This is a genomic window from Saccharicrinis aurantiacus (genome assembly GCF_001660705.2).
GTDB lineage: Bacteria > Bacteroidota > Bacteroidia > Bacteroidales > Marinilabiliaceae > Saccharicrinis > Saccharicrinis aurantiacus.
The window spans coordinates 1-115,343 of sequence record NZ_LYBV02000007.1 but is presented as its reverse complement, the minus strand read 5'-3'; the positions used below and the strand labels follow the sequence as shown (position 1 = coordinate 115,343).

The window sequence follows — 115,343 nt, the reverse complement described above, 5'->3', positions numbered from 1 at the left end:
TAGCATTGGATAGCTGCTTGTACAATAAAAATGAAGCAACTGCAAAAACAAACAGATACAAAACTGCGAACAATAGCATGGTATCTGAAGCATTTGGCGCTATGTTATGAAAGTTGAAGTTTGCCAACCAAATAAACGAAAACAAAATAAGGTATGACTCTAACAACAAAGATATGGCAATGGTAACAGTGCTGTATACCGAGAATTTAAGATATTTTCGGGTAAGCAAATAACGCGGCACTAAATAAAAATTAAAGAAATATACCACCGCTATAACTATTGGCGATAAAATGGCAACATAACAAAATGCGGCAAATACATTTCCCCACGAATGTCCGAACAAAAAGGAAATTGAAATAATAACTACGGTCCAAAATATTATATGGTATTTTAAGCCTTTAATTTTTTTAATCATTGATAGTTTGTTTTGTTAATTTCTGGGGCTAAAATATATAAAATGGCTTAAACAAAGGGCTACAATACGGATACAACACCTGAACAACAGTTTTCGACATTGCTAAAAATACACACATCGCCTTACTTTGTTTCAGTATTAATCATTTAATTTTAAAACATGAAAGAATTATTTTTTACAGGAGGAACACTGTTTATGTCGGCCCTAACTATTATGCTATTAATTATTATTGGTGCAGGTGCATATATGCTCCTACTAAAACCTCAAGATAAGGTTGATGAAAAACTAAGTTTGATTAAAATATTCGGACTAATAGCGCTTACAATAGGTATACTGGGACAAGTAATTGGTCTTCATCAGGCATTTAGTTACTTGGGCGAGGTAGGCAGCGTAGAACCTAAGGTGATGTATGGCGGAATAAAAGTATCCATGATACCAACCATGTATGGAATGGTGGTGTATGTGGTTTCGTTAATCACTTATTCGGTTTGCAAATGGTTTAATTCTATTAAAGCATAACGAAACGGTGTAAAACAAAACCTACAGCACCCACAAAATTAAGAAGCGGATTTTTAATAAACATATTGGCATTTTGGCTTTGGTTATCGCTCATGCTAAATGCCAATAATCAACTAACTGTATTGGCATTGTTTTCCTTCATGTTAACATGAATATCGTTCCTTTACAATCGAATCCCTAATGTAATCAAATCCTTTACCTTGTGATAGATGAGAGCAGCCTTAATACATTCTTTCAATTCTAATGCTGGTATGTCCTGATTTAATTGAAAAACAATAGCTCGCTTTCCTTCATATTGAAATGTACGATCAAAAACTAACCTAAATGTATCCACTAATCTACTGGTACATTGAAAATACATTGCATATTGCTCAGGTGTTTTTTCCTTCCAGTCCATTCGTAAAGTACTACCGCTTTTAGTAACAAAACTAGGCTCGCCCCATTTTAAAGTTTCTTCTAAAACCAAAACCTCTGCTGTTTCTTCAGCAGTTTCTATTACCAATTGGCGCAGGTATTGCATTTTATCCCTAACAAAATCAGGATAGTTAGCATAAACGGCTTCTACTTTTGGGTCTGTTTTCAATTTAAAATTGCCCATAAACTTGTTTTTTTTAGCACATCCTTACTGTGCTCATCAACTTAAATAACAAGTAATCTAAACAGATGGTTTTACCTTTTACTAGATGCACCTACCGCATACATCATCAAACTCTGACACAATGCCCTTAAGTAAAGGAAAAGACACCTACAACAATTTGAAGAATTTACTGTGAAGTATAGTCTATTTATTTACGAGATAAATGCAAACGAATGTTAAACCTATTTTTACATGATAAAACACTCTTTACACATCTTATGAAACAAATTTACTTCTTTATTATTTTTCATGCAGCCTCAAGCTTATTGAACGCAGCACAAATCAACTTTCTTTCCTCTGATTTTTATGGTTTTGAGGATGGAGGTACCGCATTTTGGATACAACATAGCGAATGGAATATCAGCACTGAAAGAGCGGCTGATGGCACTATCTATTCGCTAAAATATAGCAGTGAATCGGCCATTACCGATCCGAAAAAAGCACACGGTGGCAAAAATGGCAGTAGCATAAGCTTAGAAGCGGGTACCTATACTCTTAAAATGAAAGTATGGATTGAGGCTAATGCTGAAGTTACGGCTTTTGATTTTGCCTTGAAAGAACCCTGGAGTAATCATACAATTGACCTTTCATCCTTAAAAAGAGAAGAATGGGTAGAAGTAAGCAAAACACTAACGCTTACTGAAGATGCTATTGATGCAGAATCTGTAATATCGGTAAAAACTAATTACGGAGGGAAAGGCACATTTTATATTGACGAAATACAAATTTGGGGCGAAGGAGAAGAAATTGTGGATCCAGAATATATGCCGTTAAATTCGAGCATTAAAACCATTGATGATGCTAAATTGAGTTTGCCACAAGGCGTTTATAACATGACTGTAAAAGTACTTACTGAGGATAATACAAGCATCTCTAAATTTTACACTCAAATTGATAAGCCATGGCTTACAAACGAATGGGAAATAAAAGACCTTGAATCAAATCAGTGGGCAGAACTAACTCAAGAGCTTATTGTAGATAAGGATATTGACAATGCTACCTTTTCCGTTTTTGTAAGTAATCATCCTGATTATGGAGGAGGAAAAGGCGCATTTTATATTGATGAGATATTGTTTGAATATGAAGAACCGTTGAGTACCGAAACCATTGCCAAGCTGAATGTAAGGGTTTATCCAAATCCGGTAAGGGATTTATTAAGCATTGAGTCAGACCAAGAAGCATCTGTTAAACTGTATAACCTGCATGGTCAGTTACTTAAAGCAACAAGCACCACATCAACAAGGCATCGCATCAATGTATCCGATTTAAAACAAGGTATGTATTTACTTCAAGTTAAATCAGATAAGGATAGCGTTGTTAAAAAAGTTAATGTGCGCTAACACTATATTTAAGTAAGAAAATAAGCAACTCTTTTAGAAAAAATAGAAAAATGACAATACATATAAAATCGATATTTACTGTTTTAGCTGCTGTGTGTATGCTTTTTGCCAATGCACAAGTAAAACATAGTTACACCTTCGATAACGACGAGGACCAATGGAGCAGTAAGGATGCAAACCTATGGTCGCATACTTCAGATAAAAATGATAATGGCTCCTTTAGTTTAACTTATAAAATTGGCGACGAGTTAACTTTTGAATCAAAAGCAATTCTGAGTTTAGATACAGAACTACATACTGTTATGAAAGTACGTACCGCTGATTATGATGACACCGAAGTTATTATAGCTACAGATTACGACGGTACGGTGTTGGCAATAGATTACAGCGGAGCCATTCTATGGAAGAACAATGTAGGAGATGGTATAATGAACCATGATATATGGTGTGCCGATATAAATGGCGACAATAAAGACGAGGTACTTGTAGCCAGTGCCAATGGTAAGGTTTATTGTTTAAATAGTTCGGGTAAAGAATTATGGCAGTTTAAACCATACGACACCCAACATTTAACGCCTATGTATGCCGTTTGTGTGGTTAAAGATGCTGCATTAACACCCTATGTTGTTTGCGGAAATTTTGATACCAACTGTTATTACCTATCTGCCACAGGAGAATTAGTGCAAACTTTGCCATCTAACGATTACTCACAAATTAAAGCTTGGGGAAATAATGCCCCCGATAACTATTACCATTATGCCAACTTTTTACGTCCTATTCCACAAGCCGATGGCTCAGATGATTTGTTGATGCATGCAAGCAATAACCATATGCAAAATAATGGTCACTTATACTTATTTAAACCCTTAGTCGCCATGCCTTACAAATCTATAACAGATGTAAATGCTGCTACAGTAATTGGTGAGGTACGTGTTGAAGATCCGGATAAGGATGGTAATTACGAAGTGTTATTGGGTACATCAGGGCTTTCGAGCCAATCCATAACACGCATAAACTTATCAACAGAAGATTCGCACAGACATACACTAACCAAAATAGGTACGACATCATATAGAGTAAGTCAAGGTATCACAATCCCTGATGGCGATAGTTATCAATACTTGACTTTAACAGGATCATACATGGTTCTATTACCCTCTGATTTAGATGAGAGTAAGGAAGAGAAAATATTTGGTTTTCATTGTTACAATGATATTTGGAAGGATAGCGAAGATAGACTTATTCTTGCCAGTAGTCAGGATGGCGGCAGTGCCATACACATTATTGATACAAAGTATGAAAACTGGAAAGATGAATTTAGTAAATTATCACCTCCGGGTAAAATTGCTAAAATATATGAGAACGAAGGCATATGCCGTGCAAACCTCGCTGCATTTGAAAAACCATCTTATCAAAAAAATAGTAACACCGTTTATTGTTTAGAAGGTTCTGATGACCCGGTAGCCCAAAAAATTAAAGCCAGTGAGAACAACGACAACCCTATTTTTTTAGATTATTACTGGCATAAAAATCAGGCTCAAGATAAAGATGATTGGGACCATGCCATCATTTATGCTGATAATGAAACCTACCTAAATAAAAGAGATGCACGTATAGACTATGTACTTACTGAGTCGGAAATTCTTGATTTAATCACACCTGGTTTCGCAGGAAATCCTGGCGTTTCTTTCTGGGGAGGACATGGTAACGACCCTTTGTACTATGGCCCCGAAACCTTAAAAAAAGTAATGGATTACGGAACGGCTGATGATGGCAAAAAAACAGTGATGATTTATCCTGAAATGAATGGATCGAGCACTGACTTTATACAAGTTATGGATGATCATTTGTATCCATTAGCTGAGCACGCACTCACTAATAACTCTAATATTTTTATTCGTAATAAAGATATATTTTGGCAAGGTGCCGTATATCTTCCTGCATGGTCTAGATTAGTATCGGGCGAATATTCATCGGTTTTTACAACCGGATTAGAAGAAACTACTGATAAAACACAAGATATGAGTATTGTGGGCCGAATGGGCCTTTGGGCTTCAGGTTCGGTTGACAATTGGGGCATGCGCTGCTCTAGAGATAACCCTAGCTTTGACAGAAGTCGCCAGTTTTCGTACCAAAGATTAAACAATCACTTTTTAAGAACAATGGTATATAGTATGGCCAATGGTTCAAGCTTTTTAAATGTTACCTATGCTAATCCTGAGCATCAAACTCTGGCTTGGGAGTTAGTTTGGAAAGGTGCTCTTTATGTGCCACGTAGAGATGAAATATTAAGTATTTCGCCTGTTCATATTAGCATACATGAACCCGATGAACACTATATTCATCAAGGTGAAAATAACAAGTGGAATACTTTTTACGACAAAGAGTATGAAGAGAATCATCCGGCCGTATTTAGTCATTTAAATGGATCGTGGATGGGCGCTCCTGTTACTCCTTGGGATTTCTCAAGTTACGCCTCTGGAGCCAAAGATCGTCGCCAAAACTTTATTCCGCAATACCACAATGGTACTGTATTAATAACGCCCGTTCAAAATGGTCCCTTGGCTGATGCCGATGCCCCACGAGGAAAAATGGCAGACAATCTTCATCCCATTTATAAGGATATAATGAATGAGTACATCACAAATGGTATTGATTACTTATCCGAAACTGGATCGACCTTATCTTCGGCAGATACCTATTACGAAGTTGTGAAGTCTGAAATTGAAAAGGGCGCTGAAAAGCTACCTTTAACCATATCTGGTGACAATGTAGCCTGGGTTGTTGCGCAAGTAGGTCCAAAACAATTACGCTTAACGCTAGTGGATGCCGGTTACATTAATCCAAACGACAGAAAAATTAAGGTAAACTTTCATACAGTTACTCCAGTAGCCATGACAGATATTTTAAATAACGAAACGTTCTCAGCCTCATCTGGTTCTGTAGAAGTAGAAGTACCGTGCGGTTGGTTTAGGTTTATTGATATAGAATTAGATACTGAATTATAAATACAAAACAACACAAAACATAAAAAGGAAGCCACTGTTGAGGCTTCCTTTTTGTGTTTACAATAGATAGACTCACTATACTACCATTTCACTTTTTTGGTCTTTAGGCCTTCTCCGCTAAGGGTCAATTTTAATTCCTGAGCTACGCTATTGGTTCTAATAATAGCCAAGCAACGTCCTTCGTAAGTCTCTCTATCAGATTTATTGGTATTGGATACTGTACAACGCATGTCGCCATTGTGTATACCAATTATTTCAGCATCGCCCTCAAGGGCAAAATGGATCTCCTTTTCGGCATACCTAACGGGATTTCCTTTTTTATCTACTAACTGTAATTCTACATGAATAATATCGTTTGCCTCTAAAACAGTACGATCCACACCTACTTTAATATGACGCGCTTCTTGAGCTGTTTTTAATACATGTTCGCAAACCTCTTTTCCATCCACCAAACCAACAGCTTTCAGTGTGCCCGATTGATAGTTTAGTTTTAGCCATTTCATAATCCAGTTGGGAATATCAGCTAGCTTTTGATTGCCAATCAACTTATTATTCAAATACAAGTTTACCGATTCGCAATTGGTATAGGTAACTACATCCAATTTATCACCATCCTTATAGTTCCAGTGCTCATTCATTGGCGGCCACCACCACCTTCCCGACGTAGAAAAATCATCGGCATCGCCCTCATAAACTTCAATATGCACCATGGGTTTATCGCTCCAGAATGCCTCGTACAAATACGATTGCTCTTTACGAAATGAAGCCATATCAAGCAATCCACAATCAATACCCGTTTCCGGAAACTTTTTTGATTCACCTAAGTAATCAGCTCCTACCCATAGAAAAAGACCCATGTTTTGTGGATTATCCAACACATCTAACCATGGGCTTCGCTCAATATTGGCAAAGCGTTTTTCGGGTGTGCTATTAAAATAGGTATAGCTCTCGGTACTCACATAGGGTTTACCCGGATTTTGTTCGTAGATGGTTTTACACCATTGCTCGCCATAGTTGAGCGCAATTAAATCCATGTACTTACAGGTTTCTATAATATCATTCACCTTCTTATCCACTGGTCCATCCTTTGAGCGCTCCATACCTGAAATAATTGGCCTTGTAGGGTCGATACTACGCACAAAAGAAGCATAATTACGGAGTCCGTTATTTTGTGAACCTGAACCCGGAGAGTGATTCTCGTTACCCACACTCCAAATTACAATAGAAGGATGGTTTCTATCACGACGAATGGTTTGTTCGTAATTCCTTTTCCACTCAACACTAAAGTTTGGATCGCACATTGGAATATTATAAAACCAATACCCGGGTGCATCCTTTTTACGGTAGGTTTTATCCCACTTATCCACAAACTCAGCCATTACCAGAAATCCCATTTTATCGCATAAATCTAAAAACTCTGGCGAAGCCGGATTATGTGCAGTACGAATGGCATTACAACCAATCTCTTTCAGATTTTTTAAACGACGTTCCCATACCTGAATTGGTACAGCTGCCCCTAAAGGACCTGCATCATGATGCAAACAAACGCCTTTCATGCGCATATTTTCTCCATTGAGGAAAAAGCCTTTATCAGCATCAAAACGCAGTGTTCTAATCCCAAAAGTACTGGTGTATTTATCAAGTAGTTTTCCATCTTGCTTAAGCAAGGATTGAGCTGTATATAAGTATGGCGTATTTACCGACCATAATTCGGGGTTATCTACTTTTAAGGTTTGTGCAGCATCTTGTGTTCTGAAGCGCCCCACCTCAAGCTCAGAAGTTGTTTTACTTACTTCTTCGCCATCCTTATTATAAATAACGGTTTCGAGGGTTAAGTGCTTTGCCTTATCTAAATTTTCGATGGCGGTAGTAATGTTAATAGTAGCTGATTTTTCACTTACCTCAGGAGTTGTAATGGAAGTTCCCCAATTGCTCACATGGGTATTATTACTGGCGCTTAACCAAACATTACGGTAAATACCCGATCCGGTATACCAACGGCAATTTGGCTGTATAGCATTATCTACTCGCACCGCTATGGTATTACTTTCGCCATTCTTTAGCAACTCGGTAACGTCGTAATAAAAACTAGTGTAACCATCGTGCTGCGTTCCCACAGGGTTGTTGTTAATCCAGATAGATGCATTTTTATACACCCCATCAAACTGCAACTCTATATGCTTGCCTTCAAAATGTTCAGGAAGCACAAAGTGTTTGCGATACCAAGCAATACCTCCCGGCAAAAAAGCATTTCTGCCCGATAATTCTTTATCAAAATCAGCCTCAATGCTCCAATCGTGTGGTAAGCTTAAGGGGCGCCAATTTGAATCATCAAAATCATAGCCAGCATAATCTACACTATCGCCAAGTGTAAATAGCCAATTATTATTAAACGATTCTTTAATTCGATGACTTTGTTGTGCGCTTAAACTACTTAAGCATAAGAGCATCGTTACAAATGAAATAATTCGCATAGGTTTTATCATTATTCAATAGATGTTAATTTATAACACTATAAAAATCTTATAATTCATCTCAATAATTGTTGCCATGGGTAAATATATTACCTTCTGCAGTACACGAAAGAGAATATTACTATGCGAAGCTAATTTTATACGTCGTATGAGGTAAGTAGATTTTGCTATTCCTTAACAAAAAAAGCGCACCAACCATAAAGGCCAGCACGCTCTAAATTAAAAACTAATACGAATTTTTGATATTTTTAAAGCTTTGGGATTATGTTTTTAGGGATATCCAGCTTTCTATCATTAGCTCCTTTGGCAAAATCGCTTATGTTATAGGTATTGGCTTTTGACCAATCACATTCTACACGCTCATCGCCAAGTACAATGTTGCCTAATTTTTCTCGGAACCACTGTGCTAGCTCTTTATACTCTGGTATATTGGCCACATTATTTCTTTCTAAAGGATCATTTCTTAAATCGTACAATGTTAGTTCAGCTTTCTCAACAGGACAGTTTAAAGCCCATTTTACATTTTTGTTCAAATCGGCCTTATTGCCTGGACGAGTGCGCATTGAGAATGCAAAATCCTTGCTGTGCATATAGGCTCTTGGTGAGGATACCAAATGTATTTCTCCTAAAATATAATCGCGCTTCTCCTTTTTGGTATTCACAAATTCGAAGAGACTAATACCATCCAAATAAGTAAACTCTTTTTCTGCAATATCAACTCCTCCTGACGACAGGATGGTTGGAGCTATATCTACATACTCTACCATTTGTTTTTTAATCAATCCGGCTGGCACTTTCTTTTTATCCGACGAAGCCATTATAATGGCTCCTGCCGTAGATTTCTCCCAAGGACCAAATTTAGCTTCAATACCCTGCTCGCCAAGATGCCATCCATGATCGCCAACAGTAAAAACTATTAAATATTCTTGCTTATTCTTTTCGCAATAGGCTTTAAAAGCATCCACAGCATCACCAATTAAAGCATCGCCATAAGCACAAAAAGCATAATAATCTTGTATAGCCTGTTGCTTCTCCTTCGCCGTCATAGCAGTCATACTGAGGCGCTCGTGCAATTTCACAAGAGAAGGAGGCATTTTGCTTAGTTCCTCATCATCAAACTCAGGAACTTTATAGGTAATATCTTTAAACTGATCTCTGAACTTTTTAGGTGGTAATACTGGTGTATGTGGTAGGTGAAACCCTAAATTAAACATCACAGGCTTCTCAGGGTTTACTCCTTGGGTATTTTCTCCCCACGAGTTTTTATAGGTGGTATTTTCGTTAGATAAGAAGTTTTTAAATTCTTGAACCACTTTTCCATCAACAGTTTCACCGGCAGGCATCGGGTTAACCCCACCAATAATAAGCGACTTCATGCCTTGTCGGGCATACGATCTTAGAATATCAAACTTCTCTTCAACTTCTTGCTTAGTTTGAATCTCCTCTGCAGTTATATCGCCATACTTATTTTTCACATAATACTCCTTCAATTCTCCATCTGGATAGAGAACATATTCTTTGTCGCCCAAATTGGCTCTTTTACCATTAACTTTTCCGAATACCGGAGCCTTCCAAAAATCGCCAATCATATGTTTCTGCAAGCCATTTTTAAAGTGCATTTTATAATTATAATGACCCGCATCGTAAAAACCTTGACCTGGGCCCCACTTATAAATATAAGCATCTCCCTTACCAAATACAGCGGTAAAATAACCTTCTTCCTGGAGAATTTGAGGGAAGGTAGGTTTCACAAAATCAGGATTCTGATGAGATTGCTCAAATGAATAATGTCCTTGTCTGTGCGGATATCTCCCTGTTGCCATTGAACCACGAGAAGGGCCGCAAGCTGGAGAATTACAATAAGCGTTGGTAAATAAAATACCTTCGCTAGCCAACTTATCAATATTGGGCGACGAAACGTAACCTAACTTACTTTCCGATTGGCCTGTTGTAGCCTTATTAAAGCACTCAAGTGCATCTGAACGGTGATCGTCGGTTACTATCCACAATATATTGGGCTTATTTTGTGCAGTCATTGCCGACAAACAACTAACAAAGGCTATTAATAAGAATTTAAACTTAGCTATATACATTGTTTTCTCTTTAAATATTAACAGTCCAAATATAGAGCATCGGTAATACACAAAGAGTTGAGTGTTTATAAAAATTAGATGGGTATACCCATTTTAAATTGTGAATATTGTATAGAATTTATATAGACAAATCCCCCAAACAAAGCTTATACGCATTTACTTGAGGGATTGTCTATTTTTATTACAATATCGTATCAAGCTCCTAACAAACCCTAAACGACTTTATTTCCAAACACCTCCCGAATAAGGCCAATGCGCATTTTTCACACTCTCGCGTTTTAAAATTTCTTCTCCTTTTGCAACAATATCTGGATGCTGTGACGCAACATCGTTCTCTTCGTAAATATCGCCTTTCATATTATACAACTCTGTTTTGTAATTATCGCCATAGCGAACTACTTTCCAATCATCCATTCGTACTGCTTGACGAAAGCCTTTTACTGAACGTCCTTCTTGAATTTCCCAATATAAAAACTCGTGTTTTGCCTGCTCTTTACCCGTTAATAACGGTAAAAATGAAAGACCATCTGTTTGCTCAGGAGCTTCGATACCTGCCACTTCTGCCAATGTTGGCATCAAATCATAAAAAGCAGCCATATGATTACTTACCGATGGCTTAATAGTTCCTTTCCAATAAGCAATGGCAGGAATACGCACACCACCTTCGTATACATCACGTTTATGTCCTTTTAATCCACCCGAACTATTAAAGAAATGATAATCGTGATGGTTTTCGTTCTGCGGACCATTATCACTTGTAAAGAATATCAAGGTATTCTCTAACTCTCCTTTGGCCTCCAGTTTCTTCATTAATTTCTCAATTAATCCATCAAGCATAGTAATACGCGCTGCATGACGACGCTCAATCTCAGGCCACTCTTGCTGGTGCTCCTTATATAAATCAGTCTCGCTTAAGAAAAACTCATGCGCATGAGGTATGCGGTACGACATGTACATGAAAAATGGCTTATCTTCCTCCTTATTATCAAGATAATCTAAGGCGAAGTTTGTTCTGAAATCATCTAAGCAAGAGTGCTCGTTATAATCGTAAAACAGAGAATCTTGTTGGCCGTTAATCCAATGCATTCGCTCATCAATCATTCTACCATCGGCACCTTTACCCCACTGCTCTTGAACAGCATAATCGAAACCACGACCATGTGCCCATGTAGAAATATCTTCAGGCACACCCAAGTGCCATTTTCCAATCATAGCGGTTTGGTAACCTGCAACCTTAAGCATCTCTGCAATGGTAATTTCCGATTTTTTAAGAGCGATTCTATCCCACTTACCACCTTCGGTATCACCTTTATTTCCTCTAATATTAACATGTCCGGTATGCATACCCGTCATTAATACAGCACGCGACGGAGAACAAACTGAGGTACCTGCATAAAAATCAGTAAAGCGCATTCCGCCAGCAGCTAATTGATCCATATAAGGGGTTTTAATTACCTCTTGCCCATAACTAGTGAGCTCACCATAACCCAAATCATCGGTTAATAAAATAATAATGTTTGGTTTATCTGTTTTTGGCTTTTGCTTAGTAACTGTTTCTTTGGGATTATTACACGCAGAAAAAAGCAGCACTAAAGCTAGTAAATACAAGTTTTTCATTTGATAGTTTTTTTAATGATTACTCAAATATCTATCCTTTGAATAAACCTCGGCAAGTTGTGAATACAAAACTTGTGCGCACTGGTAAAACAAAAAAAGGGATACTCTTTCAAATATCCCTCAAATCATTTTTAACGGTAAATTACCTACAAAATATATTTTTTATGAATCTGCAAAAAGCACCACCTTGAGCTTGTTCAATTTTCTTATTTATCTCGGCCTGATCGCCACCTAAATCTAGCTCTTGCCAAATCTCGCCCCAACCGTAAAAACCGCCTACATTTCTATCATCAATAAATAAATCAGCATTTACTTTACGACTGACTTTATTTACTTCAAAAACCTCTTCAGGATAGCTTTTATTTACGGCATAAAATTCAATGCCCTTTTTTTTGCAATAGTCTACCGCGGCATCTAATTCCTTGCCGGCCCTGTATGTCCATAAAATAAGCAAATGCCCTTGGCGTTGCATTTCTCTCATAGTTTCAAAAGCAAAAGGCATATCTTTTCCTATAGCAGGAAACTTATGCTCAACAATGGTACCATCAAAATCAACTGCAATAATCATAATTAGTGTGTTTATAGGTAAAGTTTATTACAACTTAGCTTGTTCTTCTTCGTTTAACTCTAAGTCGGTTGCAATCCTATTTCTAGTAGGAGCATGTATAATAAATAGCACAAAAATTACACCAAACATATACATAAATGATTTGTCGGCATTTAACAGGTATGCGATTATTGAAAGTAAACCTACACCTTCTAAAACAGCTATTCGCACAATAAACGCAGTGCGAAAATGGGTTAACCTCCGGCTCAATTCCCACTCCTGTGAGATATGCTTTATCTTTTTATGATAAAACAAGTGACTAACGGGAATCCCAATTAATAAAGCCATAATTACCATAGTTTTAATGGTATAATTACTATCGGGCGAAAATGCCTCAACAGCTCCGTTAGCTCTTACAAAATACATGGCAAAAATAGCCATAAGCGTAAGCGCCGACATAATAGCAATATATATAAGGTTAAGTGTAGTTCGTTGTTTTTTAGGTGTGCTCATTTAAATATGTATGTGTTAGTGAATTTACTTATGCTTTAATTGCGATGAGAAAGTTTGTTGTGTAAACTTATAATGTTTGCTCAAAAGGTAAACGATTAATTAAGGAGCGCCCTAAAGTAACCTCATCGGTATATTCTAATTCATCGCCAATAGAAACGCCACGTGCAATTGTTGTAATCTTTACATCTAAACCATTAAACTTTCGATATAAATAAAAATTAGTTGTATCCCCTTCCATGGTTGTGGGCAATGCAAAAATTAATTCTTTCACTTCTCCCTTTTCCACCTTCTCAATTAAAGGCTTTATGGTTAAATCATCTGGTCCAATACCATCCATTGGTGAAATAATTCCTCCCAATACATGGTAAATACCAAAGTATTGTTGGGTATTTTCAATGGCCATTACATCTTTCACATTCTCAACAACACAAACAGTTGTATAGTCTCTTTTTTCGCTTGCGCAGATATTGCACACTTCAAAATCGGAAATATTAAAGCACTCTTTACAGTACACAATTTCCTCGCGAAGCTGGCGTAACGACTCGGCAAAACGAAAAACATCTGCCTTATCTTGCTTCAACAAATGAAGTACAAATCGCAGGGCAGTTTTACGGCCAACACCAGGTAAGGAAGAAAGCTCCTTTACGGCATTCTCAAATATTTGCGAAGGATAATTATCGGCGTGCATAGCTCTTAATTTTTATTTTTAAAGCACCCAAAGTTATAAATACTTTTAACTTTACGCACGCTTATCATTAGTTCATTAATTTTCTATCAGAAGTCAACAGTTTATACTATTTCAGACTGAAGGATAGAGTTTTAATTCAACACTAATTAAAGTGAATTAATGGTAATAAATTATATACGAAGCAATCTATTATTTTATATCACATGAGTCCGGCACAAACAGGTTTAATTGTAGCACTATATTTTTTAGTATTGATGGTTATTTCATTCGTTACAGGAAAGAAGAATGATAACAAAACTTTTTTCTTGGGCAACCGTCAATCGCCATGGTATATTGTTTCCATTGGAATGATTGGAGCCAGCTTATCTGGGGTAACTTTTATTTCTGTACCAGGATGGGTTGGAGCCACGCAATTCACCTATCTTCAAATGGTAGCAGGTTACTTTTTAGGCTACTTAGTAATTGCTCATGTTTTACTTCCTGTTTATTACAAATTAAACCTTACGTCGATATACACTTATCTTGAAAAACGCTTTGGTACTTGGACCTACAAAACCGGAGCTAGTTTATTTTTAATTTCGCGCACCATAGGAGCCTCTGCCCGCTTGTATTTAATGGCGAACGTATTGCAGCTAAGTTTATTTAATGCTTTGGGAATTCCGTTTGCCATAACTGTGGCCATTACCATATTGCTGATATGGCTATATACTTTTCGTGGTGGTATTAAAACCATTATATGGACTGATACCTTGCAAACTATCTTTATGCTTACCTCGGTAATAATAACCATTATATATATGGCAAAATCAATGAACCTTGGATTTAGTTCTCTGGTTGAAACCATTAATAATAGTGAGTTATCGCGCATTTTTGTTTTTGACGATTGGAGCTCAAAACAACATTTTGTAAAGCAATTCTTTACAGGTGCGTTTATCACAATTGTAATGACTGGTCTCGATCAGGATATGATGCAAAAAAACCTATCGTGCAAAAATATTAAGGATGCAAAAAAGAATATGGTTTGGTACGGCTTTGCTTTTGTACCAACTAACATTTTATTTTTATCATTAGGTGCACTACTTTATATATTTGCCAATCATCACGGACTTACTTTACCTGAACGATCAGACGATTTATTTCCGATGGTAGTAAATAGTGGACTGCTACCTGCTGCCGTTGGTGTATTTTTTATATTAGGATTAGTTGCTGCTGCTTATAGTAGTGCCGACTCGGCATTAACATCGCTCACCACATCCTTTTCAGTAGATATTCTCAATCATAACAATAAAGAAATTACAAAACGAACACGAATAGCTGTTCACATCATGTTCTCCATTTTACTTGGCATAACCATTATCTTATTCAGAATATTTAAGGCAGATAGCATTATTAGTACAATATTCGATTTAGCAGGCTATACATACGGTCCACTGTTGGGTTTATATGCTTTCGGTTTATTTAACAAACTCCAAATTAAAGAAAAATGGGTTCCACTTATTGCAATATTAGCACCTGTTATCACTTGGGTTTTAGCATTTAATTCGCTTAATTGGTTTGGATTTTCGTTAGGATATGAAAAATTAATGCTGAACGGGTTGTTTACTTACCTAGGTTTACTAGTTATTATACGCAAACAATAAGTTCAGGGCGTGCCCTGAGGGTCGGGCTTTCCGTTCATACTCCTCGCTTCGTTCCTCGCTTTGGGGTATCCACTGCAATCCCTCACGCTCCGTCTGCTAACTTTATATAAACAAAAAGGCCGCTATAATAGCGACCTTATTACCATACCGTGAGCTACAAACCTGGATCAATTCCATCTTTAACCCAACTAATTGCAATATCAATCGGGTTTATAACTGAACTTGCATCAATATATCGCTCTGTATCTGTAATACCCGATCGTTTTCCTAACCTTTTAAATTGCATCTGAAGTATAGGGCTATCCAAAATAACAGCCGATCGGTACATTCCCCCATCTTTATATAACTGCTGACCCTCTACTAAAATATTTTGTGCATCCGCACTCAATGGTTTAAGTCCATTCATATTAATAATAACACCAAAATTTGGACTTACATCATTCTTTAAGATATTCTCACTCTCTTCTTTCCAAGTTTTAATTTCATCAATTCCTACAAAACCTGAAAAGGTTATAATAAAACCCGAAGGTCTTTTTTCTATTTTATACATTTCAATTATAATTATTGATTAACCAATTACAACCATCAATTCTACTCATAAGTTTTGAGGTTTTATCATGATTTTAATCAGTAACGGACTGTATATATCTCTTTAAAATGGGGAGAATACACATTATTAACCAAAAACAAGTACATCAGTAGGATTATCATACAGTCATTGAAAAACTCGGATGCCAGTTTTTTTTATTATTTTCAGCAATCAAAAATTAATACAACAACCTTTAATGATCTATTATGGCTGAGAATTATTTCAAAACCTACCCCAATAAAGATGGTTTCTTTAAAGAATATGGTGGTGCTTTTATACCTCCTGTTCTAGAGGCTGAAATGAAGAAAATTACGGATGCCTACTTTGCAATTAGCAAGTCGCACGCTTTTATCTCGGAATTACGAAGCATCAGAAAACATTATCAAGGAAGACCGACACCGGTATATTATTGTAATCGCTTAAGCGAAAAATATGGTGGCAGAATTTATATGAAGCGCGAGGATTTAAATCACTCGGGTGCCCATAAATTAAACCATTGCATGGGCGAAGCTCTATTGGCAAAACATCTTGGTAAAAAGAAGTTAATTGCAGAAACTGGTGCTGGGCAGCATGGTGTGGCATTAGCAACTGCTGCAGCTTACTTCGGTTTAGAATGTGAAATTCACATGGGCGAAGTTGATATTGCTAAAGAGCATCCTAATGTAGTTCGAATGAAAATATTAGGTGCCACTGTAGTTCCGGTAACACATGGTTTAAAAACACTTAAAGAAGCGGTTGATTCTGCTTTTGAGGCCTACCTTAAAGATCCGATTAACTCAATTTATTGCATTGGTTCTGTAGTTGGTCCACACCCTTTCCCAATGATGGTGCGCGAGTTTCAGCGTATAGTTGGAATTGAAGCACGTGAGCAGTTTGTTGATATGACAGGAGAGTTACCGGATAAAGTAGTTGCTTGTGTTGGAGGAGGTAGTAATGCTATTGGAATGTTTTCGGCATTTTTAGAGGATGATGAAACCAAATTGTATGGCGTTGAGCCAGGTGGTCTTTCTCTCGAACTAGGAGAACATGCCGCTACCATGACTAAAGGTGTACCTGGAATGATTCATGGTTTTAAATGTTATAACCTTCAGGATGAAAAAGGAGAGCCTGCACCTGTATATTCTGTTGCTAGTGGCCTTGATTATCCTGGTGTTGGACCTGAGCATAGCATGCTTAAAGACCTGAACAAAGCAAACTACGATGTTATTAATGATAAAGAAGCGATTGATGCTTTTTATGAATTAAGTCGTTTAGAAGGTATTATTCCTGCACTAGAAAGTGCCCATGCCGTTGCCTATGCAATTAAATTGGCGCAGAAGCATCCACAATCTTCAATATTAGTTAACCTAAGTGGTAGAGGAGATAAGGATATTGATTTTGTTGTTGATAAATATGGTTTACCAAATTAAGTAAACACTCCAATTGATATATAAGAAAGGAATCCAAATGGGTTCCTTTTTTTTGTTACAAACTTAACTTATCAATAATAAATTGTTGAATTGGATATTTACTATCGTTCTCCTGCGCATCAGTGAAACAGTAATATTCCACATTCTTTTTCTCCAATTCTTTTGCCATCACCTTAGCATGTTTTTTATGATGAAATATGATATTAAAATCCTTTGGGAAATTTCCTTTTAAGGGGTTTAAGAGATAAATAGGCGGATCATTCACATCAACCATAGTTAGCATATCGTATTTTGCAGCAATCTCCTTTCTATAAGGCTTGATACTTTTTTTATCAGGATATCCATAAAAAGTAGCCGCATAATTATAAAACATTTTATGCTTTAAGGTTTGAACCGCTCCTAAATAGGGTATAAATTTTTTCCACTTGTATACATTATAAGTTGCTTGAGTATGTATAGCACCCGCGCATACAATTTTGGTTGACTCGGCTTTAAGTCCTTGCGCATTCACATCTGCTAAATCATCATTTAAAGCAAAATATAGGCTTGCTCCTGCTCCTGCAGAAACCCCATAACAGGCCACTTTTGTTTTATCAATATTATACTGATCTGCATTAAACTTAAAATACTGAATCGCCCTTTGTACATCATCTAAACAGACTTGAACACCCAGTGAATCATCTGATTTATAAAAACTATAATTTATTGTAGCAAATGCAGTATTGTTGCTCAAGTAATATTGGATTTCATCCTTTCGGTCGTAGGCTTTTTTCTTATCACCAAACTGAAAACCTCCACCGTGTATAAAAATAACTAATGCCACAGGTTTAGTACTCTGTGGCATTATTATATCAAAAGTATTTCGTTCGGCTTCGCCATATTTCTGATCAAGTAATTGCGTGTAGTCGTTACTCTCTTTTAGTTGCGCTATTGCAGAGAAAGATGTAAATGCAAACAATACTAGTATCAGGTTACGCATAACTTCAATTATTTTTCAATCGTTAATCTTTTAATAAATAGATGGAAATTTTTGTGGATTAGCCTCCCCCATTATCTCATAAATAGCCTCGTAAACATCCTCTGCACTAGGATTTGAGAAGTAATCACCATCGGTACCAAAAGCAGGTCGATGATCCTTAGCAGTTACTGTTTTAGGAGCTGCATCTAAATATCTAAACGCGCCATGATTTTCAACAACTTGCTGCATCATATAACCCGTAGCGCCACCAGGTACATCCTCATCAAAAAATACAATTCTATTGGTCTTTTTAATAGATTCTAAGATAATTTTATGAATATCAAATGGCAATAAGGTTTGTACATCAATTAACTCAACAGATATGCCCGATTCTTTAAGCTGATCTACTGCCTCTTGTGCAATACGAACACACGAACCATAGGTAACTAAAGTAACATCGCTTCCCTCACTTAGAATTTCAGGTACGCCCAATGGAACATTAAACTCACCAATATTATTTGGTTTTGGTTCTCTAATTCTATATCCATTTAAAGGTTCAATTACCAACGCAGGGTCATCAGATTTTACCAGTGTATTGTACATACCTGCTGCTCTGGTCATATCGCGAGGCACACAAACATAAACCCCTCTAATGGAATTAATAACCATACTTAATGGTGAACCAGAATGCCAAATACCTTCTAAACGATGCCCTCGTGTACGAACAATCATAGGCGCCTTCTGTCCTCCTTTTGTACGATAACGAAGTGTTGCTAAATCATCACTCATGGTTTGCAAACCATAAAGCAGGTAATCGAAATATTGAATTTCTGCTATTGGACGAAGTCCCCTTAAGGCCATACCAATACCTGTTCCGATTATGGTTGTTTCACGTATTCCTTCATCCCAAATTCGATATTTACCATGCTTTTTCTGCATGCCTTCGAGCGATTGATTTACCCCTCCAAGAACACCGGTATCTTCACCAAATGTGACTAACTCAGGAACTGATGCAAATAAATGATCAAAATTTTCTCTAAGAATTTCGCGCCCAGGTACCTTTTCAGTGTCAGCTTCATAAGTAGCAGGTACAACAGGTACTTTTATTGCTGCAAATTCATCTTCGGCATATAACCTGTCGTTATACATTTCATAGGCCCTCTCTCTGTAATCAGCAATCCATGCTTGTAATCTATTCTTTAACGAACCATCAGCCATGCATACTAAACACGACTCACGAAGCATTTTACGAGCAGAGGAAAGAATATCCTTTCTATTTAAAGCCAATGAGCTCTTAAGCTCTGCAATAATATTTTTTATATTACTGTTGTTCAACTCAACGCAAGAACAATCGCGGGTATCAATTATTTGTAATAAAGAGTCGCGTTCTGCTTTTAAAGTAGATTTAAATTGTTTCAGAGCATCCTTTTGAGCTTGCTTGGCTTCATTGAAAGCATTCTCTTCTATTTGAGTTAACTCCTCTTCGGTAGCAACTGCTCTATCCAGAATCCACTCTTTCATTTTAACCAAACAATCAAAGTCTTTTTCCCACTCTAATCGTTCTTCTGATTTATATCGCTCGTGTGAACCCGATGTTGAATGACCAATGGGTTGCGTTAATTCATCAACATGAAACAAAACAGGAATATGGTCTTTTCTACAACGTGCAACGCCTTCTTCATATCCTTGGCAAAGACCTGCATAATCCCAACCTTTAAGTTTATAGATGATGATTCCATTTTTATCTTTGGCTCCTTTCTCAAAACCTTTTAAAGCCTCCGAGATACTTGCTTTTACTGTCTGAACTTTTTTAGGCACCGAAATTCCATAACCATCATCCCAAACAGACATTGCAATGGGCAACTGATGCACTGCCATCGCATTCATGGTTTCAAAAAAATGTCCTTCAGAAGTACTGGCATCACCAATTGTTCCGAAAGCCACTTCGTTACCCTTATCACTAAATTGAGTATGATTTTTAAGTGCCGGACTTTTACGGTATAATTTTGAAGCAAAACCAAGGCCAACTAAACGTGGCATTTGTCCAGCTGTTGGTGAAATATCTGATGAAGTACATTTAATATCTGCAATATTCTTCCATGTACCATCACTGTTTATGGTACGTGTTCCAAAATGATTGTTAAAAGAGCGTCCTCCATTATCTGGATTTATGCTCTCGTCTGTTTCGCCGTATAAAGATGCGAAAAAAGCAAAGGGAGTTGTCATCCCTGCTGCTAACATAAAGGTTTGATCACGATAATACCCCGAACGCCAATCTCCATTTTTAAATTGTTTGGCCATGGCAATCTGGGCAACTTCTTTACCATCTCCGAAAATACCAAATTTGGCTTTCCCTCCCAACACTTCTTTACGGCCCAATAGGCTTAAGTGTCGACTCAGGTATCCGATATGATAGTCGTGTAGTACCTCAACCTTAAATTCATCAAAACTAATTCCTGTATTTGATAGCATTCTTTTAGACTTTTAAAATAGACCTAGACTTAAGTCTATAATCCCATTTAATTTACCTACAAAATTAATAAGAATAATTCTAAATAAGCTAACTATTATCATGTACCTTTTCGCTATAGATTGAAACATATATTAAGGTGCTTTGTTTATTAAATAGATAAATAATATGTAGTTTTGCACTCATAAAATATAGCGAAATGTTTATAAAAGTATTATTAGCCAGCATTGTACTAATTGCCATTGTTTTTGTTTTAATGGCTATTGGGATATTAATTAAAAAGAATGGTAAGTTCCCAAACTTGCATATAGGAAGTAATAAGGAAATGCAAAAAAGAGGGATTTCTTGTGCTACAACACAAGATCGCCAAGCTAGAAACAACAAACTGAATATTCAGGTTAAGCCACTTCATTTTGACGAAAGTGGAGAAAGCCATTCGTTAAGTTGTTAATAAATTAGTCTTTAGTTAATAGGTTTTAGCGAACACTGAAATAGACTAATTATCTTATAAAACAAAGGGGAGTTAGAAATTGTTAAATTTCTAACTCCCCTTTGTTTATTATTATTTTACGATATACTCTTCAAACCCTGAGGTATATTTTACTTGGTTATTTCCATCGGCATCAGCGTAAATAAAATAAGCCTCTATGTCTGATAGGTTTTCAATCATTTGCATACTTTCTTCCACTCCCATAACCATACATGCGGTTGCATAGGCATCTGCTAACATACAGTTTGGAGCTATTATTGATGCGCTTAAAAGGCTATGTTGCACAGGGTATCCTGTAAAGGGACTTATGGTGTGTGCATACTTTTTTCCATCTTCAATATAAAAGTTACGATAGTTACCTGATGTGGCTAAAGCAACTTCTGATATTGAGATTATATCCTGTAAGGGACGACTTGAAGCCAACTTATCGTCTATTGGCTTATCAATGCCTACCCTCCATTTTACGCCTTTTGTATTTACACCGCCAACACTAATCTCTCCGCCAATTTCTACCATATAATTACTAATTCCGTAGTCTTTTAATGCATTAGCAACCACATCAACCCCGAAGCCCTTGGCTATAGCAGCGGCATCTAACTTTATGGCTGTATCTGTTTTTGATAAAAAATTATCTTTTAAGGATACTTGATGCATACCAACATGACTTAATAAATCTTGTATTTTTTCGTCGGTAATATTATCACGTTTTTTAAAGCCAAAACCCCACTCATTAACCAATGCACCCACAGTCATGTCAAAAGCCCCGTTTGAATGCTTATAAACATCCTCTCCGGCTAAATACACAACCTTCATGAGGCTATCAATTTCAATACCGCTGGCACTCTTATTGAAGCTACTAATAGTAGAGGTATCTTTATAGGTTGATAAGGACCAATCGACGGCATTTAATGCCTCACTGATGGGTTGAAGTAAATCAGCATTCTGAGTAGGCTGATAAATAATATGATAATAGGTCCCAAATATAGTTCCTTCTATCTTTACATATTCTTTTGCTTGCTCCTGGCAAGAAAGAAATAATAAGATGATAGGAACTAATAGTAATTTAATCTTCATTGTATTGCTTTTTAGTCTTGCGCAAAGATAAACTAAAAACAAAAAACCGATACTATTAATATAGTATCGGTTTTTTATCTTGTAATATTTCTTTGTTAGTTACAACCTGCTGCTGCGCGGGCTTCGGCCATTACACGCTTTGCAACATCTTGCATAAATATCTTCGTATCATTTATTGTAGCTGATTTTAAACTATTTGTAGATGCAACAACACACTCAGCATCCTGCAATATTTGATTAATAGCATCTTCACAATCATCATCAGTACAAGTATACTTTTTATCATTATAAAGATAGTAACCATAGCTATCGTCAGCACAATAAGTTGCATCTATTGAACAAGTTGTAGGCGTATCAAAACGTTCGCAAACATCTTCACTATCTTTCTCACAAGCTACAAATACAGTGGCAAGTAGCATCATTAAACTAATTGGCAATAAAATAACCTTCTTCATTTTGTCTTTTTTTATGATTATTGAACTCATCAATTTATTATTCTCCTAATAAAATACCTATTTTAATATACTTCATTAAGAATATCTTGAAATTCTTTTAAAGTTTTATTCCCTTTATAAACCCGATCCTCTATAATAAAAGTTGGAGTAGATTTGACTCCCAACTCCTTTAATATTTCCTTATTAGCATGAATATACGCTTTGTTATTATTATTGGTTCTACAACTTGCTATTGCTTCATTTTGTTGAGAAATATACTGCATTAGATCGTCATACTCAATAGTATTAACCAGATTAAAATCATAGATAAGCATCTCATGAAACTTCTCATATTCACCATACCTGTATATACATAAAGCGTCGCTATATACATTTAACTCATTTACTTTTTCAGAAAGTGGCACTAGCTTAAGAACGACTTTAACATCACTTTTGTTGTGTTTATTTCCTACCAATGTTGGTAATGTTTCTTTAAAAAACGAGATACAATGTGAACATTTATAATTGCCAAACATGATTATGCTTATTTCGGCAGCATTATTTCCAAACACAATATCATTAGCTTCTTGAGTAATTTTAGTATCAATGCTTAATTTCATCGGGTTTTCACCTTGAAAATAAGTGACAAGCTTTAATACTAACAAAGTCAATAATACAAATGATATGATGTACGAAATAAAATGCGTTTTACTCATATTCATTTTACTCAACCCCAGTTTCAAAATTCACTAGCTTAGGGAAAAATATAAAATTAAGTGCACCTTGCTGAGCTCTTATTGTCTTTTTCATTTTATCCCTATCTTTTTTCTTATCAAACCATGCCTTAGATCGACCTTCGATCATACGCGAAACTAGATATAAAGATGTTCTTCCTTTTGTAGCATCATCCTGCTCAAACCCATTTTCTTTGGCTTGTTTTGCAAGGTTTTTCTTAGACTTACTAGCTAAAACTTCACCTAGAAAAACCCTAATATGATAGGAATAATCTTCTTTAAAACTAGACATCCCAAAAAAGTTGGCATCAAAAGAGGAAGACCTAATTTCAGTAGATGGAACGTACCATTTATTTTTAAAAATAAAGATCTTACTATCTAGCGTACTAAACTGAAGATTATCTAACCCCTTCAATCCAATCATCGGAATATCTTCAACATCCTTAACTGCTTGCACATTTATTAGAGAACCCTTATCTAAATGAAGATTCCCTTTTACTTGCAGAGAATCATAATTAACTTCATAATCCTCCCCAAATATTACTCGACCATCCATGTGTGACGAAAGAATTCCTGTTACTTGCTTACTCGTAATAAAGGGCTCTTCTCCTTCATCCAAATATTCGTGAAAATCATCGAAATCAGTGAACAGTTGCTGAATATCCATTCCTTTAAGATCCAACTTATATTGAGCAACAGAATATGTTTCACTCCCAACCTCATATTTAGCAGAAGCAACCATATCTCCGCCAAAAGCTCTTACTTTAAATCCATCTGCCACATAATAATCAGGTTCTACTAATACTTTCGAGCTCATATCTTCGAATATAGCTTTGCCATATTTAAAGCTATTGACCCCAACCTTACCTTGGAATTTATAAGTCCATAGCTCCTCTTCTTCAGACTCACTCGATTCATTGGTATCAGAAGAATCTTCTTCAGGCATAAATGCAGTTAAGAATGCATAATCAAGATCACCTGCATTATAATTCCCTTTTACAAGGATGGTATCTGCATTATTTAAGAAATAAGCGTTATACAAATTAGCGATACTTGCTGAATCAACTGCAAAATCAATAGAATTATAAGTACCCGAAGTTTTGTTAATGCTTAATAGATCATCATTATATTCAACTTGAGTTGTTAAATTATCGATTCCTGCTAAACTATCTAAAGTATGAACAGTCAAACTCTCCGTTTTAACAGATAAGCGACTATCGCGCAATAGCAAATCAACACTTTGATCATCAATAGAATCTATATTAAATTTACCTGCTGAAATAAATGAAGCAACAACCTGCCCTTCCAGTTCGGTAACAAGGGTATCCGGAATCATAGGTTTAATTTCATTTAAATTTAAATCAGTATAGGCTTTCAACCAATACTCACCAGAATTTATACTCGCTAAATAACCTGAACCCCCGAAATTACTTGAATTATTTAGCTCTAGTCTAAATGTATCTAAATTAAAGGTCATGTTATCCACATCGTAAATGCTTCCTCTATATTTAGTACCCAATACACCATCAGTTATATCAACATTATATTCCGGAACTTTTACTTTTAGTTCTGATAATTTAATATCACGGTTAATATATTTAAGCTTACCAGAAAGATTTTTGATTTCTGGAACCGAGTCCATCTTGATACTAATATTATTTGCATTTAATCGTAATACTGATCTTTCAATAGCATACTCAATATAATCATCGGTAATTGAATCGGGTAACACCCCTGATGTTTGCAACGAAGCATATACTTTACCATTCATTTTTTGCACCATATTATCCGGCACATATGCTATCCAATCATTTAAATTAACATTGGCTCCTAGTTTCAGATTATAAAAAATCTCATCAAGATTCTTAATGTCACCACTAGCTGTAAATTTGTTGTTCATTGTATTTGCCTCGAAATTGGCAATGTAAATTTGTGTGGTGCTGTTGGATGCTAATAAACCATTGGTATAAGAACCTTTTAGAGCTAAGTGATCAATAACTGGTAAAGTATCGTACTCTAAAGTAAGATTTTCAATTGCATAACTAGCATCTATACGCGGCAATAAAGTATCACTTAACAAACCCTTTACAGTTCCGCTTAAAGCAACTCCACCATCTAACCGATGTATCTTGTATTCTTTTATTAATTTTTGTGGTAATAAATTGATTAGATGCTTTAAGCTACTAATCTCTCCGGCATATTTTAGGTCGAGATAAGGCCACTTACCATTAATAACTTGGCCACTAAACGAGGCACTGGTATGTGGAGCATTCACCTTTAATTCATTCACCTGTATTGAATCGTTGATAGCAGATAAATCGAAACTAATTACGCTCGAACTTAAATCTTCAAGACGATAAGTATCGTAATTTGCATTATTAAGTCTAGCGCTTCCATCTATTGCAGCCATATAGCCCGATGGAGTAACTTCTCCTCTTACATTTACTTCTGGTAGATTAATAATTGATGACAAGTGCAAACCTGCATCAGCATATTTTAAGGTGATATCCTCTAAAATTAAATCTTCAAGCTCAAATATTCCTTGAAGTTTACTAGTATCAGGCTCTTCTACTTTTGAGGAATCATAGGCCATTGCTTCAAAAATAAAATCAAGGTTTGACACCCCTGCACTATCAATTGTGTAGTTGGCGGTCGCCCCTTCTACTTCAACCTTTTTTACAAATACGTTACCATCCATGAATTGCATTATATCAACCGAGGCGTATAATTTATTCACCGATAAAATTGTATCTGGTGATGCATCACCGAGACTATCAACTAGTAAAATATCATTGAACTCAATACTTGCCAAAGGAAATTTTCTCAGCAAACTTAAATCAACATCACCTACGGTAAGAGGTACATTAAATGAGCTTGCACTTCGCTCAAGTACTTTAGCAACCACTGCATCTTTAAATACATTGGCTAAAATAACTAGGGTAAGAATAAATCCTATTATTATAAAGAGTAGATTTCTTATGAGCTTTTTTGTGGACATAGGGTATTTTTTGAGTATCAAATAAGCAGTAACGAATAAACAAAATTCAAACTACTTATGCTGCGAATTTAAATATTTCTATTCTAATTTAAATTAATAAACTAAGAAATAATATCTTCGAGTTTAGCTCTACTGATGGCATCTTCAATATTTGAGGCTCGCAGTTTACGCATAATGTTTTGTCGATGAGACTCGATAGTTCGTATACTCACTCCAAAATTTTCTGAAATTACTTTATTACTATTTCCACTTGCAATTTCTGTTAATATCTGCACTTCGCGTTTTGACAGGTGATATTTTACCTCTTCCTCCTTAACATTTGAAGACGAACTTAAACTAGTCAGGTTTTGAATAATTACATGACTGATATCTCCCGAATAGTAAAAATCGCCACTGCTTACCTTTCGTATTGCTTTTAAAAATACTTTGTTGGGCTCATCCTTTAAAATATAACCATGGGCACCCATTTTTATTGCTTTAAGCACATATTCCTTTTTATCGTATAAAGAAAGTAGCAAAACTTTGATATCCTGATGTGCAGCTAAAATGTTTTTAGCCGCTTCAATACCTGATAGATTTGGCATTGATATATCCATCAAAACAATGTTAGGTTTTAACAAGTTGGCCTTTTCTATAGCCTCAACACCATCTTCGGCTTCACCTATCACCTCAATATCGGTTTCCTTCTCAAGCAACTGACGCACTCCATTTCTGAATATTTCATGGTCGTCAACTATTAATATATTATTTTTCATTTCTTAAAATATTGTCATTTTATACTGCCATCATTACAATGGAATTTGAAGCCTCAATACAGTTCCCTTATCAGGTGCGGTATCAATCTCTAAATTGGCATCCATTAACTTCGCCCTTTCTTTCATGTTTGATAAGCCATGAGAATTTATACCTAAAGGCGTATCGTAGGTACTTTGTTTATTAAATACAAAACCCTTTCCGTTATCGGTGACCTCCAATGTTATAAACTCTACATCCTCTTCTAAATGAATACTAATCACATCTGCATCAGCGTGTTTTAGTACATTATTAACTGATTCTTGCAAAATACGATAAATGCCTAATTCTACATTTTTTAGCAGTTTAGTTTCGCTCAAAAATATATTGGATTCAACGGTAATATTATGATTTTGCTCAATCTTTCCAATAAAGTCTTGTATGGCAGGAACTAGACCAAAATCTTCGAGCACACTTGGTAATAACTCAGCAATTATTCTGCGTGTTTCTGTAATTACAGATGATATTAAAGAATGAATTTCGTTTACGTTTGACGAATCACATGCGCCTTGCTCATGAATCATTTCAATGCGCATTTTTAACGATGTTAACATTTGTCCGATACCATCATGTATTTCTGCTGCAACACGCTTTCGCTCTTTCTCTTGCCCGGCTACCATAGATGACGAAAGCACTTTTTGCATTTCTTCCTGACGCTTCATTTTTTCTTCCATCAGTATTTGAAGCTTCTGAGCTGTTTTTTTACGCTCACTAATATTAGCACCAATCATCAAATATTGATAAATTTCTTTTGAACGATTAACAATGGGCATCAAAGTAACATCGAGCCAAAAACCAGAATCGTCAGAAGCATGATCAAAAACTTCTCCTTGCCAAATTTCGCGGTTATCGGCATCATTAATATGCTCGTAAATAATACTTCGTTGAGTAGAATTTTTATTATAAAACAAGGGTTTACCAGTTAATTCGGCAAGCGAGTATTTGGTTAGATGACAGTACTTATCATTTGCATAAATAATTTTACCCTTGGCATCTGTTTTAACCAGAAAGGTTGCTTTTTCAAGTGCGTAATTTATATCGTTAATTTCTCTATGATTACTAATGAGCACTTCGTTGGCTCGCTTTAACTTTTTGGCTAAACCTGAGGCCTCATCCTTGGATTTTATCAGTTCGTTAAAGGTAACTTTGATACGCCTTGATAAGGGCACAAAAATAAATAGGGCTTCGAGAAATAATACAAACAAAACAATAGCCAACAAGGTATATTCAATCGTTTTTAGAACTGCTATGTTTTTGCGTGAATTACGGTCATAATCAAAAACAATCATCTCCATACCTAGAAGGTATGACTTCTCGTATTTCATAAATCGATCGAGATAAATTGTAAGCAATTCTTTATTAATGGGTCCTTTTACATCCATCACCATTTGTAAATTATAGCCTAATTCAAGCATCGATTTAAAGGGTGAATCAATGATATTGAAAAGCTCTTCGGTGTCTTCGTTTCTATTGACAGGCAAGTCTAAAAAATCATTCCCATATCGCAGACTTTCGTGAGTTCGTTTAAGTTGACTTAAAGTAGTTTTAAAATCTTTTACGGCCGATTTATTTTCTCTATCACTCTCAACCACCAAAGCCAACTTCACAAGAGTTTGACTGTTTGTTCTGAGACGTGCTGCATAATTCACAAGATGCGAGTCATCTATTTGTCTGCTTAAATGGCGTTGCACCAATACCTGAGAAACGATACTTAGTACTGCAATAAAAAACAAGGCAATAAGATAAGAGTAACGGTAATATTTTAAGGTATGCTGACTGCGACTTAAAACGTGTTTTTTATCTGACTGAAATTGAAACATACGTAAGTGATTATTAAGTCCTCAAAACTACTAAAATTTAACAATAAACACATCACCCCCTTCATTCAGTATAATAAAAGGTTATTTTAAGTACATTTACAATTCAAACCTCCTGTTAACACTCAGATATTAAATAATTAATTAATTTTGAAAAATACTTACGTAGACCAATAAATATGAGCACATCTGTTAGTATTAAAAACATTTCTAATAAGAGTAGAATTACCAGTCTGATTAACGAAAAACCCCTTAAAATACTGAACCCCAAAACCCATACAAAAGCATGCCATATTGTAAGCTCTAATTATGGAGGAGGAATGGTACAAGGAGATGTTGTGGAGTTAGATATCAACTGCGAAGCAAACACAAAAACTTTATTTAGCACACAGGCTAATTCGAGAATATACAAATCAGATAATGGAGATAGTTGTACGCTTACCCAAAATATAAAACTTGATACTAAAAGCTTATTTGTACAGTTAAACGACCCGCTAATATTGCAGAAAGATAGTAGCCTAAACCAACAAAGCATCTTTAATTTAAACAATGGTGCAGCGCTAGTTTATTGCGATTGGATAGGTGGCGGAAGGATTCATATTGGCGAAATATGGGATTTTAAAACCTTCTCTTCATCAACTGAAATATATCTAGGTGCAAAACCTGTTGTGCTAGATCGCTTTGAAATACAACCTGACAAACAGCAGTGTACTTCGCCAGCCTTATTTCATCACCATACTTCTTTTATAAACCTTTTTATTGTTGGACAAAAAAGTGATAAACGAATCGAGGTAATTGAACAGATGATATCTGCTACTATTGATAAGCTTAGAACTAAAAAACAGGAACAAAAACCTAAGTTATTGATTAGTGGAGAACGAATTAATGATGATGTTTTTATTATGCGAGCTTCGGCCCAGGAACTGACCATACTAAAGCATATAATGGAAGAGTTGGGGGTTTGTTTTAAGCACGAAAGTCTTCTTGAATTTAATCCTTACGAAAGGAAATTTTAAACATAAAAAAAGGTGCCAATAATTAGCACCTTATTCTATTTTCTTTTGTCTTACTAGAGTGTTAGTCTTCTAAGGCATGCTTACGCGCATGTAAAACATGATCAATAATCACATCTAAATTATGACCATCAGAAGCACGGGCAAAAACAAATGGTCCATCCTGACGCATTTTTTTGGTATCCCTGTCCATCACCTCTAAACTAGCATTTACAAGGTGGGCAATATCTATTTTATTGATCACCAATAAATCGGCCTGAGTAATTCCTGGCCCACCTTTACGTGGTATTTTATCGCCACCCGAAACATCAATTACATAAATAGAAAAATCGACCAATTCGCGACTAAAGTGTGCAGCCAAATTATCGCCACCACTTTCTACAAATAAAATTTCAGTATCTGCATGTCTAGTCATCAGTTCTTCTAAGGCCGCAATATTTTGCGATACATCTTCACGAATGGCTGCATGCGGACAACCTCCTGTCTCTACACCAATAATTTTATCAGCAGGTAGCGCTCCTTTTTTTGTTAAAAATTCGGCATCTTCCTGCGTAAATATATCGTTGGTAACCACCGCAATATTCATTTTATCCTTAAGCGCATTGCACAACTGTAATAACAAGGCTGTTTTGCCCGTTCCTACAGGACCACCAATTCCCACCGTAAAGGCTCTTTTTTTATAATCACGCTCCTGAAGTACCAATTCGCGATTCTGGTAAAAGCCAGGATTCTCCCATGAATCGTTATGAAATTGCATATGTGCGTTAGCTCCTTTATAGTAATACATATTTTTAGTTTTGAAATAGTTTTGTGTATAATGAATTGTGTGAAAGTTGCATCATCTCTAACAGATAGGCACTTTTATAGGCCTGTGAATAATCTGCAATTTCTTTAATTTGTAGCGTACTATTTAAATGCTCCAATAGTTCGTTTTGAATCTGATGTGCTTTTACAGGCCCTACAGTTCCCAAACGAATGAGCGCACTAATTTGATCGCGCACAGCCATAAAAACATACAGCTGACAGCAATCGTTGAACGATAAATTCAATTGCTTGGCCATAAAACCAAATACAAGAGGGAAATCCTGATCTATTTTTTCAGGAGCCATTAAAGAAGCATTGAGTTCGCGCAACAAGCGCAGCCAGTTATTACCCAAAATTAAACCCGCTTTTTTAATCAGAGGATTTAATAAAGAAGCATTGTAATGTTCCGATACCTGAAGCAATTGCTGTGCATCATTAGCCTCAAAGGCTGATTTTACATAAGGCATTTCATAATGCAATACCTGCACGGTGTAATCCTTTAGGTATAGCTGCAACTCTTTTACACTTGCAATTAAACCCGACTTAACGGCATACTCCAAGCCATTGGAATAGGCATAGCCACCCACAGGCAAGGCCGAGTCGGCCAAATGAAATAGTGTTAAAAGAGAAGCGTGCATTTTGGTAGCTTAAAATAAATTGTATAGTTGAGCCAAAGGTACTTTATTGGCCGGATCGCATGTTAAATGCTCACCATCGGCAATTACCTTATAGGTTTCTGGATCCACAGTTATCTCTGGTAAGGTATCGTTTAGTTTCATATCTAACTTTGAAATATTACGACAGTTTTTCACCACCAAAGGTGTTTTACTTAAGCCATAATTTTTCACCTCAGCTAAAGAGTCTTTAGAAATTAATACGCATGAGGTATTTCCCACTTCCTTACCCAAAGCGCCAAACATTTCGCGCGAAAATGAGGGCTGCGGAGTTGGTATTGATGCATTGGGATCGCCCATCTGCGCCTGCACTATAACGCCTCCTTTAACTATAATCTCAGGTTTGGCTCCAAAAAACGCCGGCTTCCACAATACTAAATCGGCCAATTTTCCGGCTTCTATTGATCCTACTTCATGAGAAAATCCGTGGGCTATGGCCGGATTAATCGTGTATTTTGCAATGTATCTTTTTACTCTAAAATTATCGGCATACTCATCCTCATTCAAAAAACCTCGTTGCTCTTTCATTTTAGATGCTGTTTGCCAAGTGCGGCAAATTACTTCTCCTACTCTACCCATGGCCTGAGAATCGGAAGCAATTACAGATAAAGCGCCCATATCGTGTAGAATATCTTCGGCAGCAATGGTTTCTTCGCGGATTCTACTTTCGGCAAAGGCCACATCTTCAGGAATATTTTTATCCAAATGATGACAAACCATCAACATATCTAAATGCTCGTGAATGGTATTATTGGTAAAAGGTCTTGTTGGATTGGTGGATGAAGGAATCACATTTTTATCGCCACATAAACTAATAATATCTGGCGCATGCCCACCTCCAGCACCCTCGGTATGATAAGTGTGAATGGTTCTATTTTTAAAAGCAGCTCGCGACGATTCTACAAAACCGCTTTCGTTAAGTGTATCGGTATGGATACAAACCTGCACATCGTAATCATCGGCTACGGATAAACAATTATCTATGGCAGCAGGAGTTGAACCCCAATCTTCGTGCAATTTTAATCCGCACACACCAGCTTTTATTTGTTCTATAATGGCCTCGGGATGCGAAGTATTTCCTTTTCCTAAAAACCCGAAATTCATAGGAATATGATCCGTTGCCTTAAGCATACTTTTAATATGAAAAGCGCCCGGCGTACATGTTGTAGCATTGGTACCTGTTGCTGGTCCTGTTCCGCCACCTAAAAAAGTAGTAACTCCAGAAGCCAAAGCCTCGTTGGCTTGTTGCGGACAGATATAATGAATGTGCGTATCGATACCGCCGGCTGTAACAATATGTCCCTCGCCAGCAATCACCTCGGTTGAAGCACCTACAATCATTTGCAGATCAACATTTGGCATTACGTGCGGATTACCCGCTTTACCAATTGCATGAATGCGTCCATCTTTTAGTCCAATATCGGCTTTATATATACCCGAATAATCAATTACCAAAGCATTGGTAATTACCGTATCCAAAGCATCTTTTCGGGTTATACCCGATGCCTGCCCCATTCCGTCGCGCAAAACTTTACCTCCGCCAAACTTACACTCATCACCATAACTGGTAAAATCTTTTTCAACCTCAATAACTAAATTGGTATCTCCCAAAGTCAATTTATCCCCTGTGGTAATACCATACATATCAGCATAAGCTTTTCTATCTATTGTGCGCGACATAGGTTTTATATTTATTGTAAAGTTGTGCTTATATTATATTTTTTACTCTCTCAGAAATGGTATCGTGAGAAACTGAATCTATTGCTCCATCAACCACATTATTTCCTCCGTATATTTCTTTGGTACCGGCCACTTCAACCAATTCTACCATTTTTTTCTCACCTGGCTCAAAACGAATGGCAGTACCTGCCGGAATATTTAATCGGAAACCTAAGGTTTGTAATCTATCAAACTTTAAAGCAGCATTTGTATCAATAAAATTATAGTGCGATCCCACCTGAATTGGTCTATCACCAACATTACAAACTTCAATAGTAATTAACTTTCTATCTTCATTTAGTATGATAGGCGCATCGGCAACCATAATATTACCAGGCTGAGCATTTACAACATTATCAACTTGCAGTTTAGCATCAGCTTTAGTAAGTCCGGAACCATACAAGGCCCAATTGTTATTGAGTTGAGTATCGCAAATTGGTTGATGTACCGTAACTAACTTTGTTCCATCGGGGAAAGTACCTTCTACCTGAACTTCGTGAACCAGACTTTCAACACCTTCCATCACATCATCAATACCCAATATTTTTTTACCCCTATCCATTAGCTCGGCCACAGAAGCACCCTCGCGAATAAATTCCAATAGCTGTGTAGAAATTAGTGCAATGGTTTCGGGATAATTTAATAAAATACCACGAGCGTATCTCTTTTGAGCAATAACACCTGCATTGTGCAGCATTATTTTTTCAATGTCTTTTGGGGATAAATGCATGAATTATCGTTTACTGAATTTTATAAGCTTAAGTTACTTTTTAAAAGATCTTGATCGATAGAAAACGCTCCACCTTCTTGAATAACCTTTCCGCGGTCTAAAATATAAAAATAGTCCGAGATACGCTTCGCGAAATCAAATTTCTGCTCCACCAAAAGCACTGATATCTCTTTTTCTTTTGATAATTTTTGAAGTACACTCCCAATTTCATAGGTTATGGATGGCTGAATACCCTCCGTTGGCTCATCAAGTAGCAAAATATCGGGGTCTCCACACAAAGCTCTACCAATGGCCAATTGTTGCTGCTGCCCGCCACTCAAGTTCCCTCCTGGTCGGTTTCTAAAATCCTTCAGAATAGGAAACATGGCATAAATTTCCTCCTCCGGCACTTTGGCCTTTTTATCGGGGTTGGCTTCCAAACCAATTTGAAGATTCTCGTAAACAGTTAATTTAGGGATAATCTCACGACCTTGAGGCACAAAGCCAATACCCATACGGCTTCTTTTATAGGTGGGCATTTTAGAAATATCTTGCCCCTTATATATTATTGATCCACCTTTATTTTTAAGTAAACCCATTATGGTACGCATCGTTGTGGTTTTCCCCACGCCATTGCGGCCCATAATAGTGGTTATCTTTCCTTTTTCAACAGATATATCGGTTCCCCACAGCACCTGACTTTCGCCATAGGCTGCCTCTAAACCTTCAACCTTCATATGTATACTCCTTGTCATAAAATCAATTTAATCTGTGTTACTATGCAACCTTTGCTTCCTGCGCCGAATCAGGACTTCCCAAATAACAATCAATTACATCTTTGTTATTTTTAATCTCATCAAAAGTACCTTCGGTTAACATTTCGCCTCGCACCAATACATTTACCTTATCAATGGCAATTTGCTCTACAAATTTCATATCGTGCTCAATAACAATAACACTATGTGTTTTACTGGCCTCCACTAATAACTCGCCAGTTTTCTCGGCTTCAATATCCGACATTCCGGCTGCGGGCTCATCAATCAACATCAAATCCGCATCTTGCAACATTACAATGGCAATTTCTAACCATTGCTTTTTACCATGCGAAAGACTGCCTGCCAAAGATTGTAAATCATCAATAAGACCAACCATTTTAGCAACCTCATATATTTTATCGTTATGATGACTCTTTAACTTATAGAAGTAGGTAGAAAATACATTTTTGTGCGTTTTAATACCCAACAATAAATTATCGAAAACAGATAAGCCCGAAAAAATAGATGGCTTTTGAAACTTACGTCCCACGCCCATTTTAGCAATATCTACTTCTGCCATCCCCATCAACTCTTGTCCTTTAAAAAGAACAGATCCTTTTTGGGCTTTTGTTTTACCACAAATAATATCCATAAAGGTAGATTTACCAGCACCATTGGGTCCAATAATTACCCTAAGTTCATTTTCTTTTACTGAAAAACGTTCAAGATTCAGAGCTGTTACACCACCAAACGAAACAAAAAGATTATTAACTACTAGCATAATATTGTTTTTTAGATGTTTTAAGAATTTGACTTTACTGGGTAAAACTTCTGCTTTAATTGATCAAATAAGCCTACTATTCCCTTATCGAGATAAAGAACTGTTACAATGAAGAGACCACCCAGAACATATAACCATGCACCTGGCATAAGAGAAGTAAATATGCTATACATTAAATTGACCAACAGGGCACCAATTACTGCACCTTTAACACTCCCTCGCCCACCGAGAGCAACCCATACAACCATTTCAATGGAAGCCTGAACACTCATTCTACCGGGTGTAATAATTCCTGTTTGAGGTAAATATAAAATACCTCCTATGGCGGCTATAACAGCTGCAATTACAAAAATTACAATGTTATAATTGGTTACTTTATACGCTGTAAAACGCATTCTACTTTCGCTATCACGGATGGCTACTAAAGACTTTCCGAATTTTGATTTTACCAGGTTTTTAGCATACACAAAAACCAAACACAATACGCCAAAGCTGATGATGTATAAAGCCAACTTGGTATTACTACTGCGTAAATCGAAACCAAGAATCGTTTTAAAATCAGTTAATCCATTGGTACCACCTAACATGGTTTCGTTACGCGAAAAAACCAAGAACATAGCCAAGGCTAATGCTTGAGTGATAATGGCAAAATATACTCCTTTGATGCGACTTCGGAATACAAAGAAACCAAAAACAGCAGCAAAAGCGGCTGGCACAAATAAAGCCAAGGCCATTGCAGCTGGAAAGGACTCAAAAGGCTGCCAAAACAAAGGCAATTCACTCACCTGATTCCAAGTCATAAAAGCAGGCAAAGTTGTTCCGGCCGGAAGATTACTTAAAGTTAAGTACATACCCATTCCGTAAGCTCCGAAACAGAAAAATAAGGCTTGAGTCATACTCAATATGCCGGTATAACCCCAAATTAAATCAACACCAATAGCTGCTATGGCAAAACAAAAATAGCGGCCCCACAGCGTTATTGTATTTATATCTACCAATCCAACAACATAGGCCAATGGCAGTAAAATCATAAAAACAACGAAGAACAGTATATAGTATTTATTATCTTTTATCATGATATCTCTTTTTAATATTCAGCACCTTTTTAATTAATCATCATCACTATGTCTTCCCTTATCGGGAAACAGTCCCTTAGGTTTAAACTGAAGGAAAATAATAATGATGCCGAGCATAACAACCTTACCATATACGGCTTGAAAGAAGAATTCGAATATTTTAGACAGCACTCCAATGCCCATTGCAGAAACAATGGTTCCGACGAGTTTACCAACCCCTCCGGTTACAACCACTAAAAAGGAATCTACAATAAACGTTTGTCCCATATCGGGCACCACATTTCCTATTAAAGTCATGGCACAACCTGCAACACCAGCCAAGCCCGACCCCAACATAAACGTAAGTGAATCTATTTGTTTGGTATTGATTCCCACGCACGAGCTCATATTTCTATTTTGAGTTACTGATCTAATTTTTAAACCTAAACGCGATTTATTAAAAACCAAATAAGTTATCACCACCATAAAAGCGGTTAATCCAATTATAAACAACCTATTGTAAGGAAGCATTAAGCCTTCGATTACTTCGATACCACCATTTAAAAACGAAGGCGCCTTAACAGCAGTAACATCTCCAAATATGGTTCTACACAATTGAATAAGCATTAAACTTACACCCCATGTTGCCAACAAACTCTCTAGCGGTCTGTCATAAAGATGCTTTATTATAAGTCGTTCAATTAACAAACCCATAAGGCCTGATGTAATAAAAGCAAAAGGGATGGACATAATGTAGAAGAAATCAAACCAGGCCGGAGGAAAGGCTGCTATAAAAATTTGCTGCATACAAAAGGTAGTGTAGGCACCAATCATAACAAACTCGCCATGGCTCATATTTATCACACCACCTAAACCATATATAATAGATAAACCGAGTGCAACCAATAACAATATACTACCCAAACTAATGCCACTAAACAAGTTTTGGATAAAGTTTACAAAAACCTCTTTTCTATGAATATATCTAATGATAGAATTGGCCTTTTCTGCCCTTCCTGCATCTTCTGCATTAAGCTCAGCATAATCTTTTAAAGCATTTACAAAGATACCCGAGCGGGACTTTGCCATTTGTAATAAAGCTTCATCCTGATCTTTTAAATCTTCACTGCGCAGCATGATTCCCATCAAAGCAGATTGAGCACTAAGGCGCACTTTTTCATCTAACTCCTCCTTTATAAAAGCCTTTACAATGGGGGCATCACTCAACACTCCTTTGGAAATTAATAGCTGATATCCCATGATGCGTACTTCGGGTTTGGCACTAATTAAATTACAATATTTACTTAGTGACGAAAATGCCAAGCGTTGCTTGCGCGATAATTTTACTTCTTGAATACTATCTTTAGAAAAACCAATTGAGGTAGTAGAGAATACAGGAACGTAATCATCATTACCTTTATATTTTGTAAGTGCTATGGTTTGGCTTTTATAGAGTCGTTTTTCTAGTATAGCGGCAGCAAAGCGAATATCGCCTATTGATTTTCGTTCACATATTTGATGTGCTGCCTCATCAAAACTTACTTTATCCTTCTGCAAAATAATTTGAATGCAACTATCTTGCTCCATCGAAAATATTGGCTTAACAAAGGCCAACATAACCATAAAAAGGAGTAATATTTTTTTTAGCATAGCTTATTTATTTGATGTGTAATGGCTTGATACAGCTTACTCGTTTTTAGGCTTTATTCACTAACAAAACCTAGAACATGAGCATGCCTTTTAATGAAGTGGGGATTAATTAAAGATTTTTGGTTTAAGAAGCTACTTTGACTATTACCAGAAATCAAAGTAGCTTCTCCCTTATGTTACCTATTTAATTTTGCGCAATATCTTGTTTTGCATATTGGCTAAAAGGCTCTGGATTAATTAATCCTTCCGTTTCAGAGATGATATCAAACTGACCATCAGCTCTAATCTCACCAATTAATACAGGCTTTGCCAAGTGATGATTAGCAGCATCCATTTTTACTAAGCCTCCTGGCGATTGATACTCTAATCCTGATAAAGCCTCAATCACTTTTTCAACATCTGTAGTTCCGGCTTTTTCAACCGCTTTTTTATACAAATAAACCGCAGTATAGGTCCAGTGAATAGGATCATCAGTTACTCTATCAATTCCTCCTGGTAAACCTTTAGACTCGCAATACTTTTTAAATTTCTCAACAAACTTGAAGTTCTCAGGTGTTTTAATCGACTCGTAATAATTCCAAGCAGCTAAATGACCTGTTAAAAACTCAGTATCCATTGCTCTTAATTCATCCTCAGCAACAGAGAACGCCATAATAGGACAAGTTGATGCTGATAAACCTTGGTTGGCAAATTCTTTATAAAATGGCACATTACTATCGCCATTTATGGTACTTAACACACAAGCATCACCCTCAGCAGCAAACTTTTTAATTTTAGAAACAATAGTTTGATAATCTTGGTGATGGAACGGTGTATATTCTTCAATAATATTAGCAGCAGGAACGCCCATTGCCAATAAGTAATTTTTTAAAATTAAGTTGGCTGTACGCGGAAATACATAATCAGTTCCTAATAAATAAAACTTCTTGTAGTCACCACCATCTTCACTCATTAAGTACTCAGCAGCAGGAATCAATTGCTGATTTGGCGTTGCTCCTGTATAAATAATGTTTGGCGATTGCTCTTGACCTTCGTACTGAACTTGGTAAAACAATAAACCTTTGTACTCTTCGTAAACAGGCAATACCGACTTACGTGATACTGAAGTCCAACAACCAAAAGTTACATCTACTTTATCTTTGGCTAACAACTCTTTTGCTTTCTCTGCAAACATATCCCAATCCGATGCCGGATCAACTATTACAGGCTCTATTTGCTTTCCTAAAATACCACCATCAGCATTAATTTCGTCGATGGCCATCATGGCAACATCCTTTAGCGATACCTCTGAAATAGCCATTGTACCACTTAAGGAATGTAATATTCCCATTTTAATCACATCATCACTCGATTCACTTTTTTTAGAAGATGAACCGCCCGCACAACTAGTAAATAATAATGCGCCCATAGTAGCCATACCTAGTACAGCAGAAATTGTTTTCTTTGATAATAATTTCATAATGATATATTTTTAAAGTGAGGGTTTATCTAAAAGATGAATATTTGTACTTGCAACCAAAACTGACCATAAGTTTCCGACTTATCGGCACCATCAACTAAGTAATCGCTTTTTGTAGTTGTATAAGAAGCACGTAAGTTGGTATTATAACTATTGAACCAGTAGTTTACACCTGCGCCCAATACTGTGTTTGAGTTGTATTTATCAAAAGACTCTGTATCTAATACTTGCTTGTCTTCTGAAGCATATGCCTGACGCTCGTAACGTACGTAAGGTTGTAGTTTTGTTTTCTTAAAGTAATATCCGGCCTCAAGTAATTGGGTATTTTGCGTAGGTATCATTCCCGAAAAGCTATATTTAGCTTCAGGATCGTTACCGCCTGTGATATGCGAAAAGGCACCATTAACCGTAAAAGAACCGGCATCGCCTGCTGGCATATCAGCAAATACATCGGCACCAATTGCACTATAGGTACCTTGAGTATCGAACCCAGCACCAATAGATAAAGTTTTACCTTCGCCAAGGTTAGTTCCGTTATAGTAGAAGTTTTTATCGGCATCAAATATATTATATACCAAACGACCAACCGTACGTAAAGGAGACGAATCTTCACCTTCGAACTGAGTACGACCTGCGAAGAAGCCCAAGCGATACTCTAATTTATCGTTTAATACAATACCTCTAAAGTTTACCCCTAAATCTCTACCATAATAGTTTTGCAGAGGATCAGACTGAAACATGTTATGCGGATACTGGTAGTAAGTAAAATCGTTGGCTAATAAACCAGCAGCACCCTGTAAACCATTGCGATTATGTGCAACCAATTGTTGTCCGGCTATAACGCTAAAGGCAGGGTTAAACACGTACTCAAACTGACAATCGAGAATAGTAGGCATGGAAGGAATATTTTTGTCTTGCCCCTGAACGCCAGACAAAGAACCCAATGGAATTTCTGTTTCCATAAAAAAGTTTGCCTTTTCGGTTAACTGAGCCCCTAGCATAATTCTACTCCGTAATATTTGGAAACCATTATTCCAATCGCTACCATTTTCAACAGCAGAAGATCCACTAAAAGGATTGTAACCCTTTTGTTGAGAACTGGCAAACATGTGAATAATACCACCAACCGAAACAGATGGTTTAAAAGCCTCCTCTGACTCCTTAGCCTCCTCTACAGCAACAGAAGCAGCAGGAGCAGCACTCTTAAGTAGACTTTGATCTTGATTGAATTTCACTTTTGGCTCCTCTTCGGCCCGTAAGCATAGGCTAGCACTTAAAAGCGCTGCCGTTAAAAATAAGCTTGATGTTTTCATAATATATGTTTGTGGTTTATTTACTCATTACTTACGTATACAAAACTACGTACTTAATTTAAACCACCAAACAAATATTCAAGAATTATTAAAACAACCCCCTGTTTTTAACATTACTTAATATTAAAATATGCATTTACAATAACATACCCCCTGTGAAGTGAAGTGTATAAATAAAAAAAGCAGATATTAATAGTTTAACACCTGCTTAAAATAGAGTATAATGTATTTTACTCTGCCTTTCTTGTCTTTCTGTATAAAAAATAGGCTCCAATTGCCACTACAACTCCAACAGGAATTAAAATAGTTGCCAAATTATGTTGTACTAAGTACATCAACGATTCTTCGTGATGGTGCCCTGGGTGCGCAAAACAACTTATAGTTGATGCCAATAAAGCAATCAGACTTAACAAATACTTTCTCATTTTCATAACACGATGTTTATTTATTTAAAAAGGCAAAAATAATAAGATCTAATAAAAGCACAATTAAATACGTAAGTATATTATAACTACAAATTACGCATAGTTAATAGAAGCAGTAATAACCAGTGTTATTTAAAGAATAGTTTACACTGTGAGGTAACACAAACGAACCTAGCCAATACATTAGATATTAAGCCATAACTAGGCATTACCTATACATTACCTTATAAAACGAAAAAGCCAGCTAGAATGGCTTCTAGCTGGCTTATATATTATATGATTTGTTTCAAATTAAGAACCGAAATCATCAAATGCAATCATTTCATCAGGTACCCCTAAATCATAAAGCATTTTATTAACTGCATCATTCATCATTGGAGGTCCACAAAGATAATATTCGATATCTTCTGGCTCCTCATGTTTACTTAGATACTCATCGTTAATAACCTGGTGGATAAAGCCTGTTGAACCTTCCCAGTTATCTTCTGGTTGAGGATCACTTAAAGCAATTTTAAACTTAAAGTTCGGGAATTTCTTCTCGATAGCTTCAAATTGATCTTGGTAGAAAATCTCCTTCTTAGAACGAGCACCATACCAGAATGTAGCCTTACGACCAGTTTCTAATGTGTGGAATAAGTGGAAGATGTGTGAACGCATTGGCGCCATACCAGCACCACCACCAATAAACATCATCTCACGCTCAGTTTCCTTAATAAAGAACTCTCCGTAAGGACCTGAAACAACTACTTTATCACCTGGCTTGCGCGAGAAGATATATGAAGAACAAACACCAGGGTTTACTTTCATAAATCCGCCATTTACTCTATCAAAAGGAGGTGTTGCAATACGAATGTTCAACATTACAATGTTACCCTCTGCAGGGTGGTTAGCCATAGAGTAAGCACGGAATGTTTCCTCTGGGTTCACCATTTGTAAGTCGAAAATACCATACTGCTCGTACTCAGCTTTGTATTCCTCACCGATGATCATATCCTTAAAATCAACTGTGATTTTAGGTACATCAATTTGGATATATCCACCCGATTTAAAGTCTAATGTTTCGCCATCAGGCAATTTAACAACAAACTCCTTAATGTAAGTAGCAACGTTATCATTTGATACAACAGTACACTCCCACTTCTTGATACCAAGAATTTCTTGTGGGATTTCCATTTTCATATCTTCTTTTACTTTTACCTGACAAGATAAACGCCAATTATTGGCTTGCTCTTTACGAGAAAAATATCCTGTTTCAGTTGGCAAAATAGAACCTGCTCCTTCAGTAACCTGACAGCGACACATAGCACATGTACCACCACCACCACAAGCGGATGGTAAGAAGATTTTATTGTCACCTAATGCAGATAATAATGTTTGACCGGGAGATACCTCTAAGGCTTGCTCTCCACCATTAATATCGATAGTAACGGTTCCTGCAGGTGTCAACTTTTGTTTTACATACGAAAGTATAGACACTAACAGAAGAATAACCAGTAAGAATACTACCACACTGGTAGTAATTACTGTACCCTGACTAGCTAATAATATCATATTCATTTTTATATTTCTTTAGTTTGCAGGTTATAACTTAATTCCCATAAAACTCATGAATGCAATACCCATTAGTCCGGTTACGATAAACGTAATACCCAAACCTCTTAATGGAGCTGGTACATCAGAGTACTTTAATTTTTCGCGAATTGCAGCAATACCCACAATAGCCAATAACCAACCGATACCTGAACCTAAACCGAAGGCTGTAGCTTCTGATAATGTTTCGTATTGACGCTCTTGCATAAATAAAGATCCACCTAAGATTGCACAGTTTACAGCAATAAGAGGTAAGAATATACCTAACTGACTATATAATGCGGGAGCAAATTTCTCAACTATCATTTCAACCAACTGCACCATGGATGCAATAATGGCAATAAACATGATAAAGCTTAAGAAGCTAAGATCTACGCTTGCAAATCCTTCACCTAACCAAGATAAAGCACCTTCTGAAAGCACATACTTATCTAAAAGCCAATCTACAGGAACTGTAATAAGTAGTACGAAAACTACGGCTAAACCAAGTCCAAAAGATGTTTTTACAGTTTTTGATACTGCCAAGTATGAACACATACCTAGGAAGTAAGCAAATACCATATTATCAATAAAGATGGACTTGATGAATGTATTTAAAATATCCATTTAAATCTGTTTTTCTGGTTTACAATTAATTTGATTCAATCAAATCGTTATTACGTGAACGCTGAACCCAGATAATGATACCAACAGTAATTAGAGCCATTGGAGGCAAAATCATAAAACCATTGTTAACATATCCTAATTCGTAAAACGCTTCAGGAATAATCTGTAAAGTTCCTAATCCAGGTAGTGTTAAAGTACCTGAGCCTAATAACTCACGGAAGAAAGCTACAATAATTAAAATTACACCGTAACCAGCTGAATTACCAACACCATCTAAAACCGATTGCCAAGGTTTGTTACCTAAAGCAAAAGCCTCTAAACGACCCATGATAATACAGTTTGTAATAATAAGACCTACAAATACCGATAACTGCTTACTTACTTCGTAAGCAAAAGCTTTTAGTATTTGATCAACTAAAATTACAAGAGCAGCAACAACTACCAACTGAACGATAATACGAATTCGAGATGGAATAGTGTTACGTAAAAGAGAAATCAAAAGGTTGGCAAATACCAACACAAACATTACCGAAATAGACATTACAATAGCTGGCTCTAATTTAGCCGTTACTGCCAAAGCCGAACAAATACCTAAAACCTGAATTGTAATCGGGTTTTGAGCATTTAATGGATTTGTTATAAGTTTTCGGTTTTTAGCGGAAAACAAAGGTTCCTTATCGCTCATAATATAACCGTTTTATTTTTTTAAATACTTTTCGTACCCTCTCAGGCATTCATCTAACATATCAGAAACACCATTACTTGTAATAGTACCACCTGATATTGCATCTACTGCGTGAGGATTACCTTCAGAATTAGTTCCCTTAAGTACTTTAATTGAAGTAAAGCTACCCGATTTATCAAAGATCGTTTTGCCTTTAAAAGGTGTTTGAAAAAACTCTTTAGAGATTTCAGCACCTAAACCTGGTGTTTCTCCTTTGTGATCAAATACAGCTCCGTAAACAGTATTTCCATCGCTATCTAAAGAAATATATCCCCAAACTGGTCCCCAAAGACCAACACCGCGTAATGGAATAATCATTTTTTCACCATCAGTAGTTTTACACACATAAAGTGGGTAGTTTCTATCTTTTGGTTCTTTACGTACCTCTTTGCTTAAGTCTACAGTAAAAGCATCTACGCCATTTACCTCTTCGCCACTCATATTAATTACTTTAGTAGCAACAATACTTTTGGCATATAAGTCTTCTGCTGTTTTTGCATCACTCTCGATTCCTACTGATTTTAGGATATCGATTTTTTTGGCAACTTCAACGTTCTTGTTCTGCATTGGCTTTAGTGTCTCCGACACAAACGCTAATACTGCGGCAACAACAATTACCATAATCGATGCATACAGAAATGTATATGTATTTCCTTGTTTATTCATCTTATTATTTGATTAAGCGTTAACCTTAGCCCTTTTTAAACGGCGTTTAATATTACTTTGAACGAACCCGTGGTCAATTAATGGAGCAAAAGTATTCATTAACAATATTGCTAACATAACACCCTCTGGATACGCTGGATTGAATACGCGAATAAGAATTGCGAATACTCCAATTAAGAATCCATAAATCCATTTACCTTGTTCTGTTCTTGCTCCTGATACAGGATCAGTAGCCATAAATACAGCACCGAAAGCAAATCCACCTAAACACAATTGGTGTAGTGCAGGTACATTCATTAATTCGTTAACTCCAATAGCATTAAACCCTAATGCCATGATGTAACCACCAGCAAATACGCTAAGCATAATTTTCCAGTTGGCAATACCTGTAATTAATAATATTACAGCACCCAATAAAATAGCCAATGTACTAGTTTCGCCAATTGACCCTGGTATTAGTCCAATAAAACTATTCCAAAGATCGTAAGCGCCACCATCTGCTAATCTTCCTAAACCTTCTCCTGACTTAAGTACTGCAGCTTCACCTAAAGCAGTTGCTCCAGAAAAACCATCTACAATACCTTCGCCTTTACTCATACCTGAAACCCAAATAAGGTCACCAGACATTTTTGACGGATATGCAAAGAATAAAAAGGCACGAGCAATTAATGCAGGATTCCAGATATTCATACCTGTACCACCAAAAACCTCTTTACCAATTACTACTGCAAAAACAGTTGCTACAGCCACCATCCATAAAGGAATGTCGGCTGGTACAATTAAAGGAATTAACATACCTGATACCAGGAATCCCTCTTGTACCTCATGTCCGCGAATTTGCGCAAACATAAACTCTACTCCAAGTCCTACACCGTAAGAAACAATAACTAGCGGAAGCACTTTTAATGCTCCATAACCAATCATCTCCCAAAAGGAAGCTTCTGTACCTAACGCTAAGAAATGTTGAAATCCTGTATTATATATACCAAACAACAAAGCAGGTACTAACGCCAATACCACCATTGCCATTGTTCTTTTCGAATCAATACCATCGTGAATGTGCGTACCACTCTTTGAAGTGTGATCTGGTACAAATAATAAGGTTTCAAAAGCATCGAATGTAGAGTGTAACTTTTCAAACTTCCCACCTTTTTCAAAGTTGGGTTTGATATTATCTAAAAAATTTCTTAATGCTTTCATTATGATTATTAATATTTTACAAATCTATTAAATGAGCTAGCTCATTTCTTTAATCATCAAACCAATACCCTGACGAAGTATTTTTTGAACTTCAGTTTTTGAAGTACAAACAAATTCACAAAGTGCTAAATCTTCTTCAGCTAATTCGTAAATTCCTAATTGCTCCATCTTATCAATATCCTCAGTAAGAATTGCTTTTAATAAGAATTCTGGAAGAATATCCATTGGTAATACTTTATCGTATTGACCAGACATAATGATTGCTCTACGACCTCCGTTTAAGTTTGCGTTGAGTTGGAACTCTTTTTTACCGCATAACCAAGTAAAGAAAGTACGAGAAACGCTAAACTTGTTTAATCCAGGAGCAGCCCATCCCATAAACTCAGCTACATCACCTTCAGGGATTACTGTAATTTGAGAAGCATATGATCCTAAATAACCATCAGCACCAATGTTTTCACCAGTTAATACATTACCACTGATGTAACGAAGATTACCTTCTTTAACGTTACCATCAACATAGTTTTTGATGTTAGCGCCAACTTTAGTTTTGATGTAACAAGTTTTATCAAGCTCAGAACCAGTTAATGCAATAACACGTGAAGCATCATAAACACCTTCTAATACTAATTTACCAATAGAAATGACTTCTTGTGGCTGAACTGTCCAAACTACTTCACCTTTGTTAATAGGACTAACATGATGAATTTGCACACCTACATTACCTGCTGGGTGAGGACCTTCGAATGCAGTTACTTTAGCGCCTTTTACCGAAGTAAAGACTTTTGATGCTGCTTCGTTGTTTACTCCAATATTAACAGATCCTTCTGTTAATTTTGATAAAGCTTCGATACCTGCTTGAAATTCTTTTTCCTGACCTTCAACTATAAAGTCGTAATCTGGAGCCAAAGGAGACGAGTCGAATGCTGAAACAAAAATAGCTTTAGGTGTATCCGACGGATTTGCAATTACGTTGTAAGGACGTTGTTTTACAAATGGCCAAAGACCTGAAGCTAGTAATTTCTCAATAATCTCTTCGCGTTTAGCTGATGCTACGTTGATAGTACCAAAATCCTCAGCTGAATTAGCATTGTCGCTTTTAACAACTACCTCTAAAATGCGTCTTCGCTCTCCACGGTTCACTACCTGAACTTCTCCACTTACTGGAGAAACAAACTTAACATCGGTACGATACTTGTCATAAAACAAGGGCGTTCCTGCTTTAACTTTGTCGCCAGGCTTTACCGCCAACTTAGGAACCAATCCTGGAAATTCAGTTGGTCTGACAGCAAAGAGTTCCGGTGTTTCGGGCTGACCGAAAACTTTTTCGGCCTTACCTAAAAGCCGAATATCGAGACCTCTTTTTATTCTAATTATGTCTGACATGTTTGAAAAAAAGTTTTTTAAATTTTGATGCAAAAATACAATAAATTATAACTTAACCTTGAGATTAATCATCTATTAGAGAAATTTTTCTGTAAACTTGAACTTTTTATACCAGTTATTTACCATTATGATTAATATTTCCCATTTTTCGACACACAACTATACTCACAAATAAGATGATACGACACTTTATATTTACAATATTCTGCCTTTGCATGGCACCGCTTTGCTCTTTTGGTCAGGTTGCAACTAACAAAGCTTTTAATACAAATATTAGAACTGTTCAATTGCATAAAGAAGGTTGGGCACACTCTTACCCCATCTTAACTTTAAACAAAAATGAAAACCTTGAACTATCGTTTGACGAATTAGATTCGGATACCAAAAGCTACAATTATTCTATTGAACTGTGCGATGCCAATTGGGAACCTTCGCTGCTAATGGAATCTGAATACATTATTGGCAATAATCAGAACCCAGTTTTAGACTATCAGTTTTCATTTAATACCTCCATTGACTACGTACATTACAATCTTAAATTCCCGAATGATGATTTTAAAATACGCTACTCGGGCAACTACATTATTAAAATATATGAAGATTTTGATGTGGAGCATCCTGTGCTTACATGGCGTTTTATGGTTGTTGAACAACGCGTTGATATATTCCCACAAGTGAAGTATGCTGTAAATGCAGAATTGCGTAAGGCAATGCAGGAAATTAGTGTTACTGTACAGCATCCAAACTTTGGTATTTCGAATCCGCTGCAGGAGGTAAAAATGACCATTATGCAAAATCAGCGCAGCGATAATGCCTTGGAGAATATTCAACCTCAGTTTATTAAAAACAATGAGTTGGTATACAATTACAATCGTGAATTAATGTTTGAGGGCGGCAACGAATACCGATGGCTCGACATTAGAAGTATACGCTTTCAGAGCGATAGAATAAAGGATATTACTTTTCACGATCCGTTTTATCATGTTGAAATGGTGCCGGACCCTATATTATACGATGCCTCTTATTTTTTTAGAAACGATTTTAACGGAAGGTATGTTGTTGAAGTGCAAGAAGACCGCGACCCTGAATTGGAAGCGGACTATGTAATGGTACACTTTAACCTACCTCGCAGTGAACCCATGGTAGGTGGCGACATTTATGTGATTGGTGGCTTGAGTAACTGGGAAATGAACGAAAACAGTAAGATGACCTACAACTTTATGACGAAAACATACGAATTGCGCATGATGCTAAAACAAGGTTTTTACAATTACATGTTTGCCTATAAAGCCAACGATAGCAGAAGTGCCACTGTAGCACCATTTGAAGGGTCGCACGGCCAAACGGAAAACGATTATTTAATAATAATGTATTATAGAGGCATTGGTGATAACTACGATAGAATTGTGGGCATCAGACAAACCAATTCACTGAAGCCAACAGTGAATTAAAGAAACTCATTTGAAGGAAGGTGATTTGTGAAAAAATTTATCGTAAGATTAAGGTAAAAACCTTCCTTCAAATGAGTCTAATATACAATCACCTCTTTAAATTACTCCTCATATTTTTTAGAGACACACTAAATCGCATAATTGACATCCTGTACACGCTTACCTGTTCGGCCTTGTATAATGTTATTTACCTGAAATTTAAATAAAGTTTCACACATACTATCTGGCTTATTAAATGTATTCTCATTAAAATAAGCGTCTGCTCTACATCCAGAGTGACAAGTTAATACAAAATGACAAGAGCTACATTGTTCTATCTCTGTTGATTTTGTTCTAAACTTACTAATACTTGCTCTATCAATTATTTGCTCCAACTTATCAGTTAAGCTATTTCCAAGTTTAAATTCTTTATTCGATAAAACATGACACGGATAAACATCTCCATTAAGTCCTTGATATACAGGAATTTTTTTAGAGTTTTGTATGAAATTGTTAGTCAATTTCTCACTAAATTGAATCTTTTTTAATGCATCTTGTAAATCCATATCTAAACCTCCTATTATTAAATTCGTCTGTGATTACTCCTCTTAATAAATTAGATTACAAATCTTCCGAAAATCCTACTTGGCAAACTACCAAAATGTATGTATCGCAATTATCAATTCGTGAAAAAGCAGTTTTTTTGAGTAAACAATTTGTCATGAGTGTAAAAGAATATTCGATCTTTTTCCCAGTTTGGTTTTACGCTAAAAATTCTGCTTTCGTCAGTTTCTCCAAGCATAAAATGCTTAAAGCATATCTTTTACTGAAGTAATTATAAATTAGATTTCTCAATTATTAAAAGTATTATAGTAGAGGCTAACTTATATCAATATTTTTAGTTTAAAGATCAACTCTAACAACTCTGAGGGAGTCTATATTAAGGACTGTTTTTCTATTGTAAAGCTTAAGCATTGTCAGTTTCGCATAAATTAATGCAGGTCAATCAGTCATTGTTCTATGATTCTAAGCAAAAGCTCTTGGTTGAACCTAGAACGTACTACCTTTTTACCAGAACACCCTATGAATTTGATACAATGGCCTGACAAATCATTAGACTTTTGAGTTTATGAGCTAGATTATTGTTTCAATAACCCAGAAAATTTTTATACCAAAAACATCATATGCTTATTCTACTATAGATGTTTATGATCATGTATGAGGAAATCGCTTCTTTAACTCATTCACTTTTTCTTTGGCTTCAGGGTGGCCCATGCTAGCAGCGTTTTTCATTAGGCTATATACCATTAAACATTTGTTATAGACCTCATGTCCTGCCAATGCTTTACTATCGTTATTGCACCAACTATTTTATCAAGCTGAAAAGCATAAGTACGCAATGTAATAGGTGCACTCATATCTTTACTCATGGAGGTTACATTTACAAATGCACTTAATAAAGGTGCATCTAGCTTAGCAACTACGAAGCCTTTATCAACAATGGATACCGATTTTTCCGTAGTAAAAAAATATCTAAACTAGAGTATAACCAAATTGGAGTTCAACGGGTACTTTATATATGTAGCTATTTCGTGTATTGCAAAATTCAATATCTGCACCTAATTCTTTTGCTATTTTTAGCAAATCGTAAAGGGCACTTTCACTTAACCCTAAAGTTGTGGCTAATTGCTTTGGGTTTCCTGTGGCATTCAATCGTATTAACTGATGCATACGTTCTAGACAGGCACTTCTTTGTAAAAAATTCATATTGGGCAATAGTTTAATTAAATCAATTATAGAGCAAGCAAAATAGCTTAACTATAAAATTCACTTTAAAAAAAAACAGAAATAAAGATTATAATAATACAGCTTACTAAATGAGGCTCAACTTGTATTATGTAATACAATGTACAAATACCTTGATGATATTATAAATGTAATTAATCATGAATTTAAATTCATCTATAGAAATGACTCTAAAAAAAACTTCTGATGGATATATTATTATTGGTTTATCAACCTATAATAATATATAATAATGCATTCCGAAGAGAACTTTAGCTTTTCAAGGCAATAATTAAGACTGAGATATCAACCATATTATTGAAATAGAAGACACAAAGTAAGACATAACCTCAATCAATACACATTACTACAATGCTTTTAAAAAGAAAGATATAACCAGCAATTAGTTATATCTTTCCTTCACTCTATTATTATAAATCAAATTTTCCTGAATATGAATCTACATAAGATGGAACTACAGTTAAACCATTGTTATATCCCCATTTTTCCATATTATCAATGGCATATTCACAATCTTCTTCAAGGTATTTGTATCCTTTGCTATCAAAACCCTTCATCATGTAGTACGTAAACACTCCATTTTTCATATCAGAAGTACCATCATATGCATAAACACTTTCGTTTGATGCTACAGCAACAATTCGACCGGAAGCATCTAAAGCCTTCATGTCTCCAATTTGACAAGCATCAAAACAAAACATCATTTTACTACTTGTAGAGTTAGCAAAAGTTCTTTTAAACCATGAATAACTTATATAGTCAAAATCAGAAGATATAATATTACCAGCACTACCGTGACCTGAATAACAGAAAGCAATTTCATTTCCAGATTTTGATAGACTTGCTAAATAATTTACTTCACTTTGAATATTTTCAGAAGTTGCGTTACCATCTAGCAAATACCTAATTGAATAACCCTCTTTTTGCAAACGATAATACCAATCAACCGCATCATCATCACAATACTGAAGGTCACTAGAGTTACCATTATAATCTGATATACCAATAACTAAAGCGTATTTACCAGTACCTTTTAAATTACTCAATTCAACTGGTTTTGTAAATTCACCAGTAACTTGACTTGCAGATATTATATCACTAGGCCTTGTATCTAATGTCGCAAAATCAGGTCTTACACTAAAGGTAGCTTCTTCTTTTTCGGGTTTTACCTCATCCTCTTTATTACAACTTTGTAATGAGGCCATAACAACCACTGCCATAAAAGCAGCTCTAAAATAATTTTTCAATTTCATAGTGTTTTGTTTTAATAAATAATATTGATTTGTGTGATTAATTACACCTTATTTAGGTGATTGTATATAAATATATATTTGTGTATTCTATTGGAAATAATTTTCAACACCCCTCTCCATTAAGAATTATTTGTGGATGCTAAATTACAAACCGTCACTCTTATTTTTTCGGAGTTTAAAAAACAAGACCCCATTTTTCAACCCCAAATACAATAAAACAACAACACAACTCTGAATTAACACTAAAAAAAAGGGGTTGAATATCTTTTAAAATAAGATTAACAAGTCATATCTTACTTTAAACATAGCTTACTGTGTGAAAAAATAATTGCTTAATCATTCACCCTATAGCACTAGTAGAATTATTATTACCGCTCTGATAAATAAATAGCAGTACAATAGTATAAAACCCCACTCCTATTTTTTCAGAAGTGAGATTACAAAATGCTTATTTAAAACAAATCTTAACGAATATCTGATTTATCTCATACTCCTAACAATCAAAACACTGACGAATTTCAGCCAAAAAGCAGCCATCTTCTTGTAAATTTGGAAGATGTGATTTTAACTGATATCAACAGAACAAATAATAACTTAAAAACATAAAATTATGCCCAAAGGAATTTTTAATGTACCCATTGCCGAAAATGAACCAGTTTTAAGCTATGCTCCGGATACTACTGAAAGAGCTGAATTAAAAAAAGCTTTAGGTACACTAATGAATGTTGAGTTAGATATACCTATGTATATTGGCGGCAAGGAAGTACGCACTGACAATAAAATATCAATTCACCCACCACATAAACACAGCCACTGTTTAGGTTATTATCACCAAGGCGATGAAACGCATGTACACATGGCCATTGATGCTGCGCTGAAAGCAAAAGACGCCTGGACTAAATTAAGTTGGGAACATAGAGCGGCTATATTTTTAAAAGCTGCAGACCTAGTTGCAGGCCCTTACCGTGCTAAGATTAATGCAGCTACCATGTTAGGTCAAAGTAAAAATGCTTATCAAGCCGAGATTGATGCCGCTTGTGAGTATGCTGATTTTTTAAGATTTAACGTGCAGTACATGACAGATATTTATGCTGAACAACCAGAATCGGCACCGGGCATGTGGAACCGTGTGGAATATCGTCCATTAGAAGGTTTTGTTTTTGCACTTACTCCATTCAACTTTACCTCAATTGCTGGTAACTTACCTATGGCCCCTGCCCTAATGGGAAATACTGTAGTTTGGAAACCATCGAAAACAGCAGTTTATTCAGCGCAGGTTTTAATGGAGATTTTTATAAAAGCAGGTGTTCCTGATGGTGTTATCAACTTGGTTTACGCATCTGGTCCAGTTGTGGCTCAAGAAGTATTATCGCACCCCGATTTTGCGGGCATACACTTTACAGGTTCAACCAAGGTATTTCAAAACATTTGGAAAACCATTGGTGAGAATATCCACAATTATAAATCGTATCCGCGTATTGTTGGCGAAACAGGTGGTAAAGACTTTATTATTGCACACAAATCGTGCGATGCCTTAGCGGTTGCTACCGGAATTGTAAGAGGTGGTTTTGAGTATCAAGGACAGAAATGTTCTGCCGCTTCAAGAGTATATATTCCTGAAAGCAGAAGTGAAGAGATTGTTGCTCCTATGCTTGCGCAGATGGCCGAAATGAAAATGGGTGATCCTACCGATTTTGGCAACTTTATAAATGCAGTTATTGATGAAGCATCGTTTGATAAATTAGCTGCTGCCATTGATGCCGCCAAAGTTAGCAGTGAAGCACGAATAATTGCTGGTGGTAATTACGATAAATCAAAAGGTTACTTCATTGAGCCAACGGTAATTCTTACTACCAACCCAAGATATGCCACCATGGAGGAAGAATTGTTTGGCCCAGTAGTTACCATGTATGTTTATGAGGATAACAAATTTGAAGAAACCATGGACATATTGGATAGCACATCAATGTATGCTTTAACAGGAGCAATTTTCTCGCAAGATAGATATGCTGCTGAATTGGCTACCAAAAGATTGAGCAATGCTGCGGGTAACTTTTATATAAACGATAAACCTACCGGTGCTGTTGTTGGTCAGCAACCATTTGGTGGTGGACGTGGATCGGGAACTAACGATAAGGCCGGTTCGGCAAGTAACTTAATGCGTTGGGTAAGTCCGCGTACCATAAAAGAAACTTTTGTACCTGCTCACGATTTTAAATACCCGTTTTTGGATAAAGAATAGTAGCATAATTACGAATGGTTAATTATCAATTGTTAATGATACCATTAAAGAAATAGAAGTAGCGCTTACCTAACAGATAGGTAGGCGCTTATTTTTTTTACGAGGCTAGAAAATAGTATTGCAAAAATATTAACTTTGAGCCATATTTTAGTTTATGCAATTACCCAAAGTAAATATTCCTCCTTACCTGCGAAATAAATACATAATTAGCTTTGTGGTATTTATTGTGTGGCTCGGTTTTTTTGATGCAAATAACCTTTTGCACAAGTATAAATTATCGAGAAGAATTGCTGAATTGGAGCAGCAAAAGGAGCATTATATAGTGGAGATTGAGCAAAACCAACGAAAGCTACACGAGATTCAGGAGAATGCTAAAAGCCTTGAAAAATTTGCCCGTGAGCAATACTTAATGAAAAAGAAAAACGAAGATATTTTCGTGATTATTGAAAAGTAAACTAAAGTAATTTACCTCTGACTTACCTTGATTCAAAAAAATAAATTAATCATATAATGAACTTAATAAAAACACTTACCATTAGCTATTATATTGGCATGGCATTGATTGTAATTGGCATTTTATTTCAGCTTAACGATGTTGAATATGCAGCCTATATACTTGCACTAGGTTTAATTCCGTTTTTAGGAGTTAGATTATACAATATGCTAAATGGTAAATTTGAAAACAGACGCTTACATAGTATTTTAGTGGTAAGTGCCTTGGCGCTATTGGCTGCTACCATTGGCATTTTTTTAAATAAAGGTTATTGGATTATTGGGGTTCTCATTACTGCAACTCTCGATTTATATGTAAGTTTCAGAAAATTTACGCGTTAATCATACATAGATAATATAACACATGATGCATAAAATTAGTACTTTTTTAATTGGCTTTTTGCTAATTCTGAGCTCCTGCTCCGATTCTATCGATGCTCCTCCGAGTAATGATGACAATGTTTTTGTTGGAACAACATTTGAAACCGAAGGACAATTTACTCCAGAAAATGGCTATTCGTTTGTATTTGATTTTGCCGAAAATGGGTTCAGACCTTTTGAATCGGATGCTGTACTTGCTTATAGGCTAGAAAACCATAGTAATGGTGAGGATATTTGGAGCCCTTTACCAAGAACCACTTTTTTAGATGATGGAAGAATATTAATATACAACTATGTTTTTAACAGCAGTTACGATGGGGATCTTGATGATATTTTTGATGTTACTTTCTTTTTAGAGGGCAACTTTAATATTGCAGAGCTTGCACCTACAAGAACTGAAGTTTTTAAAATAGTAGTAGTACCTTCTGATTTTTTAAATACTAATGCCGTTGATATCAACAATATTAACACCGTATTACAATCGAAAGCCATACAGTTTGAAGACTATAATTTATAGTTTTACCTAGTAAATAGACCATACTCATACAAAATTAGTTCTATCTATTTACATTCGGGTTTATACCAATTTAACTACAGTAAGTTATATTAAATATTGTGGTTAAGTTGGTAATAAACTGCGTTTGATAAAACCTTGAAGAAACCTTTATTCTACGACCCTAAACACCTAATAATGCTAACAAAAAAAGAAACTCTATTAAACTTAGTTGAATTAAAACCGGCACAATCAGAGTGGCACTTACCATTATTTCATGCTATCTGCATAGGTACTCCATTACTTATTTGTTTACTTATAGATCGGTTTGAATACGGATTAATGGCAACTATGCCAAGCTTAGTAGCCTTGTACTACCCTAATAAGTTATCAACAGCCAACAAAATGTTATGCATGTTTCTATGCTCATTTACAATGATTGTGTCTGTGGCAATTGGACTACTTTTTAGTTTTAACAGTATTGCTGCTGTGCTTTCTTTTGGGATATACTCCTCGGCGGTACATTGGTTATCGAACTATTACAAGCTACACTACCCACGTAGTTTCTTTTTTATAATGGCTGCATCGGTAATGGTGTGCATACCTATAAATGCAGATACAATGCCTTTAATGGTTGGTTTAGTAGCATTAGGTACCATAAGCACTTGCATTATTGCCTTTATATATAGCATTCTTACAAGAACAAAAGAAGATAGCCCCTCAAAAGTATACATTGCTTTTGATAGTAGTTTTGATGCTAAACAATCCTTAGTGGTTGGTTTATTTATGTCGATATCGCTATATGTGGCCTTTTACTTTGACTTAAATAAACCTTATTGGGTACCCATAGCTTGCTTAACCGTTTTACAAGGAGTGAACTTTTCGCATATGAAAATACGCAGTATACATAGAGTTTTAGGCACAAGTATTGGAGTTGGTATAGCATGGGTATTATCTTTATATGTTAGTTCGCCCATGGCCATTATAGTAGGTATTATGTCGCTTCAGTTTATTATTGGAAACCTAATACCGCGTAACTATGGCTTGGCTGTAATGTTTATAACGCCATTAACTATTTTACTAACCGACTTTAATGCCACCGATGTTGGCATTAGTTCGGCTAGCATGATAGACAGATTATTTGATAATATTATTGGTTGTATTATTGGTTTAATAGGCGGGTGGGTAATTTACGAACTTGATAAAAAAGTGCTCAGCATCGTAAAAAGCAATACCAGTGCCCACTGATTTCTGCGATATCTCAATCGTGTTAGATAGTTACCCTATCTCGGGATACTAAAACCTCTAAATATCTGAGATTAACACTATCCTATAAAAATAATTCAGGCTCTTTAGTATATTTCTTTTTTTCTCTGCGTGTAAACTCTTTGGTTAGAATCTCATTATTTAAAACAACTGAATAATTGTGTGTATTTATTAATTGAAGTGTACCCCGATCGCTAATAAAGTAAGGTGTTAAATAATGATACCTACTTTGAGTATCACTCATTTTAACATCTTCCTTAAATTCCTCATCGGCATCGCTTAAATAATAAACTGCAAAATGCAATAAACAATAGTCTTCGGTAAACTTAGACAAAATACCCAGATCTGTTTGCGGATAAACGACTTGTCCAAGCTCTACAAAAATACCCCCTTTTTCAAATCCCTTATAGGAGGCATAAGTTCCATCATTGTGCTCTACTACGATGCGATTCCGCTTACTGGTATACGACTTTTTCACACTCAAATCGGGGCTGTGCTCGTCAACTATTTCAATAACTGTTCCTTTTCGCATACAACAAACCGTATCCTGCTTTAGTCTGCGAACCGAATAAGATTTCCAGGTTTTCGATTTCTTAGCGCCAAAATATTTCTCGTTTATCAATGAAGACTCCATCACCTTGAGGGATTTACCGCTTTTAAACGGTAAACAATAAGGGAATTCTTTATCAATCCTAGCATATGGATCTCCTAAAATATAATGAAACTTATAGCCAAAACTAATTCCTTTTTGTTCATCTATAGGTGTAAGGGTAAACAGCGTTCCTGATGCCCCTTGAACTTTCTGCTGAATTATATGGCTTGAAGATGAGTTTTCTAACTTGGTAAACTCAAAGGTTAAGTAATAGGTTCCAGGCTTGCTCTTAGTATAAGTAAAATCAATACTTCTATCATCGTTATATTTATAATCTACGGTGATTGTTTTACTTTGAGCATTAATTAGAGTTACTGGGAATAATAGGACTATTACTCCAATTAATAGAGATAAGTACGTTTTCATAAATTGTCATATTTGTTTTAGGTAAAACAAATATACACAATATGGTAAACATAAAAAGCATACTAAAGTACGATCATTTATCTGGTAATTGTTAACCAGATAAATGCTTATAGTCCATTATTTGGAAGGTGTATTTTATTAAACCAAACCCTTATGAAGCTTTTTATAAAAATGAAGAATCTCATCAGTATCAAAAATATCACCTGTATCGTACTCCAATAATTCCAATAAATCGAGAGCCGCATCACTTACTGGCACCTTTTCAATAAAATGTTCGTGGGTATAGTTGATATACTTAACGATGCTAAAAGCACTAAATATTTGAAAAAATCTTTTGGTAAACGTAGTTACATTAGAGCAGTTGCGATTTAAGTTATCCAGCTCGCTAAAAAAGCCGCTATTTAAAAGGTAGCTGCGGACTCTGCCTGGCAAGTTTAATATTTCTGCCTGATATTGATCTGCATCAATTTTATAGTACTTCTCACTTGAATCAAACAAGACTTTAAGATCTATAAACGCCTGTAGGTTGTAACTTAAGTATTCTTCCTCATCCTCAACAATTCGTTTGACTGTTGGACCTGTACCAAAAGGTACCCGATTAGAAATGCGAGGCGAAGGGTAAACTGTAGTATCATTTATATTACCATACTCGCCCACTTGTACTATTTTCTGAATAAAGTAAAACTCCTCACCTCCCTGGCGCCTATTCATTCCACCCACTTTTACATAAGCATCAGCTTTAACGGCAAAACATGAACCTACTGTATGAAAGGCATAAGGGAAGTTTATATACTTTAATGCCTCTACATAATAACGAAGGTGCAATTCATACTGAGTAATGGCTTCTACCAGCTCACTTCCATACAATTCTTCATTTAAGGGGTGCTCAAAATTTATGGAACATCCTATTTTCTTATCATCCTTAAAAAACTTGGATACACTCGAAAAATAATTTTCCTCAACTAAAGAATCCGCATCTAAGGATAGTATTACCCCATTTTCGTTATTAAACGCATTGAAATGGCGTATGGCTTCATCCATTCCTATTTTACGTGCTAAACCAGCCCCAAAATGCTTGGCAGATAATTCAAATGCTCTTATGGGAATAAAAGTGATACCTGTATGTTGTGCTGCAAATTTTAGTAAGTATTTATAAGTATCTTCTTGTTGATTTAAGACATCCTCGCTTGCGCCCTGTTTTGCATTTACAACTAAATAGACTGCTAATTGCATTGATGCACGCCCGGTATTTATCAAGGAGCTTAATGTGGCCTCTAAATTATCTTCTAAATAAACTGGAATAACCACAATAATATCAGCACGAGTTGCATGTTTAATCTCTAAACCTTGAGCTAGACTAGTATGCTTTTGGAGGTATTTATTATATCGAGTAATCATATAATCCTTTTATAAAATTGACATAAAAAAAGCAGACTCTAAAAGAATCTGCTTAAATCTAATATATTTTATACAATATTACTTTTTGCTTGCAGCGTAACGGCCATTTAATGCATTAATAACGGATTGAGTAATATTTACCTCATCAACACTATAAAGTACATTATCTTGTAATGTATTACTTAATATAAGCTTATATCTTCCATCGCTGTTTAACTCAGCAAGGTATGATGTGATACTATCTCTTAATTCACTATTAAGACTATTTTGCTCCACCATTAATTCGTTAGACAACTTATTATTTAAGCCCTGTAACTCCTGCTCACGTTGCATTAACTTCATTTGCTCCTGCTCAGCACGTTCTCTAGATAAAAATCCATTATTCTGAACTTTACGCTGAAATTCATTCATTTGAGATTGTAATTTCTTAGCCTCCTCGTTAAAATCAGTTCTTGACTTTTCTTCTTTTTTCAACAATTCCTCTTGTAAGAATACTGCATATTCATAAGCCCTTAGTAGGCTATCGGTATCAATATATGCAATTGGGAATGTAGAACCTAACTGAGCCACAGAACTTCCATTCGTGTTAGCTGCTGTTCCTGATGATGATTGAGTATTATTACACGCTACAGATAATACCAATACTAAACCTAACACAGCAATTACATTTACAACTCGTAATAGTTTCTTCATAAAATTATTTTTTTCATTAATCTGCCTAAAAAATAGCGTCTAATACTCTCGTATTTAAGACCAATAGATTCTAAGCTAATATTTGTTCAACCAACACTTTTGATCCTCAAAAGGTATTTTTCTCAATAAGGACAACAAATATATATTATTAAGGATACTTTAAAAATATTTTACAATGAATTTACGATATCAATACATTAATTAATGTTTTGACAGGTATTTCTATGATTTTCTTCAGTTAAAATAGACATAAGTTGCCTGGGTAATTCCTATTGAACCAATAACTAAACAAAAGATTAACTAATATTACTAGAAAATTCTTCGTGAACGCGATCTGTATTTTGACCTCGATGGTCCACCGCCTCCATAACCGGGTTGTGAACATGGTACTGCTCGTCTATTCATTCGTGGCTTATTACTAGCAGGTATAGTATACATGATTGAAAATTCGTGAGCACCTCCAGTACTTGATGCTAAATCGGATATGGTTAAATCGTAAGAATAACCGAAACGCATATTACTTACATTAACCCCAATTATTGCCACAATTGCATCTCTGTTGGATAAAGACTCTTCATTAGCCACAGGAATACCTCTGTACCATAAACCTAATTCAATAGGATCATACATCCAATAGGCCCCAATATCAAGCTGCTTAAAAGAATGTTGTTGACGGTAATTAAAGGCCATTGAAACACTTTGATCTGAAGCTCCTCTTCTACCTTCTTTATAGATCCATTTTCCACCACCAAATACAGTATACTTCATTCCTCTAAACGATTCCTCATCTGTAAAACTAATATCTTGTTTCACTAAGTGATCAACCGTTACACCTCCCCAAAATGAGCTACTATATATCATTAACGAAGCTGCCGCATCAAAATGGCTATGCATTTCAGATGTAACATCTAAACCGGCTCCTGGCACTGGGTTTCCATCAGGACCTATTTGCCCTCCTAGATTCGCATTTGAAGGGTCAATTCCGACCTGTGCATATTTAAATTGAATACCAGGACGAATCATAATCTGATCCGACACATAAACCTCATAAGCATATGTAAGTCCTACATTCTGATCAATAATTTGACCGCCACCTTGATCATCGCGATAATACAGTAAACCAACACCACTATTATAATCCGCAAAGTAATGGTCAAATGAAAATGCCATTGTTTTGTATACACCTGAAACTCCTGGATACTGGTCACGGTAAGTCATTGCTAACCTACTACCATCGGTAAGCCCAGTAAAAGAGGGACTTAAGTATAAAGGTGAAGCGTAATGTTGAGAGAATGAGGCATCTTGCGCTATAGCATTGCTTGTAAACAAACAAATGCTAAACGTAAGAAGTATCAAATATTTTATCTGATGTTTTATCATCATAGTTTAAGTTGAATTATTCAATCACAAAAATATTTGTGATAATTGGTTTTATTATCGTACTAGCAAGACGCTTCCTGCATCATTAAATGATCTACCACTATTATATACTCCAGATGCTTTCCAAACATATACGGCCTGTGGCGACAATTGGTTATTGAAAAATCCACTCCATCCTTCTTCAATGTCTGTACTTTCGTAAAGTAGTTGTCCCCATCTATTAAAAATTTGAAGTTTATAGCGATCAACATCTTTGTAAACCGGCTTAAATACACTATTATCCTGTACTCCTCCCGATGAACTTCCATTACCTCCATCAGCACGTGGTGTAAATGCCGTTGGGAAAGACACAAAACCCTCTTTCTTGACTACTACAGCGTCAATAATTGTAGTATCATGTTCACAACCAAATTCACTCTCTACATATAGAGATAAAGAATATACGCCTATTTCAGGGTACTTATATCGAGGGTTTACTTCTTCAGAAGTTTCCCCATTACCAAAGTCCCAAAGATGCTTTTCAGCGCCTACTGCTAAACTTCTACAATCAAGCGCTCCATTAGGTGTATATACGATATCCGGCCCATAATTAAGATCAGCTTTTGGCAACTCATGAATAACAAGTTCTTCAGTAAATATACCATCTTCCCCATCTGGACCTTGAACCGTAAGCGTTACCGTATAAGTACCCGGTGTAGTAAAGGTATATTCAGCATTTCGGGTAGTAACGTTATTTCCTGCTACATCATCTCCTTGTCCGAAATCCCAAATGAAAGAATAGCCGCCAACTGATAAGTTAGTAAACTCTACATCTAATGGAACACAGCCATGAGTCTGACTTGATTTGAAACTTGCATTTGGCACTACTCTGTACTCAATACTAACGTCATCAGAAGTAACACATCCATTTACATTCATCGTCCATTTAAAAGTATTGATTCCCTCAGTAAGGTTATTCACTTTTGTATTATAGAAGGTATTATCTTCAAAATCACCAGTACCTGCAACAACTGACCACTCTGCACTCCTCGTTCCCGGATTAGATGCTTTCATTTCATATGTTGACTCATAACTAATGGCATCCTCACCTGCATAAGGTGTTGACTTATTACTTTCAATAATAACTACATCTTCAGTAGAGCAACCTCCGTAGGTGATTGTCCATTTCAGTTTATTCTCGCCTAAACCTAGTCCTGTAACAACAGATGCTGGATCATTAACATCCTCGAAAGATCCTTTTCCGCTTATAACAGTCCATACTCCTGTTCCTGATATTGGCTCATTTGCATTAAGTGGGTAATAATCATCACAAGTTGTTTTATCCACACCCGCATCAGCTTGCGTTGGTACTTGATTAAATATGATCACCTCATCTACTGAGGTACAATTACCATTCTCTATTTTCCACTGTAATACGTTTTCACCAAAGGTTAAACCATCTACTCTTGTTTTTGGATCGGTAGCATCTGTAAATACTGCATTACCAGAAATAACAGACCATGAACCGGTACCTTGCGATGGCGAATTGGCATCGAGCAAGGCATAATCTTTACAATCTTCAATATCAGGACCTGCATTTGCAGGAGTTGGTGTATTATTGGTGATAATTACTTCATCACTTTCACTACAGCCAATATCTCCATTAATGTTACGCACCGAAATTGTCCATAAGAATTTATTATGCCCTTCTTGAAGATTAGTAATAGTAGCTCCGGGTAAAGTTGGATCATCAAAATTACCCCCACCTTCAATAATAGACCAAAGTCCATCTCCATAGTCAGGAGTCGCAGCTTTTAATGTTACTGTTGGCGAACAAAACTCACCATCCTCACCAGCATAAGGCATTGAAGGCACATTATTATAGATACTCACTTCATCGCGATTAGAACACATGCCATTCGCACTTGTCACTGTCCATAGGAATTTATTTTCACCTTTAGATAAGTTACTAACATTAGGCACATTACTATTTACATCGCTTATAGTAGCCATACCTGATAGAATTGACCAAGTACCTGTTCCAACGGCTGGTGCTGTTGCTATCAATGTTGTATTCTCTACGCACAGTTCTTGTGTTGCTCCGGCATATGCTGTACTAGGATTGTGATTAATTATTTCAACTTCATCAAAAGTATCACATCCTTTATGCGAGATCTTCCATTGCAGCCTATTAGTTCCTCTAGCTAAATCATAAACTCTAGTTGTAGGATTTGTATTATCATCAAATTTGGCCTGACTATTACCACTCAATATAGTCCACTCTCCATTACCTGGGCTTGCATTATTACCTGTTAAGATTGTCTCATCAGAACAAATCTCAACAAATTTTTGAGTAATATCAGCTTGTATTTTATTATAAGAAACCTCAACATCTGAGTACGATGAACATGTATTATGTGTAACTGTCCAACGGAATATGTTATCTCCAAACCTAAGATTATTAACTTGTGTTGTTGGAGAATTAATATCAACAAAATCACCACCTCCATTTTGCGTAGTCCAAGCTCCATCACCAATATTAGGAGCTGAAGCTCCAAGAGTAACTGTATTATCACAAAGTGCAACATTATCACCTGCAATTGCAGTACTTGGCATATCATTGGTAATGATGATTTCATCTGTTGATACACAACCATTATACTCAATAGTCCATACCAACTGATTAGGACCTCTATCTAAATCTCTAACTGTAGCATATGGGTTATTTACATCCGAATTTCCATTGTCATTTGTAAAGTGAGCAGATCCGCTGCCACCAACTACTGACCACGACCCTGTTCCAGGGTATGGTTCGTTGGCAGCTAATACTGCTGTATCGGCACAAATTGGTGACATTTCAAAACCTGCAAAAGCTTCTATTAGATCAAATGATATTTCAACCTCTGACTCTGAAGTACAACCATTATTATCAATTATCCATTTGAATCGGTTCTTTCCTTTACCCAATCCTGTTACTTCGGTAAGATTATTAGATGGATCAGCTATAGTACCAGCACCCGTTAACAACTCCCATCTACCTACACCGTCTATTGCAGCACTTGCCGATAACATTACGTTATCAACACAAACAGTTCTATTTTGACCCGCATAAGATACTGATGGTTGATTGTTGATGATCGTTATCTGATCTGTAGATTCACAATTTGGTTGTGCTCCTTCAACTTGTACATACCACTCAAATATATTCTCTCCAGGTGCAAGATTATAAATCCAGCGCCCTGTTATCTCACCACCATCTTTACCTGTTCCTTGGCCTTTTATTACACGCCATTTACCCACTCCATATTGTGGAGATATAGGACGTACCTCAACAGAATCAGCACAAACAGTTTGATCAGCTCCTGCATCAGCTATTGATGGTGTATCATTATATATTCTTACTGTATCCGTTTGTAAACAATTGGTATTATTTATTTCTAGCTTTAATATATTTTCACCAGGAGCTAAACCTCTTACAGTTGTTTTAACATCATTTACATCATCAAACAAACCTCCACCTGATAATATAGACCACGTGGCTACTTCATGAGCAAAACTAGGTTGTGTTCCATCTAATAATGCCTCATCTGAACATACCCTATCATCTAAACCTGCATTTGTAATTGAAGGCTTTGTACTTGATACTATAACTTCATCAGATGAAGATCCATTGGTATAATAAATTGTCCAAACAAATACATTATCTCCTTGGGCTAAGTTTAGCACCTTAGATTTAGGATTTCTCAAATCTTCGAAATAACCACTACCCGTTTTAACTGTCCATTCACCAATACCTACAGATGGATCATTTGCATTTAGAGTAGTAAAATCATCACAGGTACTAATATCAGCTCCTGCATCTGCTGGTGGTATTGTTCCATTAGTTACAATCACCTCATCATATTCGGAACAGCCTAAGTACGTTACTGTCCATCGGTAAATATTGCTACCCTGACGGACTCCAGTAACCTGCGGATTAATAATATTTGGGTCGCTAAAATTACCTGCCCCCTCAATTATTGACCATGTACCGGTACCTATATCAGGATTAACGGCATCTAATTGGGCAAAATCATCTGGAACATCAAGGTCGGCACCTGCATTTACTGGCCCCGGCTTATTAACTGATACTACAACAGTATCTCTAGATACACAAGTACCATTTGTTACCGTCCATACTAATTTATTTATACCTGTTGAAGGATCTATTGTTGCTTTTGGATCCCATTTATTAGGATGAAAACCAGTTGCTCCTTCACCATTAACAACATTCCACTCCCCGGTGCCAACCGTTGGCTCCGTGGCATCTAAATAAGCAATATTACTACACACTGATTGATCTGGACCAGCGTATGCATCAACCATTTGATTTATTACTTTAAAATCAACTGAGTTTTGACAACTCTTTAAAGAAACAGTCCACCTAAATATATTTTCGCCTTGACCAATACCAGTAACCAGCGTATTTGGATCTAAGGGATTATCTATGCTTCCTGAACCACTAATTACACTCCAAGATCCAATACCCATATCTGTAGATACTGAAACTGCATACATTAATATTGAATCTCCACATATTTCTTCTTCACCTACATCACCAACAATTTTAGCATCCTGCGGTTTATCATTACTAATAATTACTGAGGCCGGTGATGAACACCCATTACGTGTTAATGTCCATATAAATTCATTATTCCCATCACCCATGTTAGAAACCGCCGTATTAAATAATGAGGCATCATCAAAAGCTGCACCATTACTAGTTGTCCACATACCTGTTTCAGCATTTGCACTATTCGGCTCTGTTCCTTCTAAAATATAAGTTCCATCACAAGTAAAGTTGTCAATACCAGCATCAACTTCTAATGCATTATTTCTAATCATAACAAGACTAGTAGATATACATCCACCTCGCAGGATATTCCAACTTAAAACATGATCTCCCTTTTGAATATTTGTAATACTTATAGTAGGACTATCTAAATTATCAATATTAACTTGCCCCGATTCTACTCTCCAATAACCACTTTCGTCACTTAATGGAGTACTTCCTCTAAGAGTAGTTGATGTTGTTTGACAAACTAAATCTTGTATTGAAACACGTGCATCAGAAGCATCATATATAATAGATTCTGTAGGATTATCATTTACAATGGTTACTTCAGCAAAAGTCTCACAAGCTTTCTTTCGAATAGTCCAACGTAATACATTAGTCCCTTGTGCTAAATTAGAGATTGTTGTTTGGTCGGATGTTGCATCTGCAATACTTCCACTACCTGTAACAATAGTCCATTCACCACTTTCTGCTTCTATCAAAGAACTTACAGGTGTTCCAATAAGTTCAGCTTCTCCTCCACAAACAGGTGATTGTGCTACCTGAGCAGTAACAGTTAGTTGATCATTATTTATGGTAACCGTATCTGAGCTTGTACAAGTACTCACTGTATTGGTAACTGTCCATACCAAAGTATTTTCACCTTGTGATAAATTGTATATCGCAACATTTGGCAATACTTTGTCGGCATTATTTACAAATTGAGCCGAACCTTTAATTATCTTCCATTCCCCAGTTTCATCTCCTAAATGAGGAACTGCATCCATAGTGTATATAGTTTCACAAACTCTATCATCAGAACCTGCATTAGCAATTGGTAAAGCTGTTACAACTACAGTAAGTTCAGGCGACCACGGTTCTGTATTGCTACAATCATTTTTAGGTCTGACCTTTATTACGCCAGTTGTTGATGGAACATTAGGATCAATATTAACTAATATAGAAGTTCCTGTACCGTCTCCTTGCAATAATAGCCCTGTTGGTAAACTCCATTCATAGGCTGTTGCATTAGCAACTGGATCAATACTATAGATTAAACCTTTCTCGGCCTCACAAATATTAGTTGGCCCTGTTGGTGCAATAGTTATCGGGTCTGGTAATAAATTAGCTGTAATCCATTTCTCAGTTAATGAACTTGTACCACAAGCATTCTCTGCATACACTTGTATATATCCACCTGTGAAATCTCTATCGATATCAGTGATAATACTTGTGGTTCCATTACCTGATATGATACTTATACCAGCAGGTGGAGTCCAAACGTAATTAGTTGCATAAGTAACTGCATCAATAGAATAATCAACACTAATCTGCCCTTGGCAAACACCTGTAAGATCAGTGTTGCTATTAATTTCTGCTATGCGCTCTGGCAACTGATTAACAACAACACTTGCTTGCACAGGAGTAGTAATATCCATCTGGCAGCCATTACCATCAGTTATTGCAGTAATTTCGTAGTCGGTAGTTTCAAGAGGATTAACAACCCAAGCATAAATAGTACCTACTATGCTTGATTGAGCAATTACAGCAGTCCCTTCTGTTCCGTTTTCTGTATATGTAATTATGTACGGTGCAGTACCGTTAACAAAATCAATATTTAATATTGTACTATTCCCGACGCATATAGAAGTACTTCCTGATAATGTAACAAAAGGCTTATCGTTAATAGCAACATCAACTATCCCACTTCCCACATTTGAACAGCTATTAGCATCAGTTATGTTAAAAATTTGATATTGCGCATCTCCGTTAGGCCTATCTGTAAACGAATACTTATAATCATCAATTGCAACTGTATTTGAAGTACCATTATTATTATCAACCCAAGTAATATCAAATGGTTTTGTACCTGATAGAGTTGCTGTAAGCATTACTTCACCATCTTCGCAAATTTCTGATGTTCCAGATAAACTTGCTTCTGGCAATTGGTTCACTGTAAGAATAACTTTATTGCTTACAAAATCTCCTTTTAAACAAGTACTAACTGCGACGTCAAACACTTTTGTAATTTCGTAATTACGAGAAGTTGAAGGAGTAACCGAAAATATAAAAGGTGTTTGATCTACAACATACTCTTCTGTTGTAAAACCATCGTATACTGCAACTTTAAAGGAGCCCTGACTAGCAAAATCCCAATTTGAAGTACTTAAAGCCATTTGATAACTATCACCACTACAAATTGTATTGATACCTCCAATAGACGATAGTTCAACAGTAGCATGAGGTTGTGTTAGTAACTTATAATCAGAGGCCTCACACCTTCCTCTATTTGGTAATTTTGTATCAAAATCATCTGCGTGATCTTTAACTGTAATTGTATAATTACCTGCAGGTAAATTTGAAAAGGTAAAAGGAATATCTGCTTTTACTGTGGCATTTGAACTTGTATAACCTTCATCACTTTGTATTTCTACTATATAATTTGCTGCACCATCAGGTGTACCTCCTGATACCTCCACTTCAATTATTCCTGTTGAGCTATTAAAACAATCAACATCACTAAGTTTAGTAGTTACAATAGATAAAGGTGATGGCTGAGTAATTGTGATGGTTTCTGTAATTGTAACAGGTACATTATCAGTAATTGTAATAATATAATCACCAGGGACAAGATTAGTTAGACTTAAGTTAGTTGCATTAACATCTTCATTAACCCCAGGTCCGTTTACCTGAATACGGTATGCTGTTCCTCCAATAGGAAAACCTCCGTAAACACGATTTATATGTATTTCTCCATTATCTGCACCATTACAAGGACTAACATTATGAACTACTTTTTCAAATGCCAGATCCTCACCTGGTTCAACTACTTTCTGATTAGTTAATTCGGTGGTGCATCCGTTATTGTCGGTAGCAATAATACGATAGGTTCCTGAACCAATACCACTTAATGGGTTAACAACACCTACACTACTATTTGCAGCATCAAACCACTCAATGCTATAAGGACTTATACCTCCTGTAATATCTACCTGAATTTGGCCATCTGTTCCGTTAGTAACGGAGACATCTGTAATAACAGGATTTGTAATACTTATATGATTAGAAGGTTGAGTAATTTCAATATCTCCCGATTTTACTTCACAACCATTATTATCAGTTACTGTTAAATTATACGTTCCTGAAACTAAATCGACAGGGTTTGAGCCAATTGCAGTAGAGGCTCCAGACCATGTGTAAGTGTATCCATCACCAATTGTTCCCTTTGTACCGCCGGATACAGAAACTAGTATTTCACCAGTAGCCTCACCAAAACAAAGTACATTAGTAACATCAATATTATCAATTAATAAAGGTGCTGTTGGACCGTTAACTGTATGTGAACTCACCCAAGAACAACCTAGTACATTATCTATAACCTCTAATTTATAGGTTCCTTGTGTGGCATTTTCAATTTTATTAATACCTTCTACATCGTTCCAAAAGTACTTATAATCTCCTGACCCGCCAGTAACAGTAGCCTCAAGACTTCCCGTTGCTTCGTTAAAACACATCTCAGAATCAAATACTGCAACACTAACGTATAAACTATTTGTTGGTACAATTTCAAATTGCTTTGTAATAGAACAATCAACGGTATTAACGTCTGTTCGTCCGTCCGTAATGGTTACCTGGTAAGTTCCTACGCTTAAACCATTTTGATCTCTATTACCATCCACTATACGCGAAGCATCACCTAATATAGTAGTCCACTCATAAGTATAATTACCATCCCCTCCAATTACCTCGAATGCTATTGCTCCATTACTATTGCCTAAACATGTAACATCAGTAAGAGACTCATTAACGATCGAAATATTATGAGTAATCGTTTCTGAAATACTAGCAGAACAACTACGACCGTTTCCTGTATCGGATACAATAACTGTATATGTTCCTCCGGTAAGGTTAGACTGATCTTCACTTCCTTGAACTAAACCACTACCGTCTGCTGAACTCCAATCATAAGTAAACCCACTTCCAGATCCACCTGTTGCCGTAAGGTCTATTGCACCGCCAGAACCATCACAAAGAGTTTCAGTTACTACTGTAGATAACTGAATTTCTTCATCTTGCTCAACTTGAATATTAACAGTACTTATACACTTCGCATCATCCGTTACAGTAACAGAGTAAGAATCTGCTGGTAGATTAAATTGGTCTTTATTAGTAGCTAAATTAGAACCTACAACAGGACTCCAGTTATATAAATAGGGTGCAGTACCTCCTGATACCTCAATTTCAATTTGCCCATTTGACTCGCCAAAACATGATGTATTTACAATTGTGGGGTCTATGACGATCTCACTTGGTTCACCAACCGTAATAACCTCTGTTAGAGAGCAGGCACCTAAGCCATCTTTCTCATTGAGATCTGTAATAACAATTGTATAATCACCAGCAAATAATTTATCGATATTTCTATTACTAGAAGTGTAACCATTAGGACCTGTCCAAGCGAAAGAGAATGCATTTACAGTATTACCTCCGCTTAAGTTTAAAACAATACTTCCATTTTCACCCCCATTACAAGTAACGGAATTAATTGTAGGAGCAATACTCATTTCTTCTGGTACAGAAACTACCTGTTGCGCCGAACATAAATTTTTATCAGTTAATGTAATACTATATTCTCCCCCTTGTGTAATTAATACACTTTTCGGGTCAACTGGCACTACAGGGTTGAAAGGTGGGCCTGTCCATTTAAATTCATATGCTCCAGAACCACCATTTTCATTATCAACTTTAAGCGTACGTTGATAAGGATCACAATTAGTAACTTCGAAGTATGAGTTAAAAGTAATTTCTCCTGGTTCATTTACTGTAAAACTCTGTGTTGCATTACATTGCTCACTACTTAAAGTGGTCTCTATTGTAACAGCATAAGTACCTGCTATCAAACTGCCTTGGTCTTTTAAAGTAGCATCTGCGAATGTAAACGAAGGAGGCCCAGACCATTGATACAAAGTATTAACACCTCCATCACGGACATCAATGTTAATAGCTCCTGTTTCTTCGCTATTACAAACAACATCTTTTATATCTCCAACAATTGTTACAGTATGCTCATAGTCAATTATAAAATCAAACTCAACAATACAAGATCCTCTATCTTTATCTGTTACAGATAATGTATATGTTCCTACGGATAATCCGGATTGATTTAAATTTGCAGAATCAAAACCTGTACCACCGTCATCAGATCTCCATGAAAAATCATAATTGCCACTTGTACCTGTTATGATAACATTACTAATAGATCCATTATTTATACCCAAACATGTTGCATTACTTATTGAGCCGGTAGCTTCAATTAACTCAAGAGTTACATCATTTAGCACTTCACATTTAGAAACAGCATTTGACTCAAGGTCAACTACCTTTATAACATAATGATTTGGTTCTAAACTTTGTAATAAAGGATCATTTACTACAATAGCTCCCCCAATATTATTAACAACAGTACCAATTACTATATCCGACTTTCCATCTGGACTTACAGTTACTCCGTAAGTTTGATTATTAGATGCATTCAATCTTCCCCCTTCAATTGAGAAAATTATAGAACCTGTAGTTGGGTCGTCACAATCAATAGTTGAATTTATAATTTTAACCACTAACTCAGCCGGTTCGCTTATATTTTCTGAATATAGAGCACTTTCACAGTTGTTAGCATCCTTAATTAAAATACTATAATTCCCTGATAATAATCCTATAATACTTTCATTATTAATATTAGTACCCAGTTGCTTATTAACTCCATTTAAATTGTAATTATATGGGAGTTTACCACCTGTTATATTTGTTAATTGAATTGAACCAGAATTATCACCATAACAAGTAATAATATCTTCTTTAGTTATTAAGGCCGATACTGGATCTGGCTCACCTATTTCTATGATCCCCGAAACAAAACTACATGCTGAACTCACAGATTGGATGGTAACTTCGTATAAACCAGCTGGTTTATTAATAATTGTAGCTGTATTATCTGTTAAACCTGACCAATTGGTACCTCCATCAATAGATGTACGCCAAGAGTATGTATAGCCATGACCACTAGGACGCCCAGTTGGAGTAATACTTATAGAGCCATCACTACCGCCAGAACACTTTACTGACTCAACCTTATCAATATTAATACCGAGAGGATCTGGATCTGACAACTCAATGGTATGCAACTGATTACAACCCACATAAGCACTCGGATAAACAGAAACTGTATATGGACCCGGTTTTAGCAAACCAGTCTGGATACCTTCAGTCGCTAATGTTCCATAACCAAAAGCAAGCCCATCAGGATCAGTCCAGGCTACTTCATACTTAGTAGCATCTGGGTCAATATCCCAAGCACTTCCACTTACAACAACACTCAAGGTCCCATCTAATCCATAACATTCAATATCTTTAGTTAGATTAAGAACAGAATTAAATTCTAGAGGTTCAATAACTGCAATTGTTTTTGTAATATCCCCACCAGCATTATCAATAACCTTTACTTCATAATTTCCAGCTGATACAGAAATATTTGTGATAATATTACCTGTACTCAAAGTACCTAATTCAACACCAGCCTTATACCATATAATATCATAATTAGGATTACCTGATTTAATACTGACTTCTATATTTCCATTATCACCATAACATTTAGCATCCGTAGCAGTCAAATCGAAATCTAAAGTCGCAGACTCATCAATTAAGTTTACTGTATAGTCTTTCGTACATAAGTTAGGAGCAGTTCCACTTGTAATTGTAAATGTATATGTTCCAGCAAATAAATTATTACGTGACATGCCCGTGGAGCCATCATCCCAGAGAACAGAATAATCTGTACTTGGGCCACCAGTAATTGTATTTATAACAATGGAACCTGTATTTTGACCACCAATGGCAATATGAGTATTGGTAAATTGCGCATCAATCTCTAAAACGTCTCCAACCGTGAACTTTGGTTGTGGTGAAATAAAACAACCATTATTATCAGTAATTGAAACAGCATAATCTCCAGCAGACAAGTTAGTAATATGATTGGTTTTTCCTCCATTAGCATCGCTAACACCTGTCCACTGATAAGCATAAGGAGTAGTTCCGCCAGAAACTGTAATTTTTACTTCACCGTCTGTATCTCCAAAACATGAAATATCTTTTCTTACATCCTCAATATAAACCAGTTGAGTTGGCTCTGTAATTTGAATTGTATTACTTAGTAGTTTAGTACATCCGTTATTTACATCCTTTACTAATACATTATAAAAGTCAGGGGCCAGTCCTGATAGCGGAGATGGAAACCAAGAAACTCCATTATCAATAGAATACTCAAAAACACCACCACTTCCATTTGAATACTCAGTTTCAAATTCAATAATACCATCGTTGGCTCCATTACACTGAACATGAGTTTCACTATAGGTAGTAGAAAAATCAAGAGGGCTAGTCATAATTACAGCTGACGAAGTTGCAGATGCACAACCTGGTAAACTTTGCTCTTGCACAATAAATGTATATGAACCAAGTGGTAAACCTGTAAATATATTACTCGCCTGCCATGTTGAAGTTTCTACACAGTAGTAATCATAATTACCACTTCCTCCTTGCGCTGTAACAGTAACCTTACCATCAGTAGATGAATAACACGAAGCACCTTCAATATCCACCTTTATAATTTCAATTAGCTGAGGTTCAGAAACTTCTTCATTTAAAACGTTTACACTAACGCAAGACGGGTTATTATAATCTCTTACTTTTATATAATATGTTCCCTTATATAAACCTGTAAATTTATGTAAGCCAGGTAGTTTTGTATTTAACCAAGTTGCACCATTATCTAAACTGTAATCATAATCGCCTGAACCGCCACTTGCTTGTATTTCTATACTACCATTACTACTTCCGTAACAATCGACATCATCAACATTAATTGTAGTTAACAGAATTTCATTTTCTTGATTAATAGTATAAGTACCTAAAGTATATTCACAATCTGGATTATTAGCATCTTGAACTAAGAGGGTATAATTTCCAAAAGGTAAATCTATAAAAGTATGCTCATCATTAGTAACCGGAACGGGTGATGTCCAATCTATAATAACAGGTCCATCTAATTTAAATTTATAGTTACCCGAACCACCATCAACTTTTAGATTTAGAGTTCCACTATTATCACCATAACAATTATTATGCGTCAAAGTTACAGCACGCTCCAGAATAATATCGGGCAAACTACCAACTGTGTATGGTGTCGTCGAATTTTCAAAAATACAACCATTAGCATCTTCAACACTAATAGAGTACGAACCTGCGGAAAGATTTTCAATTCTTTCAACATTCGTTTCTCCATTACTCCAGGTTATATTAGTATAAGGTTTTGTTCCTCCTATTACATTCAGACTAATAGAACCTTTTGATTCTGTAGAACAATCTGTGGATGTAATGATAACATTAGTAACATCTGGCAAATCTGCGGGTTGGTTAATTGTAAAAGTTTGTGTGACAGGACCACATGAATTTGGCAAATCAGAAATCTCTAGAGTATAAGTACCAGCATATTGATTCTCAATATAAGAATCGCTAGAGAATTTCACCATACTAGCATCAAACCAAGAGTAAACATAATTACCACTCCCTCCTTTGGCTAAAACTTCTATCCTACCACTATTGCTTGAAAAACAATCTACATCAGTATGATCTATCAAATCGAAATCAAGAGCAAGTATATCAGACAGTTGCACATCTACCATTGCAACTGCACAATTTATTGCATTCATATCTTGTACCCAAACTGAGTAAGATCCGGCTCCAATTCCATTAACTTCAAAGCCATCAATTCCATTATTAGCTGGTTTCCAATCAGGTACGGGAATTATTGAAGGATTATCTTGTGTGAAATTATATGAACCAGAACCTCCTGACGCTCTTACTATAAATGAACCATCAATAGCAGCGTTACAAGAAATTCCTTTTTGAGATTCCTCCAAAACCGATAAAGCTACTGGTTCTGTTATTTCTATTGGGGTTGGAATTTGAGTAATACATCTACTATACATTGGGTCTTTATCTCTTACCCAAATATTATGTAATCCAGATGGTAAATTAACAACTTCATATTCATCACCAGTACTTCCATAATTACTCTCCACCCAAGTGGTTGGTGAAATTGCCGGATCATTTAAATTAAATTGGAATGAACCTGATCCTCCTTCTGCCTTAACAACAAAAATACCATCACTACTTCCATTACAAATATTATCAACATGACTTGCTAATACTTCTGTAAATAAAATTGGGTCGTTTGCTTCAATCTCAACATTAATAGATTGTGTACAGTTATTACCATCAGTAACAACTACACTATGTATACCAACTGGCATACCTACTTCTACTAGGTCTGTCCCACCAGTTGACCATAATATTTTATACCCTACTCCTGGATATGTTATAAAATCAGGACTACCACCAGTAATAGTAATTGTTGCACTACCTTCACAATCTCCACCTGCTGTGCATGGTGTACATCCGACTTTAATTTTCTGAGCAATAAGATCGGTAACTACAATGGCACTTGGTTCTGAAATTGTTACAGATAATGTTTTTATCTTCTCACAAGCAACCGATGATAAATCTCTCACAGAAAATTCATGCACACCAATTGCTAAACCTTCAAATTTAGATGATGATTGCCAAGTAGCACTAGCATCTAACTTACTACTTGCATCTTTTGAATATTCATAAGATCCACTTCCGCCCGTAGTTTTTAAAGTAACAGTACCGTCTTCATATCCATTACAGGTAATATCCGTTTTAGATTCTTCCTGCAAAACCAATTCATACTGTTCAATAAGAACGCTTCCGTTCATAAGTGCATCACATCCATTTTGTAATGCACTTACAGTATAAAAACCTTCAATTACAAATAGTTGGTCATTTCCGGTATCATCTCCAGTATCTGTAAAATTGAAAGCATTACCATTCCCAGCAAATGTTACCTTTGGCGTTAAACTTAATCCTCCTAATAATAATTCATACGTAACACCTGTGTTTGAACCACTTAAGCCCACAACAACACCTTTCGTTGTTGCATCATCACAATAAGCGCCACCACCGATAACATCATATAAAGTAGAAGGATCTCCTACAATATCAACAGTTTTTTCAGCAGATGTTTTACAGCCATCTGCATTAGTATATTCATAAATAATGGTGTATGGTGTTAGTGGCATAGATGTCGGGGTAAAAATTCCCACACCATCATCAGCAACAACATTATTACCTAAATCATCAATCCCACTGTTACTAATACCTGCAACATTTTCAACAAAGTTTCCAACACCTCCGTTAGGCATATCACCTCGTAATGTAATTGCCGATGATGATTGACATATTTTATCTCCGTCAGCCAAGCCTGAAAAAGTAACCGGATTGGAAGCATAAACTTCAACTAATTGAACAACTGTTGTTTCACAACCATCCGATGTTTTAGTGAAATGCATAGTAACTTCGTAAACACCTGCTCCAACTGACGGTTTAATTGTAGCCGTATTGTTAGTATTATCAACTAAGAACGGTGTAGTACTTCCATTTAAAGTAGCTGTAAATGTAGCAATTCCATCACTTGCATCTGCTCCACTTACTGTAATCTGTTGATCTATATTATTTGTACAATAGTTAGCGCTCAATCCACTTATGGCCACATCTACCGGAGTAACATACACATCTCTAGTAGATTGTGTCAAACACGTTAATCCATTTACTATATTTCTTACTGTATGAGTAATTGTATTGGCATTTGGTTTAAATACAACACTTGCATCATTCGGTACAAAATAATTACCTCCCACTCCATTTCCAGAAAAACTAGAACCCGCAGTACTCGGTAGAGTTGCATTTGGAGTAAGTATAACTGCTGTACTATTTTCGCAAAAATTTGTTTGCCCTGTTGAAGGTATTGTTTCTGTTCCTATCAAGAAAGTAGGATCAACCGACTCAACAATTTTAACAACAGATGTTGTTGAATTATTACAACCTGAAGCATTATATCTATAAATAACTTCATAATCCCCTAATCCTAAACTAGGTGAGTTAGATAATGTTGAAGGTTTAAAGTAATAAGTTCCATTGCCTGCATTTTTAGTTACCTCTACATTAACTCCTCCCTCTACATAATAAACGTCAAAAGTTGTACCGTCAGTATGGTCTGGAGCATTTCCATTTACACTTCCTTCCAGTAGATATTGTCCATTATCTGAGGAGCAATATTCAGTTGCTAAACCTGAGATATCAATAGGTACACCAATAGTTAAAGTCTCTGAATATGATCCTTCACAACCATTTGCATCAGTGTAGCTCAAGGTTATAGTATGCGTACCACTTCCCGCATCAGAAGGAGTAAAAATAGCCGTTCCATCTCCATTATCTGAGATACCAGGACCTGTAAAGCTTCCACTACCAAGAGCTTGTGCGGGATTTCTTGAATAGGCTACTAAAGTAACAGCAGGATCTTGCTCACATGATGCTGCGAGTCCTGTAAAATAAATATTATCATTAACGGGCTCTAGTAAAGTTGTCGTTTCATCAACATAAGTTGTACACCCTTTAGGATCTGTATAAGTGTAACGGAACGTTAATGTTTTAGGTGATCCTAAAGCGGTAATCGCTGCCCCTACATTTAAGGTTGCTGTACCATCTGTTGAATCCCACCATGAGCCTTTATCTGTTGGATAGCCAATAACTTCAAACTCACCAATCGAACCTGATGCTGTGCCATCAGGCACTCCATTAACGGTAACTGTACCGGCATCAGAACAATATGTTGTTTGCAAATTATCAATTCGAACAACAGGCAGTTCATTTACTACAATTTCTTTAGTTATTGAGTTTGTACATCCCTCTACACTTGTAAAATTATAGGTAATAAAATTACTTCCAATATTAGCAGCAGCAGGATCAAATTGATCTCCAAAAATACCACTCCCTACAAAAGAACCTCCTACTGGAGTTCCTGTAAGCTGAACTACTCCATTATTCTCACAATATTCAATACTATTTGTACCTGAAGGAGGCGAAAAATCTACTACTGGTAATGAGTTAACTACTACATTAACTAACTCATTACTAGTACAACCATGAGTAGTTGTAGCAATAACTGTATAATCTTTACCTGGAGGGTTTGGACCTACTGTTATAGTTTGACTAACACCCAAACCATCACTCCAAGTATATGTACCTCCTGTGTCTGCTCCGTAAGCGGTAATACTAACTGTTGAACCTTCGCAAACAGACGGGTTAGCTGGGTCGAAAGTAATAATAGGCACAGGATCTACATAAACTGTACCTGTAGTAGTTCCAGTAACCGGACTACATCCTCCTGCATCCGTAAGATCTATAATACTGTAGGTTGTTACAGCATCAGAAGGATTTACTACGATAGTATAATTATTAGATGGGTGATTAGTTACTGTTGAAATCGTTGCTCCCTTGTCATCTTTTATAGTAAAATTATAAGGTGGGTTTCCCGTTAATACAACTTCAATTTTAAAATCACCCGGTACGTTTTCACATCTTCTATCAGGTAATTGTGCTACAACATCTGCTGTAGGTGGATTTGTAACAGTAATCGTTAATTGACCGCTCATTTCTTGAGAACATCCACCTGCATTACTACCCATCACTCTATATATACCTTCAGGCATATCCGACCAAGTGATTATATCCCCATCATTACCTTTTTTTACCGATCCTACAGGTATCCAATTAACACCATCATATTGTTCGAGCTGATAATCTACAATACTCTCAACCGGTCCTAAAGAAAAAACAACGCCTGTAGTAGCATCTGAGCTACAATATTTATCTTTATTAGTAGTTAAACTTTGTGGTGTGGGATTACTTAAAACCTGCAACGAACCTGTCATCAATTTAGTACAGCCACCTGACGATGCATTAACCGTATATATTCCTGTGGTTGTTTGGGCCCCAAAGGTTAACTCTCCACCATTTCCGCTTAGAGTTAGAACCGATATATTATCACGCAACAAAGTATAAGTGACTAATGGATCTGTAGGGTTTGTACTACTACCCAACTTTACCTCTCCACTAGGGCATACAACTCCTTGATTTATTAGAGGTAGGTCTTCGGGTAAAGCATTAATTGATGCCGTACCGTTCATAGTTGAGGTACAACCAGGCAATGATCCTGATACATCTTCAGCTTCTACCCAATAACTTCCAACACCTGTGACACTATTAAATGATAAGGATGAATTAGTTCCTGACAATATTTGCTGATCAATTACAGAACTTCCATTATCATATTTTAGCGTATAGTTAACACTAACCTGACTATTACTCAGCCCGACAACTAGGTTAGATCCTTCACAAACTGTATTACCTGTTACATTGTAAACTACCGGAACAGTTCCTATCTCTACGTCATTAAGCATATTAACATCAGGGCAAGTTCCACCCTTTGCGGTAACTTTATAAGTTCCTGATGTAAGAACTACTGGGTTGAAAGAAATTGGGTTTCCATTACCCGTCACTGTACTTACAGAAGTATTAGACGGATTATATAATGTATAAACCACTCCACTTTCTGAATTATTTAAACCTATGGTATAGGTATTACCAGAACAATATGGTGCTGCTTCTGCAATACTAATATTTTGAGCTATTGGATTATCATAAACTGTATGAATCGAACTCATTAAAACCTCTGAGCCACCAGAACAGCTGTTTAAAGCATAAACACCATATGTTCCAGCTATATTTTGGTCTGAGAATGTAATTGCTGCGCCATTTCCTGTAACTGGACCTTCAATAATCGTTGATCCCATTTTTAATATATAATCAACACCTACTTCACTAGAAGACATTTGAATAGAAGTGGGAGTAGCCGTACAGTCAGACCCCCAATTTATGGTTTGATCAATCGGATTTGCACTTAAGGTAAAATCTGCAGTCTGTCCTACAACTGCCGCTTCACAACCATTTGCATCGGTAAGTTTTAAAAGAGTTGCTGAGCTAGAGGCCGTAAGATCATCCGAATTGAATATCTGACCTATTCCATCTCTTTCTGCAAGTAGACTCGTACCATATAAGGGATGAGAATATTCCAATTCAAACTTACCTGTTCCTTCAAATTCATAATCAATATTCAACTTATAAGGCGTTATACAAGGGTCAAAACCATAAGATTCCCATTTGTTAACAACAACTTCTGGAGTTGCTGTTATAACAACTGCATATTGGGTGCCTCCTGTATGCTCCCAAATAACGGTATATGAACTACCTACCACAAAGCCAGATAACTCATCATCATCAGCTTTACTTGCAGTTCCATTATCATTAAGTGTTAACCCACCTAAATCTGCCCAAAAACCATTGTTAACATGGCCAGAAATTGGGGCAGGAGATGCTTCTGCTAAAATATCACCCCCATTTAATGTAGTTAACCCACATGAAGACATTGTTTGCGCAAATACAGAACTAACTGCGAAAGCGAAAAATAAAATTAAACAAATTCTTAAACTAGAAATAGTTATTAGGTTTGTTAAACGCATATATAGTTTAGTCATACTTATATTATTTTCGAGTCCTAACAAAAGGAACTAAACTTTTCTACGTCAATAATTTTAAAAGGTTTGTCTAAATAAAACATATATTCGTAAAAAAATACACATTTTTACCTTATTAAATTTAATAATGAATATGTTATTTATTATTGCAGACAACGATAGAGATTACCCGGTAAGTTTTTCACCAAACCATCAAACTCCATTTTTAGTAACAAGGAAGCTAACTTACTGACTGTAATACTTGTTTGAGCAGATAGGGCGTTAATTGACATTTCTTTATTACTTAATAACAACTCATAAATTAGCCCTTCCTCTCCAACAGGAGCATTAAACATACTAAGCTGTTTATTATTCTCATAATCTACTTCCCAATTTAAGGCATATGCTAAATCTTTAGCCCCTTCAATCATTGCAGCTACATTAGATTTTATGAGGTGATTACATCCCATTGAGAATTCATCGCCTACCCTACCAGGATAAGCCAAAACATCTCTATTATAAGATTGTGCAATACCTGCAGTTATTAAGGCTCCACCTTTAGATGCCGACTCAATAACTATGGTAGCATCCGCAATACCAGCAACAATACGATTACGCTTTACAAAGTTTTGCCTATCCGGATTAGTACCACTTGTAAACTCTGTGAGTAAAGCACCAGTACTTAGTATATCTGTTGCTGTTTTTTTATGAACACTGGGATAAATACGATCCAATCCATGTGCCATAACGGCAATGGTTGGTAGACCAAATTCTAAGGCTGCCCGATGCGCACAAATATCAACTCCATACGCCAAACCACTCACTATGGTAACATTAGAAAATTGCTCACTAATTTCTTTTATGAGCTTTACACAATTTTCTTTGCCATACTCAGTAACCTTGCGGGTACCAACAATGGAGATGACTTTATTATCTGATAAATTATGATTTCCTTTTGAATAAAGAATTATAGGAGCATCTTCACACTGCTTTAATCGGGAAGGATAATTAGAGTCTAAATAAAAACTTGTAGTAATATCTTTATTAACAATAAAATCGAGTTCCTTTTGGGCTAGGTGCATTACATTTGGGTCTGTAATAGCTTCCGCTGTTTTTATGCCAACTCCTGGAATCTTAGATAAAGCCTGAGAACTTTCACTAAATACAGCCTCAACACTTCCTAGATATGCGATAATATTTCGGCATAATTTAGGACCCACCCCCTTTATATGAGCTAATGCTATTTTATATAATAGTTGATTTTGCAAGGTTTCATTCGTTTAGGTACGAACAAAAATAATAAAAGAATCTATTTTTTAAGTATGGTTTGTTAGGAAATCGCATATACTAAGAAGCCAACTGACCTTTCTAAATTAAGTTAAACTCAATAACTATTAACGCATTAATGCTATTACCTACAATTGGAAAATATTCGTTCCTGAATATTAGCTTATAGCTATTCTATACGCACTTTGCAATAGGATGAGTCATCATTTGCACCAACTCCATAAAGTTGGAATGCTCTTTTTACGCAAAAGTCGTTATTTTACCAATTCATTTAGAAAAGCAAATAATTTGGCCTTATCCTTTGCTGACATTGCAGTTATATAAATTGGTGGATATTTCGAAGCTTGATTAGAAGTCATCTGAAACAATACTAACTTTTGCTGAAAGAAGGCATTCCCTGTTATCTCATAACTAATTAGTGCAGATACTGGAATACGGTACATCTTAAACTCTCGCGAAAAAGGGAATGAATTATAAAACTTCACATTAATAACATCTTCTTCTTGTTCTAGTTCAACATAGTAAAACCCACCAAAAAGAAAGTACAACACCACAACTATTAACAACAGCATAGAAACCGATTGTAAATTTTCAATAAAGGCCAATGCTTGCATTGTTATGGAGCAAATCCACAAAGCCAATAAAGCGATGATTACCAAAGTAAGTATTAATTGAATCTTCCCTGCGGTCTTTCTATTATTCATCTATGCTATTTTTAAATTAAAGTTGTGCTATATTTGTTGAGAAATTATGATAACAACAAACTGATTATCAGTATTATTTCCACAGCGTGGAGATTGGCCAAAACCACTAAAATTAAGGCATTACTCGCAAAGTTTCAGTGCAACTTTAAACAACTTCACTATAATTAGTCTGCACAAATATAAAGAATCAGACCAAAATAAATAGCCCATAAAGGCTTCAATTCAAATTTTGATAAAAATCGAATTTTAATGGAATTCTCATAGTCTAGATTGGGACTACATTGGTATTTCATTATACGTTTACTGATCCTATAAAACCATTAAAGCAATAAAAAGAGTGCATTGCAGGTTCAATCCAAGACCAATGAAAAACCATCCCAGATATTTACTGTTTTTATTTAGATTAACCCTTAGAACATCCTTCATAAACTAGATATCATCGACAATTGCAATTTACAATAGAGTAAATAGAAGACCTTATTTGTTTACGAATTATAATTTATTCAAAAACATGACTTACAAATCTGTTTTTTACCTATTTTTGATGCCAAAATAATAACTACCACAAATTACGGGAGAATGCAGGTAATTGAAGAGAGCGAATCGAAGGTGTATGGTGCCGAAGATTTAAAACAAGACCTTACTGATCTAATCAAAAAATATAGTCGCGGAAAAGTATTTCTACTGTGCGACACTGGTTCCTATAAACATTGTTATCCTAAAGTTAAAGGACTCGAAGCTATTGATGAAAATAACATCATTTGCATTGAGGAAGGGGATCAAAACAAAACCATTGATGCCATTAGTAAAGTATGGCACTTTTTAAGCACTAATGGTGCCGATAGGAAATCGCTCTTAATAAATTTAGCGGGTGGTATGCCATGTGATTTAGGTGGTTTTGCTGCTTCTACTTTTAAAAGAGGTATTGATTTTATTAATATTCCTACAACATTGCTTAGCCAAGTTGATGCTAGTGTTGGTGGTAAAACGGGTATTAATTTTCATAGCCTAAAAAATGAAATTGGCGTTTTCCAACACGCCACCGCGGTTCTTGTTGATACTGATTTTACAAAAACACAAGATCAAGAAAATATCTCATCAGGTTTTGCTGAAATGATTAAGCATGCCTTAATCTATTCTGAAGATACCTGGAACGACATCAAATCCTTTCCTATTATTGATGTAGATTTGAAAGCACTAAAACCTCTGGTAATACGTAGTATCAATATTAAAGAGAGTTTTGTTAAGGCCGACCCTACTGAACAGAACGTTCGTAAATCGTTAAACTTCGGACATACCATTGGCCATGCTTTTGAGAGTTTCTGCATGAAAAATAACAAAGCCATTTTACATGGTTATGCTGTTGCTTACGGAATGTTAGCCGAACTATATTTAGGATATAAAAAGTGTGGTTTCCCAATGGAAACAATTAAAGAAATAAACAGTGTAATTGAAAAAATCTATGGTAAATTAGATATTACTATGGATGATTTTAATGACCTATTTTATTTGATGACGCACGATAAGAAAAATGAAAAGAATCAAATTAACTTTACACTCTTAAGTACAATTGGAGAAATCAAGATTAATCAAATTTGTACAAAAGAAGAAATTTACGAAGCCATTGAGTTTTATTTAGACTTATAGTAAGATTAAAACAAATTACATTACCATAAGTAATAACAAACTCAAGAACATAACATCAGATACAATGACATATACTGTTTCAGCACCAAAACAAATAGATAAATACACTGTAGATTTACCTACTTCAAAAAGTATTAGCAACAGAGCACTTATTCTTAACGCAGTTTCATATAGTTCTATTCCTATTAAAAACTTAAGCGATAGTGACGATACTGCATTACTCATAAAGGCTCTTAATTCTGATAGCCGTAATTTTGATGTAGGTGCTGCTGGCACTACTATGCGCTTTTTAACTGCCTTTTTATCAAAAATTGTAGGCGAATGGACCATTACAGGTTCTGATAGAATGAAGCAGCGTCCGATTAAAATATTGGTTGAAGCACTTAACGAATTGGGTGCTAAAATTGAATATACTGAAAAAGAGGGCTATCCTCCACTTCGCATTTTTGGTAGTGCTTTAGAAGGTGGCGATCTTGAATTGGCTGGCGATGTAAGCAGTCAGTATATCTCAGCTTTATTAATGATAGGCCCCACCATGAAAAATGGATTACGCCTTACATTAACAGGCGAAATTATTTCGCGCCCATACATTTTATTAACTCTTAAGATGATGGAAACCTTTGGTGTAAAATGTCATTGGAAAGACAATGTAATCACTGTTCCTTCTGCTAATTACAACCCTACTGAGTTTACTGTAGAAGCAGATTGGAGTGCAGCATCATACTGGTTTGAAATAGTAGCGCTAAATAAAGGGAGCGAAGTTACTTTAAAAGGACTAAAACGCTATAGCGAGCAAGGCGACTCGAAGGTAGCAGAATTGTTTAAGCAACTGGGTGTTTCTTATAAATTCAATAAAAATGGATTAACACTGAAAAATACAGGCGAGCTATATAAACAATTTAATTACAATTTTATTGAGCAACCTGATTTGGCTCAAACCTTTGCAGTTACTTGCTGCTGCCTAGGTGTTCCTTTTAACTTTACGGGTCTTCAAACCTTAAAGATTAAAGAAACAGATCGCATCAATGCGCTCATTGATGAATTAAAGAAAATGGGCTTTGTACTAAGCTCAAACAACATTGATAATTTGGTTTGGGATGGCACTACTTGTGAAAAAGATGAAACGCCTAGCATTGCCACTTATCACGATCATAGAATGGCCATGGCTTTTGCTCCTGCAGTTAGCATTATAAAAGATATGAAAATTGAAGATCCAGCCGTGGTTTCCAAATCATATCCTAAATATTGGGATCACTTGAGCGAGTTTGGATATACAAGTAAATAATAAGTTTTCACCTCATAGTTATAATAAGCTGCATCCTAAAAAGGTGCAGCTTTTTTTATACTCTTTATTCCAGGCTAAAATACATTTCTCAGAAGTAGCAATTGCCAGAAATAAAGGAATTCGATAACAACACTAAAAAATAACCAACTTTAACTTACTCATTAGAATATCCCTCCCACTAAGAAATATGAACTGTTTATATATCGTTTTTTTTTAGATAAAAGATTGAGTGTAGATTGTGATCAAATCATTTAAGATTTTCGCTATGCAAACTGAATTAATCTACACTCAAGATCCTTATAGTAAGCTCAAAAATGGAAAAATCTGCTATTCTTCTCTCTTGATATTAGCAAGAAATACCATCTTACATATAATAACAATTGCGAGTAATAAAATGGCTCTCAAAACAGCCTTCAAAGCAAATAATGATCTATCTAATAGATCAGATAGACACCTTAATCAGATTAACTTTATCTGTAGACATAATAAAAATCAACAATCATATTCAAGAAAATATTCCACAAATAAACTAAGCATAAAACTTTGCTTACCCACTATAAATATTACTACCAAAGGCCAAACCCTAGAAGACTCACAAAAACCAATGAATTAGGCATCCCAAATAATACATAAAGTTAAAAGTAGACAATTGTTGACCCAGATATTAAATCCAAATAACACAAATCATATTTATTAACATTAAAGAAAAACGTTATGAAAACTCTAGAAAATGGATTACCAATTATTATTAATGAGAGTGAATCATTCTCAATTATGGGCATTATTAAAGGTTCTGTAGATATCAAGGTATACGATGATGGAACAAGTAAATTCCCTGTTCTTGCAACCATTGATAGCAATAAAGGAAGCGGGAGTCAATCATTAACAATTGATGGAAATAAGAAGGAATCCACTACCGTAAGTGGTGTTAAGATTACAATTACGATATCTGAATGGAATTGTACGGACTCATTACTATCATTTCATCTAAAGGTTGAAGCCAAAAAGTCTTTTATTCATAAAACTGTTTTTAACAAAACACTTTCAGGAACTCGCCACAATACAACTCTTCATAACAAAAAAATGGAACTTATGAATGAAGAATTTGAGATGACAGCGGATCAGCAACCTGCATAATACGCGTATAATTTCATCATTATAGTAAACTTTCATCAAGAGACTCAATACAACATTCGAATTGAGTCCCTTGATTGTAAGATTTTAAATAACCTGAAACAAACGAGAAACATCATCACGATTTGTTTTACTTACCGGAATTTGCTTATCTCCAATTATCAACATATTCCCTTTAATACCAGTTACATTTTTAATATTTACAACAAAAGACCGGTGTATTCTTTTAAATAAATCTTTAGGTAATTGCTCTTCAATTTTATGCAATACAACTGAGTATATAAAACTATCATCTTTTGTATAAATAGTTGTATAGTTCCCTTCCGCTTCAAGCCAGAGTATATCATCTAACCTTACCTTTACATAAGCATTTTGTTTTTTTAAAAATATAAAATCTTGCTCCTGTAAGTCAATCTTTTTCGATTCAAGGTCTGATTTATCAATATTCTTTTCAGATATACTAGCACTCATATTTTGTTTAGCCAATTCAATTGCTACTTGTACTTGCTTATCATTAAATGGCTTTAATAAAAAAGCTGTAGGCTTAACTTGTATCACCTTATTAATAACACTATCACTAGCTAATGATGTTAAAAATATAAAGGGAATACCATAGTGGTCAGACACTATATTTGCCAAATCAATCCCGTTTTTTTTTCCCTTTAAATTAATATCAATTAAAACTAAATCAACCATTAAATTATTTAATGTATCAATTGCGTCCTCAACATTATCATTGATTTTAACCACATTATAACCCAATTCCGTAAGACGAAATGCCATATCCTCAGCAATCAAAATTTCATCTTCTACAATATGTATATTCATAATTTTAGATTTTTTAATTCTGAATCCTTTAAATAGATCGACCAAACACACCCATTATCATTGGTCTGAATAATTTCACCTTTTATTTGTTTCAATAAGGATTTTACTAGTTTAAGGCCAATTGAGCGAGACTTAGAAGCCTTAACCTTTTCAATTAAGCCTGGACCGTTATCTCGTATAATAATCATAAATCCATCATGCTTCTTTAGTAACGAAATCATCAAACGAGCTTTTGCTGTTATTGGAACTGCATATTTTAATGAGTTTGTCAATAGTTCATTTAATACAATTCCTAAAGGAATAGCATCATCCACATGCAGCCTGACTTTATCTAACTTTAGTTGCAAATCAACATCAATCCCTAAACTAAAAATAAGGTTCTCTGCAAGATCAGTTATATAATCATTTAACAACAAATAAACATTAGATGACGAAGGAACAAGTTTTTGATGAATTAGCGTTAATGACTCAACACGCAACTTAGCAATAGCTAAAGATTCAGAGGTTTCTCTAGTACAATACCTACCAGCTTGCAAACTAAATATACTAGCAATCATTTGTAAATTATTCTTAATTCGATGATTGAGTTCTCTATAAAGCAATTCTATCTCTTCCTTTTTCTTTTCTATTATTTTTTTCTGATCTAGTAACTTAACATATGCTACTTTCCGAGAGTGTAATGCGTAATATAAAAAGGCTGATAATAGAATTGTAAGAGTCACCCCAAACAAGCTAAGCAGAATTTGTATATTCTTATTCTTATTTTCCTGCTCAAGAAATAAAATATCATCCTCCTTTTTCTTTAAATAATATTGACTTCTCAATTGCTCAATATTCCTAACATTCTCGAGATTCTTTATGCTATCATTATAAAACTCATAGTTCTTTCTATAATTTAATGCTAAACTATAATCCCCCTGCACTTCATAAAACTGTGATAGATCAAGACTTATATCTCTTATTTGTTCTTTTAGATTCTCTCTTTTGGATATTTTCAAACACTCCAAAAGCATTGATTCTCCTTTTTCATCCATGCCTTTGGATAAATAAAACTGAGCTAGTTTCGACTTATAACACGCTAAAGAATAAACATCACTTAAATTACTAAGAATATTTATTGACTTTAATAAGTTATTTTCTGCTAATAACGTACTATCCTCACTAAGGTAAGTTAAGCCAATATTCCCTAGTGCATACCCTTCAACAAGTCTATTTTTGGCACTTCTATTTAATTCAATGCAATATTTAAAGCAAATTTTCGCGCTATCATAAGCGAATAAACGACGGTAAGTTTCACCCAAGTTTATTAAAGCATACATCATATTAAGCGTATCTTTCCGTATCTGAAAAGACGATAACGAAGACTCAATGTAGGTTTTCGATAATTTATAATTACCTTCATTTGAAAGATGTGATCCTATTTGGAGTTGCAACGAAGCTTTCTTATCAATCGCTCCAATTCTATCATAGATCTGTAAAGCATCCAATGATGCTTTAATCGCACTGGTATAATTACCCATTCGCCTATTGCAAAGGCTAATATATTCCAATGCTAAACCTTCTTTCTCGTAATATTTATTAACATGGGATAGCTCACGGGCTCTTTCTGCATATATTAATGCTTGAATCGGAGTTTCGTACTTGGATAAACATAAAAGTGAGTTTATCCTCTCTAATTCTACACAATCACCTTCTGCTACTTTCTTTAAGCTATCAATATTAATCTGTGAAGAAGTATATGTTAGGTGAAAGAGTAGAAAAAAAAGGAAATAACATCTAAAGTATTTAAGGTTATTTTTCATCAGGTTCTGACGAGGTATTCCCAATATATGGATCAATTACGCCAATTTTACCTGTTTCCTTAATCTCAAAATATATTGCGTATTGCAAATTAAACTTTGGAGAATAATCTGGTGCAGTTTGCACCATCAATGCTTTACCCAACTCTTGTTTTATAGTTAACTCATTTCTAAATTTATCATAAGTATAACAATCTTTATTATCCAAAATAAAGATATTTTTCCAATCCTCAATAGTTACAAGGTCATCCGTTATAGCTGTAAATATAACTTCAGCACAATCCTCCTTTAAATGCTTTACATCAGTTTTAATTGATTTTGATAATAATTCAATTTCATAACTAGAACTAGGTTCTAATGTCAATATTCGTCCACCTCTCCACAATAAATTCGGAGCATCAACGGTGCAAAACGAATCAGCCTTATATGGCTTATCTGATGTACCCCACGATGGCGCTTTTTTAAAAAAATCAATAAGGCTCTGAGTGTCAATAATAATAGAGATTAGATTCTTCATTGTATTTAGATTAAGATTTTAGAGATTATAAATAACTCTTCTAATTAACATAGTAAGATTTTTGCATTCTGCATAAACCTTTCAAAATAGATAGTTACAGACATACTAGTTTAACCATCTTTGTATGACTATTTTATATCAAAGTTATTGAAATTAAGTTAATATACAATAATGCTAAAATTAAAAATCAGTTCTATCTTTGAGAATATTTTAAGATATTATGAATAGTATATACATCAATTTAATAATTCAATACAAGCAAAACTTTTTAAGAATTGCACTCGGCTTTGCTATGTTAGCCTTTTCAGGATATACTCTATTCTACCCTAGCCAACTAGAGAGCCTATTAAATTCTTATATACCGGTATTTATAATTGCTGGAATAGCCTACATCATAATTGGTTTAGGCATCAATCCCATCTCACTATTCGGAAAGGCCTATATAAAAATTGATAAAGAGAAGATTGAAGTTAAACCCTCAATCTTCAAAAAATCGTGGACCATAAACTGGGTAGACATCAAAGAAGTTCAAATAAAAGTGGCTTCAATACGCTTTTTAATGCCAAAGCTAATTGAGTTGGATTATGGACGAATGAATGATGCATCTGTATTAGAATTGAAAACTGCTATTATTGGCATTGCCAAAGAAAAAAACATTAAACTCAACTAACAATAGATCTTTTTAAATAGGAACTAACAGAGTGTCTATCGCGTACCATTCTAATTCAAAATAAGACTTAAATATTCTTTAATGCTCACAATCTCAGAAGAACATATAACTCTAATTAAAAATAAGGCCAAAGAGTTAGGTTTTGATGATATAGGTTTTACAAATGCGCTAGAATTAACTGATGATAAAGCCTACTTAAAAGAGTGGCTTGATAACAATATGCACGCGGGCATGCAATACATGGCCAATCACTTTGAAAAAAGAACCAATCCATCATTTTTGGTGGAAGGAGCAAAGTCGGTTATGGTGATGCTAACCAATTATACACCTAGCGAAAAACCCCTCAATGCAGATGCCCCTATAATTGCTCGATATGCATATGGACAAGACTATCACGACATCATTAAAAAGCGGCTTCATAACTTATATAATTTTATCAAGGAAGAGATTGATCCGTCTCTTGATGGGAGATGCTTTGTTGACTCCGCTCCTGTTTTAGAGCGTTCTCTAGCTGCAAAAGCAGGTTTGGGTTGGATTGGCAAAAACACCCACCTCATCCATAAAAGATTAGGAAGCTACGTGTTTATTTCAGAAATCATTAGCAACCTTATTTTACCTGAGGGGGATAATGTAAAAGACGCTTGTGGCGGATGTACAAGATGTATTGATGCTTGCCCTACAGGTGCATTAGAGGTGCACAAGCTAGATTCTAACAAATGTATATCTTATTTAACCATTGAAAATAAAGGAGAAATATCTGATCAGTTTACCGGACAAATGGAAAATCGTGTTTTCGGATGTGATATCTGCCAAGAAGCTTGTCCGTGGACCTGGAAGTCGCGCCCCAACAAAAATGATGCATTTCAACCAAACGAGCACCTACTAAAACTTAGTAAAAGCGATTGGCAAAACCTATCTTCAGAACAATTCCCAATTTACTTCAAAAAATCAGCTGTTAAAAGAGCTAAGTTTGCTGGGTTAAGAAGAAATATTGACTTTTTAGATTTAAAAAGCGATTTATAAGGCTTGTATTTTAATTTGATAGTACTAACTTTAACAGAGTACCAACAAATTAAACTAGCATTTTGAAACCCAACTTCGAATATAGCCACTTTAACCTACTCTCAACAGATAGGACTCAACTAAAAGGTCACTCTTGGTTACCATTTAGAACACCTACATGTTTACTAATATTAGTACATGGACTGGGAGGGCATGGCTTACGATATGACGACTGGGCTCAAGGTTTATGCAAATCTAATTTTGGCATTTTTGCAATCGACCTAAGGGGACACGGCCAATCTGCCGGAAAACAAGGCGATGCTAAAAATATTGATGTTTTATTACAAGATATTGATGCTATAAGATTACACATCAATACCACCAAATATAAAGACTTGCCATTGTTTATTTACGGCAGTAGTATGGGAGGACTTTTAGCTACCTTGTATACACTTGAGTTTGGAGGTAATTTAAGCGCTGCTATTATAGCTGCACCATGGTTCAAATTAAGTAATCCTCCTGCGCCTATTTTCAACTCATTAATAAACTTACTTGTTTATTTAATGCCCAAATACAGGGTGAAAACAGGTGTAAGTTCTGCAAAGCTAAGAAGTAAATCAAACAATCAACTTATTGCCAAGGAAGATCCCTATGTTCATAAACGCATTTCTCTACGCCTGTTACACAGTATCAGTGCAGCAACAAAAAGGCTTGCTAAAAGTATTCCTCAAATGGAAGTGCCTATTTTAGCAATACATGGTAAAGCGGATCAGGTAACCTCTGCCAGTCAAACCAAGACTTTTATAGATAAGCAAAGTGGCGATGCTCAATTACTTTTATTAAACAGTGCCTTCCATGAAATACATTTGGAGGATGACAATATGAAAATATTACACAACATAAATAATTGGATTAAAAATCATATTTAAAGCATGAATAACTTTCGAACTGAAATAATAACACAACCACACAATAAACAAATAGAATACAATTCAAGTGTTTTATTTATTGGCTCATGCTTTGCCAATAATATTGGTTCTAAATGCGAGGAAGCTAAAATTCCGTGCATGATTAACCCATATGGGACAATATACAATCCAATTAGTGTTAAGAATACATTAAAATTTATCATAGATAAATATCAATTCTCTGAAAAGGATTTAAGGTATGAGAACAACCTTTGGCACACATTTTCTCATCATAGTTCTTTTAATAACTCAGATAAAGAACAATACCTTAAACAGGTAAACAAAAATAATGAGGATGCACATTTGTTTTTAAAGGAAGCAGACTTCCTTTTTATCACCTTTGGTACCGCGTGGGTTTATCAATTTATTGAAAACAACCAAGTTGTTTCAAATTGCCATAAATACCCTAATAAATCCTTTAATAGGTATATTTTAAATATAAGTGAGATAATAGATATATACAAAACCATTATCACCGAATTACTTGTATTTAACCCAACCTTAAACATTATTTTTACAGTAAGCCCTGTACGTCATTGGAAAGATGGAGCCCATGGAAATCAAATAAGTAAGGCTACCTTACTTTTAGCTATTGAACAATTGGTTGATACATTTGAAAGCTGCAGTTATTTTCCTGCCTATGAATTTATCATTGATGATTTAAGAGATTACCGATTCTATGATAAAGACATGATTCACCCTAACGATGTAGCGGTTGATTATATCTGGAAAAAGTTTGAATCTCACTTTTTATCACAAGAAGCACTAGTATATCAAAACGAATTTCAAAAACTAAGTAAATCATTAAATCACAGACCATTTAATATTAGCTCACCACAACATCAAGATTTCTTAAAAAAAGTATTACAAAAACTAAATCAATTAAAAATAAAATACCCTAATGTTAATATATCCAAAGAGTTATCAAAAATAAAAAGTGAAATTTTGTGAACACATGTTATCTATACGTAAATAACAATTTTGTAGTCAAATAAGCATTTACATTATAAATTAATATTAATACATTTGATTAACAGCTAATCTAAAAGTAAATATAACTTTAAATTAATATATCCTTACATAAGCAACTTAAAAAACTAAATAAATCTATGGCGTACTTATCACTAGAAAAACACAAACTAGTTAACCTTGAGTACTCTCTGTTTAAGGAGATACTGCGAACCAATAGGGCCGGGTCCTATTGCAGCTCTAGTATAATTGGTTGTAATACGCGAAAATACCATGGCTTATTAGTATGCCCAATTCCAAATTTGGATATGATGCGGCATGTGTTATTAAGTTCATTAGATATTACGGTGATACAACATGAAAAAGAATTTAACTTAGGTTTACACAAATACAGTGGTAACCACTATGAACCGAAAGGACACAAATATGTTAAACAATTTGGTTTTGACGTAATACCTCAAACAATTTACCAAGTTGGTGGTGTATTACTTTCTGTTGAAACTATTCTTTCAGAAAAAGAGGAACAAGTATTACTCAAATACACATTACTTGAAGCTAATTCAGACACAAAACTTAAATTAAAGCCTTTTTTTGCCAATAGGAGTGTACATGAACTAACATACGCAAACCTCAATGCAAATACAAAGTATAACCATATTGAGAACGGCATACAACTTAAGATGTACGATGAAATACCAGGCATCAATATTCAAGTCTCTAAAAACAGTGAATTTGTAGCTAGTCCTGATTGGTATAATGGCATTGAGTATATAAAAGAACAAAAAAGAGGCTATGAATACAAAGAAGACTTATTTGTACCAGGCTATTTTGAATTTGATATCAAAAAGGGAGAAAGTGTAATTGTTTCGGCAAGTACAAAAGCATTCAAAACATCCGGTTTTAAAACTCGATTTACAAAAGAAGTAAACAAAAGAATTCCTCGGGATAGTTTTAAAAATGACTTATTAAATGCTGCCTCTCAGTTTTTCGTAACTGAAAAAAATACAACTTCAATGATAGCAGGTTATCATTGGTATAAAAAACGTTTAAGAGATACATTAATATCGCTTCCTCTTTTAACACAGGCATTGAATAATAACGATCTTTTGCTAGAAGTTAGTAACTCAGCAATAACAGAGATTTCAAAAGTATATTTAAATGACAAAGTCTGCAATGCTCCGGAAGCAGATACTCCTTTATGGTTATTTTGGATGTTACAACAATGCTGGGATAAGAAAGTGTTAGAGAATCTATTATCTAACCACTCAGATACTTTCTCCAAATTAATACAAGCCTTCTTATATGATAAATTTGATAATATTATACTATTAGATAATGGCCTTTTAAAAAATAATGACAGTGACAAACCGCTTACTTGGATGAACTCAATTTCTAATCAAGAAGCCGTAACTCATAGAAATGGAGTTTGTGTTGAAGTAAATGCATTATGGTATAATGCACTAAAATTCGTAACTTCATTAGATCAGCACTTTACTGATAAAGCATTTATTGAATCAGCTCAATCTATAATTGATAAACTTGATAGCTCATTTGTTGAAACATTCTGGAATAAAGCAGACGAATGCTTATACGATGTTGTTCACAATAACGGCATGGATACTTCAATAAGACCAAATCAGATTTTTGCAACAGCTTTCGAGTTTTCACCCCTAGATAAGAGCCAAAAGAAGAAGGTTGTAGACACGGTTAGAAGAGAATTATTAACCCCTAAAGGATTAAGAACACTTTCTCCTCAGGATGGGTTCTATGAAGGAATAATTTCAGGACCTGAATATTTAAGAGAGAAACAGCTACACCAAGGAACAGTTTGGCCATGGTTGATGTCATTTTACGCAGAAGGCTATCTCAAATTACATAAAACAAGTGGAATTTCACACATAAAAAATATAGCACAAGACTTTAAAAAGGAATTAGGCGACCACTGTTTGGGTACATTACCTGAATATTTTGATGGGAACCCTCCTTATAAAGGAAAAGGTGCTGTAAGTATGGCTTGGAATGTAGCTGGAGTATTAAAAATTTTAAAACTAATCGAAAATTACAGTTAAATATGAGGGTATTAATGTTTGGATGGGAGTTTCCTCCTCATATTACAGGAGGACTCGGAACCGCTTGCTACGGTTTAACTAGAGGATTATCTCATGTAGAGGATTTGGATGTATTATTTGTTGTTCCTAAAGCTTATGGCGATGAAGACCAGGAAGCAATGGAACTCGTTGGAGCCAATAATATATCCATTCGACAACGTAAGATTGACTTTAATAAGTTTAAAAAAGAAATGGAATACATTGAGGTAGATACACATATCATTCCTTATGTAGATCCTGAAGACTATTGGAAACTCACCAGAAAAAAGATAGATGGTGAAAAGAAGATTGTACATACCAACGACGAAGGTAAAATTGACTTCTCAGGTAAATATGGGGCTAACCTTCTAGAAGAGATCGCCAATTACGGGCTTGTAGCCAATATTATTGCACAAGATAATGACTTTGATGTAATCCATGCACATGATTGGTTGGCGTATCCTGCAGGAATTGCTGCTAAAGAAGCATCGGGCAAACCCCTTGTTGTACATGTTCATGCAACCGATTTCGATCGAAGTGGAGGTAGCGTTAATCCTACAGTATACGAGATTGAAAAACGGGGGTTAGAAGCTGCGGATAAAGTCATTACCGTAAGTAATTTAACTCGTAACATTGTTATTGAGAAATATGGTATTCCTGCTGCAAAAGTAGTTACAGTGTACAATGCACTCGACCCTAAAGTGGCTACTACCTCACTACCAATAAAGAAAGGTACCGATGAAAAAATTGTAACATTCCTTGGAAGAATTACAATGCAAAAAGGGCCTGAATATTTCATTGAAGCAGCGCATAAGGTTTTGCAAAAAATGGATAATGTAAGATTTGTAATGGCTGGTAGTGGAGATATGATGGAGAAAATGATTCGTAGAGCTGCCGAACTAAAAATTACAGATAGATTTCACTTTACAGGTTTTTTAAAAGGCGAAGAAGTGTTTTCTATGTTACGAATTAGCGATCTGTATGTAATGCCTTCAGTATCTGAACCTTTTGGAATTTCACCACTTGAAGCTATGCAAAGTAACGTACCTGTACTTATATCTTACCAATCAGGAGTTGCCGAAATATTAGATCATGCTATAAAGACTAACTTTTGGGACATTGATGCAATGGCTGATGCTATGTATGGTGTACTAAAATATCCTTCACTCTCAAATATGTTTATAAAACATGGGAAAAGTGAAGTTGAATCCCTTAAATGGGAAGACTCAGCGCTCAGAGTTAAAAACGTTTACGACTCTGTGATATAAAACCCTTAAAAAACCGTATAAAAAACTACAAAATGAAAAAAACTATATGTCTTTATTTCCAAGTACATCAACCATTTCGCTTCAGAAGATATCGTTTTTTCGATATTGGAAATGATCATTATTATTACGACGATTATACCAATGAAAGCATACTATTAAAAATTGCACAAAAATGCTATCTCCCTGCAAATGCTTTATTATTAAAATTAATAGACGCAAATAAAGGAAAATTTAAAATAGCCTTTTCCCTATCTGGTGTTGCAATAAAACAATTTCAATTATATGCCCCTGAGGTTATCGAGAGTTTTCAGAAATTGGCCGCTACTGGCCATGTTGAATTTTTATCAGAAACATATAGTCACTCATTGGTCGCTTTAAAGGATCCTGAAGAGTTTAAACTTCAAGTTGAAAAACATAGTAAACTCATCGAAGATTTATTTAACCAGAAACCTACTGTCTTCAGAAACACAGAGTTAATCTACTCTGATGAAATGGGAGAAATGGTGCATCAACTCGGCTACAAAGCAATGCTAACCGAAGGTGCTAAGCACGTTCTAGGATGGAAGAGTCCGAATTACTTATACTGTAGTTCAATTAATCCAAAACTTAAGATATTACTCAAAAATCATATTTTAAGCGATGATATAGCATTTAGATTCGGAAATCAAGGTTGGAGCGAGTACCCTTTAACGCCTAAAAAATATACACAGTGGCTTAAAGACCTTGATATAGGTAACGAAGTAGTGAACTTATTCATGGATTACGAAACCTTTGGAGAACATCAATGGAAAGAAACTGGTATCTTTAAATTTCTAGAGAAACTCCCTAAAGAAATATTAAAACATGATGAATTTACTTTTTCTACCCCATCTGAAGTAGCCAACAACCTACAACCAATTTCTGCTATCAATGTTCCACATCCAATATCATGGGCCGATGAAGAAAGGGATTTAACAGCATGGCTTGGTAACGAAATGCAAGAAGAAGCTTTTAATAAACTATATGCATTATTACCAAAAATAAAAAAATGTACAGATGAAAAGCTCCTTGAAGATTGGGCATACCTTCAAACAAGTGATCATTTTTATTATATGTGTACAAAATATTTTTCTGATGGCGATGTGCATGCATACTTTAATCCATACGAATCACCTTATCAGGCATTCATTAACTACATGAATGTTTTAAGCGACTTTTCATTACGATTAAACATTGCAGTTCCTAATATTAGTAACGAACCTGATGTTACTAGAATTATAAAAGATAAAGATGCTAAAATTGCTAAGCTAGAAAGTGCACTTAAGGCATTTGAAACTGTTAAATAACTTCTTTTTGCGGGTATATAAAGTAATTTCTCTTAATTTATATACTCGCCTGATAACTCAAGCCGCTGACACTACAGCAACACATAAATAACCATTTGTTGATTTAAGTTTTTTCTTTATTAACCTATTTTACAAATATTAAAATCTAAAAAGCATGAGTATCAAAAAGCAATTTTTAAAAAGTAAACCTGAATGTAAAGTGACTTTTAAATTCGAAAAGTCGGAAGATTTAAGCCCTGAAAAAGTTCAAGTAATTGGTGACTTTAACAACTGGGATGTGAATGCAGAACCTATGAAACCTCTAAAAACAGGTGGTTTTACACAAACAATCAATCTATCAAGCGGTGATAAAGTTCAATTTCGCTACTTAGTAAATAACTCACTATGGATCAACGATCAAGAAGCTGATGAATTTATCAATAATGGAGTAGATAGTATTGAGCAAAACTGCGTTCTGCATTTATAGTTTTCTTATGAAAGAGCATTACTAATGCTTATAGGATGCTCTTTTTTCCAAATCCCAAATAACAAAATCCATGACAACAGATTATAAAAGCCCCGATTATATCTTCGAATCGAGTTGGGAAGTATGTAACAAAATTGGTGGTATCCATACTGTACTAGCTAGCAAAGCATCTACATTAGTTAACACTTTCCATGACCAAATTATATTTATTGGTCCTGATATTTTAGATAATACCTCATCACAGAAAGAGTTTTCTGATGATGCGTCACTTTTTCCTGAATGGAGAAATCAATTACTTAAAGAAGGGCTACGAGTAAAAATTGGGAGGTGGAATATTGAAGGTACACCAATCGTTTTATTAGTTGACTTCAGTTCGTTTATCCCTCAAAAGAATGAAATTCTTTCTCGGTTCTGGGAAACGTACCAACTAGACTCAATATCTGGAAATTGGGACTATGTAGAAAGTGTTATTTTCGGATATGCTATTGCTAAGACTATCGAAAGTTTTTATAAATGTTATTTAAATCAAACTAATAAAGTAGTAGCCCACTTTAATGAGTGGATGACTGGTAGCGGTATCCTCTACCTTAAAAACACGCTCCCCCAGATTGCTACCATTTTTACAGCACACGCCACTGTAATGGGACGTTCCATAGCTGGAAATGGTGGTGCACTTTACAACGATACTGATCCTATCAATATAGATGTTGTTGCTCAAGAGATTGGAGTCGTTTCAAAACATTCCCTTGAGAAAAAAAGTGCCATAAATGCAGATTGCTTTACAACAGTATCTGAAATAACGGCTGTTGAGTGCGAAAGATTTATTGACCGAAAGGTAGACGTTGTTGCACCCAATGGATTTAATAATCTTATAATACCGAACAAACCAGATTTCGCTAAAAAAAGAAAAGACACTAGACTTAAACTAAAAGAAATTAGCGAAGCTCTATTGGGCTACCCAATATCTGATAACGCTTTATTTATTGCCAATAGTGGAAGATATGAGTTCCGAAACAAAGGAACTGACATACTTCTTGATAGCTTAAAGAAGCTAAATGAAACAGAAAGTTACGACAGAGAAACAATTGTTTTCGTATTAATTCCTGCCAATAACTTTGGTGCACGTGAAGACTTGGTAGGAAAACTTAATGGTACCAATACCTCTAAATTAGATAACCCGTTTTTAACTCATGGGTTAAATGATTTAGGATACGACCCAATCTTAAATAAAATTCAAGATATCCATTTAAATAACGACCTAACAGATACCATTAAACTAATCTTTGTCCCATCCTATTTAGATGGTAATGATGGAATCTTTAATATGCATTACTATGATTTATTGATAGGAATGGATATTAGTATATTTCCTTCGTATTATGAACCATGGGGTTATACTCCACTTGAAAGTTTAGCGTACTCTATACCAACAATAACCACATCGTTAGCTGGATTTGGTACTTGGGCGAAAGGACAATGCGAGGATATTGACGACGGCGTTGCTGTTATAGAACGGAATGATAAAAACTACGATAACGCAAGCAAAGCCATAGTAGATGTAATCATAGATTTTGCTCATAAGTCACCTGTAGAGTTGGAACTTATAAAAGTTAAAGCATTCCAACTTTCTTCAAAATTGCAGTGGAATCTTATGATTGGCAATTATTATAAAGCCTATGATACTGCTCTTACGAAGGTTGAAGATCGCAAAGATTCTTTCAGTACTATAAAACGAGAAAAAAGAATACATCTCACACCTGAGAGCTCCTCTTTTCCAATATGGAAAAGATTAAGTGTAAAATCTAAACTCCCAGAAAAATTAAATGGCTTACAGGAAATAGCACATAACCTATGGTGGACATGGAACTATGAAGCTTATGATTTATTTGAATCTATTGATCCTAAGTTATGGATTAAGCAAAATAAAAGTCCTATTAAACTCCTTGAACTTGTGAACTATGATCATCTTGTAGAGCTTTCTGAACAAGATGATTTTTATAACAGATTTATATTTGTTCATAAGAAGTTCCGTAACTATATGGATCGTCCAAAAATAGAGGATCCTAGTATTGCCTACTTCAGCATGGAATATGGTTTAAATGATATCCTAAAGATTTATTCGGGTGGATTAGGTGTTCTTGCTGGCGATTACTTAAAAGAAGCCAGTGACTCCAACGTAAATATTACAGCAGTCGGTTTATTGTATCGTCATGGATATTTCCGTCAATCCTTAGGGCCAAATGGAGACCAACAAGCAAATTTTGACAAGCAAGAATTCTCAAACTTACCACTTACCTTAATCAAAAATGAAGATAACTCTCCTCACATACTTGAGCTTAATGCTCCTGGTAGAAATGTTTTTGCCAAAGTATGGAAAGCCGATGTCGGTAGAGTACCATTATATTTATTAGATACCGACGTTGAGCAAAATAGCGATAGTGATAAACTAATTACGCATTCCTTATATGGCGGAGATTGGGAAAACAGGCTGAAACAGGAAATTTTGTTAGGTATGGGAGGCATTAAGCTTCTAGACAAATTAAACATCAAAACAAATCTATACCACTGTAATGAGGGACATGCTGCTTTAATTAATGTATCAAGGCTTAAAAAGCTAGTTGACCAAAACTTTTCTTTTAACGAAGCTCTTGAACTAGTGAGAGCCAGTTCTTTATTTACAACACACACTCCTGTTCCTGCCGGTCATGATAAGTTCGATGAAGATTTAATACGCGTATACTTCAGAAATATTCCGGAAAAACTTAACATTTCTTGGAATGAATTTATGGCATTGGGAAGAGAAAATGGCGATGACCATTCTGAGAAATTCTCAATGAGTGTATTGGCTGCAAAAACCTCTCAAGAAATAAATGGGGTTAGTTGTTTACATGGTAAAGTTTCTCGTCAAATGTTTGAAGGTTTATGGAAAGGGTTCTTTCCTGAAGAATCACCAATATATTATGTCACCAATGGTGTACATTACGGCACTTGGACTTCTCCTGATATTCAGAAATTATATGATAAGGTATTTGATCCTAGGTTTAAAACCGATTTATCAAACAATGAATTATGGCGCAAAATACACGAAGTTGAAGATGAAGACATTTGGGCAACAAGAACTAAACTGCGAAAAAAATTACTCAAGTTTGTAAAAAAGCGTATTCAAGATAATATGGTAAATAGCCATGCTGCTCCTTCTGAGGTAATAGAAGTAAAAGACCTTATTAAGAATAACGCACTTACTATAGGCTTTGCTCGAAGATTTGCAACCTACAAAAGAGCACACTTATTATTTACCGACGAGGCACGTTTATCTGCCATTGTGAATAACCCAAATAAACCAGTTCAATTTATATTTGCTGGTAAAGCCCACCCAGCTGATGGCGGAGGACAGGCCCTTATCAAACAAATAGTACAAATATCTAAAAAACCAGAATTCTTAGGGAAGATTATCTTCTTAGAGAACTATGATATGGAACTTGCTAAAAGTTTAGTGAGTGGTGTTGACGTTTGGCTTAATACTCCAACACGCCCGCTTGAAGCCTCAGGAACTAGTGGTGAAAAGGCTGAACTTAACGGTGTGCTCAATTTTAGTGTACTTGATGGTTGGTGGTACGAAGGTTATAAAGAAGAAGCAGGTTGGTGCTTGAGTGATGTAAAAACATACAACGACCAAGAAGTACAAAACCAATTAGATGCTGCAAATATTTACAGCATATTTGAAAACGAAATAATTCCTTTATTTTATAATCAAAATGAAAAGGGGATTCCTTCTGGTTGGGTAAAATATATGAAAAATTCTATTTCTGAAATAGCTCCTACATATACTACCAAACGAATGATTGATGATTATCTTATTCGCTTTTATCGCAAAATGGATCAACGCTTGAAGACGCTTACAAGTAACGATTACCAAAAAGCAAAAGAATTAACACACTGGAAAAGAAGAGTAAAAGCCAACTGGAATGATATTGAAGTTGTAAATGTAGAACTGCCAGATATTTATAGTCAACAGTTAGATATTGGAGACACTTACGATATTAATTTAATAATTGATATGAAAACGCTTGCTGATACTAATTTATTAGTTGAAGCTGTTTTTGCGGATGTTAAAGATAATGGCGAAGCTAAAATTATTAAGATTCAAGAATTTGTTCTTGAACGAACACAAGATTCCAAACGTTTTTATACATTAAGCCATACACTAAATATACCTGGTGTTTATGACTTTGGTATAAGGATACTCCCTCAGAATGAAGACATGGTTTATCAGCAAGATATTTCATGTATTAAATGGATCTAATTAACAAAAAAGCCGTCTCAAAAATATAATTGAGACGGCTTTTTTACTTGATTTAATAAATTTAGTAAACTCGCTTTGGTGCGCTGTGTTTTAATACCATGGCAGTTCGGCTAGGTATATATAACTTTATTTGATAATGATTATCTTGAAATGGCACTTTCTCAGCTAAATGCAAATAATCCTCATCTATATTTCCGTAACCTCCAAATTTCTTATTATCTGAACTTAGCACAACATTGTATTTACCAGGCACCACTGAAATACCATAATCTGTATAAGAATTGCTAGGTGAGAAATTAAATATCATATAGTAATTCCCCCTCTTATAACACATAACCTGATCTACCTCATTTGCCATCACACTATAACATGGCTCATCAGGTACAGAAAAAGCCTTATTGGCAAGATCAATCATTGCTTTATCAAAGTTTGATAACCATTGGAATTTTAAATCTTTATGATCCATTAAATTCCATTGTCGGCGAGCATGTTTAAACGACCAATTATTTCCTTCTCTTGGAAAATCAATCCATTCTGGATGCCCAAATTCATTTCCCATAAAATTTAAATAGCCCCCTGAAGAAGTAGTCATTGTTGCCAAACGAATCATTTTATGCAAAGCAATACCTCTGTCAATAATTAAGCTTTGAGAAGCCAAATCCATTTTATCGTACATCTCCTTATCCACAAGCCTAAATAATATGGTTTTATCCCCTACCAAGGCTTGATCATGAGACTCGGCATAAGACACCACTTTTTCTCCTGCTCTATGCTGAGATAATTCGTGGAATATTTGAGCTACATTCCAGTTTTCATCACTGTGCTCTTTAATAAGTTTTATCCAAAAATCAGGTACGCCCATCGATAGGCGATAATCAAACCCTATTCCTCCATCTTTTATTGGTGCTGCTAATCCTGGTAAACCACTCATATCTTCAGCAACAGTAATTGCTTCGGGTTTCACCTGATGAATTATCTCGTTGGCAAGAGTCAAGTAAGTCATCGCATCTATATCTTCAGTGCCATTATAATAATCACCATACGATGAAAAACTATACTCCAAACCATGGTGGGTATACAACATGCTTGTTACACCATCAAATCGGTATCCATCAAAATGGAATTCTTCGAGCCAAAATTTACAATTAGATAGTAAAAACTGCATTACCTCATTTTTACCATAATTAAAGCACTTACTATCCCATGCCGGATGATCGCCTTTTCCTCCATCGTGAAAATATTGATAACTCGTTCCATCAAGCTTCGCAATACCTTCTAACTCATTTTTCACTGCATGCGAATGAACGATATCCATAATAACGGTTATCCCATTATTATGTGCTTCGTTAATAAGTTCTTTTAATTCTTCGGGAGTTCCAAAACGTGAGGAAACAGCGAAAAAGTTAGATACATGATAGCCAAAACTCCCGTAATACGGATGTTCTTGAATAGCCATAAATTGTATACAGTTATAACCCGCTTTAACAATTCTAGGCAGTATATTATTCTTAAAGTCGATAAAAGAACTCACTTCCTCTTTCTCTGATGACATCCCAATATGGGCTTCGTATATCAAGAGAGGTGTTACACTTGGTTTAAATTTATCATCTGTCCAAGTAAAATTATCACGAGGCATCCATAACTGTGCATCAAATCCCTTAGTTACTTCATCTTGTATCACTCTTCTTGCATAAGCGGGCAATCGCATTCCATCACCACCTTCCCAAAAGATGTGTAACTTAAATAAATCGCCATGCTTGAGCTTACGCTCTTTCAACCTCAACTCCCACACTCCATTGCTCAGAGGTGTAAACTTATAATCATTATTTTTTTCCCAGTTGCAGAAAGCACCTACTAAATAAACCTCTTCAGCATTGGGTGCCCATTCTCTATATACCTGCTCGTCATCCTCATTCTGAACACCAAAATACTTATAGGCACTTGCTAAATTATCAAGCGTATCAAAGTATTGTTCTAATTGTGTTTTAGTATGATGATAATGACTAATTCTATTATTAATAGCACCTTCAAACGGAGCAAGCCAGGGGTCAGTTTTTACAATCTCAGGAGTATTCATAGGTTCATAAATTTTAAGAACCTTAAATTATAAACTATTCCTATAAATGAACCATTTCTTGTTAAAAAAATAACATAAAATAACACACTCTTTAAATATCAGAAAACACAGGATTATTTAAGTTTTTATTAATCTAATTCTGATAAAAATTGTAATTTTGTCAGTCTTACCTGCAACTTTAGCAGTTAAGTTGAAGTTTTCCTTTAAGTTCAGTTTGAACGCCATTAAAAGATCTTATTAAATATTTTAACATGAAAGACTTACAACAGATAAAACAACGATTTGGTATTATTGGTAATTCATTTGGATTAAATAGAGCTATTGATGTTGCTGTACAAGTTGCTCCCACCGACTTATCCGTACTTATTAGTGGAGAAAGCGGTACCGGTAAAGAGGTGTTTCCAAAAATAATTCATCAATATAGTGCTCGTAAACACGGACCATATATCGCGGTTAACTGTGGTGCCATTCCTGAAGGAACAATTGACTCCGAACTATTTGGTCATGAAAAAGGTGCTTTTACAGGAGCACTATCGGATAGAAAGGGATATTTTGAAGAGGCAAATAATGGTACCATATTTTTAGATGAAATTGGGGAATTACCTTTATCTACGCAAGTAAGATTATTACGTGTACTTGAAGCCGGAGAGTTTATTAAAGTAGGATCTTCTAAAGTTCACAAAACAAACGTACGGGTTGTTGCTGCCACAAATGTTAAAATGGATAAAGCTACCAACGAAGGAAAGTTTCGTGAAGATTTATATTACAGATTAAGCAGTGTACCCATATCTGTTCCTCCTTTAAGAGATAGAACCGAAGATATTCACCTTCTTTTTAGAAAGTTTGCTAACGATTTTGCTGAGCGCTATAGAATGCCCTCGATAAAATTGGAAAAAGAAGCCACAGAATTACTCACAGGATACCGTTGGCCAGGTAATATTAGACAGTTGAAAAATATTACCGAGCAGATGTCTGTTATTGAAGGTACGCGAGAAATAAATGCAGAAAGAATACGTCAATACATTCCATATGATAGAGGGGTTAATTTACCTGCTGTAATGGAAGGCAGCTCTAGTAGCGAAACCTCTTTTTCGAATGAACGAGAGATTCTTTACAAAGTTCTTTTTGATATGAAAAAGGATATGGGCGACCTAAAAAAGCTAGTACTTGATTTAATGAAGCAAGATGGATCTCCAAACCTAAGTGGAGAACATGCGCAGATTATTCAGAAACTATATAGCAATCAGGATGGTGAAGTATTTCAACCTACAGCAGGTTCTAATCCTGCGTCAGTAATTGTTGATAATGTACATTCAGCTCCTCAACATCATATTGAAGATACCGAAGAGTTTATTGAAGAATCGTTATCTCTAGAAGAGAAAGAAATTGAATTGATCAAGAAAGCACTTGATAAATACAATGGCAAACGTAAATATGCAGCTAAAGATTTGGGTATTTCTGAGAGAACATTGTATCGAAAAATTAAAGAATATCAGATTACCAACTAATTATAAAATATCAAAAGTTAAAAATAAATGAAACAAATATTCGGATATATATTCCTGTTTTGCATTGTTGCTTCATGCTCAATTAAACTAACCATGAATGGAGCTTCGGTGCCAGAGGGACTCAAAACTTTTAGTGTTCAATACATTGAAAACAGAGCTCCACTAATTAACCCTACATTAAGTCAGGAAACTACCGAAGCCTTAAAAGATCGTGTTACCAACGAATCAAGATTAATATTGATTGAAAGGGATGCGGATATTGATTTCTCTGGAGAAATTACAGCATACTCTGTTCGCCCGATGGCAATTCAGGCAGATGCAATATCAGCAGAAACTCGTTTATCCATGACGGTTAAAATAAGGTATCGTAACTTTAAAAATCCGCAAGATAACTGGGAATCGTCGTTTACCGCTTACCAAGATTTCTCGAGCGAAAAGAATATCACAGAGATTGAATCTGAGTTAACCGGATTAATGCTTGAGCAAATTACTGAAGATATATTTAATAAAGCATTCTCTGATTGGTAGATCATATTTAGGCATAAAACATAGTGAATAAGCAAACATTCAGTCAGTTAATTAACAACCCAAGCAAACTTGATGAAAAGTCTTTAGCACAGCTAAAAGAAGTCATTGAGGAATACCCATTTTTTCAAATGGGTAGAATGCTTATGCTTAAAAACTTGCATCAGCTTGACCATATTAAATTTAATAGTGAGCTAAAACATTCGGCTGCTTATATAGCCGATAGAAGTAAACTATTTTTTCTTCTTCATAAAATTGAAACTTTAGAGCACGTAGAAAAAGAGCCTACTGAAGAAGTTAATGTGGCTCCACAAACAGATATAGTTGCGCCAGAGCCAGATGAAAAGAAGCAAAAGCAAATTACATTAACTGACAATTACTTAAACGCATCTGATGAGCTAAGTGATGATATTGGCTTATCGTTAAAAATAAATAATCCTCAGAGTGAGACTAAAGAAAATAAAGCCTTAGACGAAATTGTGCTTCCAGCAGCTGATTTACTGGATTATGAAAGAAGTATTACGCCGGCTTACTCTTTAAATGAACTAGAGGAACTAAACGAGAAACCAGATAGTAGCAATCATTCATTTTCGGATTGGTTGTTTATGATGAAAAATAAAAAGGCCAAAGCTAAGAAAGTAAAAGAGGTTAATAAAAAGATGGATTTGATAGAGAACTTCTTAAGCACTGACCCTAAAATTACGCCAAACCCTAGCAAACCTAAAAAGGAAATTGACCTATCAGAGAGTCATAACAAAGTTTCTGAGGATATAATGAGTGAAACATTGGCCAATATTTTTGTGAAGCAAGGACATAATAATAAGGCTATTTCAATATTAGAAAAATTACGCTTGAAATATCCTGAAAAAAATGCTTACTTTGCACGTCGAATTAGTGAGTTAAAGGAAAATTAATTAAATAAAGAAAAGATATGTATCAAGTTGTTTCGGTACTAGTAATAATTGTGAGTGTTTTATTAACGCTTATTGTTTTAGTTCAAGATTCTAAAGGTGGTGGATTAGCATCTAATTTTTCAGCCTCGAATCAAGTAATGGGTGTTAGAAAAACAACCGACTTTTTAGGAAAAGCCACATGGTATTTAGCAGGTGGATTATTAGTACTTTCATTTGTTGCCGTAATGGTTCTAGAAAGACCTGAAGCTTCAAGTAACGCTTTAGATGATAAATTAGAGCAAATTGCACAGCCTGAAACTGCTGTTCCTAATTTCCCATCAGCTCCTGCAGAAGAAACTGCAACTGAAGAATAGAAGTATACAAATACAGTATATAAAAAGGCCATCTCAAATAATTGAGATGGCCTTTTATCATTTATAGAAATATTATTATTCTATTACAATAATCCGAGCTCAAGCATTGCTTCCTCTGAAAGCATATCCTTAGTCCATGGTGGATCAAATGTAAGATTCACATCAACATGTGTTACACCTTCAACGCCACTTACCTTATCAAAAACCTCTTCGGGCATTGATTCAGCAACCGGACAGTTTGGTGATGTTAGCGTCATTACAACTTGTGTTTTACCACCTTCGCCTACATTTACTTCGTAAATAAGACCTAAGTCGTAAATGTTAACCGGTATCTCCGGGTCGAAAATTGTTTTCAATTCAGTAACAATTTCCTCTTCTATTGATAAAAATTCGTTCGACATCTTTTATATAATTTATAAAGTCAACTACTTATAAAGTCAATAGTAAAAGACTTAAACAAATCAATTTGTTCAGCTTTTTCTATCACCTTATAATTATGCTTGCTTAGCCTTAAAGGCCAAAGCAAATAATCGCATCTGCTTAATCATTGCGACTAAACCGTTAGAGCGCGTTGGAGATAAATGATCTTTAAGGCCTACTTCTTCTACAAATTTAAGCTCTGAGCTAAGGATATCGTCTGGCGATTGACCCGATAGAACACGAATCATTAAAGCTACAATTCCTTTTACTATGATGGCATCGCTATCGCCCATAAAATATACTTTACCATCTTCCATCCATGCATGTAACCATACTTTAGACTGACAGCCATCTAATATATTCTGATCTACTCTGTAGGTATCATCATAAGGCTCTAAATCGTTACCTAATTCAATTAAATAGCCATACTTATCCATCCACTCATCAAAAGTGGCGAATTCTTCAATTATCTCTTCTTGTATCTCGTTAATTGTCATAACTCTCGTATAATTATTTTATACCAAAAGAACATTAGGCTGCGACTGATATTCTTTTGGCATTACAAATATGGGGAATTATACTAAAAACCATTTATAATGAATGTTATAATTTTATTCTCACAAAAGAGTACTATGCAAACATCACTGCAACCTTAGTTAATGCAGCTACCAACTGATCTATTTCTTCTTTGGTATTATAAACCGCAATAGAAGCTCGTAGCGTGCCTGGTATTTCATAAAGATCCATAATAGGCTGTGCACAATGATGACCAGTACGAACGGCAATACCCATTCTATCTAACAATGTTCCTATATCAAAGGGATGAATATCATTAATTAAAAATGAGATTACACTCGATTTCTTTTTAGCCGTTCCTATAATTCGCATGCCCTCGATAGACATCAATTTATTAGTGGCGTATTGAAGCAATTCATCCTCGTAGGCAGCAATATTATCCACACCTAACTCCGATACAAAATCAATGGCTTCTCCCAAGCCAATGGCTCCTGCTATATTTGGCGTTCCGGCTTCGAACTTAAAGGGCAATTCATTATAGGTAGTCTCTGTAAACGATACTTTATGAATCATTTCGCCACCTCCTTGCCATGGAACCATCTGATTTAATAAATCCTCTTTACCATAACAAACGCCAGTACCTGTTGGACCATATATTTTATGACCTGAGAATACCAATAAATCGCAATCCATTTTTTGCACATCAATACCGATATGTTGTACCGATTGAGAAGCATCTACCATTACTGGAATATTCTTTTCGTGCGCCAAATCAATTACATCCTGAATAGGATTCACGGTTCCCAAAGCATTGGATACATGTGTTACGGCAACAATTTTTGTTTTATCAGATAATAAAGATTTGTATGCTTCCATTTCAAGATCACCATCCTGATTAATTGGAATCACCTTTAAAACCGCTTTTTTGCGCTGACAAAGCAATTGCCAAGGCACAATATTAGAATGATGCTCCATGGTAGAAACAACAATCTCATCTCCTTCGTTAATAAAAGTTTCGCCAAACGAATTTGCCACTAAGTTAATAGCTGCAGTAGCGCCAGAGGTAAATATAACCTGATGGCTATGCTCGGCATTAATAAAGCCTTGTACTTTATTTCGTGCTTCTTCGTAAGCCAATGTTGCTTGATTACTCAAGTAATGTACGCCGCGATGAATATTACTATTCAAAGTTTTATACACTTCATCAATCTTATCAATTACACGCTGTGGCTTATGAGTAGTAGCAGCACTATCGAAATAAACCAAGGGCTTATTGTAAACCTGTGTTTCTAGAATTGGAAATTGCTTTCTTACTTCTTCAATGTTAATACTCATAAGTTGTCTGTTTATTGGGAAATAAGACAAAAGTATAAAGACTTAAGTATAAAGAGAAAACCCAAACGTGGATTATTCTACAATTAACCTATTCAAATCTTTATACTTTCGTCTTTATACTTTATACTGAGTGGTTCTCATTTATGAGAACCATTAATTACATGCAAGTGTATTGAGAACTTGCTTCAGATCCGCAAAGCACACAAGAGTTACACTTGTCTAATTCGCCTCTGAAAGTATTCTCAACCAATTCTTTTATTTCATCGCGTAAAGCGGGAACTCTAATTTTTTCAACAGCTTCGTAAGCGAAGGCATACATTAATAGAATACGAGCCTCATCTTTACCAATACCGCGTGAGCGTAGATAAAACATCGACTTTTCATCTAACTGTCCTACTGTTGCACCGTGCGAACATTTCACATCATCAGCATAAATCTCAAGCATTGGCTTGGTATTCATTTTAGCTGTATCAGTTAATAGTAAATTATCGTTGCGTTGGAATGCACTTGTTTTCTGCGCATCGGGGCGAACCATAATTTTACCTGCAAAAGCACCCGTTGATTTATCATCCAAAACACCCTTGAAAAGCTCTTCGCTATAACAATTAGGCTTGGCATGATCGATGAATGAAAAGTTATCAACATGTTGGTTTTTATCTGTGATATATAAACCATATACATGCGATTCGCAATGCTCCTCAGCCATATCAACATATACATTATTACGCGTTGTACCCGTATGCAATGTAAGATTATGTGTTAAGGCACTTGAGTGTTCTTTTTGGTGTACAAAAATAGAGTTAACGCAAGTGGTTAAGTTATGCTGATTTTGAATATTATAAATATCGAAAATAGCATTTTTAGCCACATAAGCTTCTGTTACTGCATTCACCAAATATTTACTTTCGGTTAAAGTGTGCTCACATAACAATATTTTAGCCTGCGCATTTTCTTCAATCACAACCAAGTTACGTGGAAATGCCAACAAGTCTTCAGAAGAGTGCATGATATTCACTATCTGAATAGGCTTCTCAATTACAACACCTTTAGGCACATAAATTAAGAATCCATCCTGCGCAAAAGCAGTATTCAGTGCTACTAAGCTATCCTCATCATTCTTAGCATACTTATTATAGTGTGCTTCAACAATCTCAGGATGTGATTTTGAGATTTCAGCAAAACTTCCGATAACCACACCTTTTGGTAAAGATGCTGGCAACTTATTTTTGCGGTAATACCATCCATTTATTAAATAAATAGTGGTGGCATCTAAATCGTGAACTTCGCATTTAAAAACGTCATCTAAATTCTGATTAAAAACTTCGTGTTGAAAATCAGTTTTATATTCTTCTTTAAAGTAAGGTTCTAATTTAGAGTACTTGTAATTTTCGTTTCCTCTTCGGGGAATACCATTGCTTTTAAATAATTCAATGGCTTTATCTCGCTGTTGCGAAACTGCATCAGAAACAACTCTATTTAATAGTGTTGTATTATTCTCATACAGGTCAACATATATTTGTTCTGTTTTATCTATACCCGTGCTACTCATGGCTCAAAGTTTTAAATAGTTGATACTCCGTTACGGGTTCTTAATCTTCGAATTGCTTCTTAATCCAATCGTAACCTTTTTCTTCTAACTCTAAAGCCAACTCTTTACCAGCCGACATTACAATACGTCCTTTATATAATACGTGAACAAAGTCGGGTACAATATGATCTAACAAACGTTGATAGTGCGTAATTACAATAGTTGCATTGTCTTTCGACTTTAGCTTGTTTACACCATTAGCTACAATACGTAAGGCATCAATATCTAAACCCGAATCTGTTTCATCCAAGATAGATAGTTTAGGCTCAAGCATTGCCATTTGGAAAATCTCGTTTTTCTTTTTCTCACCACCCGAGAAACCTTCGTTTACAGAACGGTTTGTTAGGTTAGAGTCAATTTCAACTACCTTTTTCTTTTCGCGCATTAACTTTAAAAACTCACTTGCTGAAAGTGGCTTTTCGTCGTTGTATTTTTTGTGCTCGTTAAGGGCAGTACGCATAAAGTTAACCATACTAACTCCCGGAATTTCAACAGGATACTGGAAGCTATAGAATAATCCTTCGCGGGCTCTATCTTCAGCAGGTAAGTCTAATAAGTCTTTACCATAAAAGTTAACCTCTCCGGCTGATACATCAAACACCTCGCTACCGGCAAGAACCGATGATAAGGTACTTTTACCAGAACCATTGGGTCCCATTATGGCGTGTACTTCTCCTGGTTTAACCGTAAGGTTAATTCCTCTTAGTATTTCTTTATCGTCTATTTTGGCGTGTAAGTCTTTTATCTCTAACATTTTTCTAAAATTAGTATCAAGTATCAAGACACAAGTAGTAAAACTATCTGTTTGATCTGTTCTTGAATTTGATGTTGTTTATATAATAGTTTTTTAGTGTTGTCAAGTATCCTTCTTAACTATTGATACTTGCTACTTGTGTCTTATCCAACACTTCCTTCTAAACTAATTTGTAATAATTTTTGTGCTTCTACTGCAAACTCCATTGGTAACTGATTGATTACATCTTTAACGTAACCGTTCACAATTAATCCTACTGCATCTTCGGTTGATAAACCTCTGGTATTACAATAGAATATTTGATCTTCTCCAATTTTTGAAGTGGTAGCCTCATGCTCAACAACAGCTGAACTATTATTGATTTCGAGATATGGGAATGTGTGTGCGCCACACTTATCGCCCATTAATAATGAATCACACTGACTAAAGTTACGCGCATTCTCAGCGTTCTTATTCACACGAACCAAACCACGGTAGCTATTTTGACTTTTACCAGCAGAAACCCCTTTTGAAACAATTAAGCTTCGGGTGTTTTTACCAATGTGAATCATTTTTGTACCTGTATCGGCTTGCTGATGGTTGTTGGTTACTGCCACTGAGTAGAACTCTCCGTTGGAGTGGTCGCCCATTAAAATACAACTTGGGTATTTCCATGTAATGGCTGAACCTGTTTCTACTTGAGTCCACATTACTTTTGAGTAATCGCCCTTACAAAGTGCTCTTTTGGTAACAAAGTTATAAATACCGCCTTTACCATTTTTATCGCCAGGATACCAGTTTTGTACCGTTGAATATTTCACTTCGGCACGTTCCATGGTAACAATTTCAACAATTGCGGCGTGTAATTGATTCTCGTCGCGCTGCGGTGCCGTACATCCTTCGAGGTAACTTACATAACTGTCATCATCGGCAACAATTAAGGTACGCTCAAACTGACCTGTGTTGATGGCGTTAATTCTAAAGTAAGTAGATAGCTCCATAGGACAACGAACGCCCTTGGGGATATATACGAATGATCCATCGCTGAAAACAGCACAGTTTAATGCGGCAAAATAATTATCGGTATAAGGCACAACTGAGCCTACGTATTTTTTTACCAAGTCAGGATACTCCTGCAATGCTTCGCTGAAGCTACAGAATATAATGCCCTTCTCTGCTAAAGTTTCTTTGTAAGTAGTTTTCACAGATACACTATCGATCACTGCATCAACCGCTACTCCTGAAAGTACTTTTTGCTCTTCTAAGGGAATCCCTAATTTATCGAAGGTAGCTTTTAGCTCCGGATCAACATCATCCATGCTCTCAAGCTGTGGTTTTTGCTTAGGCGCGGCGTAATATATGATATCTTGAAAATCTATTTCAGGAATATTTAATTGAGCCCAATCAGGCGTTTCCATTTGTTGCCAATGGGCAAACGCTTTTAAACGGAATTCAAGCATCCATTCTGGCTCTTCTTTTTTTGCCGAGATTAAGCGCACTACATCTTCGGTAAGGCCCTTGGGTATTGTTTCGGTTTCTATATCACTAGAAAACCCATATTTATATTCACTACCCGTTACTTCTTCTAATATCTTATCTTGGTCTTCTGCCATAATTTTCTACTATAAATTCTACCTTCTAACAAGCAAAACTTATTAGAGTTCAATTGTTAGAAATGCACGCGTTTAACATGCGCTTGCAAAATTAATAAACTATTTAGATTAAATAAAATTAAGGTGTTCTAAATAAGCCCAGACGGCTTGAATGCTATACGCAACAGTTAGAGTCTGCATTTATGATTTACACAAACTCGACCCTAATAAACATAACGTAGCTTAACTCCCCAATATATTCACAAAATAAAATGATAAGACATACCTCTTATCTGCAAATCAACCCTTGGGTGGTACAAGAATTTAATTTCTTAAAAATAACTTTTGTAATTTAAAAACAGCAACAAATGCAGAGTGAGGCTTTTTGTTTTATACTTTTTTAATAAAAACCAAGAAAATAAGGAGGGCATTGGTCTATTTTCTACAAAAAAGTAGTGAATTAGTAAGGTAATTGGAGGTTTTGGTAGGATTTATTTTTTTTTCAAGCTTCATCGAAACCGAAATGGGCCTTGCTGATTTTA

General features: G+C 35.5%; 84 protein-coding genes (1 of these 84 running past the window's edge). 30 read left to right on the top strand and 54 right to left on the bottom strand.

Annotation, left to right across the window (positions count from 1 at the left end):
- On the bottom strand, positions 1-415 hold the 5' portion of the coding sequence (locus tag A8B35_RS03075) for a LytR/AlgR family response regulator transcription factor (RefSeq protein ID WP_075601945.1). The gene continues 353 nt to the left of window position 1, outside the view; 415 of the gene's 768 nt are visible here — the first part of the coding sequence; it begins with the start codon at positions 413-415; its stop codon lies beyond the left edge, outside the window.
- 159 nt (positions 416-574) lie between these two features.
- Between A8B35_RS03075 and A8B35_RS03070 the strand changes: the two genes are divergently transcribed.
- Positions 575-934, top strand: coding sequence for a MotA/TolQ/ExbB proton channel family protein (locus tag A8B35_RS03070; protein ID WP_075601944.1), 360 nt, complete (start codon positions 575-577; stop codon positions 932-934).
- Positions 935-1,097: 163 nt separating this feature from the next.
- Here A8B35_RS03070 and A8B35_RS03065 read toward each other — a convergent pair whose 3' ends face one another.
- Complete coding sequence (locus tag A8B35_RS03065) at positions 1,098-1,532, bottom strand: DUF1801 domain-containing protein (protein ID WP_075601943.1); 435 nt, start codon at positions 1,530-1,532, stop codon at positions 1,098-1,100.
- Positions 1,533-1,789: 257 nt separating this feature from the next.
- Here A8B35_RS03065 and A8B35_RS03060 point away from each other — a divergent pair, with 257 nt between their 5' ends.
- Together A8B35_RS03060 and A8B35_RS03055 are read left to right on the top strand one after the other, a co-directional pair.
- Positions 1,790-2,911: a T9SS type A sorting domain-containing protein gene (locus A8B35_RS03060; RefSeq protein WP_075601942.1), complete on the top strand. Its 1,122-nt coding sequence runs from the start codon at positions 1,790-1,792 to the stop codon at positions 2,909-2,911.
- Positions 2,912-2,961: 50 nt separating this feature from the next.
- Positions 2,962-5,919 carry a PQQ-binding-like beta-propeller repeat protein gene (locus A8B35_RS03055; protein WP_075601941.1) on the top strand — a complete coding sequence of 986 codons (2,958 nt, stop codon included), beginning with the start codon at positions 2,962-2,964 and terminating at the stop codon, positions 5,917-5,919.
- Between the two features lie 80 nt (positions 5,920-5,999).
- On the opposite strand, the gene A8B35_RS03050 is transcribed toward A8B35_RS03055, so the two are convergent.
- The 6 genes from A8B35_RS03050 to recR all read right to left on the bottom strand — a co-directional run bounded on the left by A8B35_RS03050 (position 6,000) and on the right by recR (position 13,851).
- Positions 6,000-8,405 carry a glycoside hydrolase family 2 TIM barrel-domain containing protein gene (locus tag A8B35_RS03050; protein WP_222844088.1) on the bottom strand — a complete coding sequence of 802 codons (2,406 nt, stop codon included), beginning with the start codon at positions 8,403-8,405 and terminating at the stop codon, positions 6,000-6,002.
- Positions 8,406-8,641: 236 nt separating this feature from the next.
- Positions 8,642-10,486: a sulfatase-like hydrolase/transferase gene (locus A8B35_RS03045; RefSeq protein ID WP_083634283.1), complete on the bottom strand. Its 1,845-nt coding sequence runs from the start codon at positions 10,484-10,486 to the stop codon at positions 8,642-8,644.
- Between the two features lie 222 nt (positions 10,487-10,708).
- Entirely contained in the window at positions 10,709-12,103 is a 1,395-nt protein-coding gene (locus A8B35_RS03040) for a sulfatase-like hydrolase/transferase (RefSeq protein WP_075601940.1), read from the bottom strand.
- Positions 12,104-12,245: 142 nt separating this feature from the next.
- Complete coding sequence (locus A8B35_RS03035; RefSeq protein ID WP_075601939.1) at positions 12,246-12,671, bottom strand: BT0820 family HAD-type phosphatase; 426 nt, start codon at positions 12,669-12,671, stop codon at positions 12,246-12,248.
- A 27-nt stretch (positions 12,672-12,698) separates the two neighbouring features.
- Entirely contained in the window at positions 12,699-13,163 is a 465-nt protein-coding gene (locus A8B35_RS03030; RefSeq protein WP_075601938.1) for a hypothetical protein, read from the bottom strand.
- A gap of 67 nt (positions 13,164-13,230) precedes the next feature.
- Positions 13,231-13,851, bottom strand: a complete 621-nt coding sequence (gene recR / locus A8B35_RS03025) for a recombination mediator RecR (RefSeq protein WP_075601937.1) — start codon at positions 13,849-13,851, stop codon at positions 13,231-13,233.
- Positions 13,852-14,054: 203 nt separating this feature from the next.
- On the opposite strand from recR, the gene A8B35_RS03020 reads away from it, so the two are divergent.
- On the top strand, positions 14,055-15,491 hold the full coding sequence (locus tag A8B35_RS03020) for a sodium:solute symporter (RefSeq protein ID WP_075601936.1): 1,437 nt from the start codon (positions 14,055-14,057) through the stop codon (positions 15,489-15,491).
- 154 nt (positions 15,492-15,645) lie between these two features.
- Here the strand turns inward: A8B35_RS03020 and A8B35_RS03015 are convergent, their stop codons facing one another.
- Positions 15,646-16,041, bottom strand: coding sequence for a hypothetical protein (locus A8B35_RS03015; protein ID WP_075601935.1), 396 nt, complete (start codon positions 16,039-16,041; stop codon positions 15,646-15,648).
- Between the two features lie 245 nt (positions 16,042-16,286).
- Here A8B35_RS03015 and trpB point away from each other — a divergent pair, with 245 nt between their 5' ends.
- Positions 16,287-17,489, top strand: a complete 1,203-nt coding sequence (gene trpB / locus A8B35_RS03010) for a tryptophan synthase subunit beta (RefSeq protein WP_075601934.1) — start codon at positions 16,287-16,289, stop codon at positions 17,487-17,489.
- Positions 17,490-17,544: 55 nt separating this feature from the next.
- Here the strand turns inward: trpB and A8B35_RS03005 are convergent, their stop codons facing one another.
- Both A8B35_RS03005 and A8B35_RS03000 read right to left on the bottom strand, forming a co-directional pair.
- Positions 17,545-18,468 (bottom strand): alpha/beta hydrolase family protein, encoded by a 924-nt coding sequence (locus tag A8B35_RS03005; RefSeq protein ID WP_075601933.1) that lies wholly within the window; start codon positions 18,466-18,468, stop codon positions 17,545-17,547.
- Positions 18,469-18,498: 30 nt separating this feature from the next.
- Positions 18,499-20,919 carry an alpha-ketoacid dehydrogenase subunit alpha/beta gene (locus A8B35_RS03000; RefSeq protein WP_075601932.1) on the bottom strand — a complete coding sequence of 807 codons (2,421 nt, stop codon included), beginning with the start codon at positions 20,917-20,919 and terminating at the stop codon, positions 18,499-18,501.
- Positions 20,920-21,116: 197 nt separating this feature from the next.
- On the opposite strand from A8B35_RS03000, the gene A8B35_RS02995 reads away from it, so the two are divergent.
- The gene (locus A8B35_RS02995; protein WP_075601931.1) at positions 21,117-21,368 is read left to right on the top strand and encodes a hypothetical protein; all 252 of its coding nucleotides are present in this window, start codon (positions 21,117-21,119) and stop codon (positions 21,366-21,368) included.
- Between the two features lie 111 nt (positions 21,369-21,479).
- Here A8B35_RS02995 and A8B35_RS02990 read toward each other — a convergent pair whose 3' ends face one another.
- The 6 genes from A8B35_RS02990 to A8B35_RS02965 all read right to left on the bottom strand — a co-directional run bounded on the left by A8B35_RS02990 (position 21,480) and on the right by A8B35_RS02965 (position 29,259).
- Positions 21,480-22,481, bottom strand: coding sequence for an FAD:protein FMN transferase (locus A8B35_RS02990; RefSeq protein ID WP_075601930.1), 1,002 nt, complete (start codon positions 22,479-22,481; stop codon positions 21,480-21,482).
- 95 nt (positions 22,482-22,576) lie between these two features.
- Positions 22,577-22,936 carry a hypothetical protein gene (locus A8B35_RS02985; protein WP_075601929.1) on the bottom strand — a complete coding sequence of 120 codons (360 nt, stop codon included), beginning with the start codon at positions 22,934-22,936 and terminating at the stop codon, positions 22,577-22,579.
- 62 nt (positions 22,937-22,998) lie between these two features.
- The gene (locus A8B35_RS02980; protein ID WP_075601928.1) at positions 22,999-23,631 is read right to left on the bottom strand and encodes a thioredoxin domain-containing protein; all 633 of its coding nucleotides are present in this window, start codon (positions 23,629-23,631) and stop codon (positions 22,999-23,001) included.
- Between the two features lie 7 nt (positions 23,632-23,638).
- The gene (locus tag A8B35_RS02975) at positions 23,639-26,647 is read right to left on the bottom strand and encodes an AsmA family protein (RefSeq protein WP_075601927.1); all 3,009 of its coding nucleotides are present in this window, start codon (positions 26,645-26,647) and stop codon (positions 23,639-23,641) included.
- A gap of 101 nt (positions 26,648-26,748) precedes the next feature.
- Entirely contained in the window at positions 26,749-27,402 is a 654-nt protein-coding gene (locus A8B35_RS02970) for a response regulator transcription factor (RefSeq protein WP_075601926.1), read from the bottom strand.
- Between the two features lie 33 nt (positions 27,403-27,435).
- Positions 27,436-29,259, bottom strand: a complete 1,824-nt coding sequence (locus A8B35_RS02965; protein WP_075601925.1) for a sensor histidine kinase — start codon at positions 29,257-29,259, stop codon at positions 27,436-27,438.
- Positions 29,260-29,435: 176 nt separating this feature from the next.
- On the opposite strand from A8B35_RS02965, the gene A8B35_RS02960 reads away from it, so the two are divergent.
- Complete coding sequence (locus A8B35_RS02960) at positions 29,436-30,272, top strand: urease accessory protein UreD (RefSeq protein WP_075601924.1); 837 nt, start codon at positions 29,436-29,438, stop codon at positions 30,270-30,272.
- Positions 30,273-30,333: 61 nt separating this feature from the next.
- Here A8B35_RS02960 and ureG read toward each other — a convergent pair whose 3' ends face one another.
- The 17 genes from ureG to A8B35_RS02875 all read right to left on the bottom strand — a co-directional run bounded on the left by ureG (position 30,334) and on the right by A8B35_RS02875 (position 47,785).
- Positions 30,334-31,056 (bottom strand): urease accessory protein UreG, encoded by a 723-nt coding sequence (gene ureG / locus A8B35_RS02955; RefSeq protein WP_075601923.1) that lies wholly within the window; start codon positions 31,054-31,056, stop codon positions 30,334-30,336.
- A 4-nt stretch (positions 31,057-31,060) separates the two neighbouring features.
- The gene (locus A8B35_RS02950) at positions 31,061-31,711 is read right to left on the bottom strand and encodes an urease accessory protein UreF (protein ID WP_075601922.1); all 651 of its coding nucleotides are present in this window, start codon (positions 31,709-31,711) and stop codon (positions 31,061-31,063) included.
- A 9-nt stretch (positions 31,712-31,720) separates the two neighbouring features.
- A complete protein-coding gene (gene ureC, locus A8B35_RS02945) occupies positions 31,721-33,427 on the bottom strand; it encodes an urease subunit alpha (RefSeq protein WP_075601921.1) in 1,707 nt (568 codons plus the stop codon).
- Positions 33,428-33,455: 28 nt separating this feature from the next.
- Complete coding sequence (gene ureA / locus A8B35_RS02940) at positions 33,456-34,196, bottom strand: urease subunit gamma (RefSeq protein WP_075601920.1); 741 nt, start codon at positions 34,194-34,196, stop codon at positions 33,456-33,458.
- Positions 34,197-34,216: 20 nt separating this feature from the next.
- Positions 34,217-34,930: an urea ABC transporter ATP-binding subunit UrtE gene (gene urtE, locus A8B35_RS02935; RefSeq protein WP_222844087.1), complete on the bottom strand. Its 714-nt coding sequence runs from the start codon at positions 34,928-34,930 to the stop codon at positions 34,217-34,219.
- Between the two features lie 22 nt (positions 34,931-34,952).
- A complete protein-coding gene (gene urtD, locus A8B35_RS02930) occupies positions 34,953-35,711 on the bottom strand; it encodes an urea ABC transporter ATP-binding protein UrtD (protein ID WP_075601918.1) in 759 nt (252 codons plus the stop codon).
- Positions 35,712-35,731: 20 nt separating this feature from the next.
- Entirely contained in the window at positions 35,732-36,787 is a 1,056-nt protein-coding gene (urtC, locus tag A8B35_RS02925) for an urea ABC transporter permease subunit UrtC (protein WP_075601917.1), read from the bottom strand.
- A gap of 33 nt (positions 36,788-36,820) precedes the next feature.
- Positions 36,821-38,416, bottom strand: coding sequence for an urea ABC transporter permease subunit UrtB (urtB, locus tag A8B35_RS23525; protein ID WP_222844086.1), 1,596 nt, complete (start codon positions 38,414-38,416; stop codon positions 36,821-36,823).
- Positions 38,417-38,600: 184 nt separating this feature from the next.
- Positions 38,601-39,875 (bottom strand): urea ABC transporter substrate-binding protein, encoded by a 1,275-nt coding sequence (urtA, locus tag A8B35_RS02915; RefSeq protein WP_075601916.1) that lies wholly within the window; start codon positions 39,873-39,875, stop codon positions 38,601-38,603.
- Positions 39,876-39,904: 29 nt separating this feature from the next.
- The gene (locus tag A8B35_RS02910) at positions 39,905-41,188 is read right to left on the bottom strand and encodes a hypothetical protein (protein WP_075601915.1); all 1,284 of its coding nucleotides are present in this window, start codon (positions 41,186-41,188) and stop codon (positions 39,905-39,907) included.
- A 230-nt stretch (positions 41,189-41,418) separates the two neighbouring features.
- Positions 41,419-41,619, bottom strand: a complete 201-nt coding sequence (locus A8B35_RS02905) for a hypothetical protein (RefSeq protein ID WP_075601914.1) — start codon at positions 41,617-41,619, stop codon at positions 41,419-41,421.
- 285 nt (positions 41,620-41,904) lie between these two features.
- The gene (gene nqrF / locus A8B35_RS02900) at positions 41,905-43,170 is read right to left on the bottom strand and encodes an NADH:ubiquinone reductase (Na(+)-transporting) subunit F (RefSeq protein ID WP_075601913.1); all 1,266 of its coding nucleotides are present in this window, start codon (positions 43,168-43,170) and stop codon (positions 41,905-41,907) included.
- Between the two features lie 24 nt (positions 43,171-43,194).
- Positions 43,195-43,809, bottom strand: coding sequence for an NADH:ubiquinone reductase (Na(+)-transporting) subunit E (nqrE, locus tag A8B35_RS02895; protein ID WP_075601912.1), 615 nt, complete (start codon positions 43,807-43,809; stop codon positions 43,195-43,197).
- Between the two features lie 25 nt (positions 43,810-43,834).
- Positions 43,835-44,494, bottom strand: a complete 660-nt coding sequence (locus A8B35_RS02890) for an NADH:ubiquinone reductase (Na(+)-transporting) subunit D (RefSeq protein ID WP_171973143.1) — start codon at positions 44,492-44,494, stop codon at positions 43,835-43,837.
- Between the two features lie 12 nt (positions 44,495-44,506).
- Positions 44,507-45,199, bottom strand: a complete 693-nt coding sequence (gene nqrC, locus A8B35_RS02885; RefSeq protein ID WP_075601910.1) for an NADH:ubiquinone reductase (Na(+)-transporting) subunit C — start codon at positions 45,197-45,199, stop codon at positions 44,507-44,509.
- A 12-nt stretch (positions 45,200-45,211) separates the two neighbouring features.
- A complete protein-coding gene (locus A8B35_RS02880) occupies positions 45,212-46,399 on the bottom strand; it encodes an NADH:ubiquinone reductase (Na(+)-transporting) subunit B (RefSeq protein WP_075601909.1) in 1,188 nt (395 codons plus the stop codon).
- 36 nt (positions 46,400-46,435) lie between these two features.
- Positions 46,436-47,785 carry a Na(+)-translocating NADH-quinone reductase subunit A gene (locus A8B35_RS02875; protein ID WP_075601908.1) on the bottom strand — a complete coding sequence of 450 codons (1,350 nt, stop codon included), beginning with the start codon at positions 47,783-47,785 and terminating at the stop codon, positions 46,436-46,438.
- Positions 47,786-48,000: 215 nt separating this feature from the next.
- Between A8B35_RS02875 and A8B35_RS02870 the strand changes: the two genes are divergently transcribed.
- Positions 48,001-49,236, top strand: coding sequence for a type IX secretion system plug protein (locus A8B35_RS02870; RefSeq protein WP_075601907.1), 1,236 nt, complete (start codon positions 48,001-48,003; stop codon positions 49,234-49,236).
- Between the two features lie 128 nt (positions 49,237-49,364).
- Here A8B35_RS02870 and A8B35_RS02865 read toward each other — a convergent pair whose 3' ends face one another.
- The 3 genes from A8B35_RS02865 to A8B35_RS02850 form a co-directional block, all read right to left on the bottom strand.
- Positions 49,365-49,781, bottom strand: a complete 417-nt coding sequence (locus tag A8B35_RS02865; RefSeq protein ID WP_075601906.1) for an SPASM domain-containing protein — start codon at positions 49,779-49,781, stop codon at positions 49,365-49,367.
- A gap of 967 nt (positions 49,782-50,748) precedes the next feature.
- Entirely contained in the window at positions 50,749-50,982 is a 234-nt protein-coding gene (locus A8B35_RS02855) for a hypothetical protein (protein ID WP_075601904.1), read from the bottom strand.
- Between the two features lie 449 nt (positions 50,983-51,431).
- On the bottom strand, positions 51,432-52,274 hold the full coding sequence (locus tag A8B35_RS02850; protein WP_075601903.1) for a caspase family protein: 843 nt from the start codon (positions 52,272-52,274) through the stop codon (positions 51,432-51,434).
- Positions 52,275-52,884: 610 nt separating this feature from the next.
- On the opposite strand from A8B35_RS02850, the gene pruA reads away from it, so the two are divergent.
- The 5 genes from pruA to A8B35_RS02825 all read left to right on the top strand — a co-directional run bounded on the left by pruA (position 52,885) and on the right by A8B35_RS02825 (position 57,130).
- Complete coding sequence (gene pruA / locus A8B35_RS02845; protein WP_075601902.1) at positions 52,885-54,516, top strand: L-glutamate gamma-semialdehyde dehydrogenase; 1,632 nt, start codon at positions 52,885-52,887, stop codon at positions 54,514-54,516.
- 154 nt (positions 54,517-54,670) lie between these two features.
- On the top strand, positions 54,671-54,970 hold the full coding sequence (locus A8B35_RS02840) for an FtsB family cell division protein (protein ID WP_075601901.1): 300 nt from the start codon (positions 54,671-54,673) through the stop codon (positions 54,968-54,970).
- A 56-nt stretch (positions 54,971-55,026) separates the two neighbouring features.
- Positions 55,027-55,350 (top strand): hypothetical protein, encoded by a 324-nt coding sequence (locus tag A8B35_RS02835; RefSeq protein ID WP_075601900.1) that lies wholly within the window; start codon positions 55,027-55,029, stop codon positions 55,348-55,350.
- 22 nt (positions 55,351-55,372) lie between these two features.
- Positions 55,373-55,906 carry a hypothetical protein gene (locus A8B35_RS02830; protein ID WP_075601899.1) on the top strand — a complete coding sequence of 178 codons (534 nt, stop codon included), beginning with the start codon at positions 55,373-55,375 and terminating at the stop codon, positions 55,904-55,906.
- A gap of 174 nt (positions 55,907-56,080) precedes the next feature.
- Positions 56,081-57,130, top strand: coding sequence for an FUSC family protein (locus A8B35_RS02825; RefSeq protein ID WP_075601898.1), 1,050 nt, complete (start codon positions 56,081-56,083; stop codon positions 57,128-57,130).
- Positions 57,131-57,212: 82 nt separating this feature from the next.
- Here the strand turns inward: A8B35_RS02825 and A8B35_RS02820 are convergent, their stop codons facing one another.
- The 7 genes from A8B35_RS02820 to A8B35_RS02790 form a co-directional block, all read right to left on the bottom strand.
- Positions 57,213-58,166, bottom strand: coding sequence for a hypothetical protein (locus A8B35_RS02820; RefSeq protein WP_075601897.1), 954 nt, complete (start codon positions 58,164-58,166; stop codon positions 57,213-57,215).
- Between the two features lie 138 nt (positions 58,167-58,304).
- Positions 58,305-59,564 carry a glycosyltransferase gene (locus tag A8B35_RS02815; protein WP_075601896.1) on the bottom strand — a complete coding sequence of 420 codons (1,260 nt, stop codon included), beginning with the start codon at positions 59,562-59,564 and terminating at the stop codon, positions 58,305-58,307.
- 78 nt (positions 59,565-59,642) lie between these two features.
- On the bottom strand, positions 59,643-60,257 hold the full coding sequence (locus A8B35_RS02810) for an OmpH family outer membrane protein (RefSeq protein WP_075601895.1): 615 nt from the start codon (positions 60,255-60,257) through the stop codon (positions 59,643-59,645).
- 309 nt (positions 60,258-60,566) lie between these two features.
- Positions 60,567-61,640 (bottom strand): PorP/SprF family type IX secretion system membrane protein, encoded by a 1,074-nt coding sequence (locus A8B35_RS02805; RefSeq protein WP_139314790.1) that lies wholly within the window; start codon positions 61,638-61,640, stop codon positions 60,567-60,569.
- A 51-nt stretch (positions 61,641-61,691) separates the two neighbouring features.
- Positions 61,692-81,002 carry a PKD domain-containing protein gene (locus A8B35_RS02800; RefSeq protein WP_075601894.1) on the bottom strand — a complete coding sequence of 6,437 codons (19,311 nt, stop codon included), beginning with the start codon at positions 81,000-81,002 and terminating at the stop codon, positions 61,692-61,694.
- A gap of 143 nt (positions 81,003-81,145) precedes the next feature.
- The gene (dprA, locus tag A8B35_RS02795) at positions 81,146-82,249 is read right to left on the bottom strand and encodes a DNA-processing protein DprA (protein ID WP_075601893.1); all 1,104 of its coding nucleotides are present in this window, start codon (positions 82,247-82,249) and stop codon (positions 81,146-81,148) included.
- A 273-nt stretch (positions 82,250-82,522) separates the two neighbouring features.
- Complete coding sequence (locus A8B35_RS02790) at positions 82,523-82,972, bottom strand: hypothetical protein (protein ID WP_075601892.1); 450 nt, start codon at positions 82,970-82,972, stop codon at positions 82,523-82,525.
- A 579-nt stretch (positions 82,973-83,551) separates the two neighbouring features.
- Here A8B35_RS02790 and aroB point away from each other — a divergent pair.
- The 4 genes from aroB (at position 83,552) to A8B35_RS02770 (ending at position 87,041) form a co-directional block, all read left to right on the top strand.
- Complete coding sequence (aroB, locus tag A8B35_RS02785; protein WP_075601891.1) at positions 83,552-84,619, top strand: 3-dehydroquinate synthase; 1,068 nt, start codon at positions 83,552-83,554, stop codon at positions 84,617-84,619.
- Positions 84,620-84,683: 64 nt separating this feature from the next.
- Positions 84,684-85,904: a 3-phosphoshikimate 1-carboxyvinyltransferase gene (locus A8B35_RS02780; RefSeq protein ID WP_075601890.1), complete on the top strand. Its 1,221-nt coding sequence runs from the start codon at positions 84,684-84,686 to the stop codon at positions 85,902-85,904.
- A 265-nt stretch (positions 85,905-86,169) separates the two neighbouring features.
- Positions 86,170-86,517 (top strand): hypothetical protein, encoded by a 348-nt coding sequence (locus tag A8B35_RS02775; RefSeq protein WP_075601889.1) that lies wholly within the window; start codon positions 86,170-86,172, stop codon positions 86,515-86,517.
- A gap of 101 nt (positions 86,518-86,618) precedes the next feature.
- Positions 86,619-87,041, top strand: coding sequence for a hypothetical protein (locus A8B35_RS02770; RefSeq protein ID WP_075601888.1), 423 nt, complete (start codon positions 86,619-86,621; stop codon positions 87,039-87,041).
- An 84-nt stretch (positions 87,042-87,125) separates the two neighbouring features.
- Here A8B35_RS02770 and A8B35_RS02765 read toward each other — a convergent pair whose 3' ends face one another.
- Genes A8B35_RS02765 through A8B35_RS02755 form a run of 3 tightly spaced genes read right to left on the bottom strand, consistent with a single transcriptional unit; the run spans position 87,126 to position 90,182 of the window.
- A complete protein-coding gene (locus tag A8B35_RS02765) occupies positions 87,126-87,866 on the bottom strand; it encodes a LytR/AlgR family response regulator transcription factor (protein WP_075601887.1) in 741 nt (246 codons plus the stop codon).
- Positions 87,863-89,668: a sensor histidine kinase gene (locus tag A8B35_RS02760; protein ID WP_083634279.1), complete on the bottom strand. Its 1,806-nt coding sequence runs from the start codon at positions 89,666-89,668 to the stop codon at positions 87,863-87,865. Before A8B35_RS02760 ends, A8B35_RS02765 begins: the two co-directional genes overlap by 4 nt.
- The gene (locus tag A8B35_RS02755; RefSeq protein WP_075601886.1) at positions 89,658-90,182 is read right to left on the bottom strand and encodes a hypothetical protein; all 525 of its coding nucleotides are present in this window, start codon (positions 90,180-90,182) and stop codon (positions 89,658-89,660) included. Before A8B35_RS02755 ends, A8B35_RS02760 begins: the two co-directional genes overlap by 11 nt.
- A 220-nt stretch (positions 90,183-90,402) precedes the next feature.
- Between A8B35_RS02755 and A8B35_RS02750 the strand changes: the two genes are divergently transcribed.
- The 9 genes from A8B35_RS02750 to glgP all read left to right on the top strand — a co-directional run bounded on the left by A8B35_RS02750 (position 90,403) and on the right by glgP (position 103,240).
- The gene (locus A8B35_RS02750) at positions 90,403-90,852 is read left to right on the top strand and encodes a hypothetical protein (protein WP_075601885.1); all 450 of its coding nucleotides are present in this window, start codon (positions 90,403-90,405) and stop codon (positions 90,850-90,852) included.
- Positions 90,853-90,933: 81 nt separating this feature from the next.
- Entirely contained in the window at positions 90,934-91,875 is a 942-nt protein-coding gene (gene queG / locus A8B35_RS02745; RefSeq protein ID WP_075601884.1) for a tRNA epoxyqueuosine(34) reductase QueG, read from the top strand.
- Positions 91,876-91,937: 62 nt separating this feature from the next.
- Positions 91,938-92,783 (top strand): alpha/beta fold hydrolase, encoded by an 846-nt coding sequence (locus tag A8B35_RS02740; RefSeq protein WP_075601883.1) that lies wholly within the window; start codon positions 91,938-91,940, stop codon positions 92,781-92,783.
- 3 nt (positions 92,784-92,786) lie between these two features.
- On the top strand, positions 92,787-93,773 hold the full coding sequence (locus A8B35_RS02735; RefSeq protein WP_075601882.1) for a GSCFA domain-containing protein: 987 nt from the start codon (positions 92,787-92,789) through the stop codon (positions 93,771-93,773).
- A 158-nt stretch (positions 93,774-93,931) separates the two neighbouring features.
- Positions 93,932-95,860, top strand: a complete 1,929-nt coding sequence (locus A8B35_RS02730) for a glycogen debranching enzyme N-terminal domain-containing protein (RefSeq protein ID WP_075601881.1) — start codon at positions 93,932-93,934, stop codon at positions 95,858-95,860.
- 2 nt (positions 95,861-95,862) lie between these two features.
- The gene (locus tag A8B35_RS02725) at positions 95,863-97,146 is read left to right on the top strand and encodes a glycosyltransferase family 4 protein (RefSeq protein WP_075601880.1); all 1,284 of its coding nucleotides are present in this window, start codon (positions 95,863-95,865) and stop codon (positions 97,144-97,146) included.
- Positions 97,147-97,178: 32 nt separating this feature from the next.
- Positions 97,179-98,471, top strand: a complete 1,293-nt coding sequence (locus A8B35_RS02720) for a glycoside hydrolase family 57 protein (RefSeq protein WP_083634277.1) — start codon at positions 97,179-97,181, stop codon at positions 98,469-98,471.
- 154 nt (positions 98,472-98,625) lie between these two features.
- Positions 98,626-98,937 (top strand): isoamylase early set domain-containing protein, encoded by a 312-nt coding sequence (locus tag A8B35_RS02715; RefSeq protein ID WP_075601879.1) that lies wholly within the window; start codon positions 98,626-98,628, stop codon positions 98,935-98,937.
- A 70-nt stretch (positions 98,938-99,007) separates the two neighbouring features.
- The gene (gene glgP, locus A8B35_RS02710; protein ID WP_075601878.1) at positions 99,008-103,240 is read left to right on the top strand and encodes an alpha-glucan family phosphorylase; all 4,233 of its coding nucleotides are present in this window, start codon (positions 99,008-99,010) and stop codon (positions 103,238-103,240) included.
- 61 nt (positions 103,241-103,301) lie between these two features.
- Here the strand turns inward: glgP and A8B35_RS02705 are convergent, their stop codons facing one another.
- Positions 103,302-105,317 carry an alpha-amylase family glycosyl hydrolase gene (locus A8B35_RS02705; protein WP_075601877.1) on the bottom strand — a complete coding sequence of 672 codons (2,016 nt, stop codon included), beginning with the start codon at positions 105,315-105,317 and terminating at the stop codon, positions 103,302-103,304.
- Between the two features lie 251 nt (positions 105,318-105,568).
- On the opposite strand from A8B35_RS02705, the gene A8B35_RS02700 reads away from it, so the two are divergent.
- From A8B35_RS02700 to secG, 4 genes are read left to right on the top strand one after another with little or no spacing between them, the layout of a single operon-like run.
- Positions 105,569-106,825: a sigma-54 interaction domain-containing protein gene (locus A8B35_RS02700; protein WP_075601876.1), complete on the top strand. Its 1,257-nt coding sequence runs from the start codon at positions 105,569-105,571 to the stop codon at positions 106,823-106,825.
- Between the two features lie 27 nt (positions 106,826-106,852).
- On the top strand, positions 106,853-107,353 hold the full coding sequence (locus A8B35_RS02695; RefSeq protein WP_075601875.1) for an LptE family protein: 501 nt from the start codon (positions 106,853-106,855) through the stop codon (positions 107,351-107,353).
- 23 nt (positions 107,354-107,376) lie between these two features.
- Positions 107,377-108,264: a hypothetical protein gene (locus A8B35_RS02690; protein WP_075601874.1), complete on the top strand. Its 888-nt coding sequence runs from the start codon at positions 107,377-107,379 to the stop codon at positions 108,262-108,264.
- A 17-nt stretch (positions 108,265-108,281) separates the two neighbouring features.
- Complete coding sequence (gene secG, locus A8B35_RS02685; protein ID WP_075601873.1) at positions 108,282-108,617, top strand: preprotein translocase subunit SecG; 336 nt, start codon at positions 108,282-108,284, stop codon at positions 108,615-108,617.
- An 83-nt stretch (positions 108,618-108,700) separates the two neighbouring features.
- Here secG and A8B35_RS02680 read toward each other — a convergent pair whose 3' ends face one another.
- The 6 genes from A8B35_RS02680 to sufB form a co-directional block, all read right to left on the bottom strand.
- On the bottom strand, positions 108,701-109,018 hold the full coding sequence (locus tag A8B35_RS02680) for a DUF59 domain-containing protein (RefSeq protein WP_075601872.1): 318 nt from the start codon (positions 109,016-109,018) through the stop codon (positions 108,701-108,703).
- 93 nt (positions 109,019-109,111) lie between these two features.
- Complete coding sequence (locus tag A8B35_RS02675; protein ID WP_075601871.1) at positions 109,112-109,534, bottom strand: SufE family protein; 423 nt, start codon at positions 109,532-109,534, stop codon at positions 109,112-109,114.
- A 133-nt stretch (positions 109,535-109,667) separates the two neighbouring features.
- Positions 109,668-110,888, bottom strand: a complete 1,221-nt coding sequence (locus A8B35_RS02670) for an aminotransferase class V-fold PLP-dependent enzyme (RefSeq protein ID WP_075601870.1) — start codon at positions 110,886-110,888, stop codon at positions 109,668-109,670.
- Positions 110,889-111,045: 157 nt separating this feature from the next.
- Positions 111,046-112,437, bottom strand: coding sequence for a Fe-S cluster assembly protein SufD (gene sufD / locus A8B35_RS02665; RefSeq protein ID WP_075601869.1), 1,392 nt, complete (start codon positions 112,435-112,437; stop codon positions 111,046-111,048).
- A gap of 40 nt (positions 112,438-112,477) precedes the next feature.
- Positions 112,478-113,230 carry a Fe-S cluster assembly ATPase SufC gene (sufC, locus tag A8B35_RS02660; protein WP_075601868.1) on the bottom strand — a complete coding sequence of 251 codons (753 nt, stop codon included), beginning with the start codon at positions 113,228-113,230 and terminating at the stop codon, positions 112,478-112,480.
- Between the two features lie 143 nt (positions 113,231-113,373).
- The gene (sufB, locus tag A8B35_RS02655) at positions 113,374-114,822 is read right to left on the bottom strand and encodes a Fe-S cluster assembly protein SufB (RefSeq protein ID WP_075601867.1); all 1,449 of its coding nucleotides are present in this window, start codon (positions 114,820-114,822) and stop codon (positions 113,374-113,376) included.
- Positions 114,823-115,343: the final 521 nt, after the last annotated feature.

Bases quoted from the DNA above. Each gene is read 5' to 3' on its own strand.
- A8B35_RS02720 (WP_083634277.1), top strand. From the start codon at position 97,179: ATGAAAAAAACTATATGTCTTTATTTCCAAGTACATCAACCATTTCGC.
- A8B35_RS02780 (WP_075601890.1), top strand. From the start codon at position 84,684: ATGACATATACTGTTTCAGCACCAAAACAAATAGATAAATACACTGTA.
- A8B35_RS02975 (WP_075601927.1), bottom strand. From the start codon at position 26,647: ATGTCCACAAAAAAGCTCATAAGAAATCTACTCTTTATAATAATAGGA.
- nqrC (WP_075601910.1), bottom strand. From the start codon at position 45,199: ATGAATAAACAAGGAAATACATATACATTTCTGTATGCATCGATTATG.
- urtB (WP_222844086.1), bottom strand. From the start codon at position 38,416: ATGCTAAAAAAAATATTACTCCTTTTTATGGTTATGTTGGCCTTTGTT.
- A8B35_RS02715 (WP_075601879.1), top strand. From the start codon at position 98,626: ATGAGTATCAAAAAGCAATTTTTAAAAAGTAAACCTGAATGTAAAGTG.
- A8B35_RS03035 (WP_075601939.1), bottom strand. From the start codon at position 12,671: ATGATTATTGCAGTTGATTTTGATGGTACCATTGTTGAGCATAAGTTT.
- A8B35_RS02880 (WP_075601909.1), bottom strand. From the start codon at position 46,399: ATGAAAGCATTAAGAAATTTTTTAGATAATATCAAACCCAACTTTGAA.
- A8B35_RS02905 (WP_075601914.1), bottom strand. From the start codon at position 41,619: ATGAAAATGAGAAAGTATTTGTTAAGTCTGATTGCTTTATTGGCATCA.
- A8B35_RS02950 (WP_075601922.1), bottom strand. From the start codon at position 31,711: ATGCACGCTTCTCTTTTAACACTATTTCATTTGGCCGACTCGGCCTTG.
- A8B35_RS02730 (WP_075601881.1), top strand. From the start codon at position 93,932: ATGGCGTACTTATCACTAGAAAAACACAAACTAGTTAACCTTGAGTAC.
- trpB (WP_075601934.1), top strand. From the start codon at position 16,287: ATGGCTGAGAATTATTTCAAAACCTACCCCAATAAAGATGGTTTCTTT.
- A8B35_RS02805 (WP_139314790.1), bottom strand. From the start codon at position 61,640: ATGATGATAAAACATCAGATAAAATATTTGATACTTCTTACGTTTAGC.
- A8B35_RS03000 (WP_075601932.1), bottom strand. From the start codon at position 20,919: ATGCTATCAAATACAGGAATTAGTTTTGATGAATTTAAGGTTGAGGTA.
- A8B35_RS02775 (WP_075601889.1), top strand. From the start codon at position 86,170: ATGCAAACTGAATTAATCTACACTCAAGATCCTTATAGTAAGCTCAAA.
- A8B35_RS02840 (WP_075601901.1), top strand. From the start codon at position 54,671: ATGCAATTACCCAAAGTAAATATTCCTCCTTACCTGCGAAATAAATAC.
- ureA (WP_075601920.1), bottom strand. From the start codon at position 34,196: ATGCATTTATCCCCAAAAGACATTGAAAAAATAATGCTGCACAATGCA.
- A8B35_RS02865 (WP_075601906.1), bottom strand. From the start codon at position 49,781: ATGGATTTACAAGATGCATTAAAAAAGATTCAATTTAGTGAGAAATTG.
- sufB (WP_075601867.1), bottom strand. From the start codon at position 114,822: ATGGCAGAAGACCAAGATAAGATATTAGAAGAAGTAACGGGTAGTGAA.
- A8B35_RS03070 (WP_075601944.1), top strand. From the start codon at position 575: ATGAAAGAATTATTTTTTACAGGAGGAACACTGTTTATGTCGGCCCTA.
- secG (WP_075601873.1), top strand. From the start codon at position 108,282: ATGTATCAAGTTGTTTCGGTACTAGTAATAATTGTGAGTGTTTTATTA.
- A8B35_RS02830 (WP_075601899.1), top strand. From the start codon at position 55,373: ATGATGCATAAAATTAGTACTTTTTTAATTGGCTTTTTGCTAATTCTG.
- ureG (WP_075601923.1), bottom strand. From the start codon at position 31,056: ATGTATTACTATAAAGGAGCTAACGCACATATGCAATTTCATAACGAT.
- pruA (WP_075601902.1), top strand. From the start codon at position 52,885: ATGCCCAAAGGAATTTTTAATGTACCCATTGCCGAAAATGAACCAGTT.
- A8B35_RS02670 (WP_075601870.1), bottom strand. From the start codon at position 110,888: ATGAGTATTAACATTGAAGAAGTAAGAAAGCAATTTCCAATTCTAGAA.
- A8B35_RS02910 (WP_075601915.1), bottom strand. From the start codon at position 41,188: ATGAAAACATCAAGCTTATTTTTAACGGCAGCGCTTTTAAGTGCTAGC.
- nqrE (WP_075601912.1), bottom strand. From the start codon at position 43,809: ATGGATATTTTAAATACATTCATCAAGTCCATCTTTATTGATAATATG.
- A8B35_RS03030 (WP_075601938.1), bottom strand. From the start codon at position 13,163: ATGAGCACACCTAAAAAACAACGAACTACACTTAACCTTATATATATT.
- sufD (WP_075601869.1), bottom strand. From the start codon at position 112,437: ATGAGTAGCACGGGTATAGATAAAACAGAACAAATATATGTTGACCTG.
- sufC (WP_075601868.1), bottom strand. From the start codon at position 113,230: ATGTTAGAGATAAAAGACTTACACGCCAAAATAGACGATAAAGAAATA.
- A8B35_RS03060 (WP_075601942.1), top strand. From the start codon at position 1,790: ATGAAACAAATTTACTTCTTTATTATTTTTCATGCAGCCTCAAGCTTA.
- A8B35_RS02985 (WP_075601929.1), bottom strand. From the start codon at position 22,936: ATGAAGAAGGTTATTTTATTGCCAATTAGTTTAATGATGCTACTTGCC.
- A8B35_RS03055 (WP_075601941.1), top strand. From the start codon at position 2,962: ATGACAATACATATAAAATCGATATTTACTGTTTTAGCTGCTGTGTGT.
- A8B35_RS02825 (WP_075601898.1), top strand. From the start codon at position 56,081: ATGCTAACAAAAAAAGAAACTCTATTAAACTTAGTTGAATTAAAACCG.
- A8B35_RS02820 (WP_075601897.1), bottom strand. From the start codon at position 58,166: ATGAAAACGTACTTATCTCTATTAATTGGAGTAATAGTCCTATTATTC.
- A8B35_RS02800 (WP_075601894.1), bottom strand. From the start codon at position 81,002: ATGACTAAACTATATATGCGTTTAACAAACCTAATAACTATTTCTAGT.
- A8B35_RS02970 (WP_075601926.1), bottom strand. From the start codon at position 27,402: ATGAAAAATAATATATTAATAGTTGACGACCATGAAATATTCAGAAAT.
- aroB (WP_075601891.1), top strand. From the start codon at position 83,552: ATGCAGGTAATTGAAGAGAGCGAATCGAAGGTGTATGGTGCCGAAGAT.
- A8B35_RS02695 (WP_075601875.1), top strand. From the start codon at position 106,853: ATGAAACAAATATTCGGATATATATTCCTGTTTTGCATTGTTGCTTCA.
- A8B35_RS03020 (WP_075601936.1), top strand. From the start codon at position 14,055: ATGAGTCCGGCACAAACAGGTTTAATTGTAGCACTATATTTTTTAGTA.
- A8B35_RS02990 (WP_075601930.1), bottom strand. From the start codon at position 22,481: ATGAAGATTAAATTACTATTAGTTCCTATCATCTTATTATTTCTTTCT.
- urtD (WP_075601918.1), bottom strand. From the start codon at position 35,711: ATGCTAGTAGTTAATAATCTTTTTGTTTCGTTTGGTGGTGTAACAGCT.
- A8B35_RS02790 (WP_075601892.1), bottom strand. From the start codon at position 82,972: ATGAATAATAGAAAGACCGCAGGGAAGATTCAATTAATACTTACTTTG.
- urtC (WP_075601917.1), bottom strand. From the start codon at position 36,787: ATGATAAAAGATAATAAATACTATATACTGTTCTTCGTTGTTTTTATG.
- nqrF (WP_075601913.1), bottom strand. From the start codon at position 43,170: ATGAATATGATATTATTAGCTAGTCAGGGTACAGTAATTACTACCAGT.
- A8B35_RS03015 (WP_075601935.1), bottom strand. From the start codon at position 16,041: ATGTATAAAATAGAAAAAAGACCTTCGGGTTTTATTATAACCTTTTCA.
- queG (WP_075601884.1), top strand. From the start codon at position 90,934: ATGCTCACAATCTCAGAAGAACATATAACTCTAATTAAAAATAAGGCC.
- A8B35_RS03065 (WP_075601943.1), bottom strand. From the start codon at position 1,532: ATGGGCAATTTTAAATTGAAAACAGACCCAAAAGTAGAAGCCGTTTAT.
- urtA (WP_075601916.1), bottom strand. From the start codon at position 39,875: ATGAAATTATTATCAAAGAAAACAATTTCTGCTGTACTAGGTATGGCT.
- A8B35_RS02705 (WP_075601877.1), bottom strand. From the start codon at position 105,317: ATGAATACTCCTGAGATTGTAAAAACTGACCCCTGGCTTGCTCCGTTT.
- A8B35_RS02765 (WP_075601887.1), bottom strand. From the start codon at position 87,866: ATGAATATACATATTGTAGAAGATGAAATTTTGATTGCTGAGGATATG.
- urtE (WP_222844087.1), bottom strand. From the start codon at position 34,930: ATGACAAGGAGTATACATATGAAGGTTGAAGGTTTAGAGGCAGCCTAT.
- recR (WP_075601937.1), bottom strand. From the start codon at position 13,851: ATGCACGCCGATAATTATCCTTCGCAAATATTTGAGAATGCCGTAAAG.
- A8B35_RS02875 (WP_075601908.1), bottom strand. From the start codon at position 47,785: ATGTCAGACATAATTAGAATAAAAAGAGGTCTCGATATTCGGCTTTTA.
- A8B35_RS02725 (WP_075601880.1), top strand. From the start codon at position 95,863: ATGAGGGTATTAATGTTTGGATGGGAGTTTCCTCCTCATATTACAGGA.
- A8B35_RS03040 (WP_075601940.1), bottom strand. From the start codon at position 12,103: ATGAAAAACTTGTATTTACTAGCTTTAGTGCTGCTTTTTTCTGCGTGT.
- glgP (WP_075601878.1), top strand. From the start codon at position 99,008: ATGACAACAGATTATAAAAGCCCCGATTATATCTTCGAATCGAGTTGG.
- A8B35_RS02995 (WP_075601931.1), top strand. From the start codon at position 21,117: ATGTTTATAAAAGTATTATTAGCCAGCATTGTACTAATTGCCATTGTT.
- A8B35_RS03050 (WP_222844088.1), bottom strand. From the start codon at position 8,405: ATGATAAAACCTATGCGAATTATTTCATTTGTAACGATGCTCTTATGC.
- A8B35_RS02735 (WP_075601882.1), top strand. From the start codon at position 92,787: ATGAATAACTTTCGAACTGAAATAATAACACAACCACACAATAAACAA.
- A8B35_RS02680 (WP_075601872.1), bottom strand. From the start codon at position 109,018: ATGTCGAACGAATTTTTATCAATAGAAGAGGAAATTGTTACTGAATTG.
- A8B35_RS03005 (WP_075601933.1), bottom strand. From the start codon at position 18,468: ATGCGTAACCTGATACTAGTATTGTTTGCATTTACATCTTTCTCTGCA.
- A8B35_RS02960 (WP_075601924.1), top strand. From the start codon at position 29,436: ATGAGCACATCTGTTAGTATTAAAAACATTTCTAATAAGAGTAGAATT.
- A8B35_RS02965 (WP_075601925.1), bottom strand. From the start codon at position 29,259: ATGTTTCAATTTCAGTCAGATAAAAAACACGTTTTAAGTCGCAGTCAG.
- A8B35_RS02810 (WP_075601895.1), bottom strand. From the start codon at position 60,257: ATGAAGAAACTATTACGAGTTGTAAATGTAATTGCTGTGTTAGGTTTA.
- A8B35_RS02675 (WP_075601871.1), bottom strand. From the start codon at position 109,534: ATGACAATTAACGAGATACAAGAAGAGATAATTGAAGAATTCGCCACT.
- ureC (WP_075601921.1), bottom strand. From the start codon at position 33,427: ATGTCGCGCACAATAGATAGAAAAGCTTATGCTGATATGTATGGTATT.
- A8B35_RS02835 (WP_075601900.1), top strand. From the start codon at position 55,027: ATGAACTTAATAAAAACACTTACCATTAGCTATTATATTGGCATGGCA.
- A8B35_RS02890 (WP_171973143.1), bottom strand. From the start codon at position 44,494: ATGAGCGATAAGGAACCTTTGTTTTCCGCTAAAAACCGAAAACTTATA.
- A8B35_RS02700 (WP_075601876.1), top strand. From the start codon at position 105,569: ATGAAAGACTTACAACAGATAAAACAACGATTTGGTATTATTGGTAAT.
- A8B35_RS02850 (WP_075601903.1), bottom strand. From the start codon at position 52,274: ATGAAATTGAAAAATTATTTTAGAGCTGCTTTTATGGCAGTGGTTGTT.
- A8B35_RS02870 (WP_075601907.1), top strand. From the start codon at position 48,001: ATGGCACCGCTTTGCTCTTTTGGTCAGGTTGCAACTAACAAAGCTTTT.
- A8B35_RS02750 (WP_075601885.1), top strand. From the start codon at position 90,403: ATGAATAGTATATACATCAATTTAATAATTCAATACAAGCAAAACTTT.
- A8B35_RS02755 (WP_075601886.1), bottom strand. From the start codon at position 90,182: ATGAAGAATCTAATCTCTATTATTATTGACACTCAGAGCCTTATTGAT.
- A8B35_RS02855 (WP_075601904.1), bottom strand. From the start codon at position 50,982: ATGAATTTTTTACAAAGAAGTGCCTGTCTAGAACGTATGCATCAGTTA.
- A8B35_RS02980 (WP_075601928.1), bottom strand. From the start codon at position 23,631: ATGAGTAAAACGCATTTTATTTCGTACATCATATCATTTGTATTATTG.
- A8B35_RS02760 (WP_083634279.1), bottom strand. From the start codon at position 89,668: ATGAAAAATAACCTTAAATACTTTAGATGTTATTTCCTTTTTTTTCTA.
- A8B35_RS03045 (WP_083634283.1), bottom strand. From the start codon at position 10,486: ATGTATATAGCTAAGTTTAAATTCTTATTAATAGCCTTTGTTAGTTGT.
- A8B35_RS02815 (WP_075601896.1), bottom strand. From the start codon at position 59,564: ATGATTACTCGATATAATAAATACCTCCAAAAGCATACTAGTCTAGCT.
- A8B35_RS02770 (WP_075601888.1), top strand. From the start codon at position 86,619: ATGAAAACTCTAGAAAATGGATTACCAATTATTATTAATGAGAGTGAA.